The sequence below is a fragment of the Rhodanobacter ginsenosidimutans genome, assembly GCF_042655685.1.
In the GTDB taxonomy this organism is placed as follows: domain Bacteria; phylum Pseudomonadota; class Gammaproteobacteria; order Xanthomonadales; family Rhodanobacteraceae; genus Rhodanobacter; species Rhodanobacter ginsenosidimutans.
The window spans coordinates 56,675-166,762 of record NZ_JBHSMM010000005.1; the positions used below are offsets into that span (position 1 = coordinate 56,675).

Sequence of the window (110,088 nt, forward strand, 5' to 3'; positions counted from 1 at the left end):
ATCGACCACGTTGATACCCGGCTTGAGCAGATGGTCGCGATCGATCAATTCCTCAAGCTTGTAGACCGCGCGCGAACGCAAGCCGGCCGCCTGGGCCTTCTTCACATATTCGTCTTTGAAATGTTCGCGCAGCCAGACGGCGCTGCTCTTGCTGCGGGCCATGTCTTGAAGGGTCGCTTGTGGGCATGAGGAGGGCGCATGATACCCTTTGCGGTTCCCCCACCGCGAATCGGCCACCCCGCATGCCCCTCTCATCCTCGCAGAGCCGCTACCTGCGCAGCCTTGCGCACGACCTCAGCCCCGTGGTCCTGCTCGGCAACAAGGGAGCCACCGAAGCGGTGGTGAAGGAGCTGAACCAGGCGCTGGATATCCACGAGCTGGTCAAGGTCAAGCTGTCAGGCGGTGACAAGGACGAGCGGCAGGCGCAGATCGATGTGCTGACCGGCGGCACGCAAGCCGAAAAGATCCACCAGATCGGCCACGTCGTGGTGCTGTTCCGCCGCAACGCCGACGAGCCCAAAATCGCCCTACCCCGTTAACGCAGGAGGATCCGATGGATCTCTCGCTGGATCGCCCCGACGATTACCTTTATGTGCGCCACGTGGACGCCGGCGCCGTCACCCTGGCCGATCGGGAACTGCAGCACAGCTTCCTGCTGGCACCGAATCAGGTTGTCGAAAACTGGCCGGTGGAGAACGCCAGCGCGCTTGCGGCCGCTCACGTCGAGACCTTGCTCGCGCTGCAGCCTGAGCTGGTGCTGCTGGGCACCGGGGCGCGACAGGTCTTCCCTGCCGCCGCCTTCATGGCCGGCTTTCTGCGCAAGGGCGTGGGTATCGAGGTGATGGACAATGCCGCGGCCGCACGCACGTACAACCTGCTGGCCGGCGAAGGGCGCCGGGTGCTCGCCGCGTTCATCATCGGTGACGCCGCCACGGCTTCCTGACCACCAGCCTGGCGCCGGCGGTTATTGCGCCGGCAGATACTTCAGCGGGTCCACCGGGTTTCCGTCCTTGCGGATCTGGAACTGCAGCTCGTTGCGGCTGGCGCCAGTGGAACCCATCTCGGCAATCTGCTGGCCCGCGCTGACGTGCTGACCTTCCTTGACCAGCCGCTTGCGGTTGTGGCCGTAGGCGGACAGATAGCTGTCGCTGTGCTTGATGATCACCAGCTCGCCGTAGCCCACCAGTCCATTGCCGCTGTAGACCACCACGCCGCCAGCTGCCGCGCGCACGGGCTCGCCCGAATTACCGGCGATCTCGATGCCCGGGATCGCATCGCTGGCCTTGAACCGCTTGATCACCGACCCTGATGCCGGCCAACGCCAGGTGATGCCGCCGGCCGAATGCGATGCACCCACGGCAGCAGGCGGAGCCGCTGGAGGCAGGCTGGGCGGCGCGGCCTCACCGGCGACAGGTACGGCGGCCACCGTCGCCGATTGAACCGTGCCGGCCCCAACCGCCCCCGCACTTGGCGTCGTGGCCGGCACAGGCGTGGCGGTAGCGGGCGGAATCGTCTGGAACACGGGTGCCGATGCCACAGCCGTAGCTGGCGGCGGTGACGATGGCGTGGCCGGCGCGGTGGCCCCTGCGCCTGCCGGGGGCGACAGCTTCAATGTCTGGCCCGGCCAGATGGTGAACGGCGCGGCGACACCGTTCCATTGGGCCAGGTCACGAAAGTCGACGCCGCTGCGGAACGCGATCGAATACAGCGTGTCGCCATGCGCCACGACATATGTCCCACCCGGAATGGGCGTACGGGCCGGAGGCGCAACCGTCGATGCCACGGGAGCCTTGGTCGATACGGTTGGGGCCGTCGTCGTGGGGGCCTGGCCGGCGGCCGGCTCGAACACCACCGAACTGCGCATGGTTCCGCAACCGGCCAAGGCCAGCGTCGCGAGCGAGACGAAGAACAGGTGCGGCATTCGATTCATGGTCATCAGCATAACGAGCCGTCCACTCCTTTTCATGATGCGCCGGTTCAACGCAACAACCACCATCCCAGCAGTGCGGCAAGCACGATCAGCGCCGCCCAGCCGAACCACTCGATGTACTTGTGCAGAATGCGTTCGGCGCGATCACCGAAGAAGCGGATCAGCAACGCCAGCAGCCAGACCCGCTTGCCTCGCCCCAGCGCCATGCACGCCAGGAACGGCAGGATCGGCACGCCCACGATACCCGACGCCCAGGTGATGAACTTCATCGGCACCACCGGCTGCAGCGCGGCCAGGATCAGCACGCCGAACATGCCCCAGTGATGGGTTGCCATCTGGGTGCGCAACACCTCCACGCCGTGCTCGATCGGCGCCAGGAAATGCAGCGCCTCCAGCGCGGGTTTCAGTGCGTGGAAGGCCCAGTGACCCAGCAGATAACCCACCAGCGCACCCAGCAGCGAGAACAGCAGGCTGATGTTCGCGAAATGGAACGCCCGCTGGCGCTTGCCCAACATCATCGGCGCCAGCATCACTTCCGGCGGAATCGGGAAAATGAACGCCTCGACGAAGCTCAGGCCGGAAAGGTAATAGATCGCGCGCGGCTCGCGCGCCCACACCAGCGCACGGGCGTAGAGCTTCTCGAACAGGCGCATCAGCCGATCCCGCCAAGCAGGGGCACGAAACTCACGGCGCCCAGCTCTTCCTGGATAAAGTCGCCCTGCCCGTCGCCACGCAGGCGAATCAGCGTCTGGCTGCTGGGCGAACCCACCGGCGCAACCAGCACTCCCGTGGGGGTCAGTTGGTCGAGGATGCGGGTGGGCACGGTATCTCCTGCGGCGGTGAGGATGATCGCGTCGAACGGCGCCTCGTCGGCCCAGCCCAGTTTGCCGTCGTCATGCTTCGAGCGCACGTTGGGCAGCCCGAGCTGACGAAAGCGTCGCCGCGCCTGGCGCAGCAATTCCTCGATCCGCTCCACCGTGAACAATTGCGGCACCAGCGCCGCCAGCACCACCGCCTGGTAGCCCGAACCGGTGCCGATCTCCAGCACCTTGCGCGGCATGCCCTCTTTGGCGTCGAACGATTCCAGCAGCGCCTCGGTCATCCGCGCCACCACCCACGGCTGCGAAATGGTCTGGCCGTGGCCGATCGGCAACGCCGTGTTCTCGTAGGCGCGCGCATGCAGCGCCTGGTCGATGAAATGATGCCGTGGCGTGTTGCGGATCACTTCGATCACGCGCGGGTCACGGATGCCGGCATCTTTCAGACTGTTGGCCAGCCGGTCACGCGCACGCTGCGAAGTCATGCCTTCGCCCTTGAAGGCCGCGGCTGGCAGAGGATAGGGATTCACCGTTCAAACAACCTCATGTTGGGTGGCGGATCCGTCCGCCAGATCATCGGTCAGCGCCTGCATCCAGCTGCTGACTTTCTCCAGCGCCTGGAACCGGGTCAGGTCCACATGGATGGGCGTGACCGAAACAAAGCCACGGCGCACCGCATCGAAATCCGTCCCCGGCCCGGCATCATCAACCTCGCCCGCCGGCCCGATCCACCAGATCGGGCGGCCGCGCGGATCAGCCCGCAACACGGACGGCGCCGAACGATGGCGGCGGCCAAGCCGGGTGACCTCGAAACCGGCGATCTGCTTCCACGGCAGGTCGGGCACGTTGACGTTGAGAATGGTATCGGCCGGCAGCGGATCGACCAGCAAGCGCTGCATCAGCAACAGCACCGCGCGCGCTGCCGATTCGTAATGGGTGCCCTGGTGATCGCTGCTGACCAGCGAGACGGCGATCGCCGGCAACCCCAGGAAACGCCCCTCCATCGCCGCCGACACCGTGCCCGAATAGATCACGTCGTCGCCGAGGTTGGCCGAGTTGTTGATGCCCGACACCACGATGTCGGGCTCGTCCTGCAGCAGCCCCGACAACGCCAGATGGACGCAATCGGTGGGCGTGCCGGCCACGCGGTAATAGCCGTCGCCCATCGGCAATACGCGCACCGGCGCGTCGAGGGTCAACGAATTGCTGGCGCCGGAGCGGTCGCGGTCCGGCGCCACCACGGTCACGGTGCCGACCGTGCCCAGGCAATCGGCCAGCACGCGGATGCCCGGTGCATCCACGCCATCATCGTTGCTTACCAGAACTCGCATGCTGATCCGTAGGAAACCGTTGAGCTGCAGCCGCCGAACCGGTGGGAGACGCGAGCCGGACAAGCTGCCAGGCCGCAAAATTTCCACCAGAAACGTTTATCCAGCGCCATGCGCTCCAAGCGTTCAAGTCTACCGTAGCGGGGCCTCGCATTCACATGGCGCCGGTCCGCGGTGCGACGCATTACCATGGCCGCATGAAACGCCAGCCCGCGCCGATCAGCGATGACGACAGCCGCCTGTTTCGCGAAGCGATCGGCGGCACGCGGCCGCTCGAAGCGGTGGCCGCGCCCCCGGCGGCGGCAAAGCCGGCGCCCTACCCACGCATGTTCGAGGCCGACGAGGCGGCGGTGGCAGGCGATCTGCTGAAGCTCGACTTCGACCCTGCCGCCCTCGAAGTGGGCGAGGAACTGAGCTATCTGCGCGACGGCTATTCACCCAGGCTGCTGCGGCAACTCAAACGCGGCCAGTTCAGCGTGCAGGACCACATCGACCTGCACCAGATGAATGCCGCCGCAGCCCAGAGCAGCATCGTGGATTTTCTGGCCGAGGCGCGACGGGAAGGCTGGCGCTGCGTGCGCATCGTGCACGGCAAGGGTTTGCGTTCGCGCGCAGCAGGTCCGGTATTGAAAGCGCTCACCGATCGCCTGCTGCGTCGACGGGACGATGTGATCGCCTTCGCATCGGCGCGGCCGGCATTGGGCGGCACGGGCGCGGTAGTCGTTTTGCTCAAGCGCTAGAGGAAAGCTGCGCCATACGGATGGTGGGAGCGACTTCAGTCGCGATGCTCTTGCTCTGGGGCTCCAAGGCAAAAGAGCATCGCGACTGAAATCGCTCCTACATCACGGCGGCGAGTTCGCGCACCACCACCGTGGCGTAGGCGCCAGCGGGCAATTCGAAGACCAGCTCGAGCGCGTCGTCAGCGAGCCAGCGCCACTTCAGATCGTGCGGCAGCAAGCGCAGCGGGCGACGCTCCTGATCCATGCGCGCCGCCGCCAGCCCGTCGGCCAAGTCCTGGTGCGCAGCGCCGATCTCGCGCTCCAGCGCACCGGCTTCATCCTGTGTGGGCGGTTCGCCCTGCCCCCACAGCGGACCCGAGGGATGGATGTCGCCGCGGGCCAGGCGTTCGGCCAGCACCGCGGTGAAAGGCTCCGGCCCGAACCACGAACGTGAGCCGGCCAGCGACCATATCTCGCCCGCCAGCGGCGTGTCCCACGCCTGCCGTTCGACCCGCGCGGCCAGCACCTCGTTGAATATCTGCGAGCGCGCGGCGGACAGCAGGAACGAGCGCTTGCTGCGTTCCACCCTGCGCCCCGCGAACATCGCCCGCGCCTGCGCCACATTGCCGCCTTCGCGGCCGAAGCGCTGCTCGCCGTAATAGTTGGGCACGCCGCGCGCGGCGATCTGCTGCAGCACCTGTTCGGCCGCCTCGCGATCACCCTGCACCTCGCGCAGCACCAGCACGAAGCGATTGCCGCGCAACGCGCCGCGCTTGAGCTTGCGCGAATGACGCGTGGCCGCCAGCACTTTCACTTCCGCATGCGGGAAGGTCGACCAATCCGGATCGGGCTTGCCCGCCAGTTGCAGGGAAAACGTCTGCCGGGTGACCGCGTGGCGATCCTTCAGGCCCGCGTAACCCACCGCGACCGGGGCCACCCCGGCGAACCGGGCCAGCTCGCGGGCCACCCAGTCGGTATTGGCGCCGCGTTTCTCCACCCACAACAGGACATGCTCGCCGGCGCCGTCGGCGTCATAACCGAGGATTTCCTCCACCTGAAAATCCTCCGGGCTGGCACGCAGCCGCGCGGTCAAGGGTGGAGTGCCACAGGCGTAAGGGAGTTCGGACATGAATATCCAGAGTGCGTGGTGCAGGCAGCGGACGCTGCGTTACATCAGGAAAATCGAGGCCAGGCCGAGAAAGATGAAGAAGCCGCCGCTGTCGGTCATCGCGGTGATCAGCACGCTGGAACCCAGCGCCGGGTCGCGCCCGAACCGGGTCATCAGCACGGGAATGCCGACGCCGGCGAACGCGGCCAGCAACAGGTTCAACGTCATCGCCGCGGTCATCACCAGGCCCAGCGACAGGCTGTCGTAAAGCCACCACGCCACGACGCCGATCACGCCGCCCCAGATCAGTCCGTTCAGCAGCGACACGGTCAGTTCCTTGCGCCACAGGCGCTTGGCGCTTTCGGCGGTGATCTGGTTCAGGGCCAGCGCGCGCACGATCATGGTGATGGTCTGGTTGCCGGAGTTGCCTCCGATGCCGGCCACGATCGGCATCAGCGCGGCCAGCGCCACCAGCCGCTCGATCGAATTCTCGAACAGGCCGATCACCCGCGACGCGATGAACGCGGTCACCAGGTTGATCGCCAGCCACGACCAGCGGTTGCGCAAGCTGGCCCACACCGAGGCGAAGATGTCCTCCTCCTCGCGCAGACCGGCGCGGCTCAACGCCTCGCTCTCGCCTTCCTCGCGGATCACGTCGACCATCGCATCGATGGTGATGCGGCCGATCAGGTGGCCGTTGTCATCCACCACGGGGGCGGTCACCAGGTCGTAGCGTTCGAACGCCTGCGCCACTTCGTAGGCGTCGTTCTCGGGGTGGAACGTGTTGACGTCGGGCGCCATCACGTCGCTCACCATCTTGTCCGGCGCGTTGACCAGCAGCCAGTGCAGCGGCAGCACGCCGGTGAGCAGATTGTCCTGATTGATCACGAACAGCTTGTCCGTCTGCGCCGGCAGCTCGTCCCAGCGGCGCAGGTAGCGCAACACCACTTCCAGGCTCACATCCTCGCGGATGGTCACCATCTCGAAGTCCATCAGCGCGCCGAGCTGGTCGTCCTCGTAGGACAGCGCCGACTGCACTTGCTCGCGTTGCTGTGCGTCCAGGCCCGCCATCAGCTCCGGCAGCATCGCCGTAGGCAGGTCCTCGACCAGGTCGGCCAGTTCGTCGGCGTCGAGGGTCTCGGCGGCGGCAAGGATCTCGTGGCGATCCATATCCGCGATCAGCGATTCGCGCACTGCGTCGGAGACTTCCAGCAGGATCTCGCCGTCGCGATCGGCCTTCACCAGTTGCCAGATCGCCAGACGGTCATCCAGCGGCAGCGATTCGAGGATGAAGGCGATGTCCGCCGGATGCAGCTCGTCCATCTGCTGGCGCAAATCCGCCAGCACGTCCGCGGGCAGGCGGCCATCCGCCTCGTGCCGATGCAGCAGCTCGACGATGACGTCGAGCTGGTCGTGCAGCCGGCTGGCGGCGCTGCGGGCTTCTACCTCGGTCACGCGTGCTCCAGCAGGGCGCACGCTTGCGCGGCAATCCCTTCGCCCCGGCCGCAGAAGCCGAGTTTTTCAGTGGTGGTGGCCTTGACGCTGATGCGACCGACGTCGCAGCCGAGATCGGCGGCGAGGCATTCACGGATGGACGCCACGTGCGGGCCGACTTTCGGAGCTTCGCCGATCACGGTGACATCCACGTTACCCAGCGTGTAACCCTGCTGCTTCATCAACTTGGCGGCGTGGCGCAGGAACTGGCGGCTGTCGGCACCGCGCCAACGCTCGTCGCGCGGCGAGAAATGCGTGCCGATGTCGCCCAGTGCCAGTGCGCCGAAAATCGCGTCGCACAGCGCATGGATCACCACGTCGCCATCCGAATGCGCCACCAGCCCGCGCTCATGGGGCACGCGCACGCCGCCCAGCATGACGTGGTCGCCCTCGCCGAACGCATGCACGTCGAAGCCCTGCCCGATCCTCATCGCGGCATGCCGGGTGAAAGCGCGAAAGAGTCCCTCGCGATTGCGTTCATGTCACGATCCTTGAAAGCAGGTACGCCGCCAGCGGAAAGTCCGCCGCGGTGGTGACCTTGATGTTGTCCTCGGCGCCTTCCACCAGCAACGGGGCGTAACCAGCCAATTCCATCGCCATGGCCTCGTCGCTTACGGCGCGGCCGTCCTTCGCCGCCGCGCGCAAGGCCGAAGCCAGTTGACCACGGCGGAACATTTGCGGCGTGAACGCGCGCCAGCGCTGATCGCGCGGCTCCGTCTGCGCGCTGCAGCCGGCCGCGTCGGCGCGCTTCAACGTGTCGCGCAGCGGGGCACCCAGCAGGCCACCATCCTTCGCACATCCCTGCTCGATCAGCGCGCTGATGTCGGCCAGGCGCACGCAGGGACGTGCCGCATCGTGCACCAGCACGAAGTCGTCCTGCCCCACCGTGGCCGGCAACGCGTCGATGCCGGCCAATACCGAGTCGCTGCGTTCGGCACCGCCCAGGGCCGTCATCACGCGCTTGCCGTTGAGTTCGGTGATACCCGGCCAGCGCGCATCATCCGCACCCAGCGTCACCAGCAGGCCGGCGATTTGCGGGTGTGCGGCAAGACGCTCCAGCGTGTGTTCGATCAATGGCCGGCCCGCCAGCGGCAGGTACTGCTTGGGACACATGCCACCCACCCGCGTGCCGCGCCCGGCGGCCGGCACCACGCACCACAGCGCGCCGGTCATTGCGCGCCCGCGGGTGGCGCAGCGGGCGGCGGGGGCGGCAGCGAAACGCTGGCCGCCGTGGCCGGCCGCTCATCCACCTGATAGAACGTCTCGCCGGGTTTGATCAGGCCCAACTCGTTGCGTGCACGCGCCTCGACCGCCTGCTCGCCATGCTTCAGATCCAGCACGTCGGCCGCCAGCGCCTGGTTGCGCTGGACCAGCCGCGCGTTTTCGTCAGTCTGCTTCTTCAACGAAACACGCAAGGTGTCCACCTCGCGCACGCCACCGCTGCCGGACCACAGTTTCAGCTGCAGCCCGACAAGCGTGACGATCAGGATCAGGGCAACCCAGCGCAGCATGGGATGTCGTGACTCCCGTCAACCGGGCAGGCGCGTCAGGTTGGGGAACGCGTCGCGACCGGCATAGCGCGCGGCGCTGCCCAGGGCTTCCTCGATGCGCAGCAGCTGGTTGTACTTGGCCACGCGATCGCTGCGGCACAGCGAGCCGGTCTTGATCTGGGTGGCGGTGGTGGCCACGGCGATGTCGGCGATGGTGGTGTCCTCGGTTTCGCCGGAGCGATGCGAGATCACGGCCGAGTACTTCGCCGCATCGGCCATCGCGATGGCTTCCAGGGTTTCGGACAGGGTGCCGATCTGGTTCACCTTGATCAGGATCGAGTTGGCGATCTTTTTTTCGATGCCTTCGCGGAAGATCACCGGGTTGGTCACGAACAGGTCGTCGCCCACCACCTGCACGGAGTCGCCGATCCGGTCCGTCAGCAGCTTCCAGCCGTCCCAGTCGCCTTCGGCCATGCCGTCCTCGATCGTGATGATCGGGTACTGCTTGGCCCAGCCGGCCAGCAGGTCGACGAACTCGGCCGAGCTGTATTTCTTGCCTTCGCCGGCCAGGTCGTACTTGCCGTCCTTGTAGAACTCCGAGCTGGCTGCGTCCAGGCCCAGCAGGATCTCGCTGCCCACCTTGTAGCCGGTCTTGTTGACCGCTTCGAGGATGGTGTCCAGCGCTTCGATGTTGGAGCGCAGGTTGGGCGCGAAGCCACCCTCGTCGCCGACGGCGGTGTTGAGGCCCTTGCCCTTCAGCACGCTCTTCAGCGCGTGGAAGATCTCGGCACCGGCGCGCAGCGCTTCGGCGAAGCTGGGCAGGCCGACCGGCAGCACCATGAACTCCTGCACGTCGATGTTGTTGTCCGCGTGCTCGCCGCCGTTGATGATGTTCATCATCGGCACCGGCAGGGCGCCGGGCTTGCCGTCCTTCGACAGGTACTTCCACAGCGGCTCGCCGCGCGACGCGGCCACCGCATGCGCCGCGGCCATCGAAACACCGAGCAGCGCGTTCGCACCCAGCTTGCCCTTGTTCGGCGTGCCGTCCAGCGCGATCAGCTTCGCATCCAGGCCTTTCTGATCCGCCGCATCGAAACCCTTCAGCGTGTCGGCAATGGTTCCGTTGACGTTGGCCACCGCATTTTTCACGCCCTTGCCGCCGTAGCGCGACTTGTCGCCATCGCGCAGTTCAACGGCTTCGCGCGAACCGGTCGAGGCGCCGCTGGGCACCGCGGCGCGGCCGAACGCGCCGTCGGCGAGCGTGACTTCTGCTTCCAGCGTGGGGTTGCCACGCGAGTCGAGGATTTCACGGGCGTGGATGCGGGTGATCTGGTTGCTCATGCGGTTTCCGTTGGTCGAGTTGAATGGTCTGTGGGTTGTAGGGGCGAATTCGCGCGCGGCCGGATGACTACACGCCTTGTTCGAGAAAGCCATGCCGCTTGGTGACGGCGTCGAGTTCCAGCAGCGTCTCCAGCAGCGCCTTCATTTTGTCCAGCGGCCACGCGTTGGGGCCATCGCTCAGCGCCTTGCTGGGATCGGGATGGGTCTCGGCGAACAGCCCGGCCACGCCCACCGCCACGGCGGCGCGCGCCAGCACCGGCACGAATTCGCGCTGGCCGCCCGAGGTGGCGCCCTGCCCGCCCGGCAATTGCACCGAATGGGTGGCGTCGAACACCACCGGGCAACCGGTGTCGCGCATCACGCTCAGCGAGCGCATATCGGAAACGAGGTTGTTGTAGCCAAAGCTGGCGCCGCGCTCGCAGACCATGATGCTGTCATTGCCGGCGGCCTTGGCCTTGGCCACCACGTGTTTCATGTCCCACGGCGCCAGGAACTGGCCTTTCTTTATGTTCACCGGCTTGCCGGCGCGCGCCACCTTCTGGATGAAGTCGGTCTGCCGGCACAGGAACGCCGGCGTCTGCAGCACGTCGACCACCGATGCCACTTCGTCCATCGGGGTGTATTCGTGCACGTCGGTGAGCACCGGCACGCCGATCTGGCGCTTCACTTCGCCGAGGATGCGCAGGCCTTCTTCCAGTCCCGGCCCGCGAAAGCTTTCGCCGGATGAGCGGTTCGCCTTGTCGAAGCTGGATTTGAAGATGAAGTGGATGCCGAGCCCGCTGGTGATTTCCTTCAGCGTGCCGGCGGTGTCCAGCTGCAATTGCTCGGACTCCACCACGCAGGGGCCGGCGATCAGGAACAGCGGCTGATCCAGCCCGATATCGAATCCGCAAAGCTTCATAGGACGTATTTCCCGATCAATAGGCAAGACCGCGTCATGCGCTGGCCTGGGCGGCCAACGGTTCGCCCTCACGCACGGCCTTGTATTCGGCGGCCGCGCGGACGAAGTCGCTGAACAGCGGATGGCCGTCGCGCGGGGTGGAGGTGAATTCAGGATGGGCCTGGCAGGCCAGGAACCACGGATGCTTCTGCGGCGGCAATTCCACCACTTCCACCAGCAGGTCATCCATCGACTTGCCGGAGATCACCAGGCCCTGATCCTCGAACGACTGGCGGTAGCGGTTGTTGAATTCGTAGCGATGGCGATGGCGCTCGCGCACCACTTCCTGGCCGTAAAGCTGGCGCGCCAGCGTGCCCGCCTTGAGCCGGCATTCCTGCGCACCCAGGCGCATGGTGCCACCCAGGTCGGAGCGGTCGGTGCGCTGCTCGACTTCGCCGCTGGCGGTGGTCCATTCGGTGATCAGGCCGATCACCGGGTTGGCGGTGTTGCGGTCGTTCTCGCTGGAGTCGGCGTCGGTCAGGCCGGCCACGTTGCGGGCGAAATCCACCACCGCCGCGTGCATGCCATAGCAGATGCCGAAGTACGGCACGCGGTGTTCGCGCGCGTATTTGGCCGTCAACACCTTGCCTTCAAAGCCGCGCTTGCCGAAACCACCGGGCACCAGGATCGCGTCGACCTTGCCCAGCACTTCGGCGGCGCCCTCGGCCTCGATCTGCTCGGAGTCGATCCAGTCCAGGTTCACCCGCGTCTGCTGGCGGATGCCGCCATGGCGCAGCGCTTCGGCCAGTGACTTGTACGCGTCCTTGTGCTCCACGTACTTGCCCACGATGGCGATGGTGACCTCGTTCTTCGGGTGCTCCACGGCGTCGACGGTGCGCTGCCAGCTGGACAGGTCCGCCGGATCGGCATCCAGGCCGAGCCGCTTTACCACGATGTCGTCCAGCCCCTGGCTATGCAGCCACAGCGGCATCTTGTAGATCACGTCGACATCGGGCGCGCTGATCACGGCGGATTCGGGCACGTTGGTGAACAGCGCTATCTTGCGGCGCTCGGCCTCCGGCAGGGCGTCCTCGCAGCGGCACAGCAGGATGTCCGGCTGGATACCGATCGAGCGCAGTTCCTTCACCGAATGCTGGGTCGGCTTGGTCTTGATCTCGCCAGCGGCCTTGATATACGGCACCAGGGTGAGGTGCATGAACACCACTTTCTCCGGACCCTGCTCCACCCGCAGCTGGCGGATGGCCTCCAGGAACGGCAGCGATTCGATGTCGCCCACGGTACCGCCGATCTCCACCAGCGCCACGTCGAAACCGCGCGTGGCCTCGTGGATGCAGTGCTTGATCTCGTCGGTGATGTGCGGGATCACCTGCACGGTGGCGCCGAGGTAATCGCCGCGACGCTCCTTGCGGATCACGCTTTCGTAGATTTTGCCGGTGGTGATGGAATTCTTGCCGGTGAGGCGGGTACGCATGAAGCGCTCGTAATGCCCCAGGTCAAGGTCGGTCTCGGCACCGTCGTCGGTCACATAGACCTCGCCGTGCTGAAACGGGCTCATCGTGCCCGGATCGACATTGATATAGGGGTCGAGCTTCATCATGGTGACCGAGAGCCCGCGAGCCTCGAGAATGGACGCGAGTGACGCCGCCGCGATGCCCTTGCCAAGCGAGGACACTACACCGCCGGTGACGAAGATCAGGGGGGTCATGAAATTCAGCCGTGCTGGAAATCGGCATTTTAGCGACATCGGCGTCCAGCCGCGAGGGATCGGCGCAAATTACTGGCGAAAGATTCAGCTGGCACCAAAAAAATGCCGCGCCATCATGTGTGCGGCATGCGGAAAATCAGCCCAAAGCAGCGTGGGTCGGCCTGCTAACATTGATGGATGAACCCACCTGTCCCGACCCGCCTGGCCGCCTTGCGCGACGCCATGCAGCAACACGGCATTGCCGCCGTGCTCGTCCCCAGCGCCGACCCGCACCTGTCCGAATACCTGCCAGCGCATTGGCAGGCGCGTACCTGGCTGTCGGGCTTCGACGGATCGGCCGGCACCCTCGTGATCAGCGCGACCAAGGCGGGGCTATGGACGGATTCGCGCTATTTCTCGCAAGCCGAGCAGCAACTGGCCGGCAGCGGCATCGCGTTGATGAAGGAACGCGTGGCGGACGTACCCGATCACCTCGCATGGCTGCAGCAGCAACTGCAGCGAGGCGACGTGCTGGCCGTGGCCGGTGACAGCCTTTCCGTCAACGGCCAGCGCCAGATCGAGCGCAAGCTGGCCGTCGGCGGTGCCACCGTGCGCATCGACCTGGATCTGCCCGGTCTGATCTGGCCCGACCGCCCGGCCCTGCCGCAGGCGCCGGTGTTCGCCCATGACCCCATCTACGCCTGCGTGCCGCGCACCGACAAGCTGGCGCGGCTGCGCGAGGCGATGCGCGCGCAGGGCGCCAGCCACCATTTGCTTTCCAGCCTGGACGACATCGCCTGGCTGACCAACCTGCGCGGCAGCGACGTCGAGTGCAATCCTGTGTTCCTGGCGCACCTGCTGGTCGAGGCCGAAGGTCGCGCCGTGCTGTTCGTCGATCGGGCCAAGTTCGATGATGCGCTGGTCGCCGAACTGGCCGCCGATGGCATCGATATCGCGCCTTACGCAACCATCACCCGCGCCCTGGGCGCGCTGACCGCCGACGACAAACTGCTGCTGGACAGCAGCCGCGTGGTCAGTGCCATTGCCGCCGCGATCCCGGCGCATGCGGCACGCATCGAGGCGGCCAATCCCAGTACCGCGTTCAAGGCCATCAAGACCGCGGCCGAGCTCGGCCATATCCGCGAGGTGATGCGCCATGACGGGGTGGCGCTGGTGCGCGCGTTTCGCGAACTGGAAGAGCGGCTGGCCGCCGGCGAATCGCTCACCGAACTGGACGTCGACGCGCTGCTGCACCGGCAGCGTTCGGCGCAGCCGGGCTGGATCGGCGAAAGCTTCGCCACCATCGCCGGCTACCTGGCCAACGGCGCGTTGCCGCATTACCGCGCCACGCCCGAGGCGCACAGCATGCTGCAGGCAGAAGGCCTGCTGCTGGTCGACTCGGGTGGCCAATACCTGGGCGGCACCACCGACATCACCCGCGTGCTGGCGCTGGGCGAGACCACGCCGGAACAACGGCGCGACGCCACCCTGGTGATGAAGGGCATGATCGCGCTGTCGCGTGCCCGCTTCCCCAAGGGCGCCAGCGGCCCGCAACTGGATGCACTGGCGCGCGCACCGCTGTGGGCCAGCGGCATGGATTACGGCCACGGCACCGGCCACGGCGTGGGCTATTTCCTCAACGTGCACGAAGGTCCGCACGGCATCCGTCCGCCCTCGGCCGGTGGCGCGCTGGTACCGCTGGAGCCGGGCATGATCAGCTCGATCGAACCGGGCCTGTACAAGCCCGGCCGTCACGGCATCCGCCACGAAAACCTGGCGGTGGTGATCGCCGCCGACCAGACCGAATTCGGCGAATTCCTGGCGTTCGAAACCTTGACCCTGTGTCCGTTCGACCGCCGCGCACTGGAGCCGGCCCTGCTCAACCCCGATGAACGCGCCTGGCTGGACGACTACCACGCCACCGTACGCGCCGCCCTGAGCCCGCTGCTGGATGGCGACGACCTGGCCTGGCTGCATCGACATTGCGAACCGTTGAGGTGAAACCCTGAAGTGAGTGGCGAGCGGCGGGAGATGGCGACACAACTCCTGCTCCCGCCCTTGACCCGCCCGCCCCTGCCGCCCATCCTGCCCCGTTACCCTTCACAGTCATCGCCCCATGAGCAATCGTTACGACGCCGCCGATATTGAAGTCCTCTCCGGTCTGGATCCGGTCAAGCGCCGGCCCGGCATGTACACCGACACCAGCCGGCCCAATCACCTGGTGCAGGAGGTGGTGGACAACTCGGTGGACGAGGCGCTGGCCGGCCACGCCAGCCATATCGAGGTGACCCTGCACGCCGATGGCTCGGTGGAAGTCAGCGACGACGGCCGCGGCATGCCGGTGGATATCCATCCCGACGAGGGCATCCCCGGTGTCGAGCTGATCCTCACCCGGCTGCATGCGGGCGGCAAATTTTCCGGCGACAACTACAGCTTCTCCGGCGGCCTGCATGGCGTGGGCGTGTCGGTGGTGAACGCGCTGTCCACGCGGGTGGAGGTCACCATCCGCCGCGACGGCAACGAGCAGCGCATGGCGTTCGAGAACGGCGACCGCGCCAGCGAGCTGGAGCTGCTCGGTACGGTGCCGAAGAAGCGCACCGGCACCACGCTGCGCTTCTGGGCCGACCCCAAATACTTCGACTCGCCGAAGATCTCGCTGCCCAAGCTGAAGCACCTGCTGCGCGCCAAGGCGGTGCTGTGCGCCGGGCTCAACGTGAAGCTCACCGACGCGGCCAGCGGCGAAGTCATCGAGTGGTACTACGAAGACGGCCTGCATGATTATCTGAGCGGCGAACTCGATGGCGCCGAGGCACTGCCCGCCGAATTGTTCGTGCACCACGTGGCGCGCAACACCGAAGGCCTGGACGTGGCGCTGGCCTGGCTGCCCGAAGGCGAGCTGGTGCAGGAGAGCTACGTCAACCTGATCCCCACCGCGCAGGGCGGCACCCACGTCAACGGCCTGCGCAGCGGCCTCACCGTGGCCATCCGCGAATTTTGCGACATCCGCAACCTGCTGCCGCGCGGCGTGAAGCTGGCGCCCGAAGATGTATGGGAGCGGCTGTCGTTCGTGCTGTCGGCGCGGCTGCAGGACCCGCAGTTCGCCGGCCAGACCAAGGAGCGGCTCTCGTCGCGCCAGGCCGCGGGCATGGTCGAGAACGTGATCCACGACGCCTTCAGCATCTGGCTGAACCAGCACACCGAGATCGGCGAACGCATCGCCCAGTTGGCGATCGAGCGCGCCAGCGCGCGGCTGAAAGCCTCCAAGCAGGTGGTGCGCAAGAAGATCACCCAGGGTCCCGCCCTGCCCGGCAAGCTGGCCGACTGCACCGCCACCGACCTGAGCCGCACCGAGCTGTTCCTGGTCGAGGGCGATTCGGCCGGCGGCAGCGCCAAGCAGGCGCGCGACAAGGAGTTCCAGGCGATCCTGCCGTTGCGCGGCAAGATCCTCAACACCTGGGAAGTGGAATCCACCCTGGTGCTGGCCTCCGAGGAAGTGCACAACCTGGCCGTGGCGATCGGCTGCGACCCGGGCAAGGACGACCTGAGCGGCCTGCGCTACGGCAAGGTGATCATCCTGGCCGACGCCGATTCCGACGGCCTGCACATCGCCACCTTGCTGTCGGCGCTGTTCCTCAAGCATTTCCCCAAGCTGGTCAGCGAGGGCCACGTGTTCGTGGCGATGCCGCCGCTGTTCCGCGTCGACGTGGGCAAGCAGGTGTTCTATTGCCTCGACGAAAGCGAAAAGGTGGCGATGCTGCAGCGGATCGAGCGCGAGAAAATGAAGGGCGCGGTCAGCACCACCCGCTTCAAGGGCCTGGGTGAAATGAACCCGCCGCAGTTGCGCGAATCCACCATCCATCCCGACACCCGCCGGCTGGTGCAGCTGACCACCGCCGAGGAAGACGGCACCGCGCGCGTGATGGATCTGCTGCTGGCGAAGAAGCGCGCCAGCGACCGCAAGGCGTGGCTGGAAGAGAAAGGCGACCTGGCGACGCTGGAGGTTTGACCTGCGTCAGGTTGCCCTTCGACCGCTGCGCTACGCTCAGGGAGCGCGGCCAGGGAGCGCGGCTCCAGATATGCGCAGTCCCCAAACCGTTCTCCCTGAGCGTAGCGCAGCGAAGTCGAAGGGCCGCGCCGCAAAAACACAACACGAACCGCAGGCCATCGCATCATGCCCAGCTGGACCCGCCGCTCCATCGAGATCCTCGCCGCCGAGGCGGCGCGTTCGGCCGACACGCACCTGATCCGGCTGGACCTGCCCGCGTTTCCCGGCATTCCGCTGTATTTGAAAGACGAATCCGCGCACCCCACCGGCAGCCTGAAGCACCGGCTGGCGCGCTCGCTGTTCCTGTACGCGATCTGCAATGGCTGGCTGCATGAAGACCAGCCGGTGATCGAGGCCTCCAGCGGCAGCACCGCGATCTCCGAAGCCTACTTCGCCCGCCTGCTCGGCCTGCCCTTCATCGCCGCGATGCCGCGGCGCACCTCGTGCGACAAGATCGCGCAGATCGAGCACTTCGGCGGACGCAGCCATCTCATTGACGGCACCGATGTCTACGGTGCCGCCGAGCAACTGGCACGCGAGTCCGACGGCTACTACATGGACCAGTTCACCTTCGCCGAACGAGCCACCGACTGGCGCGGCAACAACAACATCGCCGAGTCGATCTTCCGGCAGATGGAGCGCGAATTCGATCCGGTGCCGCGCTGGATCGTGGTTTCCGCCGGCACCGGCGGCACCTCGGCCACCATCGGCCGCTACATCCGCTACGGCGCCGCCCGCAGCGACGGCACCCAGCTGGCGGTGGTGGACCCGGAAAACTCCGTGTTCATGGACTACTTCAACAGCGGTGACGCCTCGTTGCGGCTGGATTGCGGCTCGCGCATCGAAGGCATCGGCCGGCCACGGGTGGAGCCGTCATTCATCCGTGGGGTGATCGACCGCATGATCCGCGTACCCGACAACGCCAGCATGGCGGCGTTGCGTGTGCTGGAGCGGTTGATGGGTCGCCGCTGCGGCGGCTCCACCGGCACCAACCTGGTCGGCGCCCTGCAACTGATGTGCGAGCTGCGCGCCAGCGGTGAAAAGGGACCGGTGGTGACGCTGATCTGCGACGGCGGCGAGCGTTATCGCAAGACGTATTACAACGACGACTGGCTCGCCGCCGAAGGCTTCGACGTGGCCAACGAGCAGGCGCGGCTGGAGCAGGTCATCCAAAGCGGGCGCTGGGTCGACGCGTGATACCTGGCCGACGCACGTGTCATTGAGCTGCCATCGGATTTACCTGGAAAAATCCGTTCATCCTGAGCGTAGGCCAAAGGCCGGAGTCGAAGGACACGCCGCCTGGGCCGCCCCAGCCGGGCACCACTTCGACTCCGCCCGCTGCGCGGACTACGCTCAGCGCGAACGGCTTTGGGAGCCGGATGGCCATCAGACAAGTGGCATTCGGCGCTGACCTATTCTTCGGGAACTTCGCATGGCCCTGCTACCACCACTCAACCTGCAACGCTGGATCGACGAACACCGCCATCTGCTGAAACCGCCGGTGGGCAACAAGTGCATCGTCGATGGCGACTTCATCATCATGATCGTGGCCGGCCCCAACGCGCGCACCGACTACCACTACGACGAAGGCCCGGAGTTCTTCCACCAACTGGAAGGCGAGATGATCCTGAAGGTGCAGGACGAGGGCCAACCGCGCGATATACCGATCCGCGCCGGCGAAGTTTTCTACCTGCCGCCGCGCGTGCCGCACTCGCCGCAGCGCATGCCCGGATCGATCGGCCTGGTGATCGAACGCCGCCGCCTCGCCAATGAAAAGGATGGACTGCTGTGGTTCTGCGAGCACTGCAACCACACCCTGTTCGAGGAGTACTTCGTGCTCGACAGCATCGAACACGATTTTCCGCCGGTGTTCGACCGCTTCTACGGCTCGATCGAGGCGCGCACCTGCAAGGCGTGCGGGCACGTCAATCCGGCGCCGGCGAAATATTCGTAGAACCTGGTGTGTGGGAGCGACTTCAGTCGCGATGCTTCTGCTTTGGAGCTTCAACGCAAGAGCATCGCGACTGAAGTCGCCCTTACAGGTGTTAGCGCAGCGCCAGCCATTTGCGCGCCATGCGACGCAGTGACGTATCGAGGCTTTCATCGGCGGCCACCTCCGTCACCGGCCGCCACGCCAGCGCGCGTGATTCGCCATTGACCACGAAGCGTTCATCGCCCCCGGCCCGCACCACGTAGCGCACGTCGTAATGCCAATGCTCCGGCTCGGCTCCACGCAGCGGAATGCGGTGGCGGTCGATATCGAAGATGTCGCCTTCGACGCGCAAACCCGGCACGCCGGTTTCCTCCTGCGCTTCGCGCAAGGCCACGCCTGCCAGGTCGGGATCGCCATCGGCATGGCCGCCGGGCTGCAACCAGCGGTCGAGCTTGCGGTGATGCATCAGCAACACGCGCTCGCCGTCGCCGCTGACCAGCCACGCCGAGCCGGTGAAGTGCGCCACGGCATGGGTCCGCTGGAAGACCTCGGGGTGGCTGCGCAGGAAATCCTCGAATTGCGCGACGGTTTTTTTCTCCCCCTGCCATAAGTCACGGTAGCGGCGCAGTGACTCGATCAGAAAGTTTTGTGGTGCCTGCATCGTCGTCCATCCGGTTCATGAAAGTGCGCTGCAGCAAGCCTTCGCGAGGCCTGAATCCAGCTTGTACAACCCCCAACGCTCGGCTATGTTGGCCCACTATTCGCATCTCCGCACCACGCGTCGCGCACTGCTGCAGCGCACTAGCGGACGCATTCATGCCAAGGGGCGCTTGATGATCAAAAATCTTTTTGCCACCCATCCCATCAAGGCCATGCCCCATGTGGATGCGGGCGAGCCGGTGGAGGGTAGCGCCGAAGGCGAGGTCACCCTCAAACGCGTCTTGACGGCGCGGCACCTGGTGATGCTCGGGGTGGGTGCGGTCATCGGCGCGGGCATCTTCGCCATCACCGGCACGGCGGCGGCACAGTTCGCCGGCCCCGCGCTGATCCTCAGCTTCCTGATCGCCGCCGTGGCCTGCGGCCTGGCCGGCATGTGCTACGCGGAGTTCGCCGCGATGCTGCCGGTTTCCGGCAGCGCCTATTCCTATTCCTACGCCACTCTGGGCGAAGTGGTGGCCTGGTTTGTCGGCTGGGCACTGGTGCTGGAATACCTGTTCGCCGCATCCACCGTGGCGGTGGCCTGGTCGGGCTACTTCGGCGAACTGCTGCGCATGCTCAGCTCGATGACCGGCCTGAATTTCACCTTGCCCGCAGCGCTGTCCTCGGCCCCGCTCACGTTTGCCGAAGGCGGCCACACGCTGGTCACCACCGGCGCACTGATCAATCTGCCGGCCATCATCATCGTCGGCGCGATCAGCTGGCTGTGCTACATGGGCATCACCCAGTCGGCGACGGTCAACGCGATCATCGTGGCGATCAAGGTGTCGGTGATCCTGCTGTTCCTGATCGTGATGTTCAACTACATCAACCCCGATCTGTGGCACCCGTTCATCCCCGCCAACGAGGGCGGCTCCAAGTTCGGCTGGAGCGGCATCTACCGCGGCGCCACGCTGGTGTTCTTTGCCTATATCGGTTTCGACGCGGTCTCCACGGCCGCCGGCGAGGCGAAGAACCCGCAGCGCGACATGCCGATCGGCATCCTCGGCTCGCTGCTGCTGTGCACCGTGCTGTACGTGGCGATGGCCGCGGTGATGACCGGCACCACGCCGTTCCGCATGCTCAACACGCCCGAGCCGGTTGCCACCGCGATCAACTATGTACTCGGCACCGTGGCCGCCGGCAGTCCCTCCAGTTACATCCTTGGCGCGTTGAAGATCCTGGTGGTGTTCGCGGCGCTGGCCGGCCTGAGCTCGGTGATCCTGGTGATGCTGATGGGCCAGCCGCGCATTTTCTATTCGATGTCGCGCGACGGTTTGCTGCCGCAGGCACTGGGCCGCCTGCACACGAAGCACCGCACGCCCTACGTGGGCACCATCATGGTCGGCGTGATCGCCAGCATCCTGGCCGGCCTGTTCCCGGTCGACGTGCTGGGCGACCTGGTGTCGATGGGTACCTTGCTGGCCTTCGCCACCGTCTGCATCGGCGTACTGGTGCTGCGCCGCACGCGGCCGGAACTGCCGCGCGCGTTCCGCGTGCCGGTGCCGTGGCTGGTCTGCCCGCTGGGCGCGGCCGCCTGCCTGTTCCTGTTCTGGCAGGCTTTCGAGGTGCGCTGGCCGCTGCTGGTGAGCTGGATCGTGATCGGCTTCCTGATCTACGGCTTCTACGGCTACCGCCACAGCAAGCTGCGCCAGGGCGCGCGCTGAGACGCAGCGGCCGGCACGGCGCCGGCCGCTCACACACAACGTGTCGCGCACGCGGCGCAACAACCATCCGCTCCCGACGACAAGTGGCCATGCTCAAACAGTTGCTCGCCCGCAAGACCGATTTCAGCGATGCCGACGATGCCAACGGCCCCACCCTGCGCCGCACGCTGGGGCCGATCGGATTGACGGCGCTGGGCATCGGCGCGGTGATCGGTGGCGGCATCTTCGTGATCACGGGCCAGGCAGCCGCCGATCACGCGGGGCCGGCGGTGATCCTGTCGTTCCTGCTGGCAGCCATCTGCAGCACGTTCACCGCGCTGTGCTACGCCGAATTCGCCACCCTGATCCCGGTATCCGGCAGCGCCTACTCCTACGCGTACGCCACCCTGGGCGAGTTGGTGGCGTGGTTCATCGGCTGGAACCTGGTGCTGGAATACGGCGTATCCGCCTCGGCGGTAGCCGTGAGCTGGACGGGTTATTTCCTGAGTCTGCTCGACCATATCGGCCACACCTTCAGCATGGACTTGAGCCTGCCGGCGGCGCTGACCAACGCGCCGCTGGCATTCACCGCCGACCATCAACTGATCGCCACGGGTGCGCTGTTCAACCTGCCTGCGGTGGTGCTGGTGCTGTTGCTGACCTGGCTCTGCTACGTCGGCATCCGCGAATCGAGCCTCGCCAACGCGGCCATGGTGGTGTTGAAGGTGGGCCTGATCGCGCTGGTGATCGTGGTGGGCTGGCGCTACGTCGACCCCTCCAACTGGCACCCTTTCATCCCCGAATCGCAAGGTCACTACAAGTACGGCTGGGGCGGCGTCCTGCGTGGCGCGGCGATGGTGTTTTTCGCCTACATCGGCTTCGAGGCCACGTCGGTGGCGGCGCAGGAATCGCGCAACCCGCAACGCGACCTGCCGATCGGCATCCTCGCTTCGCTGGCCATCTGCACGGTGCTGTATATCGCCATGGCCGCGGTGATGACCGGACTCAGTTCCTACACGCTGCTGGGCACCAACGAGCCGGTAGTGACCGCACTGCAGGGGCATCCCGCGCTCGGCTGGCTGCGCTGGCTGGTGGAAGTGGGCGCGATGCTGGGACTGGCCTCGGTGGTGTTGGTGATGATCATCGCCCAACCGCGCATCTTCATGATCATGGGCCGCGACGGCATGCTGCCGAAGGTGTTCACGCGCATCCATCCGCGCTATCGCACACCGCATCTGAATACGCTGATCACCGGCGCCGGCATCGCGTTGCTGGCCGCCATCTTCCCGCTGGACGTGTTGGGTGACCTGGTTTCGATGGGCACCCTGATCGCCTTCATGGCGGTTTGCGCGGGGGTATGGATCCTGCGCCACACGCGGCCGGAATTGCCGCGTACGTTCCGGGTGCCGTGGGCGCCGCTGATCTGCTCCCTGGGCATTCTCAGCTGCGCCGCCCTGCTCGCCACCATGGCTTGGTACAACTGGGGGCTGATGGTGTTGTGGACGGTGATCGGGCTGGTGATCTATTTCGGCTATGGACGCCGGCACAGCCATCTTCATCAGCAGGAAATGGCGCGGAACGGCGTCTAAAAGACGTAAATTTCGTCCAATTGTGGCGCCTGTCGCATGATTGGCGCCGACCATCGTCCAATATCGGGCACTGCATCAGGACTACGATGCAAGTGACTGTTTTAGATGAATTTAACGAAATATTTTTCCGGAAAATCCCGCCCGAGATTGCCCCAACGGGCTCACGCGGGGGTATCATGGCGATCCGCGGGTTGATCACTTGGCAGTGGGCCCCGGATCGCCGCCCGGCACGTCAGGCAGGGTCAGCTCCTCAACCTGGCGTGTCGGGCAGCACTTTCTCTGGCTCCGCCCCCATTCCCTGTTCGTGATTGCGCCGCCCACAAGCGCGCATGCGAAAGAGGCCGGCTCCTTCGAGCCGGCCTCTTTCGTTGTACGAAGCTCTGTGATCAGGCTTTCTTCGGCGTATGCGACACGCACCAGCCCTTCGCATTGACCGACTTGCCGGGGAACAACTGGCAAGGGCCACGGCCGGTGGTGTTGGTGGCCGTATAGAACTGGCAGTTGTGGCACACGTCGCCGGCCTTGTACTTCGGATTGGTCGACTTGGTCGCGTCCTCCACGTAATCCAGCGCCTTGGCGGTCGGATCAGTGGGGCTCACCGCCGGCAGATCGGCGGCGCGTGCAAGGCGCGGCAAGCCGCCCATGACCACGGCAGCCGCGGTGGTGCCCGCCGCGATTTTCAGGAAGTGGCGGCGCGATTCGATATCGTTTTCTTTCGACATGGCAGAGTCTCCGTCGAGGTGACCGGCGCACCCTGCACCGGATCGCGGAAGTGTCACGCCATTTACCTCAACGCTTCCTGACTTGCGCGAATGGCTCGCATTACGCCCTTGGCGCGAAGGGGCCCGTGGTATGATGCTGATTGATTTGGACGGCCAAACCGTATGACCCAGCAGCTGCCCGCCACGATGTCCCAGAGCCTGTTCGACAGCCGCGCCGACGCCATCGCCGATGCCGCGCGGCAACTGGCGGCGCTTGGCTGGACCCCGGCCACCAGCAGCAATTTCTCGATGCGGGTGGACGACGAACACGCGGCCATCACCATCTCCGGCCGCGACAAGGGCCACCTCGGCCGCGACGACATCATGCTGATCGATCTGCACGGCCACGCGGTGGGCACCACGGCCAGGCCCAGCGCCGAGACCGCGCTGCACACGCAGGTCTACCGGCGCTGGCCGGAAATGACCGCCGTGCTGCATACCCATTCGCGCACCCAGAGCGTGGTATCGCGACTCTACGCCGCGCGCGGCGCCATCCAGCTTCAGGGCTGGGAATTGCAGAAGGCCATCAGCGGCTACACCAGCCACGACAGCGTGCTGGAAATTCCGGTGTTTCCCAACACCCAGCACATGCCTGATCTGGTGGCCCAGGTGGATGCCTGGCTGGATGCCGGCAAACCTTTGCACGCGTACCTTATCGACGGCCACGGCATCTACACCTGGGGCCGCGACATGGCCGAGGCCCGCCGCCATCTCGAAGCACTCGAATTCCTGCTCGAATGCGAAATGGATCTGAGGAGATTGTCATCATGAGTCAGCTGCGCATTTTCGACGAGGCACAACCGCAAGCGGCGCTGGCCGAGCACCGCGACCATGCCGCCATCGCCCGCGAGCTGGGCAAGGTCGGCGTGCGTTTCGAGCGCTGGGAGGCAAGCCAGCCGATCGAGCCCGGCGCCAGCCAGGATGAAGTGATCGCCGCCTACCGTGGCGACATCGACCGGTTGATGGCGGAAAAGGGTTACCAGAGCGTGGACGTGATCAGCCTCACGCCCGACCATCCCGACCGCGCCACGCTGCGCCAGAAATTCCTCAGCGAGCACACCCACAGCGAGGACGAGGTGCGCTTTTTCGTGGCTGGTGCGGGGCAATTCACCCTGCACATCAACGACAAGGTCTACGACGTGCTGTGCGAGAAAGGCGACCTCATCGGCGTACCCGACGGCACCCCGCACTGGTTCGACATGAGCGAATCGCCGTACTTCGTGGCGATCCGCCTGTTCACCAACAAGGAAGGCTGGGTGGCCCAATTCACCGGCACCGACCTGGCCAGCCGATTCCCCCGCATGGCGCCCCTCGTCCACACCTCGTAGATACCCGTCGCAGGCGAGGCTCTTGCGAATCCCGAATCCCGAATCCCGAATCCCGAATCCCGAATCCCGCCTCCCATGATCGAAATCCGCGCCGTCGTCACCGATATCGAAGGCACCACCAGCGCCATCACCTTCGTGCGCGACGTGCTGTTTCCATACGCCCGCAAGCGCTTGCCGGCCTTTGTCGAAACCCATGCCGATCAGCCCGAGGTGCAGCATTGGCTGCATGAAGCGGCGAAGGAGGCGGGTTTCATCGAAGCCAGTCGCCAGGAAGTGATCGAACTGCTGCTGCGCTGGATCGACGAGGATCGCAAGTCCACCGCACTGAAGGCGTTGCAGGGCATGATCTGGAAGGCCGGTTACGAAGCCGGCGACTACGTGGCCCACATGTATCCCGAAGTGGCCGCCCGCCTGCGCCAATGGCGCGCCGACGGCCTGCGTCTGTACGTCTATTCGTCCGGCTCGGTACCGGCACAACAGCTGTTTTTCGGGCATAGCGAAGCGGGCGATCTCACGCCGCTTTTCGCCGGCTACTTCGACACCGAAACCGGACCCAAGCGCGAAGCGGAATCCTACCGTCGCATCGCGGCGGCGATCGACGAACAGCCGCAACACACGCTGTTTCTTTCCGACATCGTCGAGGAACTCGACGCCGCCCGGGAGGCGGGTTTCCAGACCGGCTGGCTGCTGCGTCCACCACTGGAGGCGCCCGCCCGGCCCCGCCACCCGGTCTTTGCCGATTTCGACGCGATCGCGCTCTGACTGCCCGCGGAAGGCCGACCATGCGCCCGCTGTTGATCGCCCTGCTCGCTTTCGTCGCCGGTGTCTGGCTGACCACATGGTGGCAGCCCGCCGCGCCCACAGCGGCGGCCGCGCATGTTCCTGGTGCGGCATCGACGGCTTCCGTTGCCGCAGCACCGATGGCGATGGACGCGGTCGCCGATGATCGCTGGCCCGCGGGCAGCCCGTCACCCGAACAGCTCATCTATGCGCAACCCCGATTGGTACGCAACGCGCTGGCGCAATTGACGCCGCGCATCAACGGCAGGCCGAACCTCTATCTGGTGGCCTTTGCCGGCGATGCCAGTGAGGATGTTTTTCGCAACGAGGTCGAATACGCCGCCAGACTGTTTCCCGCCCGCTTCGGCGCCGCCACCCACACGCTGGTGCTGGAGAACAATCCCGCCTCCCTCGACACGCGTCCGCTGGCCAGCTGGAGCAACCTCGAAGCAGTGCTCGACGGGCTCGCCCGCGTGATGCACCCGGAGGACATCCTGATGCTTTACGTCACCAGCCACGGCAGCGAGGACCACTACCTGCTGGTCGACATGGATCCGGTACCGCTCGACCAGATCGGTGCGAATGATCTCGCCGGCATCCTGCGCGAGCATGCCTTCCGCTGGAAAATCGTGGTGGTGAACGCCTGTTACTCGGGCGGCTTCGTGCCGCCGTTGCGTGGCGACGGCACGCTGGTCATCACTGCCGCGCGCAGCGACCGCAGCTCGTTCGGCTGCGGCAGTGATTCGGACATCACCTATTTTGGCAAGGCCTGGCTGGTCGATGCGCTGAACCACACCAACACGTTCACCGACGCCTTCCAGCGCGCCAGCAAAACCATCGCCGGCTGGGAAAGCCGGGACAAGCTCACGCCATCGGAGCCGCAGCTCGATGTCGGCAAGGGCATCACCGCGCAACTGGATCTGTGGCGCAAGGGCGTCGAGCCCGGAGCGAAGGTTCCATTCGCGCCGGCAACCGTATCGATGGATCCGGCAAACATCGCGCACTGATCGACGACGCGCCTCCCGAACCGTCGCGCGCTTCACCTGCCGCCACGACCACGCGTGCTAGTTTCGGCCGCTGATTTCACCGGAGTGCGCCCATGAAAACGCAGCTTGCGGCATCAACGACAGTATTTCGCGCCGTGCCGGTTTTGCTGTCACTGTGCACGATCGCGGCGTGCACCTCGCACGCGCCGGTTGCCAGCCCGGCCCCGGCCGCTACCGGGACCTGCCGTGCATCGCAACTGGGCTTCAGCCTCGACAGTGGCGACGGCCAGTTCAACGGCATGTCCCACTCCGGCGCCATGCTGGTCGTGCGCAACACCGGAACCGCCGCGTGCACCGTCCCCGCGCAACCGCAGCCCGTGCTGACCGGCGCCGACAAGCGGCCCCTGAACATCATCGCCCAAGCGCCCGACGCCCCCGTACCGTCGACGATCCAGCTGGCACCCGGCGCAGCGGTGGAAAGCGAAATGCGCTGGGTCTCCGGCAATGTCTACGAGGATGGGCATTGCGAATCCCCTGCCTTCATCGATCTGGCCATCGGCGGGGAAAAGGTTTCAACCGCCTTCACCGGCCATCTGTGCGGCGCCGGTGGCAAGCCGTCCACCTATACGCTCACGCCATTCCGCGCCGTGGCAGCGCCGGTGCTTTCCTATACCTGCGAAGACGGCCGCGAAGTGCAAGCCAGCTACCCCGACAGCACCACCGCCGTGCTGTCGCTCGACGGAAACACCCACCGCCTGCATATCGCCATCTCGGCCGACGGCGCGCGTTACGTGGGCGATCATTGGCAATGGTGGACGAAGGGCATGCACGACGCGTGGCTGTCGCCGCTGCGCAACGGCGAGACCTATCCGTCGGCCAGTGGTGTAGCTTGTCGCGCGCCCTGATGGCGCGGTTATTCCATCCTGAGGATGCCGTGCTCGTACAACATTTTCAGCGCGAACAACATCTCGTCACGCCCCGGACCACCCGGATCCCGCTGCCATGTCAGCACGTCGGGAATGGTGAAGCTCCCCACCTGGGACGACAGCTGCTGGAATATCGGCCCCATGGCGACGGGAAACTTGAGCACGCCGGTCTCGCACGGCACGACGATGTCGTCCTGCACCTGGACAAAACGCAGTGACGCGGCCACGCCGAATCGCTGCTCCGGCGCTATCTTCGGCACCGGCAACAGCGGTGCCGCTTTCCATCCCGTGAACGGCTCCTGCTTCAGCGATTTCAGCCAGGGCTCGGCGGCCGCCTTGCTGATTTCGTCCAGGCATTCGCTGATATACGCAGATACCGCGTCCGGCATGCTTCCCCGGGCTTTCTCCAGTGTGGCAGGCGGCCCGCCTCGCCATTTCTCGCTCGACACCGAGAGGCGCTGAAGTAGCGGTCCGAGGTCAAAAAGCAAATTACGGGGCGAAAAATAGACATTCAGCGCCAGCGAATAGCCCACGCCACGCGCGGAATGCCAGGCCCCGGCGGGGAGGCAGAGCAAGTCGCCGGCGTTGAGCTCCACCTCGCCAAACTCCATATGCTCGGGCAGCGTGCCGACATCCGCATTGATGCCGGGTTGATACACGGCATTCTCCAGCGGCCACGGCTTGGCCGACTTCATGGAGAATCGCCACCGCTTGCTGCCGGCGATCTGGATGCTGGTGGCAACCCGCTTGTCGTAATGCGTGGGCAGGCCCGAACCGTCTGGCGAGACGTAGCAATTGGCGCCCACGAGACCATTGAAATTGAGCTGCGCGCGGACGGCTTGCGCCCATTGGCAAAGCACGGGATCGGCCAGGTGGATATCGGTGATGCAGATCGTCGCGCCTGCGTTGAGCAAATCGGCGACCTGGTTATGGTCCGCGTCGATCATGCCCCGTGAACTCCCGGCCTCTTCGCCACGCGTGAAGGCCGCTTTTATGTTGTAGCTGGTACCGGCCAGCGCCTTCCCGCGCGCAAGCGCCTGCCTCAATCTCGCCCAACCGAAAATATGGTCGAATTTTCCGGGATGCCCTTTCACGCTCACCGACGTGCGCGAGAAAAAGGAATCCACGAACTCCCCGGCATCGAACGGACTCAGCAACTCCTGGAGTTCACGGCCACTCAGTGCCGCCGGCGCGGGCGCCTCTGCGGATGTGCCGGGATCGAGCAGGGAATGAAAATCTATCGGGTTCATGGATCTTCTTTTCTTGAGTTGATCGCAGGGCCGAAAGCTTTCCGCTGCGCGCTACGTAGTATTGCAAATGGCCTGCAGCGCCGCATCGGAGCCTGGGTGCGACGTAACCATGAGCGTTGCGCGAATGGTCGACGTACCGACCCGCCCCATCATTGACGCGGATCAAGCACGAGACAAGCTTCCCGCGCCGAATCGTCGCACCCGCGGCTAAACATGATCAGGATCAAGACGCTGGCCTCCCGGCGCGATGAAGATCGGCCCAACCAACCAAGGATTTCATGAGCGAGACACAACGATGGAATTCCACATCGCCATTACCGACACACGCCCGCAACTCGAAGCCGTCGAAGACGCCATGTTCGATGTCGACTCGAATGCGCTTGTGGACCTCGACCCCAGCGGTTCGACCCTGCGCATCTCGTCGTTCGTGACCATCGGGGATCTGATCGATGTCATGCAGCGAACGGGCTGGACGATCGCACCGGACCAGGTGGTTCAGCTGCCCACGATATGTTGTGGTGGTTGCGGCGGCTGAGCGGCGTCAACCTCTCGCGGTCAAGGCTTTCGATGCCGCCCCACCAGCACCTTGGCCACATCCGCCAACGACAAGCCCCGGGCGCGCAACGCCACGGTGAGATGGAACACCAGATCCGCGGCCTCGCCCAGCAGCTCCTCGTCGCCCTGCGCCACGGCCGCCAGCGCGGTCTCGACGCCTTCCTCGCCCACTTTCTGCGCGATGCGGCGGATGCCGCCGTCGAACAGTTTCGTGGTGTAGCTGCCTTCGGGGCGGTCGGCGTGGCGTTGCGCGACCAGGGCGTCGAGTTCGGCCAGAAAACCCAGCGGCGGTCGTACATCGGCGCCGGCGCCGAAGCAGCTTGAGGTGCCTTCGTGGCAGGTGGGACCGTGCGGGTCGGCCTGGATCAACAAGGTGTCGGCATCGCAGTCGATGCGGATCGATTTCAGGTCGAGCACGTGGCCGGAGACTTCGCCCTTGGTCCACAGGCGCTGCTTGCTGCGGCTGTAGAAGGTGACGTGGCCGCTGCGTTGCGTTTCGGCCAGCGCGTCGGCATTCATGTAGCCGAGCATCAGCACTTCGCCGCTCAACCAGTGCTGCACGATGGCGGGCAACAGGCCCTCGCCCTTGGACCAATCGAGGCGGCTGGTATCGGTGGTATCGCTCATCGCTGTGATTCCTCGTGCGACAGGCGTACCGGGACGCCCTGCTCGTGCAGATAGTGTTTGAGTGCGGGGATCGCGATCGCACCGGAGTGGAACACGCTGGCGGCCAGCGCGCCATCCACGTCGGCTTCGACGAAAGCGTCGCGGAAATGTTCGGGTTCACCGGCGCCGCCGGAGGCGATCAACGGCACGTTGCAGATCGCACGCGCGGCCTGCAGTTGCTCCAGGTCGTAACCGCGGCGCACGCCGTCGCTACCCATGCAGTTGAGCACGATCTCGCCGGCACCGCGTTGCTGCGCCTCGGCCATCCAGTCCAGCGTGCGGCGCGCCAGCGCCTGGGTCTTGCTGGGGTCGCCGGTGTACTGGCGCACGCGCCATTCGCCGTCGGCGTCGCGTAGCGAATCGATGCCGACCACCACGCATTGCACGCCGAACGCGGCGGCCAGTTCATCGATCAGCGCAGGCCGTTCCAGCGCGGGCGAGTTCACCGAGATCTTGTCGGCGCCCGCGTGCAGCACGGCGCGCGCGTCGTCGACCGAGCGGATGCCACCGGCCACGCAGAACGGGATGTCGATCGCCCGCGCCACCTTCTCGACCCAGCCGCGATCCACGCTGCGCCCTTCGGGGCTGGCGGTGATGTCGTAGAACACCAGTTCGTCGGCACCTTCGTCGCGGTAGCGCAGCGCAAGCTCCACGATTTCGCCCATCACCACGTGGTCGCGAAACCGCACGCCCTTGACCACCTTGCCGTCGCGCACGTCCAGGCAGGGAATCAGCCGACGGCTCAACATGCCAGCGCTTCCGCCAGAGTGAAACGGCCTTCCAGCAGCGCGCGGCCCAGGATCACGCCACGCGCGCCGGCGTCGCGGGCGGCACGGATATCGTCCAGCGAGCGCACGCCACCGGACGCCTGCAAGGCCAGTTGCGGCACGCTCTCGCCGAGGTGCCGGTAGAGGTCGAGGTTGAACCCGGCCAGCATGCCGTCGCGATCGATATCGGTGCACAGCAGATGGCGCGCACCGCGCTCGGCATACCAGGGCGCCAGTTCGTCCAGCGTGCGGGTTTCCACTTCGGTCCAGCCGGCGCTGGGCAAGGCCCAGCGATCGCCGATGCGGCGCGTGTCCAGTGCAATCACCAGCCGTTCGGCGCCGTGATTGTCGAGCCAGCGCGCCACCTGCTCGGGATCGCGAATGGCCACGCTGCCCAGCACCACGCGGTGCACGCCGGCATCGAACAGGCGGTGCAGATCCTCCTCGGCACGTACACCACCACCGGCCTGGATGCGCATGCCGCTGGCGGCGATCGAGCGGATCACCGCCAGGTTGTCGAGATTGCCCGAGCGCGCACCGTCGAGGTCGACCAGGTGCAGCCAGTCCGCGCCAGCCTCGGCATAACTCCAGGCCAGCTCGCGCGGATCGGCGGCGTAGGTGGTCTGCTGCGCATAGTCGCCCTGCTTCAGCCGCACCACCTGGCCGCCACGCAGATCGATCGCGGGAATCACCGCAAAACTCGTCATGAGAACGCCGTCATAGCTTGAGGAAATTGCCGAGCAGCCGCGCCCCCACGGCGGCGGAACGCTCGGGATGAAATTGCATGCCGTGGAAATTGCCGCGCGCGATCACGGCGGAAAACGCGCCACCGTAATCGGCCGTGGCCAGCGTGTAATCGCCTACGGGCACGGCATAGCTGTGCACGAAATACGCCTGATCGTCGCCGCCAAGGCCGTCCACCAGCGGATGTCGCCGCGTTGTTTCCAGGCGGTTCCAGCCCATGTGCGGCACGCGCAGGCCGGGCGCTTCGACAAAGCGCAACACCGGCGCGGGAATCAGGCCCAGGCATTCGGTGTCGCCCTCGGCCGAACGTTCGCACAGCAGTTGCATGCCAAGACACACACCGAGCACGGGTTGGGTCAGCGAGCGCAGCAAATCCACCAGCCCCAGTTCGCGCAGCCGCGCCATGCCGGGCGCCGCAGCGCCCACGCCGGGCAGGATCACCTTGTCCGCCGCCCGAATCGCCGCCGCGTCCGCCGTCAAGGCGGCATCCACGCCCAGCCGCTGCAGCGCGTAGCGTACCGAGCCGATATTGGTACCGCCCGCATCGACCAACACGACACTCATTACAGCGTGCCCTTGGTGCTGGGGAGCTCGTTGCCCTCGCGCCGGATCGCCTGGCGCAGGGTGCGCGCCACCGCCTTGAAGCAGCCTTCGATCATGTGATGCGCGTTCTCGCCCTGCACGGTGAGGCGCAGGTTCGCCCCCATCGTTTCGCACAGCGAGCGGAAGAAATGCGGCACCAATTCGGTGGCCATGTCGCCCACGCGCTCGCGCGGGAAGCTGCCCTCGAACACGAAGTACGGCCGCCCGGAAAGATCCAGCGCGGCGCTGACCAGCGACTCGTCCATCGGCAGCGTGAAGCCGTAGCGGCCGATGCCGCGCTTGTCGCCCAGCGCCTGTTTCATGGCCTGCCCCAGCGCCAGCGCGGAATCCTCGATGGTGTGGTGATCGTCGATGTGGGTATCGCCGTCGCAGCGCAGTTCCAGCGCGAAACCGCCGTGCTTGCCGATCTGCTCCAGCATGTGGTCGAAGAAGCCCAGGCCGGTATGCACCTTCGGCTCGGCCACCTTGTCCAGGTTCACGCTGACGGTAATGCGGGTTTCCTTGGTGTTGCGGGTGACCGTGGCGGTGCGCGGCGCATCCAGCAGCTGATGCGCCAGCTCCTGCCAGCTCACGCCCTGCGGCCCCACGCGGAAACCGCGTACGCCCAGATTGGCGGCGAATTGCAGGTCGGTTTCGCGATCGCCGACCATCGCCGACGCCGCGCGGCTCCAGCTGTCGTCGGCGAGATAATGCCGCATCAGGCCGATACCCGGCTTGCGCGTATCCAGGCCTTCGTGCGGAAAGCTGCGATCGATCAGCACCTCGTGGAAACGCACACCCTGCGACGCGAATATCCGCAACAGCAAGTCATGCGGGCCGCTGAAATGCGCCTCGGGAAAACTCTCGGTGCCCAGGCCATCCTGGTTGGTCACCATCACCAGTTCGTAGCCCGCGCCGACGAAACGCTGCAGCGCGGCGATCACGCCCGGCAGCAAGGCGAGCTTCTCGTAGCTGTCGATCTGCTCGTCGGTGGGCTCCTCGATCAGGCAACCGTCACGATCGACGAAAAGCAACTTGCGGCTCATGCCGCACCTCCCTGGAGTATGGCCAGCACACGGGCGTTTTCCGCCGGCGTGCCGATGGTGATGCGCAGTGCATCGGCAAGGTTGGGATAACGGCGCACGTCGCGCACCACGATGCCGGCGGCCAGCAGGCGCTGGTAGACCGCGCCGGCGTCATCGAAGCGCACGGCCAGGAAATTCGCCTGCGACGGCAGCACTTCGCGCACGCCCGCGACCCGCGCCAGCGCCGCGCGCATCACGCCGCGCTGTTCGTCGATGACCGCTATGTGTTCGGCCGCGACCGAGGGCGCCGACAACGCGGCCAGCGCCGCCGCGACGCAGGGCAGCGGCAACGGGTACGGCGGCATGATCCGGCGCAGCAAGGCGATCACGTCGGCGTGTGCCAGCAAGGTGCCCACGCGCGCGCCGGCCAGCGCCCAGGCCTTGGACAAGGTGCGCAGGATGGCGAGGTTGTCGTACTGGCCGATCAGATCGGCCACGCTGCCCGCCTCCGCGAACTCCACGTAGGCCTCGTCCACCACCAGCACGGCGCGTCCGGCCAGGGCCTGCACCAGCCGTTCCACGGCGGCGCGCGGCACCGTCTGGCCGGTCGGATTGTTCGGCGAGCAGATGAAAACCAGCTTCACCGCGGGCGTCACCGCCGCCAGCACCGCGTCCACGTCCAGCGTGAAATCGGCGGCCAGCGCCACCTCGATCACGGCGGCATTCTGGATATGTGCGCACACCGCATACATGCCGAACGTGGGCGGCTGGATCAGGATCGCGTCCTCGCCCGCACGGCAGAACGCACGCACCAGCAGGTCGATGGCCTCGTCGCTGCCGCGGCCTACCAGCAGCTGTTCGCGCTGCACGCCGTAGAGCGCGGCCAAGGCATCGATCAGCGCCGCGGGCTGCGGATCGGGATAACGATTGCAGCCGAGGTCATCCTCGTTTGACGCCCACGGCGATTCGTTGGCGTTGAGAAAAACCTTTCCGCCGCTGGCTTCCATGCGTGCCGACGAATACGGCTGCATCGCGCGGATCTCCGGGCGCGCCAGGTCGAGCACGCTCATGTCGAGGCTTCCGTCGTTTCGCGCGCGTCCAGCGCGGCCAGCCGCAGGGTCACGGCGCGCCGGTGGGCTTCCAGCTGTTCGGCCGCCGCCAGCGTGGCGGCGCAAGGACCGATCGCGCGCAACCCGGCCGCACTGACATCCTGCACGGTGATCTGCTTCTGGAAGCTCGACACCGATACGCCGCTGTAGCTGCGTGCATGACCGTAGGTGGGCAGCACGTGGTTGCTGCCGCTGCAGTAATCGCCCAGCGATTCGGGTGCCCATTCGCCCAGGAAAACCGCGCCCGCCGATTCGATGCCGTCGAGCAGCGCGTGGGGGTCCTGCACCTGCACGATGAGGTGCTCCGGCGCGTAGCGGTTGCTCACTTCCACCGCCTGCGCCAGCGAGTCCACCAGGATCAGGCGGCTCTGCGCCAGCGACTTCACGGCAATCTCGCTGCGCGGCAACTCCGCGCACTGCCGCTCGACCTCGCTGGCGGCCTTCTCGATCATGGCCTTCGACGGGGTAAGCAGAATCACCTGGGAATCGACGCCGTGCTCGGCCTGTGACAACAGGTCGGCCGCGACGAATACCGGGTTGGCCAGCTCGTCGGCAATCACCAACACTTCGGAAGGGCCGGCCGGCATGTCGATCGACGCGCCGTTGGCATCCACCGACACCTGCAGCTTGGCTTCGGTGACCCAGGCATTGCCCGGCCCGAACAGCTTGTCGCAGCGCGGCACCGAGTCGGTGCCATAGGCCATCGCCGCGATCGCCTGCGCGCCGCCAATCTTGAACACCCGATGCACGCCGGTGACGCGTGCGGCGTACAACACCGCCGCGTCGCAGTGGCCATCGGCGCGCGCCGGCGAGCACAGCACCACGCTGCGGCAACCGGCCACCCGCGCCGGTACGCCCAGCATCAAGGCGGTGGACGGCAGCGGCGCGGTACCGGCAGGCACATACAGGCCCACTCGATTGATCGGTCGCACAATGCGCTCCAGCCGCACGCCCGGTGCGGTTTCGACCGAAACCGGCTGTGACGCGGTGGCGCGGTGGTAGTGCTCGATGCGCGCTGCCGCTTCGTCGATCGCCGCCTTCAGCACGGGATCGAGTGCGGCTTCAGCGGCGGCAAATTCGGCCTCGGTCACTTCCAGCGCGTCAAGCGCGCAGCCATCGTACGCAGCGCTGAATTCGCGCAAGGCGTCGTCACCGCGCTCGCGCACGGCGGCCACGATACGTGCCACGCCGCCGCTCAGGTCGTCAGTGCGTGACTGCGTGGGGCGCGCCAGCGCGTCGCGTCGTGCGGATTCGTCCAGTTGATTCCAGTCCAGCTGTTTCATCGTTCAATATCCGGCTTCAATTTCACGCCAACATTTTTTCCACCGGCAACACGAACATCTCGCGCGCGCCGGCCTTCTTGATTTCCTCCAGCTGGCGCCAGCTGACTTCGCCGGCGCACAGCGCCTGCAGCATCAGCTGATCGGGCTGGCCGGCGACCGGCAGCAGGGTCGGCTGCGGGCCGCCCGGCAGCAGCCGGGTGACCGCTTCCAAGGTCTGGCGCGAGGTCTGCAACAGCAGCAGGCGCGACTCGCGCACCTGGATCACGCCGTCGAGGCGTTTCAGCAACAGCTCCAGCATGTCGCCGCGCTCGTCGGCCGGCGGGGTGCCGGCGGCGGCCAGTACCGCCTCGCTTTCCAGCAGCACGTCCGTCTCGCGCAACTGGTTGGCCACCAGCGTGCCGCCGCTCTGCACCAGGTCGCAGATCGCGTCGGCAGTGCCCAGGCGCGGGGCGATCTCGACCGAGCCGGCCAGCGTCATCACGCCGGCATTCACGCCTTTCTCGCGCAACCACGCAGCCAGCAACCCGGGATACGAGGTGGCGATGCGCGTGCCTTCGAGATGTTGCGGACCCTGGTATTCAAACTCCTGCGGCACCGCGATGGACAAGCGGCAGCGGCCAAAACCCAGCGGGCGCAATTCCGCCAGCGGCGGGCTTTCCTCACCGGCGGTGAGCTGGAATTCGTTCAGCACGTTGCGCCCGACGATGCCCAGGTCGCACACGCCCTGGGCAATCAACGACGGGATGTCGTCGTCGCGCACCAGCAGCAAATCGACCGGCTCGCCTTCGCCGAAACAGAACAGCTTGTCGCGGCTCTGCCGGAAGCTCAGGCCGCAACGCTGCAGCAAGTCCAGCGCGGGCTCGGTAAGCCGGCCTGATTTCTGCATCGCGATCCGCAATCGGTCACGTTCCTTCATGCATCTGTCCTCTTCTGCGCCCGTCGCCGTGCGGCACGGGCGGCGGCGGCCACATAGCCGCCACTGCCCTGGTTGAGATAACGCGCCACCCGCCCGATCGTGGTGATGCTGACGGCGGTGCGCTCATGGATTTCGCGATACGACACGCCCTCAAGCAGGTGTGGCACCACGCGCCAGCGATCGACCAGCACTTCCAGCTCCGACGGCGTGCACAGGTCGCGCAGGAAGGCAGCCATCTCCTCAGCGTTCTTCAGCGACAGCAACGCCTCGCAGAGACTGAGCTCGGCGGACGCGATGGGTGTCTCGGGATCCCGCGATCGACGCTTCATAATGTACTAACGCGTTAATACGTTGGGTCGGCATCATACGCAGTGTGCCGCAGTGCGGCAAGCGTTGAAAATGCGGATGCGCGCGTCGGGAAAACCCACCGGACACGGCCTCGAACGAAAAAGCCCCACCGGAGTGGGGCTTTCGTCAGGTGGAGATCAGGCCGACTTTTTCTTCGGTGCTGCCTTCCTGGCCGCCGCCGGCTTGGTCACCGTCGGTTTGGCGCCGACCACTGCCGGCTGCGCGGCGTGCGCGCGGCTGTTGCCATAGCTGCCGCGGTTGGTCTTGCCGCGACGCGTCTTGCGATCACCCTTGCCCATGGAAACTCCTTGATGCGTATCGTGGGGAGGCCTGAATCATAGCAGTGCGGCCACGCAGGCCATAGCCGTGAGGCCCGGGCCGGGTTCTAGTGCGGTACATGTTCGGCGCAACCACCGTGGCGGTCGAGGCAACCGCCGGTGTCGATCTGCACGGTAACGTGCTGCACGCCGAAACGCTCGCGCAGCACGTCGTTGATCGCCCGCATCGCCTGGGCGCTGTCGGCATCCTCGCGCAGTTCGGCGTGGACGGTGGCCATCCGCGAACCCGAGGCCAGTTGCCACAGATGCAGGTGGTGAACATCACAGATGGCATCGTCGGCTTCGCGCAAGGCGGCTTCCACGGCGGCGGTATCCAGCCCCTCGGGTACGCCCTCAAGCAGAATGTGCGACGAGCGGCGCAGCAACCGCCAGGCACTGCCAAGCAGCAACACCGCCACGACCAGCGACAACGCGGGATCGGCCCACAACCAGCCGAACCAGCGTATGGCCAGCGCCGCACCCACCGCCGCCAGCGAGCCGAGCAGATCGCCCAGCACGTGCAGGCTTGCGCCGGCCATGTTCACGTCATCGTGCGCGTGGCCGTGCAGCGTGCGCAGGACCACCGCGTTGACCAGCAAGCCGGCGACCGCCACGCCCAGCATCAACCCCGACAGGATCGGCGCCGGATGCCGCAGGCGAACGACGGCCTCGTAGACGATCCAGCCCACCAGCGCGAACTGGCTCAACGCGTTGACGAAGCCAACCAGCACTTCGATCCGGCCATAGCCGTAACTGCGTCGCGCATCGGCGGGACGCACTGCCATGCGCGCGCCGATGAAGGCCAGCAGCAGCGCCAGCGAATCCACCGTCATGTGGCCGGCGTCGGCCAGCAAGGCCAGCGAGCCGGACCACCAGCCGCCGACAATTTCCACCACCGTCATCGCCACGGTCAGACACAACGCCCACATCAGCTTTCCGCGACGGTCCGTGGTCACGGTAGGCGGGTGATCGTGATCGTGCGCGTGGCGGTGATCGTGTGAAGGCGGGTGACTCATGCGCCCATGCTAGAAAGCGGGCCTGCCGTTACACAATCACCCTTCGCACGCGCGGGAACTCGAAGAAACACAGGCGCTCAGTGCGCGCACTGGGGACCATGAACATGGCCATCGCCCCGGTGGTCACGGCGGAGGTTGATGAAATGCGCCGCGGCCAGCAGCAAGCCACCGCAGGTCACCAGCGCACTGTGCAGCACGATGGAATAGCTCTCGGCATACGTCACGCCGAGCAGCAGCAGGCCAAGCCCCGGCGCGGCCAGCAGCAACGGCAGCGACCACCGGTGCCGGCGGAAACCACGCACCAGCACCAGCAGCGCAAGCACGCAGGCAAACATCACGAAGCCGCGTTCGAAGCGATGGTCCGCCAGGAATTCCATGCCGAGGAAAGGCAGAGCCGCGATCATGAAGGGCAGCAGCGCGCAGTGGATCGCGCACAGGAACGATGCGACCGCACCGACGCGGTCGGCCATGCGCCACCACCGGGTTTTGCTCGCTTGCTCTGAATTCATCGCGTTGCCGGGCGCCGCCGGAGATGGCCGCTTCTGCCTGTGCTGTAATGTTACTTTATAACATTACTGAGCGCCACTTCATTTTTGGACCGGCGGAAAAGCATCGCGACTGAAGTCGCTCCCATAACGGGGGCGCGGGTCAGGCCTTGTGGCAGCGCTTGCAGACGCCGTGCACTTCCAGCGTTTGCGCCTGCGGGCGAAAGCCGAAGGCGCTGGCCTGGGCCTCGATGAGGCTTGCCACGCGTTCATCGCAGACTTCCTGCGCACTGGAGCAGACATCGCAGATCAGGAACGGCACCTGATGGGCTTCGTCGGGGTGATGGCAGGAGACGAAGGCGTTGATCGATTCCAGCTTGTGGATGAAGCCGTTCTCGAGCAGAAAATCCAGCGCCCGGTAGACCGTGGGTGGCGCCGCATTGCCGTGCTTCTCGCGCAGCAAGGCCAGCAGGTCGTAGGCCTTGATCGGCTTGCGCTCGCTGGCGATCAGCTCAAGCACTTCCTTGCGCAGCGGCGTCAGGCGCAGGCCACGCGCCTGGCTGGCCGCTTCGACCGCATGCACGAAGCCCTTCGCATCGTGATGATGCGGGTGGGCGTGCAGGATGTCGGCGCCTTCGTGTGCCACGTTGATTCACCTCGTTGTCGATCATAATGCCGGCGCGTTCAGCGCGGCAGCGGTGGCGGCATGACCTGCTGTTTCCGGCGATGCCTGAACAGGATCACCAGCCAGCCGATCGGTCCCAGCACCGCCGCCCACGCCACGCCTTCCGCCGTGCGTCCCCGCCAGCGGCCCAGCAGGGCGCCGATGGCGATGAAAAGCAGGTTCCACCAGAACATGGCTGCCCACGGCACCAAATGCAACAGATTGGCGAAGATCTGCCAGAACGCTCCAGGGGCATCGGGGTCGACGCCTTGCAGCGCCTTGGCGAGCAGGTCATTCATGCAGACGTTGGCTCATGGCGCCGGAAAGAGCGCCCCCATCCGCCTTCGGCACCTTCCCCCGCAAGCGGGGGAAGGAAACACCGAGGGGTCCCACGCGTGATCCCTTCTCCCGCTTGCGGGGGAAGGTGGCGACAGCCGGATGGGGGCGCATTCCCTCGAACTCCATCTGGATCGTCGCTTACTCCCGCGCCAGCGCCAGCGCGTCATCGATGCGCTTGAGTGCCTCGGCGCGGCCGGCGAGGTAGATGGTGTGCTCGATCGACGGTGACACCTGGGTGCCCGTCATCGCCACGCGCAAGGGCTGCGCGATCTTGCCCATGCCCAGTTCGAGTTGCGCGGCAACCTCGGCGATCACGTCGTGGATCGGCTCGGGCTGCCAGGTGCATTCGGCCAGCAGCGCTTTTGCCGCGTCCAGCACTGCCGGTGCCGAGTCGTTCTTCAGGTGTTTGGCGACGGCCTTTTCATCCCACTCGGCGATCGGCGCGTACCAGATCTTCGCGCGCTCGGCCATTTCCTTCAGCGTGTGCACGCGGTCGCGCAGCGCCACGATCACGTCGGCCGGTGCCGGGCCTTGGCTGAAGTCGATGCCGGCATGCGCCAGATGCCATTCGAACTCGGCCGCCAGCGTCTGCGGTTCGTCGGTTTTCAGGTAATGCTGGTTGAGCCAGGCCAGCTTCTCGGTATCGAAGCGCGAGGCAGCCTTGTTGACGTCGGCGATGTCGAACAGCGCGATCATTTCCTCGCGCGAGAAGATTTCCTGATCGCCGTGCGACCAGCCCAGCCGCACCAGGTAGTTGAGGATCGCGTGCGGCAGGAAACCGTCGCTGCGGTATTCCATCACGCTGACCGCGCTGGTGCGCTTGGAGAGTTTCTTGCCTTCCTTGTCCAGGATCATCGGCAGGTGCGCGAACTCCGGCACCTTGGCACCCAGCGCCTTGTAGATGTTGATCTGCCGCGGCGTGTTGTTGACGTGGTCGTCGCCGCGGATCACCTCGGTGATGCCCATGTCGATGTCGTCGACCACCACGGCGAAGTTGTAGGTAGGCCAGCCATCGGAGCGGAAGATCACCAGGTCGTCCAACTCGCTGTTGGCCCACTCGATGCGGCCTTTGACCTTGTCGTCGAACACCACCGAACCCTCCGCGGGGTTGCGGAAACGGATCACCCGGTTCGGGTCGTCACGCAGCGGTTCGTTGCGGTCGCGGTAATAGCCGTTGTAGCGCGGCTTCTCGCCCGCCTTCATGGCCGCCTCGCGCATCGCCTCGATCTCGGCCTTGGTCTCGTAGGCGTAATAGGCCTTGCCGGCAGCGACCAGTTCATCGGCCACCTGCTTGTAGCGATCGAGGCGCTGGGTCTGGTAGTACGGGCCGTCGTCCGCATCGAGGCCAAGCCAGTGCATGGCATCGAGGATCGCCTGCACCGCCGCGTCGGTGGAGCGCTCGCGATCGGTATCCTCGATGCGCAACACGAATTCGCCGCCGCGACGACGCGATTCCAGCCAGCAGTACAGCGCGGTACGCGCGCCGCCGATGTGCAGGAAACCGGTGGGGCTGGGAGCGAAGCGGGTACGTACGGTCATCGGTGGCGTCGGCAAGGTGGGAATGAAGCCACCGATTTTAGCCGATCCGCCACCGATAACCGACGCGATGGCTCACTTCACGTGGATGGTGATCTTCTTCGACACCACGGCCGGATCGAACGGCACGTGGTTCTGGTCGCCCAGCTCCAGTTGCAGCGTGTGCGTGCCGGGCGCCAGCTTCAGCGTGGTCTGGGTCTGGCCGCCGCCGAAATGGACATGATGGGCATCAGCGGGGATCGGTTTGCCGGCGGCGGGCAGTTCGGTCACATCGACCAGCAGGTGATGATGACCGGTGTGTTCCTTGGCCACCCCAGCCGGCGCCACGCCCATGCCCTTGAGGCCGAAGCGCACGGTGACATCCTGGCCCACGGTGGCGCCGTCGCTGGGGGAGATGATGTAGACCTCGGCACCGGCGGGCGCCTTGGTGACGGGCAAGCCCGGCGCATCGACGGCCATCGCGGAACCGACCAGTCCAGTGAGGGCAAGCGCAAGCAGGATACGTTTCACATTCATTCTCCAAGCGTGATGACAATGGCCAGTGTAGGCGCAGTGTCGCCGCCAAAGAAACCGCACTCGCGTCTGGCGTCACCGTGATGTCATGCCCCCGCCATGCCGACGCAACGCCGCCCCGCGAAGCTGGGCCAAGCCAGCACGGGGCATGTCATGCGTATCGGTATCGTCAGCGAAACCTATCCGCCGGAAATCAACGGCGTGGCCCTGACCGTCCACAGCCTCGCCGCCGGCCTGGCGACGCGCGGCCACGATGTCGACCTGATCCGCCCGCGCCAGGCGCGACCGCAGCAGGACGAACCCGGCATCGATGTACTTGAGGTGCGCGGCGGCGCCCTGCCGCGCTACCCGGGTTTGCGCTTCGGCATGCCAGCCGGGCGCACGTTGAATCAGCACTGGAAGCTGCGGCGACCCGACGCGGTTTACGTCGCCACCGAAGGCCCGCTGGGCTGGTCGGCGATGCGGGCGGCGCGCCGCCTGGGCATCCCGCTGAGCAGCGGTTTCCACACCCGCTTCGACAACTACGCCGAGCATTACGGCGTGGGCATGCTCACGCCATGGGTTCGCGCGTACCTGTGCCGCTTTCACCAGCGGGCGGCCGCCACCCTGGTGCCCACCCACGCGCTCGTGCGGGAGTTGCACGGCATGGGCATCTCCAATGCGCGCCTGTTGCGACGGGCGGTGGACACGCAGCTGTTCCATCCTTCCCGACGCGACGACAGCCTGCGCGCCGCGTGGGGCGTCGATGCGTCCGCGCCCGTGGTCCTCTACGTGGGACGCATCGCGCCGGAGAAAAACCTCGACCTGGCGATAGATACCTTCCGCGCCATCCAGCAGCAACTGCCACAGGCACGCTACGTGTGGGTGGGCGATGGCCCGGCCCGCGCCGCGCTGATGGCGGCGCATCCGGACTTCATCCATGCCGGCGTGCAGCGCGGCGAAGCGCTGGGACGCCACTACGCCAGCGCCGACCTGTTTCCCTTCCCCAGCCTCAGCGAAACCTTCGGCAACGTGATCCTCGAAGCGCTGGCTGCCGGCCTGCCCGTGGTCGCCTATGCCCAGGGTGCGGCGCGCGAACACCTGGTCGACGGCATCAACGGCTATGGCATCGAGCCGGGCAACGCACCGGCCTTCACCGATGCGGCGGTGAAGCTGGCCAGCAATCCGGCGCTGATCCGATACATGGGCCGCGCCGCCCACGTCGGCATGGCCGGCCTGTCGCCCGAGGCCGTGATCTGCGATTTCGAAACCCTGTTGCGCGAGATGGCCGAGGAGAACCTGCATGAGCACGCCGCCACCATCGCCCACGCCTGAGCTTTTGCTCGGGCCACGTTTTGCACTGGACCGCCGCGTCTGCGTGGCGGCCAACCGCTGGGGCGCCCGGCGCATGGTCGGCTTGTTCTTCGGCGCGATCAGCCGCCTTGGCGACGGTGTGTTCTGGTACACGCTGATGGCGGTACTGGCCTTGTTCGGTGGACGCGACGGCCTCATCGCCGCTGCGCACATGGCCGTGACCGGGCTGGCCGCGCTGCTGTTGTACCGCCTGCTGAAACGCTGGACGCGCCGGCCCCGGCCCTACCGCGCCGGCCCCGGCCCTACCGCTCCGGCCCCGGCGTGATCGCGCATGTGCCGCCGCTGGACGAGTTCAGTTTCCCTTCGGGGCACACCTTGCAGGCGGTGAGTTTCACGGTGGTGGCGCTGGCCTGGTATCCGCCGATGGCGTCCCTGTTGCTGGGCTTCACCGCACTGGTCGCCGCCTCGCGGGTGATTCTCGGCCTGCACTATCCCAGCGATGTACTCGCCGCCATCGCCATCGGCGCGGGACTCGGCACCGCGTCGCTGTGGGTGATGCAATCACTGATCTGAGCCCTTCGCCTGGTCAGCAACTGCGCACGCCGTCGGCAGTTCCTTTGCGCTCAGACACATAGACTGGTTGTCCACAGGCTTTACCAACGGCGGTCCACAGTCGCTGTGGAGAACTTCGCGATGAAGTATCGCGAACTGGGCAAAACATCGACACGCCGTGCCAAGTGATTGTCGGCAAAGGACGCGTCGGTGTTGTCCACAGGCTTGTACAGAAGCGGCGCACAACTGCTGTGGAAAACTGGCACCGCGCTGGCGACGCCGCGTGGAAAGCCGCTGCTCATTTCCTGCGCAATGCGTAGCAAGTGACTGATGCAAAAGCCGTGGCCGCGGCTTGTCCACAGGCTTTACCGACCTGCTTCCACAACCGCTGTGGAAAACCCGTGTGCGGAAACGACGATGCCGCCCGAAGGCGGCATCGCATGGCGACAGCGTGGCGGTCAGGCTGCGCGTTGTTCGCGCCCGAGGATGCCCAGCAGGTCGGCCAGCTTGTCGCGCATCTCGCGGCGGTCGACGATCATGTCGATGGCGCCGTGCTCGACCAGGAACTCCGAACGCTGGAAGCCCTCGGGCAACGTCTCGCGTACCGTCTGCTCGATCACGCGCGGGCCGGCAAAACCGATCAATGCCTTCGGCTCGCCAATGTTGATGTCGCCCAGCAAGGCCAGGCTGGCCGAGACGCCGCCGGTGGTGGGGTTGGTCAGCACGCTGATATAGGGCACGCCGGCATCGCGCAGGCGCGCCAGCGCGGCGGAGGTCTTGGCCATCTGCATCAGCGAGAACAACGCCTCCTGCATGCGCGCGCCGCCGGTGGCGGAGAAGCACACCAGCGCGCTCTTGTCGGCCAGCGCACGTTCGGCGGCGCGGGTGAATTTCTCGCCCACCACCGAACCCATCGAGCCGCCCATGTAGGCAAACTCGAACGCCGCCACCATCAACGGGCGACCTTTCAGCTTGCCGCTCATGGTCAGCAGCGCGTCTTTCTCACCGGTCTTCTTCTGCGAGGCGATGATGCGGTCGCGGTACTTTTTCGAATCGCGGAATTTCAGCGGATCGGTGGGCTCCATGCTGGCCCACAGCTCCTGCCCGGAGCCTTCATCCAGCAGCGCGCGCAACCGCGTGCGCGCCGCGATGTAATGGTGATGGCCGCACTTGGGGCACACCATCAGGTTGCGATCCAGTTCGGGCCGGTACAGCACCGCGCCACAGCCACCGCATTTCTCCCACACGCCCTCGGGCACCGAGCCCTTGCCGGCGGTGGAGCTCTGGGGCCGCGTGCGCGGCGTCATGATTTTCTGCAACCAGTTCATGCAAACACCTCAAACGTTTCTGACCTGAAGCGGCCAGATGACCGCTCAGAGCTGGGAAGAAAACCACGTCCTGTGGTTTTCTTCCATCGCGCGCCCGGTACATGCCCGGACGCGCTCACGCGAATCAGTCACTTGCGTGACCGATCCGCGACCGGCCATCGTGGCCGGGCTGAGAGGTCGAAAAATCACAACCTCTCAGTGTGCGTCCAGCGCTGCCCGGATCGGCTGCAGGAAATCCTTCGCCCGGCCGGCGATGTCGTCCGGCCCGGTGGCTCCCGCCAACCGCGCGACCAGCGCGCTGCCGATCACCACAGCGTCGGCAAACCCCGCGATTTCCTTCGCGCTCTGTGCATCGCGTATGCCGAAACCCACCGCCACCGGTACCTTGGCGCTGGCCCGGACGCCAGCCACGCGCCCCGCGATATCCTGCGTGCTGAGCTGCCCTGCCCCGGTGATCCCGGCAAAGGACACATAATACAGGAAGCCCTCCGCGGCCTCGCACAACCGCTCCATCCGCACCGGTGCGGTGGTCGGCGCCGCCAGCAGGATCTGCTGCAGGCCGGCATCGCGCAGCGGTTGCAAGACAGCCGCCTCCTCCAGCGGGCAATCGACCAGCAACACGCCATCCACGCCAGCCTGCACCGCCTCCTGCGCGAAACGCGCGTAGCCATGGATCTCGACCGGGTTGAGGTAACCCATCAGCACGATCGGCGTCTCTGCATCGCGCTGGCGGAACGCAGCCACCCAGCCCAGCACCTCGCCGATGCCGACACCCTTGGCGATCGCCCGCTCGCTGGCATGCTGGATCACCAGGCCATCGGCCATCGGATCGGAAAACGGTACGCCGAGCTCGATCAGGTCAGCCCCGCCCTCCACCAGCGCATGCATCAGCGTGACCATGTGCTCGGGCGACGGATCACCGGCGGTGACGAACGGAATCAGGCCGGTGCGGCTGGCGGCTTTCAGGGCCGCGAAGCGGCGATCGATGCGGCTCATACTTCCACTCCTTCGCGCGCGGCGATCGTATGCACGTCCTTGTCGCCGCGGCCGGACAGGTTGCACAGGACCAGGCCGTCCTTCGGATATTCGCGTGCCAGCTTGATCGCCTGCGCCACCGCGTGGCTGGATTCCAGCGCGGCCAGGATGCCTTCGGTGCGCGCCAGCAGATGGAATGCCTGCAACGCTTCGTCATCGGTGACACCCACGTATTCGGCGCGGCCGGCGTCTTTCAGGAAGGCATGCTCGGGACCGACGCCGGGGTAATCCAGACCGGCGGAGACGGAATGGGTTTCGGTGATCTGGCCGTTGTCGTCGCACAGCACGTAGGTGCGATTGCCGTGCAGCACGCCGGGGCGGCCCGCCGCCAGCGACGCGGCATGATGGCCGGTTTCGATACCGTCGCCGGCCGCTTCGGCGCCAACGATGCGTACGTCGCGATCGTTGAGGAATTCGTGGAACAGGCCGATCGCGTTGGAACCGCCACCGACACAGGCGGTGAGCGCGTCGGGCAGCCGGCCGTAATCCTGCAGCATCTGCGCGCGTGCCTCGCGGCCCACGATGGCATTGAAGTCGCGCACCATCAGCGGATACGGATGCGGGCCGGCCACGGTGCCGATCATGTAGAAGGTATCGGCCACGTTGGTAACCCAGTCGCGCATCGCCTCGTTCAACGCGTCCTTCAGCGTCTTCGAACCGGAGGTCACCGGCACGACTTCAGCACCCAGCAGCTTCATGCGGTAGACGTTCATTTTCTGCCGCTCGATGTCCACCGCACCCATGTAGACCACGCATTTCAGGCCAAGCCGCGCGGCGACCGTGGCGCTGGCGACGCCATGCTGGCCGGCGCCGGTCTCGGCGATGATGCGCGGCTTGCCCATGCGTTTGGCGACCAGCGCCTGGCCGACCGTGTTGTTGATCTTGTGCGCGCCGGTGTGGTTCAGGTCCTCGCGCTTCAGCAGGATGCGCGCCCCGCCCACGTGCTGCGACAGGCGTTCGGCGTGATAGATCGGGCTGGGCCGGCCGACGTAATACTTCAGGTCGCGGTCCAGCTCGGCGATGAATTCGGGGTCCTTGCGCAGGCGCAGGTAGGCCTCGGTCAATTCCGCCAACGGCGCCATCAGCGTCTCGGCAACGTAGCTGCCGCCGTAGTTGCCGAAGCGGCCGAGCTCGTCGGGCCAGGCGTGGAAGTCGTCGATGGTGGGCATGTTGAAGCTCGATATGACGGAGATGAGGCCGTCACCATAGCGCAGCACCGGCGCCGCAAAAAGCGATAAGATCGCACGCAACCTGTCAGTAAAACTCACACATACGAATGGCCCGGGAACTCCCCTCACTGAACGCCCTGCGCGCGTTCGAAGCCGCAGCACGACTGGAAAGCATCAGCCGCGCCGGCAGCGAACTGCACGTGACGCATGGTGCGATCAGCCGTCAGATCCGTGCACTGGAGGCCGAGCTGGGCGTACCTCTGTTTCAACGCCAGGGACGCGGCGTGAGCCTGACCGCCGCGGGCCTGCGGCTGAGGGATACCGCCGCCCTGTCGTTCGGCCAGCTCCGCGATGTCTGCGTCGAGATTTCGCGCGACCAGACACGCACGCCGTTTGTGCTCGGCTGCTCCGGCAGCCTGCTGGCGCGCTGGGTGATTCCGCGCCTGGAGCGCATGGGCCACGACCTGCCGGAAATCCCCTTGCACCTGTCGGCGCTGGAAGACTTGCCGCATGCGCTGGACGGCCTCGATGCCGCGTTGCTGCTGGCCGCGCCGCCGTGGCCGAAGGATTGGCAGGTGGAGGTGCTGGCGCCGGAAACCGTCGGCCCCGTGGTCAGTCCGGGTTACAGCGGCTGGCCAAAACTGAAGGGCCAACCCGCGTCCTGCCTGCTGGACGAACCCCTGCTGCATACCGCATCGCGACCGCAAGCTTCCCACGAGTGGGCACGTGCGGCGAAGCTGCCGGGCTCGCCGCCTTCAGGGCAGGGATTTCCCCATCTCTATTACCTTCTGGAAGCGGCTATCGCAGGCCTGGGTGTCGCCATCGTGCCGGCCCCGCTGGTCACCGATGAACTGACCGCCGGACGCTTGTTGGCACCATGGGGATTCATGCCGACCGATGCGGCCTGGATCCTGGCCGTACCCGGTCGCCGACACGATCGACGCGCGCCGGCATTGGCGGCGTGGCTGGCGAACGAGCTGGCCAAGGGCTGACACGCCCTAGCGGTCAGCGTCCGCCTCACGTACCGCCTGGATGAAGGCAGCCATCCTGGCGGGGTCCTTGATACCCGGCGACGATTCGACACCACTGGCGACGTCGACCGCCCACGGCCGCGCCTCGCGCACCGCGCTGGCTACATTCGCGGGCGAAAGTCCTCCGGCCAGGATCAACCGCGCCCCCATATCCGGCGGTATCAACGACCAGTCGAAGGTCTTGCCGCTGCCTCCGGCCTCGCCCGCACCGTGACCGTCCAGCAGCAAGCCGCGAGCGTGCGGATAAGCCTGCAACGCCGGCAACGCCGCGGCGCCCTCGCCCATCGCCACGGCTTTCAGGAAAGGCTGACCGAACTGCTGGCACCAGGCATCGGTTTCGTCGCCATGGAATTGCAGCAGGTCCGGACGCGCGTCGCGCAGCACCTGCCGCACCAGCTCCGCGTCGTCGTCCATGAACAACGCCACCGTGGTGACGAACGCGGGCATCGCGGCCACGATCGATGCGGCTTGATCCAGCGCCACGCGACGCTTGCTGCGCGCGGTAAGCACTACGCCAATGGCATCGGCGCCCAGGCGCGCCGCCAGCAGCGCATCCTCGACGCGGGTCATGCCGCAACATTTGATGCGGGTCATTGGCTTACCTCCGGTGGCAGGCCCCAACGGGCCTCGTAGCGCGGCCCGATAAACGTGAGGCCGGACGCCGGGCCGGTGGGGCCGGCCACCTGGCGGTCGCATCCGGCCAGCAGTTCAGCCATCCATTCAACCGGCCGCTCGCCACGGCCAACCAGCAACAGCGACCCCACGATATTGCGCACCATGTGATGCAGGAAACCGTTCGCCTCGATCTCCAGCGTGACGTATTCACCATCGCGCCGCACATCGACCGACAACACGGTGCGATGGGGATGTTTCGCCTGGCAGGACAGCGCGCGGAACGCGCTGAAATCGTGCAGCCCCAACAATGCCTGGGCCGCCTGGTGCATGCGCTCGGCATCGAGCGGCAAGCGCTCCCATGTCACGTAACGCGCTTCCAGCGCCGCCCGCACGGGACGGTTGAGGATGCGGTAGCGGTAGCGCCGGCTGCGGGCGGCGTAGCGCGCATGGAAATCGTCCGCCACCGGCTGCGCCCACAACACCGCCACGCTGTCCGGCAGGTTGGAGCAACTGCCCAGCACCCAGCCGCGCATGTCCCGCTGCGCCGGCGTGTCGAAATGCACCACCTGGCAACGCCCGTGCACGCCCGCATCGGTGCGTCCGGCACAGCTGACTTCCACGGGATGATCGGCCACCCGCGACAGCGCCTGTTCCAGTCGGGCCTGCACGCTGGGACCTTCCTTCAGCCGTTGCCAGCCGAAGAAATCGGTCCCGTCGTATTCGATGCCCAGGGCGATGCGCATGACGTGTGAAGCCGGAAAGAAAACAACAAAGATTAGCAGTACGCCAACGACAACGGGCCGGCAAGCCGGCCCGTTGCATCATGCGCGATTACCGCTCAGCTGAGGCTGTCGGACAACCGCTGTGCCACGTCGCGCTGCATCTGGGTGCCTTCCCGCAGCACTTCGTCGAGCATGGCGCGGGCGCCATCGGCGTCGCCCATGTCCATGTAGGCACGGGCCAGATCGAGCTTGGTGTCGACCGGGTCGTCGCTGAATTCGCCCGGTTCGGCACCCGCATCGTGATCGAACGACTCGGCCGGAGCGGCCATTTCATCACCATCGAACTTCCAGGTGGAAACAGGTTCGTCGGCGGCCGGTTCACCGATGTCCAGTGGTTCGAACTCGGCGGCGGGCGACGGAGGAAGGATGTCGTCCTCCGACTGGAATGACGCAAATTCATCCACCGGCGGCACTTCGGTATAAGGCGCCTTGGGCGACTCCGACGACGCAGGCGTCGGCGAGAGCTGGAAGTTGAAGTTGTACTCGCTCACCTTTTTCGGCGAAGCCGGGGCCACCGGCGCGAACTCGGTTTCTTCGCCGTAATGGTCGATATCGAATGCCGGACGCAATTGGGTCTCATCATCGGCGGGCATGTCGTCGTGAGCGGCGAACAACGGATGACCGGGCGAAAGATCCTCGCCCATGTGCACCACGTCCTGCCATTCCTCCTGCTGCGGATCGACGATATGCGCATGCATCGCCTCCGCCGCCGCCTCGAAATGCTCCACGTCGCGGCGCGAGTAATACAGGCTCACCAGTTCCAGGTGGAGACTCACGTCGTCCGGGTGCTCGGCCAGCTGATCCAGCAATTCGTTCTGGTCGACGTCATCGCCGCCATATTCATCCGTGGGCGCCGCCGCAAAGCGGTCGGCCAGCGATGACGATGCCGCCGCTGCCGGCAGTTTCACGGTTTTCTTGCGGCGACCCAGCAAGGCCAGCAACAACAACAGCACGATCACGCCGCCCGCGGCGAGCCACGCCACCTGTTGCATATACCAGGGCTGCTCGACCTCGGCCGCCTCGGGCGCCGACCTGGGCGCAGGATGCTGCGCCGCCGGCTTGGCCTTGGCGGGGGCTTCGGTCTTTGCCGGCGCCGTCATTGCCGTGGTCGTTGCCGTGGATGCGGCGGCGACGGGTGCCGGTGTCGGTTTGGCAGCGGCGGTGCCAGCCAGTGCGAGGGCGGCGGGTTCGGCCTTGCTCGCGGCGCTGGTCGTGGTCGCGAGGGCAGGCGCCGCAACGACGGCGGCGCTCTTCGGCGCGCCCTCCACCGGTTGGCCGGCGGCGGCAAGTTTTGCCTGCAATTCGGCGATCTGGTTGTCCTTCAGCGCCAGCAAGCGTTTGTTCTTGCTGTTGATGTCGGCCAGCTCCTTGAGCTGATCCTTCAGGTCGCCGCTTTGCTGCTGCAGGTTGGCAATGCTTTCCTGGCTGCGCAGCAGATCCTGCTTGAGCGCCGCCGATGCCTTGTCATCGGCACCCGAGGACGACTTGCCTGCGCTGGCCGGAACCAGCGCCAGACGATCGGCCGACGACGCCTGGCTGGCAGCCGGCGCGCTGCTGGTGGAAGCACGCGTGGCCGCATCGGCCACGGTGGTCGGCGTGCTGGCGGCGGTGGCGCGCCAGTCGCTGTTTTCGCGACGCACTTCGGCGACGGCAGCCGCACGCTCGGTCGACTGGATCTCCTCGCGCGTGGGCACGCGCAACACCTCGCCGCTCTTCAGCGCGTTGATGTTGTCGCGGTAGAAAGCGTCGGGATTGGCCCGCTTGAATGCCAGCATGACCTGGTGCACATCGGCGTCGGGCACCGCGCTGCGCGCGATCGTCGACAAGGTCTGGCCACGCTGGACCGGACCATAGTTGCCATTGGCCGCCACGTTCGCCCGAGGTGCGGGCGCGGCTGCAGGCGTGGCGGCGGCCGGTGCCGCGCGATGTACGGGTGCCGCCCGCGGTGCCGGCGCCGGTGCTTGCGTGTACGCCGGTGCACCGGCGACCGAGCCTGGCGGATCGAGCAGCAGCGTGTACTCGCGCACGCTCTTGCCGGCGGCTCCATCGACTTGCAACAGCAGATCGAGGTAGGGATCGTCCACCGCCGTGCTGCTGGTGATGCGAATCACCTGGCGACCGTTGCCGAGGTCGACAACCTTGAATTCGAGCGGCAAGGTCGTGCGACCGCCCGCGATGCCGGCCCGTGCGAAATCCTCGCCCGAGGCCAGTTGCACCTTGAGGTTGCGCAGGTCGGCCGGATGGCTCGAATGCACCGGGATTTCCGCCAGCAAGGGCTGGCCGAGGGCCGACTTGACCTGGATCTGGCCGAGATCCAGCGCACCGGCCTGCCCACTGCCTTGCGCCATGACCTGGCTGCTACCCAGGGCCAGCGCCATCAGCACCGACCACTTCAACGAACGATTCATCACGTGTTCCCCCGAACAAACCTGGCACTTTCATATGGCCGCCAATACCGGCGGCTTCTCGAAACGCATGCCACTTTAAGTTACAAACTGGCCAATCAACAATAGGCAGGTCGAATACTTGCGACACATTTCTGTTACGCGTTCTCGCCCATGCCGTAGCGCGACGTTACCGGAAATACCGATGACGAAGCCCTTCGCCACCGCCCGCGCCGGTTTCATGGCCCGGTCAGGGCGGTGCCGCGCACGGCGGAAGGCTGCAGTTTCGCCTGGGGCCGCGGTCTATCGGTGCCCTGCAGAAAAGCAGAATGCCCACCGCGAATCCGCTTGTCTGCAGTTCACGGCGGGCACGGCTGCGGTGGTGCGTTTACAAGTAGTCGGCGATCAGCACTTCGGCAATCTGCACTGCGTTGAGCGCGGCACCCTTGCGGATGTTGTCCGACACCACCCACATGTCCAGGCCACGTTCGTGCGAGATGTCCTCGCGGATACGGCCCACGAACACGGGATCGGTGCCGGCTGCATCGCTGACCGGCGTGGGATAGCCGCCCGCTTCGCGTTGGTCACGCACCACCACGCCCGGCGCCTGCTCCAGCAGTTCGCGAGCGCGTTCGGCACTGATCTTGGCCCGCGTCTCGATGTGCACCGCCTCGGCATGGCCGTAGAACACCGGCACGCGCACGGCGGTCGGGTTCACCTGGATGGTGTCGTCTTCCAGGATCTTGCGGGTTTCCCACACCAGCTTCATCTCTTCCTTGGTGTAGCCGTTGGCCTGGAAGTCGTCGATGTGCGGGATCACGTTGAACGCGATCTGCTTGGGAAACTTCTGCGGCTCCGCGCTCTGGAAGTTCAGCAGCGCGGCGGTCTGCTTGCCCAGCTCGTCCATGCCCGAGCGGCCTGCGCCCGAAACGGATTGATAGGTGGCCACGTTGATCCGCTCGATGCCCACGTCATGGTGGATCGGCGCCAGCGCCACCAGCATCTGCATGGTGGAGCAATTGGGATTGGCGATGATGCCGTGGTTGGTGTACTCGGCGATGGCGTGCGGGTTGACCTCACTGATCACCAGCGGGATGTCGTCCTGGTAGCGGAACTCCGAGGTATTGTCGATCACCACCGCACCGGCCGCGGCCGCGCGCGGCGCGTGCACCTTGCTGACCGAGCCGCCGGCCGAGAAGAACGCGATGTCCACGCCTTCGAAATCGTAGTCGGCCAGGTTTTTCACCACGATCTTCTTGCCAGCGAACGTGACCTCGCTGCCGGCGGTGCGTTCGCTGGCCAACGGCACCAGCTCGCTGATCGGGAAATCACGCTCGGCGAGGATCGCCAGCACGGTTTCGCCCACGGCGCCGGTGGCGCCGACCATTGCTACCTTGTAACTGCTCTTCTTGCTCATGGATGCTGTTCTTGGCTCAGGGGTGGGTGGTCGGGCTGGCTGCAGCCAGCACCTCGGGGTTGAGAATCGTGGGCGGATGGCCGGCGTGCGGACCGTGTCCGAACAACGCCAGCACATTGTCTACCGCCATCGTGGTCATGCCGCGGCGCGCATCGGGGCTGGCACTGGCAATGTGCGGGCTGAGCAGCACGTTGTCGAGTTCCAGCAGCCTGGGGTTCACCACCGGCTCGCCTTCGAACACGTCCAGCGCCGCCGCGGCGAGCTGGTGTTTCGCCAGAGCATCAGCCAAGGCCGCGTCGTCGACGATGCCGCCGCGGGCGATGTTCGCCAGCACCGCGGTGGGTTTCATCTGCGCCAGTTCGGCGGCGCCGATCGCATGCCGGCTTTCCGGCGTCAGCGGCAACGCCAGCACCAGGAAATCGGAGCTGCGCAGCAGCTCGCCCTTGTCGACCCAGCGCGCCCGGCATTCGCTTTCCAGCGCCTGCGACAGCCGCGAGCGGTTGTGATAGATCACCTGCATGCCGAAGCCGACGGCGCGCCGCGCCACCGCCTGGCCGATCCGGCCCATGCCCAGGATGCCCAGCGTGCGCCCGCGCACATCCATGCCCAGCCAGTCGGTGAAACGGGTGCCGTGCCACTCGCCGGCGCGCAACCAGCGTTCGGCTTCGCCCATGCGGCGGGCGGCACCCAGCAACATCGCCCAGGTGAAGTCGGCCACGCTCTCGTCCAGCGCGCCGGCGGTGTTGGAAGCGGCGACGCCGGCGGCCGTGAGCGCAGCCAGATCAAGATTGTCGTAGCCCACGCCCAGGTTCGCGACGATGCGCAAACGCGGGGCCTTGGCCACCTCGGCGGCGCCGATGCGCTCCTTGAGGCCGACGATGACGGCATCGCAATCGGCAATCTTCGCGGCCAGCTCGGCCGGTGAAAACATCACCTCCCGCGGCTCCGCCACGACGTCGAAATGCGGGTCGAGGCGGGCGACGATATCGGGAAACGTGGGGCGCGAAACCCACACGCGTGGCCTGGCCGTCATGCGTGTCGCCTCGCCGTCATGAGGTGATGCGCGGCTCGACCACGCCCACATCGCCGCACTGCGCGCGATGGCGCAGCGCCTGGTCCATCAATACCAGCGCTATCATCGCCTCGGCGATCGGCGTGGCGCGGATGCCCACGCAGGGATCATGGCGCCCCTTGGTGACCACCTCGGTCGGCTCGCCGGCCAGGTTCACGCTGCGGCCCGGAACCAGGATGCTGGAGGTGGGCTTCAGCACGATCGACGCCGTCACCGGCTGGCCGTTGCTGATGCCGCCCAGGATGCCGCCGGCGTGATTGGACGCAAAGCCGTCCATGCTCATCTCGTCGCGATGCTCGCTGCCATGCTGGCTGACCGCGGCAAAGCCGTCGCCGATCTCCACGCCCTTGACCGCGTTGATCGACATCAGCGCGGCGGCCAGTTCGCCGTCCAGCTTGCCGTAGATCGGCTCGCCCCAGCCCGGCGGCACGCCGTCGGCGACCACGTTGACGCGCGCGCCGACGGAGTCGCCGGATTTGCGCAACGCATTGATATAGGTTTCCAGCGCCGGCACCTGGTCGGCGGCCGGCCAGAAGAACGGATTCTGCTCGACCACGTCCCAGTCGAAGGCGTCGGGCGTGATGTCGCCGATCTGGCCCATGTAGCCGCGCACGCGCACGCCGTGATGTTCGGCCAGCCATTTCTTGGCGATCACGCCGGCCGCTACCCGCATGGTGGTTTCGCGCGCCGACGAGCGGCCGCCGCCGCGCGGATCGCGGATGCCGTATTTCTGCCAGTAGGTGTAATCGGCATGACCCGGGCGGAAGGTCTGCACGATGTCGCCGTAGTCCTTGCTGCGCTGGTTGGTGTTGCGGATCAGCAGCGCGATCGGCGTGCCGGTGGTGCGCCCCTCGTAGATGCCGGAGAGGATTTCCACTTCGTCCGCCTCGCGCCGCTGCGAGGTGTAGCGGCTGCGGCCGGTGGCACGGCGCTCCAGGTCGTGGCGGAATTCCTCCGCGTCCAGCGCCAGCCCGGGCGGGCAACCATCGACCACGCAACCGATCGCCGGCCCATGGCTTTCACCAAAGGTGGTTACGGTAAAGAGCTTGCCAAACGCATTGCTGGACACGGTCGCGACTGCCTCGAAAGGTCGGCCACCCGTCGGGAACCGGCGGGTGCACCGGGGAAAATCAACTTGCCATCATTTCACACGTGCCGTCCGGGCGGAAATAACCATCACGCATGTCGTGCTGCGGCTACGGCATGAATCGCCTCGGCGTGCTCCACCAGGTCACGCCGCTCCAGCGCGAAGATACCCATCTGGCCCACCTTGAACTCGATCCACACGAACGGCACCTGCGGCAGCAACGCCGCCAGCGCCTGCTCGCTCTCGCCCACCTCGACGATCAGCAGACCCTCGTCGGTGAGGTGATCGGCCGCCTCGTCCAGCATGCGCAGGCACAGGTCCAGCCCGTCCGCACCGGAGGTGAGGCCGAGTTTGGGCTCGTGCGCGTATTCGCCGGGCAGCGCGGCGTATTCGTCCTCGCTGACGTAGGGCGGATTGGAGACGATCAGGTCGTAGCGCTGATCAGCCACGCCGGCAAAAAGATCGGACTGGATCGCGTTGACGCGGCCTTCCAGATGCTGGAAGGCAATGTTCTCGCGCGCCAGCGACAGCGCCTCGTCGCTGATGTCCACGATGTCGACCTGCCAGTCCGGGTTGTACTCGGCCATGGCGATGCCGATGCAGCCCGAACCGGTGCACAGGTCCAGCGCGCGCTCGACCGGGCGCTCGTCCAGCCACGGCGCAAAACCCGACTCGATCAACTCGGCGATCGGTGAACGCGGCACCAGCGCACGACGATCACTCTTGAATTTCAGCCCCGCGAACCAGGTCTCGCCCACCAGGTAGGCCACCGGCAGACGCTCGCTGACGCGCCGCTCGATCAGCGACAGCACATTCGCGCGCTCTTCCGCAGTGAGCCGCCCGGCGCCATAGGCAGGCGGAATATCCGGCGGCAGATGCAGGCTGGCCAGCACCAGATGCGTGGCCTCGTCGATCGGGTTGTCGTGGCTGTGGCCGAAAGTGAGCTCGGCGGCAGCAAACCGGCTGGCCCCATAACGGATGAAGTCGATGATGGAGGCGAGTTCGGTGGTCACGATGGCATGCCAAACGGCGGGAGGACCGGAAAGTATACGGGAGGGGTGAGTCGTGAGGGAGGCAGGCGAGTGAAAATCCATACCTGCCATCCATCTCGCGACGAGTCCTTCGCCCCCTACGGGGGAGTCTTGAACAACGGTTTTTGCCACCCCCGCGAAAACTCGGATACCGTCTGGATCAGTAGCCAGTAGCCGAACGACAAGCGCCCCGCCCCGCCCCCTTCCAGCCGTTGGGACAGGCGCCAGTAGGTCGAAAGTTCGGAAAAATCCTACACAACATTCCACCCCGCGCGCTTTAAGGTACTCATCTCGAGCGGAAAGCGCGTGTCGTAAGTGACCCGACGGCCCTATTGGGAGACTTTGATGAAGACTGAACGAATCGTGCTTGGTGCTGTGCTGGCGATGCTCCTTTTGCCCGGCTTGAGCGAGGCAACATCCCAACCACGGGATGACCAGGCAGTGATCTCACGCCTGTACGGGTTGCGCCCTTCCTTTGATCGATGCCTGGATCAAGCGCAATCGGCAACGGCGCCCATACGCACCTGCTTAGCCGACGAGCTGGACTATCAGGACAAACGCCTGAACAAGGCGTACCACGCCCTCATGGCAAAACTCAATTCAGCGCTTCAAGCAAAACTCAAAGCCGAAGAAAAGACATGGATTCAATATCGCGACAATCGCTGCGCAACCGTGGTTGACGGAATCGAGAGGCCCGAGCTCGATGCGCTGAGTTGCAAAGTCAACGAAACCGGGAGACAGGCATCAGACCTCGAAGCGAGATTGTTCGTGCAGTAACGAACCGCGGTTTTTCCAGAGACGAAGCCATCAAAGGACGCGACCATGGCCAACGATGCCGAATATCGCTTGGGCGAAATCTCGGAGCGTCACGAAGGCGCGGGACCCGCCACCATCTCGACAGGCAGGGGCGATCACGGCGGTGTTTCCTATGGCACGTACCAACTCTCCACCAATACCGGGACGATTGGCGAGTATCTCGATAGCTCCTCCTACGGGGATGACTTCCGCGGCTTGACGCCCAACACACCGGCCTTCGACGAAAAGTGGCGAACCCTCGCTAACAGCGACCCGGAATTCGGCAGGGATCAAACCCGCTTCATCAAGGAAACCCACTACGACATCGAGATACAACGGCTAAAGAATTCCGGCATCGACCTGACCGCCCGGGGTCCGGCTGTCCAGGAGGCTTTATTCAGCACGTCCGTTCAATACAGAGGGCTCACCAAAGGAATTTTCGAGCGCGGACTCAAGTCCGCCTACGGCGATGACTACGTCCTGTCCCAACTTTCGGACAAAGATATCGTCGTCGCCATTCAGGACTACAAGATCGCCCACAACGATGTCTACTTCAGGAGCTCTTCGCCCAAAGTTCGTGAATCCATCCTTGATCGCGCGGCGAACGAAAAAAGACGAACTGGTCGCCTTGTCCGAAGGGCGGGCACTGCCCCACCACAACACTTTGCAAGTCGGCAGCCGGGGCATGTCTGTCACCGAGTTGCAAGGCGATTTGACGCGCCTGGGTTATCCCCTGGAGCCGGATGGCTCCTTTGGCCCAGTCACGGAGGCTGCAGTTGCGTCTTTCCAGCGCGACCACCAGCTCACTCCGGACGGTGTCGTGGGTCCGACGACGCGACGAACACTCGACGATCAACTGCAGGCGCGAATCGCACCACAACACTCCCCGTCGCCAACCCGCCTGGACGACCCCACCCACCCTGATCACTCCCTGTTTCAACAGGCACGCAATCACGTATATCGCCTGGATCAGCAGTTAGGTCGGACACCTGACCAGATGAGCGACAACCTAGCGTCAGCCTTGACGGTGTCGGCCAGGGCCGGCGGCCTGGAGAGGATCGATCGGATCACGCTTGGCGACAACGGAAGTCGACTCTGGGCGACGCAAATGCCGCGTGGCCAGTTCGGCGCGATCCTGGCATCGCACGTCAATGTGCCCACCTCCGAAGTCAATACGTCCATGGAATCGAGCGGAGCGCGGTGGCCTTCGGCAATGCAACAGTTCCTGCTGCATCAGGAGCAGGTTACTCCCGGGCATCAGGCCCAGCATCAGACCACCCATCCGAATCAGCCGGCTGCACCAGCAATGACGCCTTGAAGCATCGCCGAAGCCAGCGACCAAAGAACAGAATCCATGCTGCGGAAGGGCGCCCTCGGCCCTGGTTGCTCGCTTCTCGTCCCTCCCTCATTTCGGCCACGTATACTGCCCGGATGACTTTCAACGTATTCGTGCAGTACATCCTGCCCCACCGCGCGCTGTCGCGGGTGGTCTACTGGGCCACGCGCTGGACCTTTGCGCCGTGGAAGAATTTCCTGATCAGCCAGATCGTGCGCCGCTACAACGTCAACATGGCCGAGGCGGTGCAGCCGGATGCGCTGGCGTACCAGCACTTCAATGCGTTTTTCACCCGCAAGCTGCGCCCTGACGCGCGCCACGCCGACGCCGACCCTTCCGTCCTGCTCTCTCCGGCGGACGGCCGCATCAGCCAGGCCGGCGCCATCGTCGACGGGCGCATCTTCCAGGCGAAGGGACAGGACTACACCGTCGCCGAACTGCTGGGTAGCGCGGAGGATGCCGAGGCTTACCGCTCGGGCAGTTTCGCCACCGTCTACCTGTCGCCGCGCGATTACCACCGCGTGCACATGCCGTTGAAAGGCACGCTGAAGGAAACCGTGCACGTGCCTGGCCGCATCTTCAGCGTGGCGCCGTTTGCGGTGGAAGCCATTCCCCGCGTGTTCGCCCGCAACGAGCGGCTGGTGTGCCATTTCGAGGGCGCGCACGGGCCGTTCGTGGTGATCATGGTCGGTGCGGTGCTGGTGTCGTCGGTGGCGACGGTGTGGGATGGGCTGGTGATCCCGCCGTACGCATCGGCGATCGGGCGCAAGTCGTTCGCGGGCCAGAACATCACGCTGGACCGCTTCGCCGAAATGGCGCGCTTCAACATGGGCTCCACCGTCATCGTGTTGTTGCCGCCGGGGGCGGCGGCGCTCGATCCGCTGGCATCGCAACAGGCGGTGAAGGTGGGCGAGCGGCTGGGTACTCTGGCGGCGGCCTAACCCTATTCACGCCGAAATGCTGACGCAGAACGTCGATTTGTGACGTTTTAGGCGCAATTGGCGAGCTTCGCTGGCTATGCTCGCCCTTCCGGTTCAGCCGAAGGGGAGCCATTCCATGTTCAGCCCACTCATCACGCTGCTGCGTGCGCGCCAGCTTGGCCGCCAATGGCATGACATCGAACGCAGCATCCGCGCGCTCTCGCGTCGCCATCGTCAACGTCTCGGGCTGTTGACCCTTCGCGAGCTGGGCCAGGCCTCGCGCAGCGAGTTCCCGCACCTGCACGGCACCTCGCCCGAGGCGCGTTACCTGCCTTGGGGCCAAGGCACGAGCATCGGTTACGAACGGGCGCGCTCGGGCAATCTGGAAGTCGCCTTGCGCGGCATCGCCCTGTGGCTGGCGGTGGCGTACCACGAAACCAAGCATTCGCCCGGCAATCGCCTGCTACCGCAACATCGCCTGCTGCTGCAGTTGTTGCGCGAGCTGAAGGAAACGCAGGCCGAACCCGTCAGGACGGTCGGCCAGTCGCGGGTGAAAGCCGCCGCCTGAACCGCCAGGCGGTCAGCGAACAGGCCAGGCAATAACCCCGGTTTCCGCTAGCGGCAAACCGGCACCTTGAGCACGTCGCCCGCGCGGATGCGGTGATGCCGCAACCCGTTGAGCTCGGCCAGCTCGCGCACGCTGGAGCAATGCAGCCTGTGCACGATGCCGATCAGCGTGTCGCCGTTGCGCACCTTGTAATTGCGTGTACCGGTGGCACGCGCCGGAGCCCGGGCCGGTGCCGGTGGCGCCTGCACCGCTGGCGCCACGGCCTGGTGCAGGTCGGCGGCGAGAATCGGCCACGGCCCTTCGACACAGCGCGATGCGTAGGGCTCTTCCAGCAGCCGCGGCAGTTGCACGCGCGCGCCGGCGGGCTGGGTTTCCTGCGGATTCAAGCGCGGATTGAGGTTGCGCAGGGTTCGAAACCAGCCCTCCTCCATGCCACCGGCCGAGCCCAGGCAGACGCTGAGTTCAGCCAGCGACGCGGAGCGCTTCAAGGTCACCGCGCCAGCGGCGCCGTCGATTTTCGGGAAACGCAGGTTGTAGCTGTCCGGATGCAGGAACAGCCACGCCGCCGCCAGCACCGAGGGCACGTATTCACGTGTTTCGCGCGAGAGCTTGTTGTAGATCGTCGGGTCGTAAAAACTGGTGTCGGGTCTGTCGCCCGCCAGTCGGCGCATGCGTCCTTCGCCACCGTTGTAGGCGCCCAGCACCAGCTCCAGATTGTTGTTGAAGATCTTCAGTTGCTCGTTGATGTACGCGGCGTTGGCACGCGCCGACTGCGCCGGGTCGAAGCGCAGGTCGAAGCCGTTCTCCGTGCCCAGACCAAATCGCAGACCGGTGGCGTACATGAATTGCAGCGGGCCGGCCGCGCCCGAGCGCGAAACCGCGTTGACCTTGCCACCGGACTCCTTCGCCATGATGCCGAACAGCAATGCCTCGGGCAGATCGGCTTTCTCGTATTGCGGCCACATCTGGTAGCGCAGGTATTGGTAGTTGACGTAGGCGTCGATGAGGTTGGGCCGCCACTGGGTCAGCCACATTTCCAGCGCCGCCTTCACCGCACCGTTCATGGCGATCAACTCGCTGAGCTTCTGGCCGCGCAGCAGCGTGACGCTGCGTTGCGCTTCGGGCAGGCCGGCGACGCCGCCGGCCCCGTCGGCCAGGGTGGGTGACGGTTCGTCACCGAGCGTCTCGTCGCCCAGGAAGCTGCCGTCCTTCAAGCGCAGCAGGCGGTCGAACACCGAGAAAAACCGCTGCGGGTCGCAGCCCGGCGTGCTGCCGCAATGGGCCGCCGATTCCTTCAGCCGGTCCAGCGCCGCGGTAAGCGTTTTCTGCGACGCGGCATCGTCGCCGGCACGCGCCTGTTGCAGTGCGGTTTCGTAACCCTTGCTGGCCAGGTCGAGCTGGCCGTAGAGCGCATTTACCGGCGCGGTGGATTTGCTGCCGCCGGTACTGGAGCAGGCGGCGGCGAGGCCGAGCATGAAGAGGAGGGGTGCGGCGCGCAGCGGGCGAAACAAAGGGTACGACAAGCTCACAGACTTCATCCGCAAAACGGCCACCATAGCGGCCGCAGCGCCGCGACTCAAACCCTTCACCGGTGGCGCAGGGCTCATGGTTACAATCCACCGACCACCCACGGACGACATCCATGACCAACATCCTGATCGGCCGCAACGATAGCGCCAGCGTCAGCCTGGACCCGCACTACGGCAACCGCCACGGCATGATCGCCGGCGCCACCGGCACCGGTAAATCCGTCTCGTTGATGGTGCTGGCCGAAGGTTTCTCGCGGCTCGGCGTGCCCTGCTTCCTGGCCGACGCCAAGGGTGATCTGGCCGGCCTGGCGATGGCCGCGAACGAACCGGGCGACAAGCTCAAGGCGCGGCTGGCCAGGCTCAAGCTCGCCGACTGGAAACCGCTGGCGAACCCGGTGGTGTTCTGGGATATCTACGGCAAGCTCGGTCACCCGGTGCGCGCCACCGTCAGCGAGATGGGTCCCACCCTGCTCGGCCGCGTGCTGGAGTTGAACGATACCCAGGAAGGCGTGCTGGAAGTGGTGTTCAAGGCCGCCGACGACCAGGGCTGGCTGCTGCTGGACCTGGCCGACCTGCGCGCCCTGCTCAGCTACGCCGCCGAGAACGCCAAGGCGCTGTCCACCCAGTACGGCCTGATCAGCACGCAGAGCATCGCGGCGATCCAGCGCGCGCTGCTGAAACTGGAAAGCGACGGTGCCGACCAGTTCTTCGGCGAGCCGGCGCTGGAGCTGGCTGACCTGATGCGCCAGGACATGAGCGGCCGCGGCATCATCAACGTGCTCGCCGCCGACCAGCTGATCATGAAGCCGCGGCTGTACTCCACCTTCCTGCTGTGGCTGCTGTCCGAGCTGTTCGAGCAGCTGCCCGAAGTGGGCGACCTCGACCAGCCGAAGATGGTGTTCTTCTTCGACGAGGCGCATCTGCTGTTCGACGATGCCTCGCCCGGCTTGCTGCAGCGGGTGGAACAGGTGGTGCGGCTGATCCGCTCCAAGGGCGTGGGCGTGTATTTCTGCTCGCAGAATCCGGACGACGTGCCCGGCAACATCCTGGGCCAGCTCGGCAACCGCATCCAGCACGCCTTGCGCGCGTTCACGCCGCGCGACCAGAAGGCGGTCAGGGCGGCGGCGGAAACCTTCGTCGTCAATCCGAAGCTCGACGTCACCGAGGCGATCACCAAGCTCGGCGTGGGCGAGGCGCTGGCCTCGACCCTGGCCAACGGTGGCGTGCCCACGCCGGTGGAACAGGTGCTGGTGACCACGCCGTGCTGCCGCATCGGCGCTATCACCGACGCCGAGCGCGCCACCATCCGCCAGCGCTCGCCCGTCGGCGCGAAATACGACACCACGGTCAATCGCGAGTCGGCCGCGGAAATGCTGGCCAAACGCACCGAAGAGAAGGCCGCCGATGCCGCCGCCGTAGCGGCCAACGCACCGGCCAAGGGCGCGGCAAAGGAAGAAGAAGGCGGCTGGAGCGGCGCCGTGCACGACGCGCTGTTCGGCACCAAACGCCGCCAGGGCATGATCGAAACCATGGGCAAGCAGATGGTGCGCACCGCTGGCAGCCAGCTCGGCCGGCAGATCCTGCGCGGCGTGCTGGGCGGCATTTTCGGCGGCAAGCGGTAGGCAGGGCGAGCGCCATGCCACGCGTCGAAATCGTCGCCACCGACACGCCGTTCGCGCAGCGTTTGCAGGACGGCTTCGGCTATCCGTTGCGCGGCCCCGCGCTGGCCACCTGTGTGGTGCTGGCGCTGGTCCATTACGTCGGCTTGCTCCCCGGCTTCGTGGGCGCGCTGGCCAGCGCGCTGGTCTGGGCAGCCACCTGGCGTTATGCCGCCGACTGCATGCAGCACACCGCCAACGGCTACGCCGATCCGCCGGACGTGGGCAGTGAGGGCAACAGCGCCAGCGGCTGGGGCCTCACCGCGATCCACCTGCTGGTGGTGGCCTTGTGCGTGGTGTCCATCGTGTTCTTCCCGAGCCTGCTGTGGCCGGTGCTTATCCTGGCCGCGCTGGTGTTGCCGGCGATCGACATGTCGCTGGCGTTCGACGGCAACCTCGCGCTGGCCATCAACCCGCTCAACTGGCTGCGCGTCATCGGCGCCTTCGGTGCCGCCTACCTGATTCCCGTGGCGATCAACCTGCTGCTCGGCGTGCTGATCGTGGTCGCCTCGGTCACCACCGCCCAGCTGCCGCGGGTATTCGCGCTACCGCTGTTCGCGTTCGCCTACACCTACCTGATCCTGCTCGCCTTCCACCTCATGGGCGCGATGATCCACCAGCGCCACGAGCGCTTCGGCATGGTTCCCGAAGCACCGGCGTTGGCCAGGGCATCGGGTCAGGACGCCGACGAAAGCCTGATCGAAACAGCGCGCCAGCAAGCCATCGATGACCCAATGGCGGCCTTGCGGCAACTCGCCGGCCGGCTGCGCGAACATGCGGCGCCGCCGGCCGTCCACCAGACCTACCGCGAACTGCTGCACCGGCAAGGCCTGCGCGACGACCTGCTGGTACATGGCCAGATCTGGATTGCCGCGCTGATCGCCCAGGGCGAATCCCGCCGCGCGCTCGGCGTGCTGCAGGAATGCATCGGCATCGATACCGGCTTCATCCCGGACGACCCGCAAACCTGCGGCGGTCTGGCCGATCTGGCCGCGCGCGTGGGCATGAGCCGCCTCGCGATCCACCTCGGCCAGGGTTATCTCGCGCACTGGCCGCGCGACCCGCAGGCACCGCACTACGGCCTGCTGGCGGCGCGCGCCCTGGCCGCCCACACCGACCAGCACGCCAGCGCGGCCGCACTGCTCGACCGGCTGGCCACGACATGGCCCGAGCATCCGCTGCGCGGCGAGATCGACGCCCAGCGACGGCAACTGGTCGGCACCGCATGAGTCGCTGGCGCCCACCCTCACCCAGCTCCACCGCGATCATCACCCGCGAGGGCTTCGAACGGCTCAAGGCCGAGCTCGATCACCTGTGGCATACCGTGCGCCCCGAGGTGGTCAAGGCGCTGGCGGCGGCCGCGGCCGAAGGCGACCGCTCGGAGAACGCCGAGTACACCTACCGCAAGAAACAACTGGGCGAGATAGATCGCCGCGCGCGCTACCTCAGCAAGCGCATCCCCGCCTTGAAGGTCGCCGAAGGCGCTCCCGCCGACCGTGAGGCGGTGTTTTTCGGCGCACATATCACGCTGGAAAACTCGGCCAGCGGCGAGGAAACCCGCTACCGCATCGTGGGCCCGGACGAAACCGACGCCAAACTCGGCTGGATCAGCATCGACTCGCCCATGGCCCGCGCGGTGCTCAAGAAACGGCTGGACGACGAATTCGAAGCCGCGCTGCCAGGCGGCCCCACGCAGTTCATCGTGGTCGACGTCGGCTACGACGCGTAACGCCTGAGCGTGCAGCCCATCGCGTCACCTGGCGGACTTGCGCGCCACCGCAGGCTTCCTCGGCTTGGGCAGCGGCATCAACGCCGCCGTTTGCAGGATCAGGCGCTGGATCTGCTCGGAATCATCCAGCAGCTCATCGGCCACCAGGTAATCCTTGGCACCGGGATACGGCGGCTTGCGGGGAAGCGTCGGCACGAACGCGTCGCCCGCCGCCGACGGCTTCACGAAGAAGCTGTTGTCGCAGGCAAAACCCACCACCTTCCCGTCCACGTAGAACGCGTACTCGCCGAACATCGGCTTGCGGCTCAGGCGATCGCCAAGCGCCACCTGCTCCGCCACGTAGTCGGCAAAATCCTGGTCGGTAGCCATGTCGTCTCCCACGTGTTGCGCGGCATTGGATGGTAGGGTCGAAATGAGCGCAGCGCGTTGTTCGCTATCCAGCGACAAGCCAGCCGGTGGCGCAGCTTTCATCACCGACAGTGAACCTGACGACCCCCGCCAAGTCCACTACAAGCCGCCATCGCCACCGGACGTTATCCGCGGCCCTGGCGCGACAAGCACCAGGCCGGCGGATATTGCCGCCCCTCACGGCGCGACTGGTAGCACGCCGTGGTGCGATGGAAAGCCTCGTCGCCATTGTCCTGGCGCCAGCCTGGCAGGCCGGCCAGCGGCAGCGGGCGCAGCTCCAGCGGGTCGTTCAACCAGCGGCCGCTGGCGATCATGTCGGTACCGGCGGCGACGAGATCCACGTCAGCGCCAACGCGGGACGTATCGAACACCAGCGCCTTGCCCACCAGCAGTTTGTCGGGGTTCAAGGCATGCTCCAGCAAAGCATGGCCGAACAGCGCCAGACGGATCGAGCCATCCAGCCAAGCTTGCCGCCGGCGCCAGAACAGGCCATACCAATCGTGCGCGTCCCACAACGCCAGCAGCGACGGATCGCGCAGGCCGACGATCACGCCGCCTTCGTCGAAATGGGTCATCGCGTACTGCGCGCGCGAACGCCGCTTGGGGCCGATGCGGGCGATCTCGTCCATCTGGCGGTGGTTCAACGCCTGCTTCAACGCGGGATAGCGCAGCCACACCAGCGCATTGAGCAGGTCGTGCCAGTTGCCTTCGCGGGTGGCGATGGCGCCGTGTTCGGCGATGCGTTGTTCGTAGTGCTGGCCGTCGGCCAGCAATTGGGGCGTCTGCGCCACGAAGCGATGGGTTTCGCCGGGAGGCAGCCGGCGGTTCAGTGCATCGATGGACGGCCATTCGGCGCCCTCGATCAGGTCCGCGTAGTCACGCCACAGGGACAGCGGCGGCCGGCCGAACGTCGCCGGATCCACCGTGCCGCGCGGTGGCGCCACGTAACGCACGCGGCGGCCTTACATCACTTTCAGCGCGGGATACGCCAGCCGCGCATGCAGGTCGTGTTCGCCGGCATCCTCGATGACGACGTCGACGAACTGGCCCGGCTTCAATTGCTGGCCGTCGGCAATCAGCACCGTGCCGTCGATCTCGGGCGCATCGGCGGCGGAACGCGCCACCGCGCCGTCGGCGCCGGCCTCGTCCACCAGCACCTTCATCGTGCGGCCGATCTTGCGCTGCAGCTTCGCGGCGGAGATTTCCGCCTGCACCGCCATGAATTGTTCCAGCCGGTCTTCCTTCAATTCCTCGGAAACCGGGTCGGGCAGTTCGTTGGCTTTCGCGCCGTCGACCGGCGAATAGGTGAAGGCGCCCACGCGGTCGAGTTCAGCCTCGCGCAGGAAATCCAGCAGCTCCTGGAACTCCGCGTCGGTCTCGCCGGGAAAGCCCACGATGAACGTGCTGCGGATGGTCAGGTCCGGTACCACCTTGCGCCAGTTCTGGATGCGCTCCAGCGTCTTGTCGATGTTGCCGGGGCGCTTCATCAATTTCAGGATGCGCGGGCTGGCGTGCTGGAACGGGATATCCAGGTACGGCAGGATCTTGCCGGCCGCCATCAGCGGCATCAGCTCGTCCACGTGCGGGTACGGGTAGACGTAGTGCAGCCGCGTCCACACGCCCAGTTCGGACAGGCCCTCGCATAGCTCGGTCATCCGCGTGCGGTAGGTCTTGCCGCGCCAATCGCGCTCGGCGTACTTCACGTCGACACCGTAGGCGCTGGTGTCCTGCGAAATCACCAGCAGCTCCTTCACGCCGCCCTTGACCAGCTTCTCCGCCTCGATCAGCACCTCGTCGACCGGGCGGGAGACCAGGTTGCCGCGCATCGACGGGATGATGCAGAAGCTGCAGCGGTGATTGCAGCCTTCGGAAATCTTCAGATACGCGTAATGCTTGGGCGTCAGCTTCACACCGGTGTCCGGCACGATGTCCAGGAAGCGGTTGCGCTGCGGCGGCAAGGCGGCATGCACCGCGCCCATCACGCTGGCGTAATCCTGCGGGCCGCTCACCGACAGCACCTCGGGGTACGCCTCGCGGATCAGGCTCTCGCGCTTGCCCAGGCAACCGGTGACGATGACCTTGCCGTTCTCGTTGAGCGCGGTGCCGATCGAATCCAGCGACTCCTGCACCGCCGCGTCGATGAAGCCGCAAGTGTTCACCACCACCGCATCGGCCGCGTTGTAGCTGGGCACGATCTCGTAACCCTCGACCTTCAGCTGGGTCAGGATGCGCTCGGAATCGACCAGTGCCTTGGGGCAGCCGAGACTGACGAAACCGATCTTGTGGGCAGGTTGGGACATGGGCGTCGATACCGTGAAACTGCGGGGCAACAGGCAATTATACGGGAATGCGGCATGACGCCGATGGCGGCCTCGGTGGGTCATGCGTCATTCCCCGTCGCGCATGCCACGCCCTCCCCGCCCGAGGCCTAGAATCCCCTTTTCCCCACAGGAGCCAGCCATGGGTCAGCCCATCAACATTCCCACCTCCGGCACGCAGTGCATCGGCGGTTATCTGGCGCGGCCGCAGGGCCAGCCGAAGGGTGGCCTGGTGGTGATCCAGGAGATTTTCGGGGTGACCGCGCATATTCGCGACATGGTCGATCGCTTCGCCGCGCACGGTTACGTGGCGATCGCCCCGGCGTTCTTCGACCGGCTGGAGTCCGGCGTGGAACTGGCCTACGACCGCGGCGGCGCCGCCCGGGGCAAGGCGCTGGTCACCGAACTGGGGTTGGAGCGCGCGCTGGAAGATGTGGCCAGTGCGGCCGAATCCATCGCCTCGGCGGGAAAGATCGGCACCGTCGGCTATTGCTGGGGCGGCACGGTGGCGTTGCTGGCGGCGCTGCGCCTGGGCCTGCCGTCGGTGAGCTACTACGGCGCGCGCAACCTGCCGTTCCTGCATGAAACGCCGAAGGCACCGGTGATGTTCCACTTCGGCGAGAAGGACCCCAACATCCCGCCCGAGGCAGTTGCCAAACACCGCGATGCCCTGCCGCAGATGGAAACCTTCACCTACCCCGGCGCCGATCACGCGTTCAACCGCGACGGCAACTCCAGCTACCACGAGGCCAGCGCGAAGCTGGCGATGCAGCGCACGCTGGATTTCTTCGCAACGCAATTGGCCGCCGCATGAGCTTCACACTCGACCCGCGGCTCGCCGCCGACACGTTTGCCGTCACCACCTTGCCGTTGTGCGAGGTACGCCTGATGAACGACGCGCGCTACGCCTGGCTCATCCTGGTGCCGCGCCGACCGGGGTTGGCCGAAGTCACCGACCTGGCCGATGACGAGCGCGCCAGGCTATGGCGGGAGGTGGACCAAGCCGCCGCCGCGCTGCGTTCGGTGGCGCCCTGCGACAAGCTCAACATCGGCGCACTGGGCAACGTGGTGCGGCAGCTGCATGTACACGTGGTGGCCCGCCGCGAAGGTGACGACGCCTGGCCCGGGCCGGTGTGGGGCCATGGCACGTCCATGCCCTACCAGCCGGACGAGGCGACGGCGCGACTGACGGCGCTGCGCCAGCACTCGGGGCACGAAAAAGCCCGCGACTGAGCGCGGGCTTTCGTTGCTGCGGGGAGCGACTCAGGGGCGCGGATTGGGATCGAAATCCTTGCCGGCCGCATCCTTGCCGCGCTGCTGCTTGTTCATCTGCACCGGCGCGTGGGTCTCCTGCAGCGGACGGGCCTCGGTCTCGATCGGGTTGATCCGCTTCAGCGTGCCGTCGTCATCGAAATACACCGTGAACTTGTAGTCATCCTGCATCCGCGCCATGTACTGCAGGTGCTGCTTGCGGATCTTGGAGTCGTCGCTGCGCTCGAGCAGCACGGTCTTGGGCAGCTTGCCCTGGTCTTTCAGGTAGGCAAAGTGGCTGCCGGTATCCAGCGCGGAAAGCACCGCGCCATCGACCAGGAACTGACCGTTCTTGTAGGCCTGAATGGTGACGTCGAACTGTCCGCGCATGGCATCGGTGGACACGCCCTCCTTGGTACCGCCCAGGCTGCAACCGGCCAACAACACCACGCTGCCCAGCAAGGCCATGGCGGCAATTCGGGTCAGCAGGATGGAAAAACGGATCATCGGACTCTCCTGAAAAATCATCGTTGCACCGGCGAAGTGTAGCGGCCGCCGGCGGTCCTGCGGACCACCGGGCGTGTTTCGTTCACGTACGCGGCAAGGTCACGCCCTGCTGGCCCTGATACTTGCCGCCACGGTCCTTGTAGCTGGTCTCGCATTCCTCGTCGGATTCGAGGAACAGCATCTGCGCCACGCCCTCGTTGGCGTAGATTTTCGCGGGCAGCGGCGTGGTGTTGGAGAACTCCAGCGTCACGTGGCCTTCCCACTCGGGCTCCAGCGGCGTCACGTTGACGATGATGCCGCAGCGCGCGTAGGTGCTTTTGCCCAGGCAGATGGTGAGCACCTTGCGCGGTATCCGGAAGTACTCGATGGTGCGCGCCAGCGCGAAGGAATTGGGCGGGATGATGCAGACATCCGCCTCCACGTCCACGAAGCTGTTCGGATCGAACGACTTCGGATCGACGATGGTGGAGTTGATGTTGGTGAACACCTTGAACTCGCGCGCGCAGCGCACGTCGTAGCCGTAGCTGGAGGTGCCGTAGGAGATCAGCCGCTGCTCGTCGCGAACCTTCACCTGGCCGGGTTCGAACGGCTCGATCATGCCGTGCTGCTCGGCCATGCGGCGGATCCACTTGTCGGGTTTGATGCTCACGCGAACTCCGTTTGTAGCGGTGCGACCCGGGAAGCCGGGCGCAAAGCGGCAAAAATACATGGTAGGAGTGCTGCTGCGCCAGCGCAGCGGGCTTGTGGGAGCGACTTCAGTCGCGATGCTCTTGCTGTGGAGCCCAGAGGCAGAAGTATCGCGGCTGAAGCCGCTCCCACAAGAACCAACGCGACTGCGCGTCTAAATAGCCGTGGCCAGAATGCCCAGCACCGCCCGCAATTCCGCGCAGCGATCAGCGCTGCCCAGTACCTGCGCCGCTGTGCAGCCAGCGCCCGGAAGCGCCACAGTCAACGGTTGCGAGGTCAGCAGTGGCGCCGACATGGTGGAGAGAATTTCCGCCAGCGACGCTTGCGCATGATACGAATCGCGCGCCGAGGTATTCAGCAACAGCACCGGCTTGCCGGGAAACTCCAGGCTGCCGACCAACCAGTCCAGCAGGTTCTTGAACGCGCCAGGTACGCCGTGGGCGTATTCCGGGCAGGCGACCAGCAAGGCATCAGCGGTGCCGACGGCTGCACGCAGCGCCAGCACCGAAGGCGGCAGCGGATCGACTTCATCGTCCGGATTGAACAGCGGCAGCGTGCCGAGCCCCTCGTACAGCACAAGCTGCAGCGTCGGCGGTGCCAGTTGCTGCGCAGCCTGCAGCGCGGCGCGGTTCGACGATGCCCGGCGCAGGCTGCCGCAGAGGCACAACACGCGCCGTGGCGCCGTCATGCAGCAGGCGCGCCCTGCACCACGATCTTGCCCAGGCCCAGCGACTTGTTGCGCGGCTGGCGCGACAGCCGGCCGGCCGCGTTGCGGGCGATCTCGCGGTAGCGCGCGGCAAGGTCGGACTCGGGCATCGCCACCACGGTGGGGTTGCCGCCGTCGGCCTGCTCGCGGATGCGGATATCCAGCGGCAGCGAGCCGAGATAGGCCGCGCCGTATTGCGTGGCCATGCGCTCGCCGCCGCCTTCGCCGAAGATGTTCTCCTCGTGGCCGCAGTTGGAGCACACGTGGGTAGCCATGTTCTCCACCACGCCCAGCACCGGCACTTCCACCTTCTCGAACATCTTCAGCGCCTTGCGTGCGTCCAGCAGGGCGATGTCCTGCGGTGTGGTGACGATCACCGCGCCGGCCACCGGCACCTTCTGCGACAACGTCAGCTGGATGTCGCCGGTACCCGGCGGCAGGTCGATGATGAGGTAGTCGAGCTGTTCCCAGCGGGTGTCGGTGATCAGTTGCATCATCGCCTGGGTCACCATCGGACCACGCCAGATCATCGGCGTGTCCTCCTCCACCAGGAAGCCGATCGACATCACCGGCATGCCGTGCGCCTGCATCGGGATGATGCTCTTGCCGTCCGGCGACGCCGGCTTGCCGTGCACGCCCAGCATGGTCGGCTGGCTGGGGCCGTAGATGTCGGCGTCCATCACGCCGACCTTGGCGCCCTCGGCCTGCAGCGCCAGCGCCAGGTTGGCCGACACGGTGGACTTGCCCACGCCGCCCTTGCCCGAGGCCACCACGATGATGTTCTTCACGTTGGGCAGCGGGCCCAGCGTGCCTTGCACCTTGTGCACGTGGACGCGGCTGGTGATCGACACCGCCGCCGACTCGATCGCCGGGTTCGCTTCCAGGGCCTGCCGCACGCGCGCAGCAAGGCCGTCGATCGCTGTAGCGGCCGGGTAGCCCAGCTGGATATCCACCGAGACCCTCGCCCCGTCGACACCTACCGCCCGCACGTTGTCGGCCAGCGGCGCGCCGGTGTGGGGGTCGATCAGGTCGCCGAGAAGTTGGCGCACCAGCGCGTCGGTAGCTTGGGTCATGGGAACTCGAAGTGATGACGGGGACAACCCATTATGCCAGCGCACCCGCGCGCACCCGTTGATGCAGATCACTGGCGCCATGCCGGCGGCGGGTGCCGGCCGGTGCTTTGCGCAATGCAGCTTGACGCCCCCACGGATCAACGCCAGTCTCGCTTCCATACGCTTTCGTACGGGAGAAAAACGCCATGAAACACGCTTTTCGTCTCACCCTCGCAACCGGCCTGCTGCTGGCCGCCGGCAGCGTCTTCGCCGCCAACACCTCGCCCGTCGGCACCTGGAAAACCATCGACGACAACACCCAGAAGCCGAAGTCGCTGGTGCAGATCACTGAAACCGACGGCGAATTGCAGGCGAAGGTGATCAAGATCCTGCAGTCGGATGACGGCCCGAATCCGGTGTGCGACAAGTGCAGCGGCGAGCGCAAGAACCAGCCGATCGAAGGCATGAACATCATGTGGGGCGTCAGCAAGGATGGCGACGTATGGGACGGCGGCAAGATCCTCGATCCGAAAAACGGCAAGACGTACAAGGTGAAGCTGACCGTCAGCGACGACGGCCAGAAACTCGACGTGCACGGCTATATCGGTTTCTCGCTGCTGGGCCGCACGCAGACATGGGAACGGCAGGACTGAAACCTTGCCCGCACGAATGAAAAGCCCCGGCCGGTCCGGGGCTTTTTTTTTGCGACGCGTCTCAGGCCGCCGCTGGCGCCAGCACGCCGAGGCGGCAAAGCTGTGCGCGCAGCGTTTCCGCATCCTGGAACCGCAAGCTGTGCATACCGGCCTGGAACGCCGCCGCCACATTGCGCGGCGCATCGTCGATGTAGATCGTCTGCCGCGGAACCAGCGAGAAGCGCTCGATCGTGCGCTGGAAGATCACCGGGTCGGGCTTGGCCAGGCCTTCCTCGCCCGACACCACGATGCCGTCGAACCAGCGCAGGAACTCGTAGCGCTCGCGCGCCATCGGAAATGTTTCCCGCGACCAGTTGGTCAGCGCGTACAACCGCAGGCCGCGACCGCGCAGTTCATCCAGTATGGCCACACTCGGCGCGATGGCACCGCCCAGCATTTCCGGCCAGCGGGTGTGGAACGCACCGATCAGCTCCGCGTGCTGCGGATGCTGCGCGCTCAACATGGCCACGGCCTCGTGCCAGGAACGGCCGGCGTCCTGCTGGTGGTTCCACAGCGGCGTGCAGATTTCGGCCAGGAAACGCTCCATCGCCGCCTCGTCATCGAACAGGCGCCGGTACAGATAGCGCGGGTCCCAGTCGATCAGCACCCCGCCCAGGTCGAATACCACCGTGTCGAAACTGTTTTCCCTGTTCATCACCGCACCACCCGCGCCGATATTGAAACCATGATCAAAAGACCGCCCACCGCCGCCAGCGCGATCGGCAGGCTGCTGGCGTGGGCCAGAAAGCCGATCAGCGCCGGGCCACTGAGCAAGCCGGCATAACCCAGCGTGGTCACCGTGGCGATGGAAACCGCCGGCGATACGCCGGGCAACCGGCCCGCCGCGCCAAACATCACCGGCACGATATTCGCCGCACCCAGCCCCACCAGCACGAAGCCGAGCATGGCGGCAGCCGGCCACGGCACCGCCGCCGCGACCAGCAAACCTGCCGCCGCCGTGGCCGCGCCGACACGCACGCTGGCCACCGGGCCGAACCGCGCAATCGTGCGATCTCCAGTCAACCGACCCAACGCCATCGCCACCGAAAAACCGGCATAGCCCAAGCCTGCCGACGCCACCGACACACCGCGGAAATCACGCAGGAACACCGCGCTCCAGTCCAGCATCGCGCCCTCGGCCATAAAGCTGACGAAGCAAACCAGACCCAGCAAAAGCACCAGCCCACGCGGCCAGCGGAACGCCGCACTGTGCCCGGCCGCAGCGGCGATCAGGCCGATCAGGTGGCGCCATTGGGTGATCACGATCAACGCCATCAATCCCGCGATCACCAGCGCGCCAGCCAGTAGCGGCAAACCCAGCGCCAGCAGCGCGCTCATGCCCGCGGCGCCACTCAAGCCGCCCACGCTGAACAAGCCGTGGAAGCCGGACATCAACGGCCGTTGCGCACGCCGCTCCACCTCCACCGCATGCGCATTCATCGCCACATCCACGGCACCCAGCGCCATGCCGAAATACAGCAGCGCCAACGCCAGCGACACGATGCCGGGCGCGAGCGCCAGCAACGGCAACGCCGTGCACAACATCAAGCCGCCGATGCCGATCACCCGTCGACTGCCGAAGCGCTCGGTGAGCATGCCGACCAGCGGCATCGCCACCATCGAACCGCCGCCAAACGCCAGCAGCACCAGGCCCAGCGTCGCATCGTCCAGCGCCAGGCGCGCCTTGGCATACGGCACCATCGGCGCCCAGGCCGCCATGCCGATGCCCGATACCAGAAACGTGAGCCGCGTGGCGCGGGTCGCCGCTGCGAGGGGTGGCCCGTCGGTGACCATGGGCACCCGTGTCTGCATTGCGAGATTTCCATCAACAGCGAAGCGGCACAATGTAGACAGCTGCGCATCGACACGCAATCCGCGCCCATCGTTGACCGCGGCATACGCGTTCGGAACGGCTGAAACGCCATGCCATAATGTGCAGTCATCACCGGAATCCGCACACCATGAGTCGCCGCCTCCTCGTCACCAACGCCCTGCCCTACGCCAATGGCCCGCTGCACATGGGCCATCTGCTGGGCTACATCCAGGCCGATATCTGGGTGCGGGCGCAGCGAATGAGCGGCAACGAAGCGATCTACGTCTGCGCCGACGATGCGCACGGCACGCCGATCATGCTGGCCGCCGAAAAAGCCGGCGTGACGCCGGAGGTTTTCATCGACGGCATCCGCCAGGGTCACGAGGCGGATTTCGCCGCGTTCGGCGTGGCGTTCGACCATTACCACACCACGCATTCGGACGAGAATCGCGAGCTGGCCACGCTGATCTACACGCGCCTGCGCGATGGCGGCTCCATTGCGCGCCGCTCGATCCAGCAGTTGTTCGATCCCGAAAAGCAGATGTTCCTGCCCGACCGCTACATCAAGGGCACCTGCCCGAAATGCGGCACGCCCGACCAGTACGGCGACAACTGCGAAAACTGCGGCGCCACCTACGCCCCCACCGACCTGATCAACCCGTATTCGGTGATGTCCGGCGCCACGCCCGTGCTGCGCGATTCGGAGCATTACTTCTTCGAGCTGGGCAAGTTCGAGACGCTGCTGCGCGACTGGTTCGCGGGCAAGTTCACCGACGGCAAGCCGGTGGCCAACAGCGGCGTCAGCGCCAAGCTGCGCGAATGGCTGGATGGCGGTCTGAAGGATTGGGACATCTCGCGCGACGCGCCCTACTTCGGCTTTCCCATCCCCGATGCGCCGGGCAAGTTCTTCTACGTGTGGCTGGATGCGCCGGTCGGCTACCTGGCCAGCTTCAAGGCGTTGTGTGACCGCACCGGCCTGAAGTTCGACGACTTCCTGGCCGCCGACAGCACCGCCGAGATGCACCACTTCATCGGCAAGGACATCATCAATTTCCACGGCCTGTTCTGGCCGGCGATGCTGCACGGCGCCGGCTTCCGCACGCCGACCGCGCTGCACGTCAACGGCTACCTCACCGTCAACGGCGCCAAGATGTCCAAGTCGCGCGGCACCTTCATCCAGGCTCGCACCTACCTGGACGCGGGCCTGCATCCGGAATGCCTGCGCTACTACTTCGCCACCATGCTCAACGACGCGCCGGTCGACGTGGACCTGGACCTGAAGGCATTCGAGGAGCGGATCAACTCGCACCTGATCGGCAAGTGGGTGAACATCGCCAGCCGCACCGCGGGTTTCACGCAGAAGTTTTTCGACGGCAAGCTGGCCGACCGCTTCGACGCCGAGGAGGCCGCGCTGTGGCAGGAGCTGCTGTCGCACTACAACGGCATCGACGCGCTGTACGAAACCGGCGAGTTCGCCGACGTCACCCGCCGCTTCGTCGCCATCGCGGATCTGGTCAACGGCTACATCGCGGCCAAGGCGCCGTGGGTGATCGCCAAGGACGCCGCGCGACGCGAGGAATTGCAGCAAGTCTGCACGCTGGCGCTGCACGGCTTCCGCCTGCTTTCCGGCTTGCTGAAACCGATCCTGCCGACCACCGTGGCCGCGGCGGAAGCCTTCCTGGCCGCGCCGATCGCCGATTTCGACGATGCCCGCCGCACGCTGTTCGGCCACACCATCAACGCTTTCGAACCGCTGCTGGGCCGGCTCGATCCCAAGCGCATCGAGGCGATGGTGGAAGCGTCGAAGGAATCACTGGGCACCACGCCTGCCGAAGCACCCGTTGCCGATAAAAAGAAGAAGCCCATGAACGACAGCCCCAAGCCTGCCGCAAATCCCGAAGCCCAGGATTCCGCCACCATATCCATCGACGACTTCGCCAAACTCGACCTGCGCATCGGCAAGGTGCGGGCCTGCGAATTCGTGGAAGGCTCGGACAAGCTGCTGCGCTTCGAACTGGACGCCGGCGAACTGGGCACGCGACAGATCTTCTCCGGCATCCGCGCCGCCTATGGCGAACCGGAAAAGCTGATCGGTCGCAACGTGGTGTTCATCGCCAACCTGGCGCCGCGCAAGATGCGCTTCGGCCTGTCCGAGGGCATGATTCTGTCCGCCGGCAACGGCGGCAGCGACCTGTTCCTGCTGGATGCGGATCAGGGCGCCCAGCCCGGCGCCACCGTCCGCTGAATCGAGCGTTGCAGGAGCGCACCGAAGTGCGCGATGCTTTTCTGTACGTGCCGAAGAGCATCGCGCACAGGGTGCGCTCCTACAGGGCTGTCACCTCGCGTACGTCACGAAGAAACCCACCAGATCGCCGTTCTCGCTGTACGGCGACATGGCCACGAAACGATAGTCGCGGGCGGCGTATTCCGCATGCGACTTGGTCAGCTTGTCGGCCATGTGCGTCTTGCGGAAACCGAAGGTCGCATCGACGAATACCGTGATCGTGTCGCCCGTTGGCGTTGCCGCCTGCGCGGGTGTCGAATGGGTGAGCAGGATCGAGCCGCCGGCGCCGAGCACGGCAGCGAGCAGCAGGGACGCGAGATACGACGATTTCATGGCACGCTCCGTTGGATGAAAGTTGCGGGACAATACCGCAGTGACCACCCATTATTCCCGCTCCAACCCTTTCGCATGAGTGCGCCCATCGACACCCTGGCTGACCGCATCGACGCCTTGCTGCCGCAAACCCAGTGCGAGCAATGTGGCTACCACGGTTGCCGGCCGTACGCCGAGGCGATGGCCCGTGGCGAGGCGCCGATCAACCAGTGTCCGCCCGGTGGCGCGGCCGGTATCGCGAAGCTGGCCGCATTGCTCGATCAGCCCGTGCTGCCGTTGAATCCCGACCACGGCATCGAGAAGCCGCGCACGCTGGCCCGCATCGTGGAGGCCGACTGCATCGGCTGCACCAAATGCATCCAGGCCTGCCCGGTCGACGCCATCGTGGGTGTGGCCAAGTTGATGCATACCGTCATCGCCGACGATTGCACCGGCTGCGAACTGTGCGTGGCCGCCTGCCCGGTCGACTGCATCGTGCTGGAACCGATGCCGCTGGCGCAGGCCGGCGACGTGGCCCATGCCGATACCGCACGCGAGCATTTCCAGCGACGCGAGGCACGACTGGCGCGCGAACAGGCGCAGCGCGAGGCCGAGCTGGCGGCGCGCAAGGTCGCGGTCGAGACCAACCCGGTATTGGCGGCGCTGGCCCGAGCCCGCGCAAAACAGGGGCCATCCCGCCAATGAAGCGCGCCGACATCATCGAACTGTTCTCGCGCCTGCGCGAACTCAACCCGCATCCGAAAACCGAGCTGGTCTACACCACGCCGTTCGAGTTGCTGGTGGCAGTGGTGCTGTCGGCGCAGGCCACCGACGTGGGCGTGAACAAGGCCACGAAGAAGCTGTACCCGGTGGCCAATACACCGCAGGCGATCCTGGCGCTGGGCGAGGACGGGCTCAAGAAGTACATCAGCACGATCGGCCTGTTCAACGCCAAGGCAAAAAACGTCATCGCGCTGTGCCGCCTGCTGATCGAGCAGCACCACGGCGAGGTGCCGCGCACCCGTGCCGAACTGGAAGCGCTGCCTGGCGTGGGCCGCAAGACCGCCAACGTGGTGCTGAATACGGCCTTTGGCGAGCCGACCATCGCGGTCGACACGCACATCTTCCGCGTCGCCAACCGCACCGGCCTGGCGCCAGGCAAGGACGTGCGCGCGGTCGAGGACAAGCTGGAGAAAGTGGTGCCGACCGAGTTCAAGCTCGACGCGCATCACTGGCTTATCCTGCACGGCCGCTACGTATGCAAGGCACGCAAACCCGATTGCCCGAATTGCGTGATACGCGATTTGTGCCGGTACAAGGACAAGACGGTTTAGGGCCGGGATTCGGGATTCGGGATTCGGGATTCGGGATTCGGGATTCGCGAGAGCTTTTGCGCGCGGCATTCCCAAAAGCAAACGGCGGGCAATGCCCGCCGTTTTTCCTTCCCTGGGTAAAACTCCTTTCCGATAGCCGTCCGTTGTCAGCCACCACGCCCGGACAACAGCTTGCCCGGGACGTGTTGCATCAGAATGACAGTTCGCCGAACACGCCGATCTCGTTGGTCTTCACGCTCTGCACGTGCAGCGGCACCGGCGCGGTGACCGTCTTCTTGGCATTTTCGTGCTTCCACACGCCTGCCAGCTTGAAGCCCTTGGTGACCTGGAACTCGACGCCGGCGTTGTAGTAGACGTCCTTGTTGCCCTTGTCCAGATCCTTGCTGAGCTTTGCGTTGTCGTAGCGTGCGAACAGGTTCACCCCGTCCGCCACCGCCACGCTGGCCCACAGCGAGTACCCATCGGCCTTGTCGGAGATCGGGTTCAGCACGTTGTTCCAGTTCTTCGCGGTGAAGTACTCGGCGCCCACGCGGAACGCGTCGCTGGCATACGCCACCATCAGGTCGCCGCGGCTGGCGGTGTTGGTCGCGTTGATGTTTTCGGTTTCCTGACCGCGATGGCCGCTGTAGCCACCGACGGCCACAACCATGTTGTCGAACGGCACGAAACCCACGCGTGCCTCGACGTCCACACCCTTGCTGCGGCCGGGATTCTTGTAGCCACGGCCGTTGACCACCGACACCGCGTAGCTGACCGTCTTGCCGGCCAGGTCGCCACCCATGTGCAGGCCCCAGTCAGCCGAGTTGCCGTACTTCAGGCGATCGGTGAGCGTGTTCTCGACATAGCGGAAGCCGTAGAACTTCTCGGCGAACGGAATCCACGGCATGTCGGTCGAACCGATGCGCAGCACCGCTGCATCGCTGAACTTGCCCTGCGCATACGCCTTCTTGACGAAGACGCTGGTCTGGCCGTCGCTGCTGGCGTAATTGAAGTCGGTGGTGAGGCTGGCCGACCAGATGTCACTGAATTTGTGATCGACGCCGAGGTAGAAGCGCTTCACATCCAGGCCGATGCCGGAGGCGTCGGTCTTGCCGGTGTCGCTGTTTTTCTGGTCGATGTTGGTGAAGTCGAAGTACATCTTGCCGGACAGTTTGGTGTTGTTGACCACCTTTTCCAGCGCCGCGAGCTTCTTGTCGCTGGCGCTGGTCAGGTTGGTCGCCTTCTCCACCGCCTGGCCGGTGCTGACGTTGATGTCGGACTGCGCATCGGTACGCTGTTCCAGCGCATCGACCTTCGCCTGCAAGTCGGCCAGTTGTGCCCTGAGCAACGCCACATCGCCGCTGTTGGTCGCCTGCGGTGCCGCGATGGAACTGAAACTGGCGAGGCCCAAGCCGGCCGCAATGGCTACCGCGATCAATCTGCAACGCATGGTGTACTCCGTCATAGGTGGGAAAGTTTTCGCCGTGCGCCCGCGTCATTGCGGGGTGCGCGACAAGCAGCCATGACAGATTGACGTGCGCGTTTTACAGCGCGATGCCGTTTTGATGACAGTACGGCGACAGGCGACGCAACCCGCGTTGAAGCACTCGGCTGATATGCTTCGCCGATGCAAATCCCGAACAGCAAAACACCGCGCATGGCCGAGCGGTTCCGCGGTTTCCTGCCCGTGGTGGTGGACGTCGAAACCGGCGGCTTCGATGCGCAGCACGATGCCTTGCTGGAAATAGCGGCGGTTCCGTTATCAATGGACGCCGAGGGTTACCTGCGTCTGCAGCCGACTGTATCGACACATGTGGAGCCGTTTCCCGGCGCCAATCTCGACCCGCGTTCGCTGGAAATCACCGGCATCGACCCGTACAACCCGCTGCGCGGCGCACTGGCCGAGCGGCTGGCGCTGGACTTCATCTTTCAAGCCGTGCGCGATGCCGTGCGCGGCGCCGAATGCCAGCGGGCGATCCTGGTGGGCCACAACGCCGCGTTCGACCTGGGCTTTCTCAACCAGGCGGTGCGGCGCTGCGGACACAAGCGCAACCCGTTCCATCCCTTCAGTTGTTTCGACACGGTGAGCTTTGGCGGACTCGCCTACGGCCAGACCGTATTGAGCAAGGCGGTGCTGGCCGCTGGCCATCCATTCGACAGCCGCGAAGCCCATTCGGCCGTTTATGACGCCGAGCGCACGGCCGAACTGTTCTGCAGCGTGGTCAACCGCTGGCGGCAGATGGAGTTGTTCGAGCAGGCGCACAGCGGGCTCGACGTGGTTTGAGCGGAACCAGGAAACGCAAGCTCTTGAGCAGCGCGTTGCGCCTGATCTTCTGGACGGTCTTCCTCAGCCGTTCGTGCTGAGCGTAGCCGCGTAGCGGCGAAGTCGAAGCCTCATCATACTCCGCCCTTCGACTTCGCCGCTGCGCGGCTACGCTCAGGGTGAACGGCTGAGGGAATGCGACACTTCGGCTTCGGCTTCGGCTTCGGCTTCGGCTTCGGCTTCGGCTTTTCCCGATTCCCGATTCCCGATTCCCGATTCCCCATTCCCCATTCCCCATTCCCCATTCCCCATTCCCCATTCCCCATTCCCCATTCCCCATTCCCCATTCCCCATTCCCCATTCCCCATTCCCTGCCCCACTGTCATCCTCCTGCAACATTCGCATCATCCAATGGCAACACGAAAGACCTGAAATGACGCCGTCACCTTTGACGTCCTTCCAAGGAGCTAACCCGTGTTGACCCTTCGCAAAACTCCCATCCGCTTCGCCGCCGTGGCGACGCTGGCCGTCGCCTCGACATTCGGCATGGCCGCCCAGGCCACCGACATCACCGGTGCCGGCTCCAGCTTCGTCTACCCGGTGATGTCCAAGTGGTCGGCCGCGTACGCGGAGCAGACCGGCAACCGCCTCAACTACCAGTCGGTCGGTTCCGGCGCCGGCATCGCGCAGATCAAGGAAGGCACCATCGATTTCGGCGCGTCCGATGCGCCGATGAAGGCGGAAGACCTGAAGAAATTCGGCTTGGGCCAGTTCCCGATCGTGGTCGGCGGCATCGTGCCGGTGGTCAACATCGCCGGTGTGCAGGCAGGCCAGATCAAGCTGGACGGCACCACCCTGGCCGACATCTTCCTGGGCAAGATCAACAACTGGAACGACCCGAAGATCGCCGCGCTGAATGCCGGCCTGAAGCTGCCCGCCGGCAAGATCACGGTGGTGCACCGCTCGGATGGTTCGGGCACCTCGTTCAACTTCACCAATTTCCTGTCCAAGGTCAGCCCGACCTGGGCCAGCCAGGTGAAATTCGGCACGGCGGTGGAATGGCCGACCGGCGTGGGCGGCAAGGGCAACGAGGGCGTGTCGCAGTACGTGAAGCAGATCAAGGGTTCGATCGGCTACGTCGAATATGCCTACGCGGTGAAGAACAAGCTCAGCTGGACCGACCTGAAGAACGCCGCCGGCAACGTGGTGGCACCTGACGCGGACAGCTTCGCCGCCGCCGCGGCCACGGCCGACTGGGCCAGCACCCAGGATTTCAACCTGATCATGACCAACGCGCCCGGCGCCAAGGCGTGGCCGATCACCGCCACCACCTGGATGATCATGTACAAGACGCCGAAGAACGCTGGCAACAGCAAGACAGCCTTCGCGTTCTTCAAGTACGCGCTGGAAAACGGCCAGAAGGCCGCCAGTGATCTCGACTACGTGCCGCTTCCCGCGGCCCTGGTGAAGCAGATCGAGGCGTATTGGGCGGCCGAGTTCAAGCACTGAGGTTCCGCGGCGCGGTGGGGCGTATCGCTGCAAACGATGCGCCCCACCGTGCTGTCAGCTTCACGCCGCATCGTTCGCCCTGAGCGTAGCGTTGCGAAGTCGTCCTCCCCTCGGCTTCGCTCCCTCCGCGCCTGCGTTCAGGGCGAACGGTGTGGCAGTACTGCCCAACCACGCATCAACCGAGTCCGTCCATGTCCATCGCGTCATCCACCGACATCCTCGAACAGCGCACCCGCCGCGATGCCCGCCACGAGCGGCTGTTCCGCTGGCTGTTGAAGGGCTGTGCGCTGATCGTGCTGGCCGCGCTGCTGGGCGCCGCCGGTGCCACGTTGTGGGGCGGGCGCGAGGCGTTCGCCACGTTCGGCTGGCACTTCCTGATCAGCTCGGAGTGGGACCCGGGCAACGACGTCTACGGCGCACTGGTGCCGGTGTACGGCACCCTGGCCACCTCGTTCATCGCGCTGCTGATCGCCGTGCCGATCAGCTTCGGCATCGCGCTCTATCTTTCCGAAGTGGCGCCGGCATGGTTGCGCACGCCGGTGGCATCGGCGATCGAGCTGCTGGCCGGCATCCCCTCGATCATCTACGGCATGTGGGGGCTTTTCATCTTCGCCCCGTTCTTCGCCGAACACCTCAAGCCTTGGCTGACCAACAACCTCGGCAACAAACCCGATGACGGCCAGCTGTCATGGGTGGCCGAACACGTGCCCTTCGTCGGCAAGCTGTTCGGCAGCGATTACCCCTTTGGCGCCAGCATCCTGGTGGCCGGCATCGTGCTGGCGATCATGGTCATCCCGTTCATTTCCTCGGTGATGCGCGAGGTCTTCCAGACCGTGCCCACGCCGCTGAAGGAGTCGGCCTATGCGCTGGGCTCCAGCACGTGGGAAGTGGCATGGAACATCGTGCTGCCGTACACGCGTTCGGCGGTGATCGGCGGCATCTTCCTGGGCCTGGGCCGCGCGCTGGGCGAGACCATGGCGGTGACCTTCGTGCTGGGCAACTCGATGCGCCTGTCGTCGTCGCTGCTGGATCCGGGCACGTCCATCGCCTCCGCCATCGCCAACCAGTTCAGTGAAGCGGTGGGCCTGCAGAAGTCGGCGCTGATGGCGCTGGCGTTCCTGCTGTTCGTGGTCACCTTCATCGTGCTGCTGATCGCGCGGTTGATGTTGCGACGGCTGGCCAGCAAGGAGGGGCGATGATGGATAGCCGGGATTCGGGATTCGGGAAGGGGGATTCGCAGAAGCATCGCCTGCGAGCTGACTCCTGCAAGGATTGGGGGGACGCCGCATGAACGCCTTGTACCTGCGCCGCCGCATCACCAATGCGCTGGCGATGTTGCTGAGTACGCTGGCCACCCTGGTCGGGCTGGCTTTCCTGGCATGGATCCTGTGGGAAACCCTGCGCCAGGGCATCAGCGCGCTGGATCTGAAACTGTTCACGAAAATCACCGCCTACGGCGAGGATGGTGGCCTCGCCAACGCGATGGTCGGCAGCCTGATCATCAACTTCGTGGGCATCGCCATCGCCACGCCGATCGGCGTGCTGGCCGGTACCTGGCTGGCCGAATACGCCAACCGCACCAAGCTCGGCGAATCCATCCGCTTCCTCAACGACATCCTGCTGTCGGCGCCGTCGATCGTGATGGGCCTGTTCGTCTACACCATCATCGTGCTGCCCAGCACCGCGCTGACCAACGGCTCGACCACGTTCTCCGGTTTCGCCGGCGGCGTGGCCCTGGCGCTGATCGCCCTGCCGGTGATCGTGCGCACCACCGACGAAATGCTGCGGCTGGTGCCGGCCACGCTGCGCGAGGCCGCGCTGTCGCTGGGCGTGCCGCAATGGAAACTGACCGTGCAGGTGCTGATCCGCGCCGCGCGCTCGGGGATCGTCACCGGCGTGCTGCTGGCGCTGGCGCGAATCAGCGGCGAGACCGCACCGCTGCTGTTCACCGCGTTCGGCAACAACTTCATGGCCATCAACCCGATGGAGAAGATGTCCAGCCTGCCGCAGATCATCTACCAGTACGCCAACGACCCGGGCGAATCCATGCACGCGCTGGCGTGGGCTGGCGCGTTCGTGATCACCATGTTCGTACTGCTGCTGAGCCTCGTTTCCCGCCTGATCCTTTCCCGTACCAAGGTATCCCATGACTGATTCCGCGCCCGCCGCGTCAGCCGCCGCGACCAAGATCACGGTGCGCGACCTGCACTTTCACTACGGCGATTTCCATGCGCTGAAAGGCATCGACATGGACGTGCCGGAGAAGCAGGTCACCTCGATCATCGGGCCGTCCGGTTGCGGCAAGTCCACCCTGCTGCGCATCTTCAACCGCATCTACGCGATCTATCCGAAGCTGCGCGCGGAAGGTTCGATCGAGCTCGACGGCGAAAACATCCTCGCGCCCGGCTACTCGCTGAACCGGTTGCGCAGCAAGGTCGGCATGGTGTTCCAGAAGCCGGTGCCGTTCCCGATGACGATCTTCGAGAACGTGGCCTACGGCATCCGCCACCACGAGAAGCTGTCCAGGCCGGACATGGAAAACCGCGTTGAGCAGGCGCTGCGCAGCGCCGCGCTATGGGACGAGGTGAAGGACAAGCTGAAACAGAATGCGCTGGGGCTTTCCGGCGGCCAGCAACAACGCCTGTGCATCGCCCGTGCGATCGCACTGAAGCCTGAAGTGCTGTTGCTGGACGAACCGACCTCCGCGCTCGATCCGATCGCCACCGGCCGTATCGAGCAGCTGGTGGAGGAGCTGAAAGGCGAATTCACCATCGTCATCGTCACCCACAACATGCAGCAGGCGGCGCGTTGCTCCGACCTCACCGCGTTCATGTACCTGGGCGAGCTGGTGGAATTCGGCCCGACGGAAAAGATTTTCACCAAGCCGGGCAAGAAGCAGACCGAGGATTACATCACCGGCAGGTTCGGCTGATAAAGCCCCTCTCCCGCTTTGCGGGAGAGGGGTTGGGGAGAGGGCCAGCGCAACCTGCAGCCCCGCGCTCCGCCCGCTCCCTCTCCCGCCCTTCGGGCACCCTCTCCCGCAAGCGGGAGAGGGAAAAAAACATACGAGGCAACCCATGAACACCGGCAAAGACCACATCATCAAGAGCTACGACGCGGAACTGGGTCGCCTCACCGGCGAGATCGTGCGCATGGGCGAACTGTCGGTGACGCAGCTGGAAGCGGCGATCGACGTACTGGAACGGCGCGACGAACGCGCCGCGCAACACGTGGTTGCCAATGACGAGGCGATCGACCAGCTCGAACAGGCCATCAGCCACGACGTGGTGCGCCTGCTGGCACTGCGCGCACCGATGGCCGGCGACCTGCGCAATGTGTTCGCGGCGCTGCGCATCGCCTCCGACATCGAGCGCATCGGCGACTACGCGGCGAACGTGGCGAAGCGATCCATCCCGCTGTCGATGGCGCCGCCCGTCGCTCCTACCCGCGGTCTGCGCCACCTGGCCGAGATGGCGGCCACCGCCACCCGTGACGTGCTGGCAGCCTATCGCGATGGCAACGTGGAGAGCGCCCATCGGGTGTGGAAAAACGACGTGGTGCTGGATGACGCCTACACCGGCTACTTCCGCGAATTGCTCACCTACATGATGGAAGACCCGCGCAACATCACGCCGTGCACGCACCTGTTGTTCATGGCCAAGAACATCGAGCGCATCGGCGACCATGCCACCAATATTGCCGAGAACACCTGGTTCCAGGTCACCGGCGAGACGCTGGACAGCCAGCGCAGCAAGCGCGATTTCACCGCCAGCCCGCAGCTGGACCGACTGGGCCCGCCGGCGGACAACAACAACTAATCGGCGTGCCCGCCGCGGTAGTTTTTCTCGCCGGCGGTAACGCGCAGATCGAGCCGGTTTTCCGGCGGCGCCAGCGGACAGGTGGCGAACGCGGTGAAGGCGCAGGGCGGGTTGTAGGCCTTGTTGAAATCGAGCGTGACCTTGCCGTCCTTCGGCGGGTCGATGTAGAGGAATCTCGCCGCCCCGTAGGTTTCGCGGCCACTGGTGCGGTCGGCGAACACCACGAAATACTGCGCGTCGCCCGGCACTTCGATCACCGGCAGGATCTCGAACGTCTTGCCGTCGCGGCTGAAGCGCGCCGTGCCGGGCACCGGGTATTTCTCGGTGGTGCCGATCACGGTACCCATCTCCAGCGTCTGGCCTGCGCTCGCCGGTACCCAGTCGGCTTCGATGCGCCACGCGGAGTCGATCGGAAAATAATCGATGCCGACAAAGTCGCGCCGCGTCGGCGCCTCGGTGTCCTTGATCCGCAGACCCTTGCGGCCCTCGCGATCGATCACCAGGAAGCTGACGGTGCCCATGCTCACCAGGGTGGGCGCGCCCTCGCCTGCCTGCACGTCGTCGACCAGGGTGGCCTCGCGCAGCGGCTTGCCATCGATCAACGCGCCGCTGTCGGCGGCAAGCGCCAGATGCACGCTGCCATCCGCGCGCAGGTTGACGACACCTAGATACGCGGGCATCGCGCTGACCACGATGTCGTTGTCGGCGGCGCTTCCGATACGGTTGTCGCCCGGCTGCAGCCACTCCAGCCCGATCAGGCTCAGCCAACCGGCCGGCGCGGTCAGCCGCGCCACGCGGTCGGCGCGCCATTGCTCCACGTCGCGGCGATGATCGGTGCTGTTGGCGTGCACGGCGGTGACTCCCAGGATGGCGGTGGCGGCGAAAAGCATGAAACGTTTCATCATTGATCCAGATGTCGGGCTCAACGCCCGCGCATGAATAGTTTGTCCAGCTCGGCCAGGCTCAGCTGGGTCCAGGTCGGGCGGCCGTGGTTGCATTGGCCGGAGCGCTCGGTGGCTTCCATCTCGCGCAGCAGCGCATTCATTTCGGGAAGCGTCAGCCGACGCCCGGCCCGTACGGAGCCGTGGCAGGCCATGGTCGAAAGCAGCTCGTTCTCCAGCTCCTGCAGGCGACGCGAACTGCCGTGCTGGGCCAGCTCCGACAGCACATCGCGGCTGAGCTGGCCCACGTCGGCGCCTTCCAGCAAGGCGGGGATGCGCCGCACCACGACGGTGGACGGACCGCTGCGCGACAGCTCAAGCCCCCACTCGGCCAGCGCGTCGGCATGTTCCTCGGCTGCCGCCGCTTCCTTCGCGCTGACCGCGATGGACAGCGGCACCAGCAGCATCTGCGAGCGCAGGTTGCTGCTGGCGCGGCCGGATTTCAGTTTCTCGTAGGTGATGCGCTCGTGCGCCGCGTGCATGTCGACCAGCACCAGGCCGTGCGCATTCTCGGCCAGCACGAAGATGCTTTTCAGCTGGGCGATGGCGAAACCCAGCGGCGGCGTCTCGCTGTCGTCGGCAGCGGGCATCGACGGGGCTGCTGGCATTGAGGGGCTTTCACCCAGCAAGGCGGCGTAGCCGGCCAGCGGTGCATCGCGCACGCCCAGGCTCAAACGGCTCTGGCTGAACTGGCCCGGCCACGCTGGCGTGCTGCCGGTGGATGGCGTGACCGGGCTGGCGTACCCCGTTGCGGTGGCCAGCTCGGGTTCGGCCGCGGGCAACGTCCCCAGCCCGGCACGGGTTTGCGCCAGCGCCTCGTGCAGCGTGCGGAACAGGAAATCGTGCACCAGCCGCTGCTCGCGAAAACGCACTTCGTGCTTGGCCGGGTGCACGTTCACATCCACGCCGGCGGGGTCGAGCTGCAGGTACAGCACGAACGCGGCATGCCGGCCGTGGAACAGCACGTCGGCATACGCCTGACGCACCGCGTGGGCCACGATGCGATCGCGCACCAGCCGCCCGTTGACGTAGAAATATTGCGAATCGGCCTGGGCGCGCGATGCCGTGGGCAGGCCGACCCAGCCGGACAGATGCAGCCCCGCCGCCGCATGGTCGATGCGCAGGCTTTGCGCGGGAAACTCCTCGCCCAGCACTTCGGCCACGCGTTGCAGCGCCGCGCGCTCGTCGCTGGCGGCTTTCCAGATGCGCACGGGCTTGCCGTTGTGACTGAGGCGAAATTCCACGCCATCGCGGGCCAGCGCCAGCGATTTCAGCAAGTCGTCGATATGGGCGAATTCGGTACGCTCGGCACGCATGAACTTGCGCCGCGCTGGCACGTTGTAGAACAGGTCGCGGATTTCGACGCTGGTGCCCTGCGGGTGTTGCGCCGGGCGCGCCGCCTGCAACTTCCCGCCATCGACCTCGATACGGAACGCCGCATCTTCACCGCTGGCGCGCGAGGTCAGCGCAAAGCGCGATACCGACGACACCGACGCCAGCGCCTCACCGCGGAAGCCCATGCTGGCCACGTGTTCCAGATCGTCGAAGCTGCCGATCTTGCTGGTGGCGTGCGACGCCACCGCCAGCGGCAATTCATCCACGGGGATGCCGCCACCATCGTCGCGTACGCGAATCAATCGCGCACCGCCGGCTTCGATATCCACCTCGATGCGGCGAGCGCCGGCATCAAGGCTGTTTTCCACCAGTTCCTTGACCACCGACGACGGCCGCTCGATGACCTCGCCAGCGGCGATCTGATTGATGAGTGCGGGGGGTAACAGGCGAATGGCAGTCATCCGCCAACTTTAGCAGCGAACAACGTCGCTGCCCGACCGTTCGGCCTTGCTGTCGTGCTTCAGCTGGTGGGAATGGCCAGCATCACGCCGGCGCGCACGGTGTCGCTGCTCATCTGGTTGGCGTTCTTGAGCGCGCTGACACTCACGCCGTACTGGCGCGCGATGCTGCCCAGGCTTTCGCCACGATTGACCTTGTGCAGATCGCGCACGCCCGCGTCGGCGCGCGTGGACGATGGCGTGGTCGACTTGCCGGTCGACGCCAACTGCACGCCACTGCGCTGCGCAGCCTGCGCCGCAAACCAGGTGCCCGGCGGCGGCGTGGATTCGAAATAGTTCTTTACCCCGCCCATCACGGCGGCCGCCAGCCGCTTCTGGTGTGCCGGGTCGCGCAGCTTGCGCTCTTCCTTCGGATTGCTGATGAACGCCGTCTCGACCAGGATCGACGGCACGTCGGGCGAGCGCAGCACCACGAAATTCGCTTTCTCCACATAACCGCGATGGGTCGGACCGAGCTGGGCCAGCGCCTTCAACACATTGCCGGCCACCACATCGCTGGCCTGCATCGCCCAGCCCTGTTGCAGGTCGAGCAGCACCTTGGCCAGGCCGTCGTCCTTGTCATCCAGCGTGGTGCCGCCGATGAGGTCGGCGCGGTTCTCGCGATCGGCCAGCCAGCGCGCAGCCTCGCTGGTCTTGCCTCGCGGCGACAACACCCACACCGACGAGCCCTTGGCGTCGTCACTGGTAAACGAATCGGCGTGGATGGAGACGAACAGGTCGGCGTTGTTCTCGCGCGCAATCTTGTAACGCTGTTTCAGCGGGATGTAGAAATCGCTGTTGCGGGTCAGCACGGCCTTCATGCCGGGCTGGCGGTTGATCATCGCAGCCAGGTCACGGGCCACCGCGAGGGTGACGTTCTTCTCCTGGGTGCCACCGGGGCCGTGGGCGCCGGAATCCTTGCCACCATGGCCGGCGTCGATCGCCACCACCACCGCGCGCTGGCCGTTCAGCAACGCGGCGGCCTGCTGGGTCGATGCGCGGCTGCTGTGCTCCGATGCGGCCTTGGGCGCAGCCGCCGTAGTGACGACGCGATCAGCCGTGGCGCTGTCGGGATAAAGGTCGAGCACCAGGCGGTAATTGTCGCCCTTGCGCGGTTCCAGCACGAAGCTCTTCAGGTGGCTGTCCGGATGAACCTTGGCGGTGAGCTGCAGGTTCTTGCCGATGCGGGCATGGCTCATGCCGCGCAGCAGACCTTGCGCGCCCGGATCGGAAAAGCTGCGGCTGAAGCCGCTGTCGGGCAAATCGACCAGGACCTCGCCACCCTTCTGGCGGATCTTGTAGTGCAGCGGCCCGGTCGCATCGATCACCACGCGGGTATATTCCGGGCCGGCCCAGACGCGAACACCTTCGAGATTAGCCGCGTGAACGGTACCTGTCGGCGCCACGGCGAGCGCCGCGACAACCATCGCGCCACGAAAAACGATGTTGTTCAGGTAACCGGCCATGGCCCGCATTGAAACGCACGCGCCTGCGGATTGCAAGAGGTTTTCCCTTGAATATCCATAACCTGCGGTTGCTTTGTCAGGGAATGTCCAGCTATCGGACGCAAGTGGCGCATTTCGCACGGATCGACCACCGCGGGCGCCCTGCATAATTTCGAACGAAAACGCGGGCTTAACGTAAACGGCGCCGCAGACGCTCGCCGCGAGCGGTGAAAACCTGCAACGCGGCGCGGCGCCCATCGCCGACGTAATCCATGTGCAGGGCCACATCCGCTGCCGGCAACGCGCCGGCACCGCGCTCGGGCCATTCCACCAGCACCAGCGCGGAAGGGTCGGCCAGCGCGTCCAGGCCCAGCCATTCCAGCTCGCCCGGATCGGCAATGCGGTAAAGATCCAGATGCCACGCCGGCATCGCCTGCGCGTGGTAACCCTCGATCAGGCTGTAGGTGGGACTCTTGATCCGCTCATCCACACCCAGGGCCGTCAACAGCGCCCGCGCGAAACTGGTCTTGCCGGCACCCAGCGGACCGTGCAGGTAGACCACCGCGCCTTCGTGGATCGCTTTTGCCACACGCGTGGCAAAGGCGATGGTGGCGGCTTCGTCGGGCAGGTTCCAGGCGTTCTCCGGCGAATCAACCATGGGAGGAAACCCCATCAGGCAGTGCGTTGCCCAGGATGCGCAACGGATCGAGCAGGTCGCTCGCCAACAGGCCACGCTCACCCTGACGTGCCGCGAGATCGCCGGCGCGCGCGTGCAAGCCCACGGCCAGGCAGGCCGCTTCCCACGGCTCACACCCTTGCGCCAGCATGGCGGCGACGACACCGGTGAGCAGGTCGCCCATGCCACCCGACGCCATGCCGGGGTTGCCCCACGGACAGACGTCCAGACGTCCATTTGCATCGGCGATCAAGCTGCCCGCACCCTTCAAAACCACCACCGCGCCATAGCGGCTGGCAAGCTTGCGCACGGCGGAAAAACGGTCGCGCTCAATGGCGCCGACGGTTACGCCAAGCAACCGCGCCGCCTCGCCGGGATGCGGCGTCATCACCGTGGGCGTAGTGAACACGCGTGGTTCGCGGGCCAACAGGTTCAGGCCGTCGGCATCGAGCACGGTCGGTTTGCCGACATCCAGCGCGGTCAGCCACAACGCGTGGCCCCACGCGCTCTTGCCCAGCCCCGGCCCCAGTGCCAGCACGCTGGCGCGTTCCAGCAGCGGTTCCAGCGTTTGCGGACCGTCGACGGCATGCACCATCAGTTCCGGCCGCGCCGCGTTCAGCGCAAACACGTGCTCGGCGCGCGTGGCGACGCTGACCAGGCCAGCGCCAGCGCGCAAGGCGGCCTCGCCTGCCAGCCGCGCGGCACCGGCCATGCCGTGATCGCCACCGATAATCAGCACATGGCCGTTGTCGCCCTTGTTCGCATGGCGCGCGCGCGGCGGCAACGCTTCGGCGGCAAGCAGTGAGGCATCCGGCTGAAGCGGTGAATAGACGTGGGCCGGCACGCCCAGCGTGGCCAGCTCCAGCGTGCCAACCTGATCGACGGCACGCCCGGTATGCAGCCCGCGCTTGTGCGCGATGAAGGTGACGGTGACATCCGCGCGGATCACCGCGCCGGGGCAATCGGCGCTGTCGGCGGACAGACCGGACGGCAGGTCGAGTGCCAGCACGGGCGTGGCACTGCCGTTGATCGCTTTAATGAGCGCCGCCTCCGCCGCAGCCGGTGCACGGTTGAAACCGATGCCGTACATCGCATCCACATGCACATCGACCTCAGGCAACGCCTCGCTGTCATCCCAAAGCCGCACGCTTCCGCCGGCGGCCTCCCACGCAGCGCGTGCCTGCGCCGCCTCGCCACGCGAGCTTTCGGTGAGCACCACCACCTCGACCTGCAACCCCGCCTCGCGCGCCAGCACGCCCAGCAGGAAACCGTCGCCGCCGTTGTTGCCGGGGCCGCAATGGATGGCGATCCGCGCCGCCTGCGGCCAGTGCCGGCGCAGGCTGTCGAGCGCGGCATGGGCCGCCCGCAACATCAGCTCGTGGTTGCTGACGGCCATGGCGTCCAGTGCGCCACGCTCCAGCGCGCGCACCTGGTCGACGGTGTAGAGGGCACGGTGCGGTGAGGTAGACATCGGCGAATTATAAGCCTGCGCACGATTTACAATGACCGGATGTCCGCCGCCGATGTCCCTTCCACCACCGACTTTGCCGCGCTGGCCCGCGACATCAAGCGCTGGGCGCGGGAGCTCGGGTTCGCCAACACCGGCATCAGCGGCGTCGACCTCGACGAGGACGAACAACACCTGCAGCGCTGGCTCGACGAGGGCCATCACGGCGAGATGGAGTACATGGCCCGCCACGGCAGCAAGCGCACGCGGCCGGCGGAGCTGGAGCCGGGCACGCAGCGGGTGATCTCGGTACGCATGGATTACATCCCGCCCGGCACCGCCAATGCGTGGGATGTGCTGGGCGATGCGCAGGCGGGCTACGTCTCGCGTTACGCACTGGGCCGCGATTACCACAAGCTGATGCGCGGGCGGCTGCAGAAGCTGGCCGAGCGCATCCAGGGCGTGGTCGGCGATTTCGGCTACCGGGCGTACGTGGATTCCGCGCCGGTGATGGAGAAGGCACTGGCACGCAACGCGGGGCTGGGCTGGATCGGCAAGCACACGGTGCTGATCAATCGCCGCGCCGGCTCGTATTTCTTCCTGGGTGAGCTGTTCACCGACCTGCCGTTGCCGGTCGACCCGCCGGCCAGCGCCCATTGCGGCAGCTGCACCCGCTGCATCGACGTTTGTCCGACCCAGGCGATCCTGGGGCCGTACCAGCTCGATGCGAAGCGCTGCATTTCCTACCTCACGATCGAGCTCAAGGGCAGCATCCCCGAGGATCTGCGCGCGCCGATGGGCAACCGCATCTTCGGCTGCGATGACTGCCAGCTCGTCTGCCCGTGGAACAAGTTTGCGCAGGAAACCAGCGAACCGGATTTCGCGCCGCGGCACAGCCTGGACGGTGCGAAGCTGGTGGAGCTGTTCGGCTGGACCGAACAGGAATTCCTCAAGCGCACCGAGGGCATGGCGATCCGCCGCACCGGTTACGAGGGCTGGCTGCGCAATATCGCGGTGGCGCTGGGCAACGCGCCCCGCTCAACCGAGGTTGTGGAGGCGCTGAATGCGCGGGCCGATCATCCTTCGCCGGTCGTGCGCGAGCATGTGGCCTGGGCGCTGGCGCGGCAGCGCGGGTAAAGTCACGCGCTGGTTCAGGAAACCTCGGCCATCTGCTTGGGAATGGCGCGATTGGTGTGGCTGATGCGGTTGTGCGCACCCACGTAGACCAGGGTCGGCTGGTACGTTTCCAGCTCCGCCTCGCTCAATTGCACGAAGGCCGCGATGATCACCAGATCACCCGCCTGCGCGCTGCGCGCTGCGCTGCCGTTGACCGAGATGATGCCCGAGCCCTCTTCTGCCCGCAGCGCATAGGTGACAAAGCGCTGGCCGCTGTTGACGTTCCAGGCGTGGATCTGCTCGTACTCGCGGATGCCCGAGGCATCCAGCAGCACGCCGTCGATCGCGATCGAACCCTCGTAGTGCAACTCGGCGTGGGTCACGGTGGCGCGATGGATCTTGGCCTTGAGCATGTTCAGTTGCATGACGTTCTGTTCCAGCAGGAGCTGCGTAAAGCGGCATTATACGGCCCGCGCGTCGCTGCGTCGCAACACGACGTCTGGCACGGGGCGTGTTTCGGGTATCAGTCGAGCAGCAGGTTGTCGATCAGGCGCGTGCTGCCCAGCCGTGCGGCCACCAGCGCCACCAGCCGCTCGCCGGCCTGGCCACTGGGTTCGGCCAGATTTTCCACGTCACGGATCACCACATAATCCGGCGCAAAACCGGCACGTACCAGGCGTGCATGCGCTGCCTGCTCCACCGCTTGCCATGCGTGGCCCGCGTCCAGCAACTCGCGCATCTGCAGCAGGGTGGAGTGGATGTACGGCGCGCGGCTCCGCTCCTCCGGCGACAGGTACTGGTTGCGTGAACTCAGCGCCAGGCCGTCGTCGGCGCGCAGGATCGGCGCGGACACCACTTTTATCGGCAGCGAAAGATCGCGCACCATGCGCTCGATCACCCTCAGCTGCTGGAAATCCTTCTGGCCGAACACCGCCAGATCCGGCTGCACCAGGTTGAACAGTTTGCACACCACCGTGGCCATGCCATCGAAATGGCCGGGGCGATGCGCGCCTTCCAGCATCGTGGTGATCTCGGGCACGCGCAGCAGCACGGTGCTGGCGGGGCCGAACGGATACAGCGTGGCCACTTCCGGCGCAAACAGCAGGTCGCATTCCTGCTCGGTCAGCGCGGCGCTGTCCTGCGCCAGGGTGCGCGGATAGCGCTCGAAATCCTCATTCGGCCCGAACTGGGTCGGGTTGACGAACACACTGGCCACCACCTTGTCGGCGCGGGCACGCGCCAGCCGGATCAGCGACTGATGCCCGGCGTGCAGGTTGCCCATGGTGGGCACGAAGCCCACCGTCTGGCCTTGTGAACGCCAACCACGGATGGTGGCACGGAGTGCAGCGGCGTCCTGGACGGTTTGCATGGGTCGGTTCCGTCAGTCAGCTGAAGCAATGCTCGGGGCCGGGAAAGGCACCACTGCGCACGTCGGCGGCATAGGCACTGATAGCCGCGCCCACGGAACCGCTGCCGGCCAGGAAATCCTTGCTGAATTTCGGTCGCTTGCCCGGCGTGATGCCCAGCATGTCGTGGATCACCAGCACCTGCCCGTCGCAATGCGGGCCGGCGCCGATGCCGACGACCGGAATCTGCAGCGCGCCGGTCACCCGCTCGCCCAGCGCGGTAGGCACGCCTTCGAGCACCAGCGAGGCGGCACCGGCGGCCTGCACGGCCAGGGCCTCGGCGAGGATGCGGTCGGCGGCGGCCTCGTCGCGGCCCTGGATGCGGAAGCCGCCGAATTTGTGCACCGACTGCGGGGTGAGGCCCAGGTGCGCACATACGGGAATCGCGCGCGCGGTCAGGGTTTCGATGATCTCCAGCACATGCGGCGCGGCGCCCTCGATCTTCACCATCGCGGCACCCGCCTCGCCCACCAGGCGCGCGGCGGCTTCCATGGCGTGCACAGTGTCGCGGTCGGCCATGAACGGCAGGTCGGCCACCAGCATGGTGGCGGACAGCCCGCGCGCCACGGCGCTCGTGTGGTAGACCATCTGGTCCAGCGTTACCGGCAAGGTGCTGCTGTGGCCTTGCACCACCATGCCCAGCGAATCGCCCACCAGCGCGATATCGACGCCGGCGTTTTCCAGGTGCCAGGCGAAACTGGTGTCGTAGGCGGTAAGCATCACGATGCGCTGGCCAGCCGCCTTCATGGCATGCAGACCCGGCACGGTGACCGGCTTGCGCGGCGGGGCTTCGGCATTCTGTACGTACACGGCACTTCCTGCGGCGGTCAAACGGCAATTATCCGGCGGATCGCGATCTTGCCTCAAGCCAGCGCTACGCAACCGTGAATATCGATCCGCGCCAACAGCTCCGCCACCGTCCCGGCTGGCAGTTGCAGCTCGGGCGCCACGTCGGCCAATGGCAGCAGCACGAAGGCGCGTTCGGCGATGCGTGGATGGGGCACGGTCAGCTGTGCGTCGTTGATGCGGACGCCATCCATGTACAGCAGATCGAGGTCCAGCGTGCGCGGGCCGTTGCGCTCAAGTCGAACGCGGCCGGCCTGCTGTTCGATCGCATGCAGGGCATCGAGCAAGGCATGGGGCGACAAGCCGGTATCGATGGCAACTACGGCGTTGATGAAGTCCGGCTGGTCGAGAACGCCCCACGGCGGCGTGCGATACAGCCGCGAGCGCTGCAGCACCCGGCTGTCCGGCAGCCGCTGCAGCGCATCCATCGCATCGAGCACCTGCTGGCGCGGATCGCCCAGGTTGCTGCCCAGGGCAATGAAAGCGCGGGTCACGCCGATCCTGCGTTACCCGATTTGCGCCGACGCCGCCGCGGACGCGGTGGTTTGCCGGCGGGAGCGGCGACCGGGTCGCTGGCCGCATTGCCACCGCCGACCGGCAAGGCCGCGGAGAGCACATCGGGAGGCAACTGCTGGGCGTGCGCCCACCACTGGCCCAGTTGCAGCGTCGCCGGCGATTCGTCCGCGCGCAGCAGCAGGAAATCGAACGCGGCACGGAAGCGCGGGTGCGCCATCAGGCGGAACACGCGCTTGCGCTGCACCTGTTCGAACCGCGGCTGCAACGACCAGATCTCCTCCATCGTGAAGGTGAACCGGCGCGGGATGGCCACGCGCTGGCACTGCTCGCCCACCACCTGTGCCGCCGCGCGCGCCCAGGCATCGGTGCGCTCCACACCGCGACCGATCAGCTGCTGCGCCACGTCGCGCACCTCGCCCCACAACAGCACCGCAAACAGGAACGCGGGCGTTACCGACTTGCCTTCGCGCACCCGCGCATCGGTGTTGGCCAGGCCGTGCTCGACCAGCGCGCGCAATGCGGCATCGCCACGCTTGAGCGCCCGGGCGGTGGCGGGAAACAGGAACTTCAGCAGGCCGCACTGTTCCAGCATGTGGAAACTCTTCAGCCCGTTTCCGCTCAGGAACATCTTCAGCGATTCGTCGAACAGGCGCGCTGGCGCGGCATCGCCCAGCAGCGGCCCCAGTGCTTCGAACGGCGCCATCGCCGGCGCGTCGATGTGCATGTCCAGCTTGGCCGCCAGTCGTGCCGCGCGCAGCATGCGTACCGGGTCTTCGCGATAGCGTGTTTCCGGATCGCCGATCAGGCGCAGCACGCGGTCGTGCAGATCCTGCATGCCGCCCACGTAATCGCGGACGGAGAAATCGCTGATGTCGTAATACATCGCGTTGACGCGGAAGTCGCGGCGGATCGCGTCCTCCTCGATCGTGCCCCAGATGTTGTCGCGCACGATGCGTCCGTCGACGATGCTGCGGTCGCCCTCGCAACCCTCCTCGCCCAGGCCCCGAAAAGTCGCAACCTCGATGATTTCCGGGCCGAACACCACATGCGCCAGGCGGAAGCGACGGCCGATCAGGCGGCAGTTGCGGAACAGGTGCTTCACCTCGTCCGGGGTGGCGCTGGTGGCCACGTCGAAGTCCTTCGGCGCCAGGCCCAGCAGCAGATCGCGCACGGCACCGCCGACCAGGTAGGCGGTGTAGCCGGCTTCATTCAGGCGATACAGCACGCGCAGCGCCGCCTTGCTGATGTTCTTGCGCGAGATGATGTGCTGATCGCGCGGGATGATCTTCAGCGCGGATGGGGCGTTGGTTCTTGAGTCGAGGTTCAAGCGGTCAGAATCCTTCCAGGTGCATGGCACCCATGACTATAACAATCAGGGCGCTCGATACCGCCGATGCGCCGCCGATGCATTGGACGCCTGATTGCCCACGGCAACCAGCGTGTTTGCGGCGGCGTGGACGAATGACCGGTTGCGAGGCATTGCCGCCCGAAACAATTTCGCTATACTAGCGCGCCTCGCAAGAGAACGCTCCCTTCGTCTAGTGGCCCAGGACACTGCCCTCTCAAGGCGGGAACACGAGTTCGAACCTCGTAGGGAGCACCACTTCGCTTTTGCAATCCTCCGTGATTGCTGTTGTCTGGAGAGGATGCCGACAACTGGACCAACGTGACGTTGGCTGGACCAGAAGCGGTCATCCATGACCGCACTCTTCACAAGAGCGCTCGATCGACACACTCGTTCGAGCGCCGTTCCATTCAAAGCAGACCCGCGTTCATGACTTTCGTCGTCGTCGACAACTGCATCAAGTGCAAGTACACCGATTGCGTTGAAGTCTGCCCGGTCGATGCCTTCCGCGAAGGCCCCAATTTTCTCGCCATCGATCCCGACGACTGCATCGACTGCACGTTGTGCGAACCCGAGTGCCCGGCCAACGCGATCTATCCCGAAGACGACGTGCCAGCCGGCCAGGAAGCGTTCGTGGCGCTCAACGCCGAACTGGCCCGCGACTGGCCAGTGATCACCGAGCGCAAGGATGCCCCCGCCGACGCCAGCGAGTGGGACGGCAAGCCGGGCAAGCTGCCGCTGCTGCAGCGTTGAGCAAACCCCATCCATGAAAAAAGCCGCCCGAGGGCGGCTTTTTTTGTGGCGCCTGGCCGGGTTTAGTCCGTCAGCTTCGCTTTCAGCGAATCGATGATCTTGCCCACGGCGTTGACGCCACCCTTGGCGCGAACCTCGCTGCCATAGGTACCGCTGTCACCCACGGTGACCACGACCTGCTGCGCCGCCCCGCCCGATGCGGTGGCATCGCTGCGCTTTTCGCGGTGGAACATGCGGCCGAAGAAGCCCCGCTTCTTCGCGGCACCGGCAACGGCAACCGTGTAGCTGTGCGCGGCATCATCGTGGCTGAGCACCTTGCCCACCTTGCCGTCCTGCAGTGCCTGCCCGACCCGTTGATAGACCGTATCGATCGGGCCGGACGTGATGAAACCGTCGGAAATCTCGCCGGCGGTGGGGCCGACGGAGGCCCTGGCGCCATTGGCGGTCGGCTGGTTGGCACCGGGCGGCGGAATGTTCAGCGCCGCGGTAGCCGATGGCGTGTCCAGGTTCGGCGGAATCTCCAGCGGCGATTCCTGCACGGCGGTCTCCCATGCCTTGTGCGAGCGGAACATGCCGCAACCGGCAAGCAGCAAACCGCAGAGGGCAAGCGCGGGCACGGTGACGAGGAGCGAGGTTTTCTTCATGTAATGGGATTCCGTGGAAGGATCGGGCCGCCGCAACGCCGCAGCGCTTCAGGCAGCAGTGGCCAAGGATGCCAGACTGGACAGTGCTTGGCGCAGTCGGACACGTTCCGGGCCTTCATTCAATTCAACAAGCGGCAACCGCGGCAACGCCAGACCAAGCCCCAGCTCGGGCAACCCCGCCTTCACCGCGATCGGATTCGGCGCGCAATTGAGCGCCTTCAACAACGGCTCCAACGCGGCGAAGCAACGCGCCGTCGCCTCCCTGTCGCCACCGACCGCCGCGTCGCAAAGTGCACGGAACGCCTTGGGCACCAGGTTGGCCACCACCGAGACGGTACCGTTTGCGCCGGCGAGCATGGCGTCGGTGGCGGTAGCGTCGTCACCGGACAGGTAGACGAAATTCTCGCCCGCAAGTTCCGCAAGCGCGCGAATGCGCTCCGCATCGCCGCGGGCTTCCTTGATGCCGATGATGGACGGATGGTCGCGCAGACGGGCGACGGTTTCCGGCAGCATGTCGCACGCCGTGCGGATGGACACGTTGTATAGCAGCAGCGGCAGGCCGCCGTGGTCGGCCACTTCCAGGAAATGGCGGCGCATGCCTTCCTGGGTCGGACGCACGTAGTAAGGCACCACCACCAGCGCCGCATCGGCGCCAAGCGCTTGCGCGCGTCGGGTTGCTTCCACCGTCTTGGCCGTGCCCGCCTCACCGGTGCCGGCGATCACCGGCACCCGGCCGTTCACATGACGAACGGCGAACGTCAGCAGGCGGTCGAACTCTTCGGGCTCCAGCATGTGCGCTTCGCCGGTGGAACCGGCCACCACCACGCCTTGCGTGCCACCCTCGAGTTGATAGTCGAGCAGGCGGCCGAACGCCGGCAGATCGAGCCCGCCATCAGCAGTAAACGGGGTGACCAACGCACAGATGCTTCCACGAATGTTCAAGACACGTCCCGCCCGGCAATCAGCCGTCTATGTTACTTGCGGGCTCGCCAGACGGGCAAGTAAGCTCGAACGGAGTCATTCCGCACCATGCGGACTTCCCACGGGCAAACCTCTTGAAATCTTCTTCCGCTTCCTCCGTCCGCGCGGGCGCCGACGAGCAACTGCTGATCCAGGTACTGACGCCGGCACTGCAATCGCCCCTGCTGACGCTGGCACGACGCATCGCCGATGCCGGCTGCAACCTGGCCGAGGCGCGGGTCGCCACGATCGGCACGGAAATCTCGCTGATGCTGCTTGCCACCGGCGCCTGGGATGCGCTGGCCAAGCTGGAATCGGCGCTGACCAAGCTGGCCCGCGACGAGAGCCTGCGGCTGGTGCACTACCGCACCCGACCGCGCGAAAACAGCTCGCATCTGCTGCCGTATCTGGTCGAAGTGGTGGCGGCCGACCGCCCCGGCATCGTGGCGCGCATCGTGGAATTTTTCAGCCAGCATGAGATCAGCGTGGAGCAGCTGAACTCCACCCACTACCAGGCCATGCAAACCGGCGCGGAAATGTTCCAGGCCCAGTTCACCATCGGCATCCCTTCGGAAATCCACATCGCCGCGCTGCGCGACGACTTTCTCGAACTGTGCGACGGGCTGAACCTGGACGCGATCATGGACCCGGTGAAATTCTGAGAGGTTGTGATTTTTCAACCTCTCAGCCCGGCCATGGTGAGGGCATGGATGCCCGAGTTGAGGCAATGCATGGAGCAGTTGCCCTATGCCCGAGTTGAGGCAACGCAGGAGCGGTTGCCCGGTGGCCGGACAAGCGCCGAGCATCGCGCGAACCATCCACGCTGGCAAGGTCTGTCATCCGCCGTACGGCAAGCGCTAGTCTTGGGCCATGCGGCCTCCGCCGCGATGGAGTGTCCATGCCCGAAATCGGCAAGAAAGTCCCACCGCTCACCGGGCCTACCGGCACCGGCGAGCCACTGAAACTGGCCAGCCTCAAGGGCCAGTGGGTCGTCCTCTACTTCTACCCCAAGGACAGCACTCCCGGCTGCACCACCGAGGCGCAGGATTTCCGCGACCTCCACCCGCAATTCCGCCAGCGCGGCGCGCAGATCGTCGGCGTGTCGCGTGATGCCGTCGCCTCGCACGCCCGGTTTGCGGAAAAGCAGGCGCTGCCGTTCCCGCTGGTATCCGACCCCGACGAAACCTGGTGCAAGGCGTTCGACGTGATCCACGAGAAGGTGCTGTACGGCAAGCGCCACATGGGCGTGGTACGCAGCACGTTCCTGATCGACCCCGACGGCAAACTGTCACGGGAATGGCGCAAGGTGAAAGTCGCCGGCCACGCGCAGGAAGTGCTCGACGCCATCCCGGCCGCGTGAGCGCGCACCTCGCATCGCTTTTTCGGGCGTGGCACGCCACGCCTCTCCGCCCGCGACCGCAGCATCGCGATCCCTCCCCCACCACCCGCGAGGATTCTTCCGCATGACCGGAAGCAAGCGCATCTACGCTCTGGACACCAACGTTCTGCTGCATGACCCGACCTCGCTGTTCCATTTCGAGGAACACGACGTCTTCATCCCGATGACCGTGCTGGAGGAACTGGACGAGAAGAAGAAGGGCGCGTCCGAAGTGTCGCGCAATGGCCGTCAGGTCAGCCGCTTCCTCAATGAGCTGATCGAGCGCGGCAAGCAACATGACCTGGCCGATGGGCTGGAACTGACCAACCCCGCCGGCATCAAGCTGAAGCGCGGATCGGCCGTGGGCCGGCTGTATTTCCAGCAGCGCGTCAGCAACGGCCACGGCAAGGCCGACAACCAGATCCTGGCCGCGGTGATCGAGCTGCGCGAGCAGCATCCCGACCGCACCGTGATCCTGGTGACCAAGGACATCAACCTGCGGATCAAGGCCAGCATCCAGGGCATCACCGCGGAGGATTACGAGAACGATCGCGCGCTGGACGATTTCTCGCTGCTCTACAACGGTGTGGAGGCGTTGCCGGAAGACTTCTGGGAGCAGCATCCGGAAGTGGAATCGTGGACCGAGCGCGGACGCACCTACTACCGACTCGACCGCCACGAAAGCGAGGAGTGGTACCCCAACGAATGCCTGTACATGCCGGGCGAAGGCGGCATCGAGCTACGCGTACTGGAAGTCGGCGAGGACACCGCCACGCTGGTGTTGCTGGATGACCACTCGCATGCCAACCACCACGTATGGGGCATTGGCGCGCGCAACCGCGAGCAGAACTTCGCGCTCAACGCGCTGATGGACCCGGACATCGATTTCGTCACCCTGCTGGGCAACGCCGGTACCGGCAAGACCCTGCTGGCGCTGGCCGCCGGCCTGGCCCAGGTGATGGACCAGCAGCGCTACCGCGAGATCATCATGACCCGCGCCACCGTCTCGGTGGGCGAGGACATCGGCTTCCTGCCCGGCACCGAGGAGGAAAAGATGACGCCCTGGATGGGCGCGCTCACCGACAACCTGGAAGTGCTGGCCAACCCGGAAGATGGCGGCAGCTGGGGCCGCCAGGCCACCAACGACCTGCTCGCCTCGCGCATCAAGATCCGCTCGCTCAACTTCATGCGCGGGCGCACCTTCCTGTCGCGCTACCTGATCATCGACGAGGCACAAAACCTCACCCCGAAGCAGATGAAAACCCTGATCACCCGCGCCGGCCCCGGCACCAAGATCGTCTGCCTGGGCAACGTCGAGCAGATCGACACGCCCTACCTCACTGAAACCACCTCCGGCCTCACGTACGCGGTGGACCGCTTCAAGCAATGGGAGCATTCGGCGCACATCACCTTGCGGCGCGGCGAGCGTTCGCGGTTGGCGGATTTCGCGGCGGAGACGCTGTAGGCCGGGATTGGGGATCGGGGATCCGGAAAAGGAAGTCCGGGTCGGCGATCGCGTCGCCCATGGAGTCGGCAGTCAGCGCCTCTTCGCCATTAGCCTTGACGCACTCTTTCAGGGTGGCCGTGTAGGCAGGCGCCCCTGCTGGCGCACTTCACCCGCCAGGTCCCGGTAAAGATCGGGGCGGACCTTGCGCACCTGGTGCAAGGTCCCATGGGCAGCAATCGCCATCAGCAGTGCATCGGATTCCGCGCTGAGCATGAGCGTCCCGTCGCGGAGCGTTACGCCTTGGAAGTCGAAGACCTCGGAGGTTCGATTCTCGAAGACGACGGGACGCCCGCCGAAGACTCGCCCGAGTTGATCCAGCGCTCGAGAAAGGGCGTCAGGCAGAGAAGCTGCGGGTGTGAGCTCGACCGGCTTTCCGAGGTGGGTGCCAGGTCGGCCGGAGAGCTTTTGGATTCTTTCGGTGTCGCCATCGGCCTGCTCCGCATTCGGGTGGTCGGAGTTTAGCCGGGCGATCTGCTCGCTGCGCGGCGCATGAAAGCCACGCTTCGTCCCTGAATCCTGCGGTTGACTCGCGCGACTGAACACCGCGCGGGGAATCGGGTGGCGTCGAGCCGGGGCCCGGCAAACGCGTAGAATGGCAGGCTCCGAAATCCCTGCCACGGCTGCTCGCGTTGCCATGATCCTTACGCCCCGTCTCATTCTGCTCGCCATCTTCGTTTTCTTTGCGCTGTGCGTGCTGCTGGTGCACCTGCGCGGGCGCGTGCGGCTGCGCTTCGATCGTCAGCTGGTGGACCATTCGGCGGTGTTCGCGCCGTACAACCTGCTGATGTACGCGTTCTCCGCGGTGCCGGCAAAACCCATCCTGGATCGCCGCGGCTTTCCGGAGCTGGATCTGCTGCAGGCCAACTGGCAGACCATCCGTGACGAGGCGCTGCATCTGACCGACGCCGGCCATATCCGCGGCACCACGGCCAACAACGACGCCAGCTTCAACAGCTTCATCAAGCAGGGCTGGAAGCGTTTCTACCTGAAGTGGTACGGCGAGCCGCTGGCCTCGGCCCAGGCGCTGTGCCCCAAGACGGTGGAACTGCTCAACGCCATCCCCGGCATCAAGGCGGCGATGTTCGCCACGCTGGCACCCAACAGCAAACTCAACCCGCACCGTGATCCGTTCGCCGGCTCGCTGCGCTATCACCTCGGCCTGATCACGCCCAACTCGCGTGACTGCCGCATCTTCGTCGACGGCGAGGAACACGCCTGGGGCGACGGCAAGGACGTGGTGTTCGACGAGACCTTCGTGCACTGGGTGGAAAACAAGACCGACCAGACCCGGGTCATCCTGTTTGCCGATGTCGAACGCCCGCTGCGCACGCGCTGGATGAGCGCGATCAACCATCGCGTCGGAGCATTCATGGGCAAGATCACCGCCTCACCCAACAGCGACACGGGCGCCGAGAAAACCGGCTTCGTGAACCGCCTGTATGCGCTCAGCCAGCGCAAAGGCGCCACCCACCGCTGGAAGACGGAGTTCAAACGCCGCCACCGGAAACTGTACAAGGCTGCCAAGTACGTCGGCATCCTGTTCCTGATGTGGCTGATCTTCCTGGCGCCGTGGCCGCTGTTTCACTGATTCCGTCACACGACGCGGCCGTCGCGCGTCCTTGATGTTTTGACGGAGAAACCCTTTGGACACGCAAACCGCGCTGTTCCAGCAACATCGATCCCGCCTGTTCGGGCTGGCCTACCGCATGCTCGGCACGCCGGCCGACGCCGAAGACGTGCTGCACGATGCCTGGCTGCGCTGGGATGCGCAGGACGTCGATGCGCTGGATGACGCCGAAGCCTGGCTGGTGACCGTGACGACCCGGTTGGCGCTGGATCGCCTGCGTCGGGCCAAGACCGAGCGTGCGCACTACCCCGGCCCATGGCTGCCCGAACCGCTGCTGGCCGACGCCGACCAGCCCGAGGCGCGGCTGGAGCGCGCCGAAAGCCTCACCCTGAGCTTCCTGGTGCTGCTGGAGCGGCTCAGCGCCGACGAGCGCGCCGCATTCCTGTTGCGCGAGATCTTCGATTACAGCCACGCCGAAACCGCGGCCATGCTGGACATCAGCGAGGATGCCTGCCGCCAGCGCGTGCATCGGGCCAAGCAACGCCTGCGCGATGAACGTCCGCGCCAGGGCGCACCCGACCACCATCGCCAGCATCGTTTGCTGGAGCGTTTCGCCGAGGCCCTGCGCACACCGGACATGGACACCTTGCGCGCGCTGTTCGCCGAGGACGCCGTGCACATCTCCGATGGCGGCGGCCTGGTCACCGCCACGCTGCGTCCGCTGCACGGGGCCGAACGGCTGGCTCGCCTGTATCTGCAGATCGCACTGCATCAGCAGGCCGATGGCGTGTGTCATGAAATCCATACGCTCAACGGTGCGCCCGCCTTGCTCAGCTGGCACGACGGCAATCTGATCAGCGCCAGCTGGATCGACGACGACGGCACCGGCATCAGCGCCATCCACGCCTTGCGCCACCCCGGAAAACTGGCCCGGCTGGCAGCTGTCACAAAATCGAAAGGTTCTGCGTCCTTGCATTGAACGGCCACCTCGGCCGCATCCACCACCAAGGAGTTCCCCATGTCATCGCGTCAATCCTCCGCCCCCACCGGCGACGCCATCAAGCCGCTGCTCGCCCTGGTCAAATACCTGCAAACCGGCAGCATCGAACGCCCCCTGATCGAACTGGTACTGATGCGCGCCTCGCAGCTCAACGGCTGCGCCTACTGCCTGGACATGCACAGCAAGGATGCCCGCGCCGCCGGCGAAACCGAGCAGCGTCTGTACGTGTTGCAGGCGTGGCGCGAAGCGCCGTTCTACAGCGACCGCGAGCGCGCCGCACTGGCCTGGTGCGAGGCGGTCACCCGGCTCGACCCCATCCACGGCGTACCCGACGAGGTCTACGAGCAGGCCCGCGCGCAGTTCAGCGAGAAGGAACTGGGCGACCTGAACATGGCGGTGATCCTGATCAACGCCTGGAACCGCATCGCGATCCCGTTCCAGAGCATGCCGGGTTCGTACCAGCCGCCCAAGCACTGAGGCCCTGCCACGAAAAAAGCCCAGGCAGTTCCTTCCCCCGTTGACGGGGACAAGATGGCAGGACTGCCATCTTGAGCAGCGAAGCTGCCCGAAGGGCGGATGCCATGCCATGGAAGGCATTCGTTCAAGGTGCCCGGAGGGCGGAAGGGGGAGCGCGGCAAAGCCGCGCTGGCTTTCCAGGCCGCCAAAAAAAGCGCCCCCATCAGCCCTTCGGGCAGCTTCCCCCGCTGCGCGGGGGAAGCAAGAACGGGATTTCCAGAAAATCCTCAGCCCTTGATGCGCTTCACCAGGGCATCGGCGAAGCTGTCGGTGCTGCCCTTGCCGCCGATATCGGGCGTCACGCTGTCGCGGTCGTTCGTCATGGTGTCGCGGATCGCCTGGCGCAGCTGGTCGCCCTTGGCCACCATGTCCAGGTAATCGAGCATGTCGGCGGCGGCCAGCAGCAGCGCGCAGGGGTTGGCGATGCCCTTGCCGGCGATGTCCGGCGCCGAGCCGTGCACGGCTTCGAAGATCGCCGCGTGCTCGCCGATGTTGTCGCCCGGCGCCAAACCCAGGCCGCCGACCAGGCCGGCACACAGGTCGGACAGGATGTCGCCGAACAGGTTGGTGGTGACAATGACGTCGAACTGCTCGGGACGCATCACCAGCTGCATGCAGGTGTTGTCCACGATCATCTCGTTGAACTCGATCTGCGGGTATTCCTTGGCGATCTCGCGCGCCACGTTGAGGAACAGGCCCGAGCTGGTCTTCAGGATGTTCGCCTTGTGCACCGCGGTGACTTTCTTGCGACCCTTCTTCACCGCCAGTTCGAACGCGTAGCGCACGATGCGGCTGCTGCCCTTGCGGGTGTTGCGCGCCACCGACTCGGCGATTTCGCCATCTTCGGACAGCGTCTGCCCTTCGGAGCGGTACGCGCCCTCGGTGTTCTCGCGCACGGTGATGATGTCGATGTTCTCGTAGCGCGACTTGGTGCCGGGGAAGCTCACCGCCGGGCGCACGTTCGCGTACAGGTCGAAATGGCGGCGCAGGGTCACGTTGACCGAGGTGAAGCCGCCGCCGATCGGCGTGGTCAGCGGGCCTTTCAACGCGACCTTGTGCTCGGCGATCTTGTCCAGCGTGGCCTTGGGCAGCAGGTCGCCGTGCTTGTCCAGCGCCACCATGCCGGCGTCGACGAAGTCGTACTTCAGGCCGCAGTCCAGCGCGTCGAGCACGCGCAAGGTGGCGGTCATGATCTCGGGGCCGATGCCGTCGCCCGGGATCACCGCGATTGTGTTGCTCATGGGGGAAACTCCTTCGAATGGGGATACGCGACATCCGGACCGAACCTCGCGCGAAACCCATCAATTATCGCTGATAGGAGTGGCCGCCACCAGCGCGAAGCGGGCGCAGCGCCTTGAAAATACTCGCACGCAGCGTTGCATGATCCCGCAGGGTCAGGCGTGGTCGGGGCAACCCGCGGCGCCCGTGTCGGCGCTGCCCTGCTCCAGCTGGTCGAGCAGATCCACGGCCCGGCGCAGGTGCGGGATCACGATCGACCCGCCCACCACGAGGCCCACGCTGAACACCTCGAAAAACGCATCGCGCTCCACGCCGGCTTCCTTGCACTGGGCCACGTGGTAGCTGATGCAGTCATCGCAACGCAGTACCAGCGAGGCGACCAGGCCCAGCATCTCCTTGGTCTTCACGTCCAGCGCGCCGGCCTTGTAGGTTTGCGTGTCCAGCGCGAAGAAGCGCCGCACGACCTGGTTGTCCTCAGCCAGGATGCGCTCGTTCATGCGCTGGCGGAAGGCGGTGAACTCGGCCAGTCGATCGTCGCTCACGCGGCGTCACCGAGCAGTTGCGCCAGCTTGCCGCTGCGGTCGGCGGCGACAAGGTCGTCGAAGCCGCCCACGTGCTGGTCGTTGATGAAAATCTGCGGCACGGTACGGCGCCCGCCGCTGCGCTGGAGCATCGCGTCGCGCTGCACCGGGTCGGTGTCGATGCGCACTTCCTGCCACTCCAGCCCTTTCGACTTGAGCAGGTTCTTGGCGCCCACGCAGTAAGGGCAGACGGCAGTGGAGTAGATCTCGATCTTCGGCATTACGGCGCTCCAGGGGACGGTCAAAATGGTTCAGCCCACACATGCGTCCACGCCGAAGCCAAATCAAGCATGTACAGGGTGGCCGCGCGGCGCGAACCGCGCCCTCACCAAGTGGTCTGAATGATATTGTCGACCCCTCATGACCATGCCAGCACACCGCCGCGCTCCACGCCTCCTGTCCGCCTTGACTCGCGCCTTGCTGTGCGCGGGTTTGCTTGCGCCGGTGGCGATGGCGCAGGACAACGTTCGCCTGCCAGATCTGGGCAGTTCGGCGAATGCACTGATTTCGAAGCAGGAAGCGCAGGCCTACGGCGCCTCCATGCTGCGCCAGATGCGCGCGCTGGACATGGTGGTCGACGACCCGCTGGTGGACGATTACATCAACGACCTGGGCTTCCGGCTGGTTGCCGCCAGTGCCAAGCCGGACGAGCATTTTTCGTTCTTCGTGGTGAAGGACCCGGAGATCAACGCCTTCGCGGCGCCGGGCGGCTACGTGGCGGTGAACGCAGGCCTGGTGGCGATCACCCGCAACGAAAGCGAGCTGGCCGGCGTCATCGCGCACGAGATCGGCCACATCACGCAGAACCATCTGGAACGGGCCTTCGAGGCATCGCGCAAGGATGCCCCGCTGATGGCGCTGGTGTTGCTGGGCGCGCTTGCCGCGGGCGCCGCCAACAATGCCGGCGACGCGCCGATGGCGGTGCTGGCCGGCGGCCAGGGGCTGATCGCGCAACGGTCGATCAACTTCACCCGCAAGGATGAGGTCGAGGCCGACCGCACCGGCATCCAGACCCTGGCCAATGCGGGTTTCGACCCGCGCGGCATGGCCGGCTTCTTCTCGCACATGCAGGACGTGCTCAGCGCCAACACAGGCGGCATGGGCAATACACCCAGCATGCTGCAGGATCACCCGGTGACCTCGGCCCGCATCAGCGACGCCAAGTCGCGCGCCGGCGGCCTGATCGCCGCACAGAAGCTGCGGCCGAGCGGCAGCACCCTGGTCAAGAGCCAGTGGGAAAGCACCACCGCGCCGATCCCGTTCGTGCACGATGTCACCACCTTGTTCAGCCCCTCGGCGCAGCAGCGTGGCGAGACGTATGCGCTGATGCGCGAGCGCCTGCGCGTGCTGACTGGCGACGCCTCCAAGGAAGCGCTGCGCTACCGCTCGAATTTCGACAAGCGCGGCTTCGACACGCTCGCCACGCGCTATGGCTACGCGCTGGCGCTCACCCGCAGTGGTGATGGCACGCAGGCCATCGCGCAGTTGCAGCCGTTGATCGAAAAGCAGCCGGAGAACCTCATCCTGCAACTGGCGATGGCGGACGCCCGTTTCCAGGCCGGCCAGCGCGCCGCCGCGCTGGCCCTCTACGAAAAGCTCAACCTGCACTCGCCACGCAATCGCGCGGTGGCACTGGCGTACGCCCAGGCACTCACCACCGGTGGCGCGCCCGCACAGGCGGCGACCGCCGCGGAACTGTTGCGACCCCTGCTGAGCAATGCGGTGGAGCCACAGCTCTACACCGCCTACGCCCGCGCCTGTGAGAAAGCCGGCGACACCGAGCGCGCAGGCGAAGCATTCGCGGATGCCAGCTACTACTCGGGCCGCCCTTTCGACGCGATGGAACAACTCAAGCGCCTGCTCAAGCGCGACGACCTGGACTACTACGCCCGCGTCCGCATCCAGGCCCGCATCGCCGAACTCACGCCGCTGGTGCTGGAACTGCACAAGCGCAAGATCCAGACGGCGGATCGGCCTGATGGCGGCCAATAAGCGGGCGGAAAACTTTTCGAACCAGCCTGCACAACGCGAACTGAGCCCGAAGGCACCGTAACCCCCTCTCCCCTGCGGGGGAGAGGGTTGGGGAGAGGGGGCTGGTGCTCGCGGGAAAGACCTGTACTGCAGCTTTTCGGCGTCTTGGGGGCAACTTCGCTGCGGCTTCCCCGCAGCGTGTCCCCCTCTCCCTGCCCTCTCCCCGCAGGGGAGAGGGGATTACGGCATCTTTCGGTGCTGAGGCGTAGCGTTTGCGGTCTTTGTTTGGCTTGCATCGCCACACCGGGGAGCCCGAAGGTACAACGCTGAAGTGCGGTGATTGCGGCAGCCCGCAACATTCACGCGCCTGTTGTCATCCCCACGTAACATTCATCCCCTGAAATATCCCCGTCACAAGCCAACGGCAGAACCGTGCACAAACGTATTCTCATCGTCGAGGATGAAGCATCCATTCGTGACATGGTGGCCTTTGCCCTGCGCAAGGCCGGCATGGACCCGG

115 protein-coding genes, 1 tRNA gene and 3 pseudogenes (2 of these 119 only partly in view) are annotated in these 110,088 nt (G+C 65.8%); 50 read left to right on the forward strand and 69 right to left on the reverse strand.

From position 1 onward, the window contains the following. A pseudogene (rlmE, locus tag ACFPK0_RS14755) lies at nucleotides 1-162 on the reverse strand (23S rRNA (uridine(2552)-2'-O)-methyltransferase RlmE) (it extends 488 nt beyond the left edge of the window). Nucleotides 163-242: 80 nt separating this feature from the next. Between rlmE and yhbY the strand changes: the two are divergent. Together yhbY and ACFPK0_RS14765 are read left to right on the forward strand one after the other, a co-directional pair. Then, complete coding sequence (gene yhbY, locus ACFPK0_RS14760) at nucleotides 243-539, forward strand: ribosome assembly RNA-binding protein YhbY (RefSeq protein WP_007082756.1); 297 nt, start codon at nucleotides 243-245, stop codon at nucleotides 537-539. A gap of 14 nt (nucleotides 540-553) precedes the next feature. After that, on the forward strand, nucleotides 554-943 hold the full coding sequence (locus ACFPK0_RS14765) for an Mth938-like domain-containing protein (RefSeq protein ID WP_056078518.1): 390 nt from the start codon (nucleotides 554-556) through the stop codon (nucleotides 941-943). A 21-nt stretch (nucleotides 944-964) separates the two neighbouring features. Here the strand turns inward: ACFPK0_RS14765 and ACFPK0_RS14770 are convergent, their stop codons facing one another. From ACFPK0_RS14770 to surE, 4 genes are read right to left on the reverse strand one after another with little or no spacing between them, the layout of a single operon-like run. Then, nucleotides 965-1,942, reverse strand: a complete 978-nt coding sequence (locus ACFPK0_RS14770; RefSeq protein WP_377341822.1) for a peptidoglycan DD-metalloendopeptidase family protein — start codon at nucleotides 1,940-1,942, stop codon at nucleotides 965-967. 35 nt (nucleotides 1,943-1,977) lie between these two features. After that, a complete protein-coding gene (locus ACFPK0_RS14775) occupies nucleotides 1,978-2,583 on the reverse strand; it encodes a YqaA family protein (RefSeq protein WP_056078512.1) in 606 nt (201 codons plus the stop codon). Continuing rightward, nucleotides 2,583-3,233, reverse strand: a complete 651-nt coding sequence (locus ACFPK0_RS14780) for a protein-L-isoaspartate(D-aspartate) O-methyltransferase (RefSeq protein WP_056078509.1) — start codon at nucleotides 3,231-3,233, stop codon at nucleotides 2,583-2,585. Before ACFPK0_RS14780 ends, ACFPK0_RS14775 begins: the two co-directional genes overlap by 1 nt. 48 nt (nucleotides 3,234-3,281) lie before the next feature. Next, nucleotides 3,282-4,079 carry a 5'/3'-nucleotidase SurE gene (surE, locus tag ACFPK0_RS14785; protein WP_377341829.1) on the reverse strand — a complete coding sequence of 266 codons (798 nt, stop codon included), beginning with the start codon at nucleotides 4,077-4,079 and terminating at the stop codon, nucleotides 3,282-3,284. Between the two features lie 194 nt (nucleotides 4,080-4,273). On the opposite strand from surE, the gene ACFPK0_RS14790 reads away from it, so the two are divergent. Further along, a complete protein-coding gene (locus tag ACFPK0_RS14790) occupies nucleotides 4,274-4,816 on the forward strand; it encodes a Smr/MutS family protein (RefSeq protein WP_040671227.1) in 543 nt (180 codons plus the stop codon). A gap of 97 nt (nucleotides 4,817-4,913) precedes the next feature. Here the strand turns inward: ACFPK0_RS14790 and truD are convergent, their stop codons facing one another. From truD to ACFPK0_RS14830, 8 genes are all read right to left on the reverse strand, one after another. Beyond that, the gene (truD, locus tag ACFPK0_RS14795) at nucleotides 4,914-5,924 is read right to left on the reverse strand and encodes a tRNA pseudouridine(13) synthase TruD (RefSeq protein WP_040671210.1); all 1,011 of its coding nucleotides are present in this window, start codon (nucleotides 5,922-5,924) and stop codon (nucleotides 4,914-4,916) included. Nucleotides 5,925-5,963: 39 nt separating this feature from the next. Further along, entirely contained in the window at nucleotides 5,964-7,358 is a 1,395-nt protein-coding gene (gene mgtE / locus ACFPK0_RS14800; RefSeq protein WP_377341831.1) for a magnesium transporter, read from the reverse strand. Continuing rightward, nucleotides 7,355-7,828 carry a 2-C-methyl-D-erythritol 2,4-cyclodiphosphate synthase gene (ispF, locus tag ACFPK0_RS14805; protein WP_377341833.1) on the reverse strand — a complete coding sequence of 158 codons (474 nt, stop codon included), beginning with the start codon at nucleotides 7,826-7,828 and terminating at the stop codon, nucleotides 7,355-7,357. The genes mgtE and ispF overlap by 4 nt, the downstream gene beginning before the upstream one ends. Nucleotides 7,829-7,874: 46 nt before the next feature. After that, a complete protein-coding gene (gene ispD, locus ACFPK0_RS14810; RefSeq protein WP_377341835.1) occupies nucleotides 7,875-8,570 on the reverse strand; it encodes a 2-C-methyl-D-erythritol 4-phosphate cytidylyltransferase in 696 nt (231 codons plus the stop codon). Continuing rightward, entirely contained in the window at nucleotides 8,567-8,908 is a 342-nt protein-coding gene (ftsB, locus tag ACFPK0_RS14815; RefSeq protein WP_007082767.1) for a cell division protein FtsB, read from the reverse strand. Before ftsB ends, ispD begins: the two co-directional genes overlap by 4 nt. An 18-nt stretch (nucleotides 8,909-8,926) precedes the next feature. Further along, nucleotides 8,927-10,228, reverse strand: coding sequence for a phosphopyruvate hydratase (gene eno, locus ACFPK0_RS14820; RefSeq protein WP_056603121.1), 1,302 nt, complete (start codon nucleotides 10,226-10,228; stop codon nucleotides 8,927-8,929). A 67-nt stretch (nucleotides 10,229-10,295) separates the two neighbouring features. Next, the gene (kdsA, locus tag ACFPK0_RS14825) at nucleotides 10,296-11,129 is read right to left on the reverse strand and encodes a 3-deoxy-8-phosphooctulonate synthase (protein ID WP_056603118.1); all 834 of its coding nucleotides are present in this window, start codon (nucleotides 11,127-11,129) and stop codon (nucleotides 10,296-10,298) included. Nucleotides 11,130-11,163: 34 nt separating this feature from the next. After that, nucleotides 11,164-12,834, reverse strand: a complete 1,671-nt coding sequence (locus tag ACFPK0_RS14830; protein ID WP_007082770.1) for a CTP synthase — start codon at nucleotides 12,832-12,834, stop codon at nucleotides 11,164-11,166. A gap of 177 nt (nucleotides 12,835-13,011) precedes the next feature. On the opposite strand from ACFPK0_RS14830, the gene ACFPK0_RS14835 reads away from it, so the two are divergent. The 4 genes from ACFPK0_RS14835 to ACFPK0_RS14850 all read left to right on the forward strand — a co-directional run bounded on the left by ACFPK0_RS14835 (nucleotide 13,012) and on the right by ACFPK0_RS14850 (nucleotide 18,812). Beyond that, entirely contained in the window at nucleotides 13,012-14,814 is a 1,803-nt protein-coding gene (locus tag ACFPK0_RS14835) for an aminopeptidase P family protein (protein ID WP_377341839.1), read from the forward strand. Between the two features lie 115 nt (nucleotides 14,815-14,929). Then, a complete protein-coding gene (parE, locus tag ACFPK0_RS14840) occupies nucleotides 14,930-16,819 on the forward strand; it encodes a DNA topoisomerase IV subunit B (protein WP_377341841.1) in 1,890 nt (629 codons plus the stop codon). Between the two features lie 165 nt (nucleotides 16,820-16,984). Next, nucleotides 16,985-18,055 (forward strand): PLP-dependent cysteine synthase family protein, encoded by a 1,071-nt coding sequence (locus tag ACFPK0_RS14845; protein ID WP_056603107.1) that lies wholly within the window; start codon nucleotides 16,985-16,987, stop codon nucleotides 18,053-18,055. 235 nt (nucleotides 18,056-18,290) lie between these two features. Next, a complete protein-coding gene (locus ACFPK0_RS14850; RefSeq protein WP_007082774.1) occupies nucleotides 18,291-18,812 on the forward strand; it encodes a 3-hydroxyanthranilate 3,4-dioxygenase in 522 nt (173 codons plus the stop codon). 91 nt (nucleotides 18,813-18,903) lie between these two features. Here ACFPK0_RS14850 and ACFPK0_RS14855 read toward each other — a convergent pair whose 3' ends face one another. After that, complete coding sequence (locus ACFPK0_RS14855) at nucleotides 18,904-19,452, reverse strand: NUDIX hydrolase (protein ID WP_377341844.1); 549 nt, start codon at nucleotides 19,450-19,452, stop codon at nucleotides 18,904-18,906. 172 nt (nucleotides 19,453-19,624) lie between these two features. Here ACFPK0_RS14855 and ACFPK0_RS14860 point away from each other — a divergent pair, with 172 nt between their 5' ends. Together ACFPK0_RS14860 and ACFPK0_RS14865 are read left to right on the forward strand one after the other, a co-directional pair. Beyond that, nucleotides 19,625-21,154, forward strand: coding sequence for an amino acid permease (locus ACFPK0_RS14860; protein ID WP_007082776.1), 1,530 nt, complete (start codon nucleotides 19,625-19,627; stop codon nucleotides 21,152-21,154). Nucleotides 21,155-21,243: 89 nt separating this feature from the next. Next, nucleotides 21,244-22,722 carry an amino acid permease gene (locus ACFPK0_RS14865; RefSeq protein WP_377341846.1) on the forward strand — a complete coding sequence of 493 codons (1,479 nt, stop codon included), beginning with the start codon at nucleotides 21,244-21,246 and terminating at the stop codon, nucleotides 22,720-22,722. A gap of 386 nt (nucleotides 22,723-23,108) precedes the next feature. Here the strand turns inward: ACFPK0_RS14865 and ACFPK0_RS14870 are convergent, their stop codons facing one another. After that, nucleotides 23,109-23,444, reverse strand: a complete 336-nt coding sequence (locus tag ACFPK0_RS14870) for a high-potential iron-sulfur protein (protein WP_007082778.1) — start codon at nucleotides 23,442-23,444, stop codon at nucleotides 23,109-23,111. Nucleotides 23,445-23,606: 162 nt separating this feature from the next. Here ACFPK0_RS14870 and ACFPK0_RS14875 point away from each other — a divergent pair, with 162 nt between their 5' ends. From ACFPK0_RS14875 to ACFPK0_RS14895, 5 genes are all read left to right on the forward strand, one after another. Continuing rightward, on the forward strand, nucleotides 23,607-24,254 hold the full coding sequence (locus ACFPK0_RS14875) for a methylthioribulose 1-phosphate dehydratase (protein WP_377341849.1): 648 nt from the start codon (nucleotides 23,607-23,609) through the stop codon (nucleotides 24,252-24,254). Continuing rightward, entirely contained in the window at nucleotides 24,251-24,811 is a 561-nt protein-coding gene (locus tag ACFPK0_RS14880; protein ID WP_377341851.1) for a 1,2-dihydroxy-3-keto-5-methylthiopentene dioxygenase, read from the forward strand. Before ACFPK0_RS14875 ends, ACFPK0_RS14880 begins: the two co-directional genes overlap by 4 nt. 75 nt (nucleotides 24,812-24,886) lie before the next feature. After that, a complete protein-coding gene (mtnC, locus tag ACFPK0_RS14885) occupies nucleotides 24,887-25,573 on the forward strand; it encodes an acireductone synthase (protein ID WP_377341853.1) in 687 nt (228 codons plus the stop codon). Between the two features lie 20 nt (nucleotides 25,574-25,593). Beyond that, nucleotides 25,594-26,598, forward strand: a complete 1,005-nt coding sequence (locus ACFPK0_RS14890) for a C13 family peptidase (protein ID WP_377341855.1) — start codon at nucleotides 25,594-25,596, stop codon at nucleotides 26,596-26,598. Between the two features lie 92 nt (nucleotides 26,599-26,690). Then, nucleotides 26,691-27,482, forward strand: a complete 792-nt coding sequence (locus ACFPK0_RS14895) for an MliC family protein (RefSeq protein WP_377341857.1) — start codon at nucleotides 26,691-26,693, stop codon at nucleotides 27,480-27,482. An 8-nt stretch (nucleotides 27,483-27,490) separates the two neighbouring features. Here ACFPK0_RS14895 and ACFPK0_RS14900 read toward each other — a convergent pair whose 3' ends face one another. Beyond that, nucleotides 27,491-28,753 (reverse strand): JmjC domain-containing protein, encoded by a 1,263-nt coding sequence (locus tag ACFPK0_RS14900; RefSeq protein WP_377341859.1) that lies wholly within the window; start codon nucleotides 28,751-28,753, stop codon nucleotides 27,491-27,493. A gap of 295 nt (nucleotides 28,754-29,048) precedes the next feature. Between ACFPK0_RS14900 and ACFPK0_RS14905 the strand changes: the two genes are divergently transcribed. Then, nucleotides 29,049-29,288, forward strand: a complete 240-nt coding sequence (locus ACFPK0_RS14905) for a hypothetical protein (RefSeq protein ID WP_007082785.1) — start codon at nucleotides 29,049-29,051, stop codon at nucleotides 29,286-29,288. Between the two features lie 20 nt (nucleotides 29,289-29,308). On the opposite strand, the gene hisIE is transcribed toward ACFPK0_RS14905, so the two are convergent. The 16 genes from hisIE to ACFPK0_RS14985 all read right to left on the reverse strand — a co-directional run bounded on the left by hisIE (nucleotide 29,309) and on the right by ACFPK0_RS14985 (nucleotide 41,615). Beyond that, nucleotides 29,309-29,935 carry a bifunctional phosphoribosyl-AMP cyclohydrolase/phosphoribosyl-ATP diphosphatase HisIE gene (gene hisIE / locus ACFPK0_RS14910; protein ID WP_377341861.1) on the reverse strand — a complete coding sequence of 209 codons (627 nt, stop codon included), beginning with the start codon at nucleotides 29,933-29,935 and terminating at the stop codon, nucleotides 29,309-29,311. Further along, complete coding sequence (hisF, locus tag ACFPK0_RS14915; RefSeq protein ID WP_377341863.1) at nucleotides 29,932-30,723, reverse strand: imidazole glycerol phosphate synthase subunit HisF; 792 nt, start codon at nucleotides 30,721-30,723, stop codon at nucleotides 29,932-29,934. Before hisF ends, hisIE begins: the two co-directional genes overlap by 4 nt. Next, a complete protein-coding gene (gene hisA, locus ACFPK0_RS14920; RefSeq protein WP_007082788.1) occupies nucleotides 30,717-31,448 on the reverse strand; it encodes a 1-(5-phosphoribosyl)-5-[(5-phosphoribosylamino)methylideneamino]imidazole-4-carboxamide isomerase in 732 nt (243 codons plus the stop codon). Before hisA ends, hisF begins: the two co-directional genes overlap by 7 nt. A gap of 10 nt (nucleotides 31,449-31,458) precedes the next feature. Further along, nucleotides 31,459-32,049 (reverse strand): imidazole glycerol phosphate synthase subunit HisH, encoded by a 591-nt coding sequence (gene hisH, locus ACFPK0_RS14925; protein ID WP_377341866.1) that lies wholly within the window; start codon nucleotides 32,047-32,049, stop codon nucleotides 31,459-31,461. Next, nucleotides 32,049-33,113: a bifunctional histidinol-phosphatase/imidazoleglycerol-phosphate dehydratase HisB gene (gene hisB, locus ACFPK0_RS14930; RefSeq protein WP_377341868.1), complete on the reverse strand. Its 1,065-nt coding sequence runs from the start codon at nucleotides 33,111-33,113 to the stop codon at nucleotides 32,049-32,051. The genes hisH and hisB overlap by 1 nt, the downstream gene beginning before the upstream one ends. Next, nucleotides 33,110-34,162 (reverse strand): histidinol-phosphate transaminase, encoded by a 1,053-nt coding sequence (gene hisC / locus ACFPK0_RS14935; protein ID WP_377341870.1) that lies wholly within the window; start codon nucleotides 34,160-34,162, stop codon nucleotides 33,110-33,112. The genes hisB and hisC overlap by 4 nt, the downstream gene beginning before the upstream one ends. Further along, nucleotides 34,159-35,484, reverse strand: coding sequence for a histidinol dehydrogenase (gene hisD / locus ACFPK0_RS14940; protein WP_377341872.1), 1,326 nt, complete (start codon nucleotides 35,482-35,484; stop codon nucleotides 34,159-34,161). Before hisD ends, hisC begins: the two co-directional genes overlap by 4 nt. Nucleotides 35,485-35,506: 22 nt before the next feature. Continuing rightward, nucleotides 35,507-36,400: an ATP phosphoribosyltransferase gene (hisG, locus tag ACFPK0_RS14945; protein ID WP_377341874.1), complete on the reverse strand. Its 894-nt coding sequence runs from the start codon at nucleotides 36,398-36,400 to the stop codon at nucleotides 35,507-35,509. Further along, nucleotides 36,397-36,729 (reverse strand): YerC/YecD family TrpR-related protein, encoded by a 333-nt coding sequence (locus ACFPK0_RS14950; RefSeq protein WP_007082794.1) that lies wholly within the window; start codon nucleotides 36,727-36,729, stop codon nucleotides 36,397-36,399. The genes hisG and ACFPK0_RS14950 overlap by 4 nt, the downstream gene beginning before the upstream one ends. 156 nt (nucleotides 36,730-36,885) lie before the next feature. Beyond that, nucleotides 36,886-37,047 carry a 30S ribosomal protein THX gene (locus tag ACFPK0_RS14955; RefSeq protein ID WP_343883529.1) on the reverse strand — a complete coding sequence of 54 codons (162 nt, stop codon included), beginning with the start codon at nucleotides 37,045-37,047 and terminating at the stop codon, nucleotides 36,886-36,888. A gap of 86 nt (nucleotides 37,048-37,133) precedes the next feature. Then, complete coding sequence (locus tag ACFPK0_RS14960; protein WP_007082796.1) at nucleotides 37,134-37,994, reverse strand: cation diffusion facilitator family transporter; 861 nt, start codon at nucleotides 37,992-37,994, stop codon at nucleotides 37,134-37,136. 164 nt (nucleotides 37,995-38,158) lie between these two features. Further along, the gene (locus ACFPK0_RS14965; RefSeq protein ID WP_040671214.1) at nucleotides 38,159-38,590 is read right to left on the reverse strand and encodes a MerC domain-containing protein; all 432 of its coding nucleotides are present in this window, start codon (nucleotides 38,588-38,590) and stop codon (nucleotides 38,159-38,161) included. 139 nt (nucleotides 38,591-38,729) lie between these two features. Continuing rightward, on the reverse strand, nucleotides 38,730-39,212 hold the full coding sequence (locus ACFPK0_RS14970; RefSeq protein ID WP_007082798.1) for a transcriptional repressor: 483 nt from the start codon (nucleotides 39,210-39,212) through the stop codon (nucleotides 38,730-38,732). Between the two features lie 38 nt (nucleotides 39,213-39,250). Beyond that, nucleotides 39,251-39,529 (reverse strand): hypothetical protein, encoded by a 279-nt coding sequence (locus ACFPK0_RS14975; protein WP_007082799.1) that lies wholly within the window; start codon nucleotides 39,527-39,529, stop codon nucleotides 39,251-39,253. 178 nt (nucleotides 39,530-39,707) lie between these two features. Next, the gene (gltX, locus tag ACFPK0_RS14980; protein WP_377341878.1) at nucleotides 39,708-41,108 is read right to left on the reverse strand and encodes a glutamate--tRNA ligase; all 1,401 of its coding nucleotides are present in this window, start codon (nucleotides 41,106-41,108) and stop codon (nucleotides 39,708-39,710) included. A 72-nt stretch (nucleotides 41,109-41,180) separates the two neighbouring features. Continuing rightward, complete coding sequence (locus tag ACFPK0_RS14985; protein ID WP_056080813.1) at nucleotides 41,181-41,615, reverse strand: DUF4399 domain-containing protein; 435 nt, start codon at nucleotides 41,613-41,615, stop codon at nucleotides 41,181-41,183. Between the two features lie 156 nt (nucleotides 41,616-41,771). Here ACFPK0_RS14985 and ACFPK0_RS14990 point away from each other — a divergent pair, with 156 nt between their 5' ends. Further along, a complete protein-coding gene (locus ACFPK0_RS14990) occupies nucleotides 41,772-42,932 on the forward strand; it encodes a glycosyltransferase family 4 protein (protein ID WP_377341880.1) in 1,161 nt (386 codons plus the stop codon). Next, nucleotides 42,901-43,484, forward strand: a pseudogene (locus ACFPK0_RS14995) (phosphatase PAP2 family protein). The gene ACFPK0_RS14990 and the pseudogene ACFPK0_RS14995 overlap by 32 nt, the downstream one beginning before the upstream one ends. Before the next feature lie 437 nt (nucleotides 43,485-43,921). Here the strand turns inward: ACFPK0_RS14995 and accD are convergent. The 3 genes from accD to trpB form a co-directional block, all read right to left on the reverse strand. Next, nucleotides 43,922-44,791, reverse strand: coding sequence for an acetyl-CoA carboxylase, carboxyltransferase subunit beta (accD, locus tag ACFPK0_RS15000; protein ID WP_056078394.1), 870 nt, complete (start codon nucleotides 44,789-44,791; stop codon nucleotides 43,922-43,924). Between the two features lie 195 nt (nucleotides 44,792-44,986). Next, entirely contained in the window at nucleotides 44,987-45,787 is an 801-nt protein-coding gene (trpA, locus tag ACFPK0_RS15005) for a tryptophan synthase subunit alpha (RefSeq protein WP_377341883.1), read from the reverse strand. Further along, the gene (trpB, locus tag ACFPK0_RS15010) at nucleotides 45,784-46,995 is read right to left on the reverse strand and encodes a tryptophan synthase subunit beta (RefSeq protein WP_056080806.1); all 1,212 of its coding nucleotides are present in this window, start codon (nucleotides 46,993-46,995) and stop codon (nucleotides 45,784-45,786) included. Before trpB ends, trpA begins: the two co-directional genes overlap by 4 nt. 107 nt (nucleotides 46,996-47,102) lie before the next feature. On the opposite strand from trpB, the gene ACFPK0_RS15015 reads away from it, so the two are divergent. Next, a complete protein-coding gene (locus tag ACFPK0_RS15015; RefSeq protein WP_056078389.1) occupies nucleotides 47,103-47,987 on the forward strand; it encodes a LysR family transcriptional regulator in 885 nt (294 codons plus the stop codon). Nucleotides 47,988-47,993: 6 nt separating this feature from the next. Here ACFPK0_RS15015 and ACFPK0_RS15020 read toward each other — a convergent pair whose 3' ends face one another. The 7 genes from ACFPK0_RS15020 to prmB all read right to left on the reverse strand — a co-directional run bounded on the left by ACFPK0_RS15020 (nucleotide 47,994) and on the right by prmB (nucleotide 56,396). After that, entirely contained in the window at nucleotides 47,994-48,620 is a 627-nt protein-coding gene (locus ACFPK0_RS15020; RefSeq protein ID WP_056078386.1) for a phosphoribosylanthranilate isomerase, read from the reverse strand. Next, nucleotides 48,617-49,384, reverse strand: a complete 768-nt coding sequence (gene truA / locus ACFPK0_RS15025; protein ID WP_056078383.1) for a tRNA pseudouridine(38-40) synthase TruA — start codon at nucleotides 49,382-49,384, stop codon at nucleotides 48,617-48,619. The genes ACFPK0_RS15020 and truA overlap by 4 nt, the downstream gene beginning before the upstream one ends. Nucleotides 49,385-49,479: 95 nt before the next feature. Continuing rightward, complete coding sequence (locus tag ACFPK0_RS15030) at nucleotides 49,480-51,831, reverse strand: motility hub landmark protein FimV (protein ID WP_377341884.1); 2,352 nt, start codon at nucleotides 51,829-51,831, stop codon at nucleotides 49,480-49,482. A gap of 364 nt (nucleotides 51,832-52,195) precedes the next feature. Continuing rightward, nucleotides 52,196-53,224 (reverse strand): aspartate-semialdehyde dehydrogenase, encoded by a 1,029-nt coding sequence (locus tag ACFPK0_RS15035; RefSeq protein ID WP_056603034.1) that lies wholly within the window; start codon nucleotides 53,222-53,224, stop codon nucleotides 52,196-52,198. Nucleotides 53,225-53,240: 16 nt separating this feature from the next. Continuing rightward, nucleotides 53,241-54,257, reverse strand: a complete 1,017-nt coding sequence (locus ACFPK0_RS15040) for a 2-hydroxyacid dehydrogenase (RefSeq protein ID WP_377341886.1) — start codon at nucleotides 54,255-54,257, stop codon at nucleotides 53,241-53,243. A 16-nt stretch (nucleotides 54,258-54,273) separates the two neighbouring features. Continuing rightward, on the reverse strand, nucleotides 54,274-55,365 hold the full coding sequence (gene aroC, locus ACFPK0_RS15045) for a chorismate synthase (protein ID WP_377341888.1): 1,092 nt from the start codon (nucleotides 55,363-55,365) through the stop codon (nucleotides 54,274-54,276). A gap of 107 nt (nucleotides 55,366-55,472) precedes the next feature. After that, nucleotides 55,473-56,396 (reverse strand): 50S ribosomal protein L3 N(5)-glutamine methyltransferase, encoded by a 924-nt coding sequence (prmB, locus tag ACFPK0_RS15050; protein ID WP_377341890.1) that lies wholly within the window; start codon nucleotides 56,394-56,396, stop codon nucleotides 55,473-55,475. Nucleotides 56,397-56,759: 363 nt separating this feature from the next. Here prmB and ACFPK0_RS15055 point away from each other — a divergent pair, with 363 nt between their 5' ends. The 5 genes and pseudogenes from ACFPK0_RS15055 to ACFPK0_RS15075 all read left to right on the forward strand — a co-directional run bounded on the left by ACFPK0_RS15055 (nucleotide 56,760) and on the right by ACFPK0_RS15075 (nucleotide 60,033). Beyond that, complete coding sequence (locus ACFPK0_RS15055; RefSeq protein ID WP_056078368.1) at nucleotides 56,760-57,191, forward strand: lysozyme inhibitor LprI family protein; 432 nt, start codon at nucleotides 56,760-56,762, stop codon at nucleotides 57,189-57,191. A 45-nt stretch (nucleotides 57,192-57,236) separates the two neighbouring features. After that, nucleotides 57,237-57,809, forward strand: a pseudogene (locus ACFPK0_RS15060) (VgrG-related protein); the annotation flags it as partial. Nucleotides 57,810-57,894: 85 nt separating this feature from the next. Continuing rightward, entirely contained in the window at nucleotides 57,895-58,527 is a 633-nt protein-coding gene (locus tag ACFPK0_RS15065; RefSeq protein WP_377341893.1) for an XVIPCD domain-containing protein, read from the forward strand. Between the two features lie 113 nt (nucleotides 58,528-58,640). Beyond that, the gene (gene asd, locus ACFPK0_RS15070) at nucleotides 58,641-59,486 is read left to right on the forward strand and encodes an archaetidylserine decarboxylase (protein ID WP_056078362.1); all 846 of its coding nucleotides are present in this window, start codon (nucleotides 58,641-58,643) and stop codon (nucleotides 59,484-59,486) included. Nucleotides 59,487-59,601: 115 nt separating this feature from the next. Beyond that, nucleotides 59,602-60,033, forward strand: coding sequence for a hypothetical protein (locus ACFPK0_RS15075; protein ID WP_056078359.1), 432 nt, complete (start codon nucleotides 59,602-59,604; stop codon nucleotides 60,031-60,033). Between the two features lie 47 nt (nucleotides 60,034-60,080). Here the strand turns inward: ACFPK0_RS15075 and ACFPK0_RS15080 are convergent, their stop codons facing one another. Beyond that, nucleotides 60,081-61,571 (reverse strand): transglycosylase SLT domain-containing protein, encoded by a 1,491-nt coding sequence (locus ACFPK0_RS15080; protein WP_377341896.1) that lies wholly within the window; start codon nucleotides 61,569-61,571, stop codon nucleotides 60,081-60,083. Nucleotides 61,572-61,675: 104 nt separating this feature from the next. Here ACFPK0_RS15080 and ACFPK0_RS15085 point away from each other — a divergent pair, with 104 nt between their 5' ends. From ACFPK0_RS15085 to greB, 3 genes are read left to right on the forward strand one after another with little or no spacing between them, the layout of a single operon-like run. Beyond that, a complete protein-coding gene (locus tag ACFPK0_RS15085; RefSeq protein ID WP_377341898.1) occupies nucleotides 61,676-63,184 on the forward strand; it encodes a helicase HerA-like domain-containing protein in 1,509 nt (502 codons plus the stop codon). A gap of 14 nt (nucleotides 63,185-63,198) precedes the next feature. Continuing rightward, nucleotides 63,199-64,449, forward strand: coding sequence for a hypothetical protein (locus ACFPK0_RS15090; protein ID WP_377341900.1), 1,251 nt, complete (start codon nucleotides 63,199-63,201; stop codon nucleotides 64,447-64,449). Then, nucleotides 64,446-64,949, forward strand: a complete 504-nt coding sequence (greB, locus tag ACFPK0_RS15095; protein ID WP_056603023.1) for a transcription elongation factor GreB — start codon at nucleotides 64,446-64,448, stop codon at nucleotides 64,947-64,949. Before ACFPK0_RS15090 ends, greB begins: the two co-directional genes overlap by 4 nt. 24 nt (nucleotides 64,950-64,973) lie before the next feature. On the opposite strand, the gene ACFPK0_RS15100 is transcribed toward greB, so the two are convergent. From ACFPK0_RS15100 to rimO, 3 genes are all read right to left on the reverse strand, one after another. Continuing rightward, entirely contained in the window at nucleotides 64,974-65,318 is a 345-nt protein-coding gene (locus ACFPK0_RS15100) for a TfoX/Sxy family protein (RefSeq protein ID WP_056078346.1), read from the reverse strand. A gap of 164 nt (nucleotides 65,319-65,482) precedes the next feature. Then, nucleotides 65,483-66,310 (reverse strand): DUF3025 domain-containing protein, encoded by an 828-nt coding sequence (locus tag ACFPK0_RS15105; protein ID WP_056603022.1) that lies wholly within the window; start codon nucleotides 66,308-66,310, stop codon nucleotides 65,483-65,485. A gap of 9 nt (nucleotides 66,311-66,319) precedes the next feature. Beyond that, nucleotides 66,320-67,657, reverse strand: coding sequence for a 30S ribosomal protein S12 methylthiotransferase RimO (gene rimO, locus ACFPK0_RS15110; RefSeq protein WP_377341903.1), 1,338 nt, complete (start codon nucleotides 67,655-67,657; stop codon nucleotides 66,320-66,322). Nucleotides 67,658-67,817: 160 nt separating this feature from the next. Here rimO and ACFPK0_RS15115 point away from each other — a divergent pair, with 160 nt between their 5' ends. Both ACFPK0_RS15115 and ACFPK0_RS15120 read left to right on the forward strand, forming a co-directional pair. Continuing rightward, nucleotides 67,818-68,489, forward strand: coding sequence for a dienelactone hydrolase family protein (locus tag ACFPK0_RS15115; protein WP_377341905.1), 672 nt, complete (start codon nucleotides 67,818-67,820; stop codon nucleotides 68,487-68,489). Next, the gene (locus ACFPK0_RS15120; protein ID WP_377341907.1) at nucleotides 68,486-68,908 is read left to right on the forward strand and encodes an HIT domain-containing protein; all 423 of its coding nucleotides are present in this window, start codon (nucleotides 68,486-68,488) and stop codon (nucleotides 68,906-68,908) included. Before ACFPK0_RS15115 ends, ACFPK0_RS15120 begins: the two co-directional genes overlap by 4 nt. A 30-nt stretch (nucleotides 68,909-68,938) precedes the next feature. On the opposite strand, the gene ACFPK0_RS15125 is transcribed toward ACFPK0_RS15120, so the two are convergent. The 4 genes from ACFPK0_RS15125 to apbC all read right to left on the reverse strand — a co-directional run bounded on the left by ACFPK0_RS15125 (nucleotide 68,939) and on the right by apbC (nucleotide 71,899). Continuing rightward, entirely contained in the window at nucleotides 68,939-69,433 is a 495-nt protein-coding gene (locus ACFPK0_RS15125; RefSeq protein ID WP_377341909.1) for a hypothetical protein, read from the reverse strand. A gap of 82 nt (nucleotides 69,434-69,515) precedes the next feature. Continuing rightward, nucleotides 69,516-70,082, reverse strand: coding sequence for a dCTP deaminase (gene dcd, locus ACFPK0_RS15130; protein ID WP_056078325.1), 567 nt, complete (start codon nucleotides 70,080-70,082; stop codon nucleotides 69,516-69,518). A gap of 192 nt (nucleotides 70,083-70,274) precedes the next feature. Further along, entirely contained in the window at nucleotides 70,275-70,808 is a 534-nt protein-coding gene (locus tag ACFPK0_RS15135; RefSeq protein WP_377341911.1) for an NADPH-dependent FMN reductase, read from the reverse strand. Beyond that, nucleotides 70,805-71,899, reverse strand: a complete 1,095-nt coding sequence (gene apbC / locus ACFPK0_RS15140; protein WP_056078319.1) for an iron-sulfur cluster carrier protein ApbC — start codon at nucleotides 71,897-71,899, stop codon at nucleotides 70,805-70,807. The genes ACFPK0_RS15135 and apbC overlap by 4 nt, the downstream gene beginning before the upstream one ends. Nucleotides 71,900-72,084: 185 nt before the next feature. Here apbC and ACFPK0_RS15145 point away from each other — a divergent pair, with 185 nt between their 5' ends. Next, nucleotides 72,085-72,531: a DUF2147 domain-containing protein gene (locus ACFPK0_RS15145; protein WP_007082697.1), complete on the forward strand. Its 447-nt coding sequence runs from the start codon at nucleotides 72,085-72,087 to the stop codon at nucleotides 72,529-72,531. Nucleotides 72,532-72,592: 61 nt separating this feature from the next. On the opposite strand, the gene ACFPK0_RS15150 is transcribed toward ACFPK0_RS15145, so the two are convergent. After that, a complete protein-coding gene (locus tag ACFPK0_RS15150) occupies nucleotides 72,593-73,225 on the reverse strand; it encodes an HAD family hydrolase (protein WP_056078317.1) in 633 nt (210 codons plus the stop codon). Beyond that, complete coding sequence (locus ACFPK0_RS15155; protein WP_056602999.1) at nucleotides 73,225-74,382, reverse strand: MFS transporter; 1,158 nt, start codon at nucleotides 74,380-74,382, stop codon at nucleotides 73,225-73,227. The genes ACFPK0_RS15150 and ACFPK0_RS15155 overlap by 1 nt, the downstream gene beginning before the upstream one ends. A 149-nt stretch (nucleotides 74,383-74,531) precedes the next feature. Here ACFPK0_RS15155 and metG point away from each other — a divergent pair, with 149 nt between their 5' ends. Next, nucleotides 74,532-76,628 carry a methionine--tRNA ligase gene (gene metG / locus ACFPK0_RS15160; protein ID WP_377341915.1) on the forward strand — a complete coding sequence of 699 codons (2,097 nt, stop codon included), beginning with the start codon at nucleotides 74,532-74,534 and terminating at the stop codon, nucleotides 76,626-76,628. 90 nt (nucleotides 76,629-76,718) lie between these two features. On the opposite strand, the gene ACFPK0_RS15165 is transcribed toward metG, so the two are convergent. Beyond that, entirely contained in the window at nucleotides 76,719-77,000 is a 282-nt protein-coding gene (locus ACFPK0_RS15165) for a hypothetical protein (RefSeq protein WP_377341917.1), read from the reverse strand. Nucleotides 77,001-77,075: 75 nt separating this feature from the next. Between ACFPK0_RS15165 and ACFPK0_RS15170 the strand changes: the two genes are divergently transcribed. Beyond that, on the forward strand, nucleotides 77,076-77,684 hold the full coding sequence (locus ACFPK0_RS15170) for an RnfABCDGE type electron transport complex subunit B (RefSeq protein ID WP_377341919.1): 609 nt from the start codon (nucleotides 77,076-77,078) through the stop codon (nucleotides 77,682-77,684). Next, complete coding sequence (gene nth, locus ACFPK0_RS15175; protein WP_056078303.1) at nucleotides 77,681-78,313, forward strand: endonuclease III; 633 nt, start codon at nucleotides 77,681-77,683, stop codon at nucleotides 78,311-78,313. Before ACFPK0_RS15170 ends, nth begins: the two co-directional genes overlap by 4 nt. Before the next feature lie 190 nt (nucleotides 78,314-78,503). Here the strand turns inward: nth and ACFPK0_RS15180 are convergent, their stop codons facing one another. Then, nucleotides 78,504-79,742, reverse strand: coding sequence for a porin (locus tag ACFPK0_RS15180; protein WP_377341924.1), 1,239 nt, complete (start codon nucleotides 79,740-79,742; stop codon nucleotides 78,504-78,506). A gap of 177 nt (nucleotides 79,743-79,919) precedes the next feature. On the opposite strand from ACFPK0_RS15180, the gene rnt reads away from it, so the two are divergent. The 6 genes from rnt to phoU all read left to right on the forward strand — a co-directional run bounded on the left by rnt (nucleotide 79,920) and on the right by phoU (nucleotide 85,882). Beyond that, nucleotides 79,920-80,576: a ribonuclease T gene (rnt, locus tag ACFPK0_RS15185; RefSeq protein ID WP_377341926.1), complete on the forward strand. Its 657-nt coding sequence runs from the start codon at nucleotides 79,920-79,922 to the stop codon at nucleotides 80,574-80,576. 456 nt (nucleotides 80,577-81,032) lie between these two features. Next, nucleotides 81,033-82,064 (forward strand): phosphate ABC transporter substrate-binding protein PstS, encoded by a 1,032-nt coding sequence (pstS, locus tag ACFPK0_RS15190; protein ID WP_377341982.1) that lies wholly within the window; start codon nucleotides 81,033-81,035, stop codon nucleotides 82,062-82,064. 191 nt (nucleotides 82,065-82,255) lie between these two features. Then, nucleotides 82,256-83,263, forward strand: coding sequence for a phosphate ABC transporter permease subunit PstC (gene pstC / locus ACFPK0_RS15195; RefSeq protein WP_377341929.1), 1,008 nt, complete (start codon nucleotides 82,256-82,258; stop codon nucleotides 83,261-83,263). 88 nt (nucleotides 83,264-83,351) lie between these two features. Continuing rightward, on the forward strand, nucleotides 83,352-84,218 hold the full coding sequence (pstA, locus tag ACFPK0_RS15200; RefSeq protein ID WP_056078291.1) for a phosphate ABC transporter permease PstA: 867 nt from the start codon (nucleotides 83,352-83,354) through the stop codon (nucleotides 84,216-84,218). Continuing rightward, nucleotides 84,211-84,996 carry a phosphate ABC transporter ATP-binding protein PstB gene (pstB, locus tag ACFPK0_RS15205; protein WP_377341931.1) on the forward strand — a complete coding sequence of 262 codons (786 nt, stop codon included), beginning with the start codon at nucleotides 84,211-84,213 and terminating at the stop codon, nucleotides 84,994-84,996. Before pstA ends, pstB begins: the two co-directional genes overlap by 8 nt. 145 nt (nucleotides 84,997-85,141) lie before the next feature. After that, complete coding sequence (gene phoU, locus ACFPK0_RS15210) at nucleotides 85,142-85,882, forward strand: phosphate signaling complex protein PhoU (protein ID WP_056602972.1); 741 nt, start codon at nucleotides 85,142-85,144, stop codon at nucleotides 85,880-85,882. Here phoU and ACFPK0_RS15215 read toward each other — a convergent pair. The 5 genes from ACFPK0_RS15215 to ACFPK0_RS15235 all read right to left on the reverse strand — a co-directional run bounded on the left by ACFPK0_RS15215 (nucleotide 85,879) and on the right by ACFPK0_RS15235 (nucleotide 92,247). Beyond that, on the reverse strand, nucleotides 85,879-86,784 hold the full coding sequence (locus tag ACFPK0_RS15215; RefSeq protein ID WP_377341934.1) for a DUF1684 domain-containing protein: 906 nt from the start codon (nucleotides 86,782-86,784) through the stop codon (nucleotides 85,879-85,881). The two genes, phoU and ACFPK0_RS15215, sit on opposite strands and share 4 nt — an antisense overlap. A gap of 20 nt (nucleotides 86,785-86,804) precedes the next feature. Beyond that, nucleotides 86,805-88,619 carry a DNA mismatch repair endonuclease MutL gene (gene mutL / locus ACFPK0_RS15220; protein WP_377341935.1) on the reverse strand — a complete coding sequence of 605 codons (1,815 nt, stop codon included), beginning with the start codon at nucleotides 88,617-88,619 and terminating at the stop codon, nucleotides 86,805-86,807. Nucleotides 88,620-88,678: 59 nt separating this feature from the next. Further along, nucleotides 88,679-90,121: an N-acetylmuramoyl-L-alanine amidase family protein gene (locus ACFPK0_RS15225; RefSeq protein WP_377341936.1), complete on the reverse strand. Its 1,443-nt coding sequence runs from the start codon at nucleotides 90,119-90,121 to the stop codon at nucleotides 88,679-88,681. Nucleotides 90,122-90,290: 169 nt separating this feature from the next. Then, nucleotides 90,291-90,758, reverse strand: coding sequence for a tRNA (adenosine(37)-N6)-threonylcarbamoyltransferase complex ATPase subunit type 1 TsaE (gene tsaE / locus ACFPK0_RS15230; RefSeq protein WP_377341937.1), 468 nt, complete (start codon nucleotides 90,756-90,758; stop codon nucleotides 90,291-90,293). Next, on the reverse strand, nucleotides 90,751-92,247 hold the full coding sequence (locus ACFPK0_RS15235; RefSeq protein WP_377341938.1) for an NAD(P)H-hydrate dehydratase: 1,497 nt from the start codon (nucleotides 92,245-92,247) through the stop codon (nucleotides 90,751-90,753). The genes tsaE and ACFPK0_RS15235 overlap by 8 nt, the downstream gene beginning before the upstream one ends. A 39-nt stretch (nucleotides 92,248-92,286) precedes the next feature. On the opposite strand from ACFPK0_RS15235, the gene queG reads away from it, so the two are divergent. Further along, a complete protein-coding gene (gene queG / locus ACFPK0_RS15240) occupies nucleotides 92,287-93,360 on the forward strand; it encodes a tRNA epoxyqueuosine(34) reductase QueG (protein WP_056078269.1) in 1,074 nt (357 codons plus the stop codon). Nucleotides 93,361-93,374: 14 nt separating this feature from the next. Here queG and panD read toward each other — a convergent pair whose 3' ends face one another. The 5 genes from panD to pcnB form a co-directional block, all read right to left on the reverse strand. Then, entirely contained in the window at nucleotides 93,375-93,764 is a 390-nt protein-coding gene (gene panD / locus ACFPK0_RS15245) for an aspartate 1-decarboxylase (RefSeq protein WP_056078266.1), read from the reverse strand. A gap of 98 nt (nucleotides 93,765-93,862) precedes the next feature. Continuing rightward, nucleotides 93,863-94,708, reverse strand: a complete 846-nt coding sequence (panC, locus tag ACFPK0_RS15250) for a pantoate--beta-alanine ligase (protein WP_056078263.1) — start codon at nucleotides 94,706-94,708, stop codon at nucleotides 93,863-93,865. Nucleotides 94,709-94,724: 16 nt separating this feature from the next. Then, nucleotides 94,725-95,555, reverse strand: a complete 831-nt coding sequence (gene panB, locus ACFPK0_RS15255) for a 3-methyl-2-oxobutanoate hydroxymethyltransferase (protein WP_377341941.1) — start codon at nucleotides 95,553-95,555, stop codon at nucleotides 94,725-94,727. Between the two features lie 53 nt (nucleotides 95,556-95,608). Further along, a complete protein-coding gene (gene folK, locus ACFPK0_RS15260; protein ID WP_377341943.1) occupies nucleotides 95,609-96,085 on the reverse strand; it encodes a 2-amino-4-hydroxy-6-hydroxymethyldihydropteridine diphosphokinase in 477 nt (158 codons plus the stop codon). Further along, nucleotides 96,082-97,434 carry a polynucleotide adenylyltransferase PcnB gene (gene pcnB / locus ACFPK0_RS15265; protein WP_377341945.1) on the reverse strand — a complete coding sequence of 451 codons (1,353 nt, stop codon included), beginning with the start codon at nucleotides 97,432-97,434 and terminating at the stop codon, nucleotides 96,082-96,084. The genes folK and pcnB overlap by 4 nt, the downstream gene beginning before the upstream one ends. A gap of 200 nt (nucleotides 97,435-97,634) precedes the next feature. Here pcnB and ACFPK0_RS15270 point away from each other — a divergent pair. Both ACFPK0_RS15270 and fdxA read left to right on the forward strand, forming a co-directional pair. Continuing rightward, nucleotides 97,635-97,710 (forward strand) — tRNA-Glu (locus ACFPK0_RS15270). 171 nt (nucleotides 97,711-97,881) lie between these two features. Beyond that, a complete protein-coding gene (gene fdxA / locus ACFPK0_RS15275) occupies nucleotides 97,882-98,205 on the forward strand; it encodes a ferredoxin FdxA (protein WP_007082672.1) in 324 nt (107 codons plus the stop codon). A 62-nt stretch (nucleotides 98,206-98,267) separates the two neighbouring features. Here the strand turns inward: fdxA and ACFPK0_RS15280 are convergent, their stop codons facing one another. Together ACFPK0_RS15280 and dapA are read right to left on the reverse strand one after the other, a co-directional pair. Then, nucleotides 98,268-98,849 (reverse strand): hypothetical protein, encoded by a 582-nt coding sequence (locus ACFPK0_RS15280; RefSeq protein ID WP_056078252.1) that lies wholly within the window; start codon nucleotides 98,847-98,849, stop codon nucleotides 98,268-98,270. A 48-nt stretch (nucleotides 98,850-98,897) separates the two neighbouring features. After that, nucleotides 98,898-99,791, reverse strand: a complete 894-nt coding sequence (gene dapA / locus ACFPK0_RS15285; RefSeq protein WP_377341948.1) for a 4-hydroxy-tetrahydrodipicolinate synthase — start codon at nucleotides 99,789-99,791, stop codon at nucleotides 98,898-98,900. A gap of 113 nt (nucleotides 99,792-99,904) precedes the next feature. Here dapA and ACFPK0_RS15290 point away from each other — a divergent pair, with 113 nt between their 5' ends. From ACFPK0_RS15290 to ACFPK0_RS15320, 7 genes are all read left to right on the forward strand, one after another. Next, entirely contained in the window at nucleotides 99,905-100,471 is a 567-nt protein-coding gene (locus ACFPK0_RS15290) for a glycine cleavage system transcriptional repressor (RefSeq protein WP_007082669.1), read from the forward strand. Between the two features lie 236 nt (nucleotides 100,472-100,707). Next, complete coding sequence (locus tag ACFPK0_RS15295) at nucleotides 100,708-101,169, forward strand: peroxiredoxin (protein WP_056602938.1); 462 nt, start codon at nucleotides 100,708-100,710, stop codon at nucleotides 101,167-101,169. A 103-nt stretch (nucleotides 101,170-101,272) separates the two neighbouring features. Beyond that, entirely contained in the window at nucleotides 101,273-102,652 is a 1,380-nt protein-coding gene (locus ACFPK0_RS15300) for a PhoH family protein (RefSeq protein ID WP_377341950.1), read from the forward strand. A gap of 207 nt (nucleotides 102,653-102,859) precedes the next feature. Next, on the forward strand, nucleotides 102,860-103,156 hold the full coding sequence (locus ACFPK0_RS15305; RefSeq protein WP_377341952.1) for a hypothetical protein: 297 nt from the start codon (nucleotides 102,860-102,862) through the stop codon (nucleotides 103,154-103,156). A gap of 172 nt (nucleotides 103,157-103,328) precedes the next feature. Then, entirely contained in the window at nucleotides 103,329-104,282 is a 954-nt protein-coding gene (locus ACFPK0_RS15310; protein WP_056602928.1) for an aspartyl/asparaginyl beta-hydroxylase domain-containing protein, read from the forward strand. Between the two features lie 55 nt (nucleotides 104,283-104,337). Continuing rightward, complete coding sequence (gene sigJ, locus ACFPK0_RS15315; protein ID WP_377341954.1) at nucleotides 104,338-105,240, forward strand: RNA polymerase sigma factor SigJ; 903 nt, start codon at nucleotides 104,338-104,340, stop codon at nucleotides 105,238-105,240. 39 nt (nucleotides 105,241-105,279) lie between these two features. Beyond that, nucleotides 105,280-105,738: a carboxymuconolactone decarboxylase family protein gene (locus tag ACFPK0_RS15320; protein ID WP_056078234.1), complete on the forward strand. Its 459-nt coding sequence runs from the start codon at nucleotides 105,280-105,282 to the stop codon at nucleotides 105,736-105,738. 266 nt (nucleotides 105,739-106,004) lie between these two features. Here ACFPK0_RS15320 and ACFPK0_RS15325 read toward each other — a convergent pair whose 3' ends face one another. The 3 genes from ACFPK0_RS15325 to grxC all read right to left on the reverse strand — a co-directional run bounded on the left by ACFPK0_RS15325 (nucleotide 106,005) and on the right by grxC (nucleotide 107,818). Beyond that, entirely contained in the window at nucleotides 106,005-107,018 is a 1,014-nt protein-coding gene (locus tag ACFPK0_RS15325) for an isocitrate dehydrogenase (protein WP_056078231.1), read from the reverse strand. A 153-nt stretch (nucleotides 107,019-107,171) separates the two neighbouring features. Next, nucleotides 107,172-107,513 (reverse strand): carboxymuconolactone decarboxylase family protein, encoded by a 342-nt coding sequence (locus ACFPK0_RS15330; protein WP_235577570.1) that lies wholly within the window; start codon nucleotides 107,511-107,513, stop codon nucleotides 107,172-107,174. A 41-nt stretch (nucleotides 107,514-107,554) separates the two neighbouring features. After that, nucleotides 107,555-107,818, reverse strand: a complete 264-nt coding sequence (gene grxC, locus ACFPK0_RS15335; RefSeq protein WP_007082660.1) for a glutaredoxin 3 — start codon at nucleotides 107,816-107,818, stop codon at nucleotides 107,555-107,557. Between the two features lie 139 nt (nucleotides 107,819-107,957). Here grxC and ACFPK0_RS15340 point away from each other — a divergent pair, with 139 nt between their 5' ends. Together ACFPK0_RS15340 and phoB are read left to right on the forward strand one after the other, a co-directional pair. Continuing rightward, nucleotides 107,958-109,589, forward strand: a complete 1,632-nt coding sequence (locus ACFPK0_RS15340) for a M48 family metalloprotease (RefSeq protein WP_377341957.1) — start codon at nucleotides 107,958-107,960, stop codon at nucleotides 109,587-109,589. 411 nt (nucleotides 109,590-110,000) lie between these two features. Beyond that, on the forward strand, nucleotides 110,001-110,088 hold the start of the coding sequence (gene phoB / locus ACFPK0_RS15345) for a phosphate regulon transcriptional regulator PhoB (protein WP_377341959.1). 602 nt of this gene lie beyond the right edge of the window; 88 of the gene's 690 nt are visible here — the first part of the coding sequence; it begins with the start codon at nucleotides 110,001-110,003; its stop codon lies off the right edge, out of view.

Coding starts and splice junctions, on each gene's coding strand:
- yhbY (WP_007082756.1), top strand. CDS start 243: ATGCCCCTCTCATCCTCGCAGAGCCGCTACCTGCGCAGCCTTGCGCAC.
- ACFPK0_RS14765 (WP_056078518.1), top strand. CDS start 554: ATGGATCTCTCGCTGGATCGCCCCGACGATTACCTTTATGTGCGCCAC.
- ACFPK0_RS14770 (WP_377341822.1), bottom strand. CDS start 1,942: ATGCTGATGACCATGAATCGAATGCCGCACCTGTTCTTCGTCTCGCTC.
- ACFPK0_RS14775 (WP_056078512.1), bottom strand. CDS start 2,583: ATGCGCCTGTTCGAGAAGCTCTACGCCCGTGCGCTGGTGTGGGCGCGC.
- ACFPK0_RS14780 (WP_056078509.1), bottom strand. CDS start 3,233: ATGACTTCGCAGCGTGCGCGTGACCGGCTGGCCAACAGTCTGAAAGAT.
- surE (WP_377341829.1), bottom strand. CDS start 4,079: ATGCGAGTTCTGGTAAGCAACGATGATGGCGTGGATGCACCGGGCATC.
- ACFPK0_RS14790 (WP_040671227.1), top strand. CDS start 4,274: ATGAAACGCCAGCCCGCGCCGATCAGCGATGACGACAGCCGCCTGTTT.
- truD (WP_040671210.1), bottom strand. CDS start 5,924: ATGTCCGAACTCCCTTACGCCTGTGGCACTCCACCCTTGACCGCGCGG.
- ispF (WP_377341833.1), bottom strand. CDS start 7,828: ATGAGGATCGGGCAGGGCTTCGACGTGCATGCGTTCGGCGAGGGCGAC.
- ispD (WP_377341835.1), bottom strand. CDS start 8,570: ATGACCGGCGCGCTGTGGTGCGTGGTGCCGGCCGCCGGGCGCGGCACG.
- ftsB (WP_007082767.1), bottom strand. CDS start 8,908: ATGCTGCGCTGGGTTGCCCTGATCCTGATCGTCACGCTTGTCGGGCTG.
- eno (WP_056603121.1), bottom strand. CDS start 10,228: ATGAGCAACCAGATCACCCGCATCCACGCCCGTGAAATCCTCGACTCG.
- kdsA (WP_056603118.1), bottom strand. CDS start 11,129: ATGAAGCTTTGCGGATTCGATATCGGGCTGGATCAGCCGCTGTTCCTG.
- ACFPK0_RS14830 (WP_007082770.1), bottom strand. CDS start 12,834: ATGACCCCCCTGATCTTCGTCACCGGCGGTGTAGTGTCCTCGCTTGGC.
- ACFPK0_RS14835 (WP_377341839.1), top strand. CDS start 13,012: ATGAACCCACCTGTCCCGACCCGCCTGGCCGCCTTGCGCGACGCCATG.
- parE (WP_377341841.1), top strand. CDS start 14,930: ATGAGCAATCGTTACGACGCCGCCGATATTGAAGTCCTCTCCGGTCTG.
- ACFPK0_RS14845 (WP_056603107.1), top strand. CDS start 16,985: ATGCCCAGCTGGACCCGCCGCTCCATCGAGATCCTCGCCGCCGAGGCG.
- ACFPK0_RS14850 (WP_007082774.1), top strand. CDS start 18,291: ATGGCCCTGCTACCACCACTCAACCTGCAACGCTGGATCGACGAACAC.
- ACFPK0_RS14855 (WP_377341844.1), bottom strand. CDS start 19,452: ATGCAGGCACCACAAAACTTTCTGATCGAGTCACTGCGCCGCTACCGT.
- ACFPK0_RS14860 (WP_007082776.1), top strand. CDS start 19,625: ATGATCAAAAATCTTTTTGCCACCCATCCCATCAAGGCCATGCCCCAT.
- ACFPK0_RS14865 (WP_377341846.1), top strand. CDS start 21,244: ATGCTCAAACAGTTGCTCGCCCGCAAGACCGATTTCAGCGATGCCGAC.
- ACFPK0_RS14870 (WP_007082778.1), bottom strand. CDS start 23,444: ATGTCGAAAGAAAACGATATCGAATCGCGCCGCCACTTCCTGAAAATC.
- ACFPK0_RS14875 (WP_377341849.1), top strand. CDS start 23,607: ATGACCCAGCAGCTGCCCGCCACGATGTCCCAGAGCCTGTTCGACAGC.
- ACFPK0_RS14880 (WP_377341851.1), top strand. CDS start 24,251: ATGAGTCAGCTGCGCATTTTCGACGAGGCACAACCGCAAGCGGCGCTG.
- mtnC (WP_377341853.1), top strand. CDS start 24,887: ATGATCGAAATCCGCGCCGTCGTCACCGATATCGAAGGCACCACCAGC.
- ACFPK0_RS14890 (WP_377341855.1), top strand. CDS start 25,594: ATGCGCCCGCTGTTGATCGCCCTGCTCGCTTTCGTCGCCGGTGTCTGG.
- ACFPK0_RS14895 (WP_377341857.1), top strand. CDS start 26,691: ATGAAAACGCAGCTTGCGGCATCAACGACAGTATTTCGCGCCGTGCCG.
- ACFPK0_RS14900 (WP_377341859.1), bottom strand. CDS start 28,753: ATGAACCCGATAGATTTTCATTCCCTGCTCGATCCCGGCACATCCGCA.
- ACFPK0_RS14905 (WP_007082785.1), top strand. CDS start 29,049: ATGGAATTCCACATCGCCATTACCGACACACGCCCGCAACTCGAAGCC.
- hisIE (WP_377341861.1), bottom strand. CDS start 29,935: ATGAGCGATACCACCGATACCAGCCGCCTCGATTGGTCCAAGGGCGAG.
- hisF (WP_377341863.1), bottom strand. CDS start 30,723: ATGTTGAGCCGTCGGCTGATTCCCTGCCTGGACGTGCGCGACGGCAAG.
- hisA (WP_007082788.1), bottom strand. CDS start 31,448: ATGACGAGTTTTGCGGTGATTCCCGCGATCGATCTGCGTGGCGGCCAG.
- hisH (WP_377341866.1), bottom strand. CDS start 32,049: ATGAGTGTCGTGTTGGTCGATGCGGGCGGTACCAATATCGGCTCGGTA.
- hisB (WP_377341868.1), bottom strand. CDS start 33,113: ATGAGCCGCAAGTTGCTTTTCGTCGATCGTGACGGTTGCCTGATCGAG.
- hisC (WP_377341870.1), bottom strand. CDS start 34,162: ATGAGCGTGCTCGACCTGGCGCGCCCGGAGATCCGCGCGATGCAGCCG.
- hisD (WP_377341872.1), bottom strand. CDS start 35,484: ATGAAACAGCTGGACTGGAATCAACTGGACGAATCCGCACGACGCGAC.
- hisG (WP_377341874.1), bottom strand. CDS start 36,400: ATGAAGGAACGTGACCGATTGCGGATCGCGATGCAGAAATCAGGCCGG.
- ACFPK0_RS14950 (WP_007082794.1), bottom strand. CDS start 36,729: ATGAAGCGTCGATCGCGGGATCCCGAGACACCCATCGCGTCCGCCGAG.
- ACFPK0_RS14955 (WP_343883529.1), bottom strand. CDS start 37,047: ATGGGCAAGGGTGATCGCAAGACGCGTCGCGGCAAGACCAACCGCGGC.
- ACFPK0_RS14960 (WP_007082796.1), bottom strand. CDS start 37,994: ATGTGGGCGTTGTGTCTGACCGTGGCGATGACGGTGGTGGAAATTGTC.
- ACFPK0_RS14965 (WP_040671214.1), bottom strand. CDS start 38,590: ATGAATTCAGAGCAAGCGAGCAAAACCCGGTGGTGGCGCATGGCCGAC.
- ACFPK0_RS14975 (WP_007082799.1), bottom strand. CDS start 39,529: ATGAATGACCTGCTCGCCAAGGCGCTGCAAGGCGTCGACCCCGATGCC.
- gltX (WP_377341878.1), bottom strand. CDS start 41,108: ATGACCGTACGTACCCGCTTCGCTCCCAGCCCCACCGGTTTCCTGCAC.
- ACFPK0_RS14990 (WP_377341880.1), top strand. CDS start 41,772: ATGCGTATCGGTATCGTCAGCGAAACCTATCCGCCGGAAATCAACGGC.
- accD (WP_056078394.1), bottom strand. CDS start 44,791: ATGAACTGGTTGCAGAAAATCATGACGCCGCGCACGCGGCCCCAGAGC.
- trpA (WP_377341883.1), bottom strand. CDS start 45,787: ATGAGCCGCATCGATCGCCGCTTCGCGGCCCTGAAAGCCGCCAGCCGC.
- trpB (WP_056080806.1), bottom strand. CDS start 46,995: ATGCCCACCATCGACGACTTCCACGCCTGGCCCGACGAGCTCGGCCGC.
- ACFPK0_RS15015 (WP_056078389.1), top strand. CDS start 47,103: ATGGCCCGGGAACTCCCCTCACTGAACGCCCTGCGCGCGTTCGAAGCC.
- ACFPK0_RS15020 (WP_056078386.1), bottom strand. CDS start 48,620: ATGACCCGCATCAAATGTTGCGGCATGACCCGCGTCGAGGATGCGCTG.
- truA (WP_056078383.1), bottom strand. CDS start 49,384: ATGCGCATCGCCCTGGGCATCGAATACGACGGGACCGATTTCTTCGGC.
- ACFPK0_RS15030 (WP_377341884.1), bottom strand. CDS start 51,831: ATGAATCGTTCGTTGAAGTGGTCGGTGCTGATGGCGCTGGCCCTGGGT.
- ACFPK0_RS15035 (WP_056603034.1), bottom strand. CDS start 53,224: ATGAGCAAGAAGAGCAGTTACAAGGTAGCAATGGTCGGCGCCACCGGC.
- ACFPK0_RS15040 (WP_377341886.1), bottom strand. CDS start 54,257: ATGACGGCCAGGCCACGCGTGTGGGTTTCGCGCCCCACGTTTCCCGAT.
- ACFPK0_RS15055 (WP_056078368.1), top strand. CDS start 56,760: ATGAAGACTGAACGAATCGTGCTTGGTGCTGTGCTGGCGATGCTCCTT.
- ACFPK0_RS15065 (WP_377341893.1), top strand. CDS start 57,895: ATGTCTGTCACCGAGTTGCAAGGCGATTTGACGCGCCTGGGTTATCCC.
- asd (WP_056078362.1), top strand. CDS start 58,641: ATGACTTTCAACGTATTCGTGCAGTACATCCTGCCCCACCGCGCGCTG.
- ACFPK0_RS15075 (WP_056078359.1), top strand. CDS start 59,602: ATGTTCAGCCCACTCATCACGCTGCTGCGTGCGCGCCAGCTTGGCCGC.
- ACFPK0_RS15080 (WP_377341896.1), bottom strand. CDS start 61,571: ATGAAGTCTGTGAGCTTGTCGTACCCTTTGTTTCGCCCGCTGCGCGCC.
- ACFPK0_RS15085 (WP_377341898.1), top strand. CDS start 61,676: ATGACCAACATCCTGATCGGCCGCAACGATAGCGCCAGCGTCAGCCTG.
- ACFPK0_RS15090 (WP_377341900.1), top strand. CDS start 63,199: ATGCCACGCGTCGAAATCGTCGCCACCGACACGCCGTTCGCGCAGCGT.
- greB (WP_056603023.1), top strand. CDS start 64,446: ATGAGTCGCTGGCGCCCACCCTCACCCAGCTCCACCGCGATCATCACC.
- ACFPK0_RS15100 (WP_056078346.1), bottom strand. CDS start 65,318: ATGGCTACCGACCAGGATTTTGCCGACTACGTGGCGGAGCAGGTGGCG.
- rimO (WP_377341903.1), bottom strand. CDS start 67,657: ATGTCCCAACCTGCCCACAAGATCGGTTTCGTCAGTCTCGGCTGCCCC.
- ACFPK0_RS15115 (WP_377341905.1), top strand. CDS start 67,818: ATGGGTCAGCCCATCAACATTCCCACCTCCGGCACGCAGTGCATCGGC.
- ACFPK0_RS15120 (WP_377341907.1), top strand. CDS start 68,486: ATGAGCTTCACACTCGACCCGCGGCTCGCCGCCGACACGTTTGCCGTC.
- ACFPK0_RS15125 (WP_377341909.1), bottom strand. CDS start 69,433: ATGATCCGTTTTTCCATCCTGCTGACCCGAATTGCCGCCATGGCCTTG.
- ACFPK0_RS15135 (WP_377341911.1), bottom strand. CDS start 70,808: ATGACGGCGCCACGGCGCGTGTTGTGCCTCTGCGGCAGCCTGCGCCGG.
- apbC (WP_056078319.1), bottom strand. CDS start 71,899: ATGACCCAAGCTACCGACGCGCTGGTGCGCCAACTTCTCGGCGACCTG.
- ACFPK0_RS15145 (WP_007082697.1), top strand. CDS start 72,085: ATGAAACACGCTTTTCGTCTCACCCTCGCAACCGGCCTGCTGCTGGCC.
- ACFPK0_RS15150 (WP_056078317.1), bottom strand. CDS start 73,225: ATGAACAGGGAAAACAGTTTCGACACGGTGGTATTCGACCTGGGCGGG.
- ACFPK0_RS15155 (WP_056602999.1), bottom strand. CDS start 74,382: ATGCAGACACGGGTGCCCATGGTCACCGACGGGCCACCCCTCGCAGCG.
- metG (WP_377341915.1), top strand. CDS start 74,532: ATGAGTCGCCGCCTCCTCGTCACCAACGCCCTGCCCTACGCCAATGGC.
- ACFPK0_RS15165 (WP_377341917.1), bottom strand. CDS start 77,000: ATGAAATCGTCGTATCTCGCGTCCCTGCTGCTCGCTGCCGTGCTCGGC.
- ACFPK0_RS15170 (WP_377341919.1), top strand. CDS start 77,076: ATGAGTGCGCCCATCGACACCCTGGCTGACCGCATCGACGCCTTGCTG.
- nth (WP_056078303.1), top strand. CDS start 77,681: ATGAAGCGCGCCGACATCATCGAACTGTTCTCGCGCCTGCGCGAACTC.
- ACFPK0_RS15180 (WP_377341924.1), bottom strand. CDS start 79,742: ATGCGTTGCAGATTGATCGCGGTAGCCATTGCGGCCGGCTTGGGCCTC.
- rnt (WP_377341926.1), top strand. CDS start 79,920: ATGCAAATCCCGAACAGCAAAACACCGCGCATGGCCGAGCGGTTCCGC.
- pstC (WP_377341929.1), top strand. CDS start 82,256: ATGTCCATCGCGTCATCCACCGACATCCTCGAACAGCGCACCCGCCGC.
- pstA (WP_056078291.1), top strand. CDS start 83,352: ATGAACGCCTTGTACCTGCGCCGCCGCATCACCAATGCGCTGGCGATG.
- pstB (WP_377341931.1), top strand. CDS start 84,211: ATGACTGATTCCGCGCCCGCCGCGTCAGCCGCCGCGACCAAGATCACG.
- phoU (WP_056602972.1), top strand. CDS start 85,142: ATGAACACCGGCAAAGACCACATCATCAAGAGCTACGACGCGGAACTG.
- ACFPK0_RS15215 (WP_377341934.1), bottom strand. CDS start 86,784: ATGAAACGTTTCATGCTTTTCGCCGCCACCGCCATCCTGGGAGTCACC.
- mutL (WP_377341935.1), bottom strand. CDS start 88,619: ATGACTGCCATTCGCCTGTTACCCCCCGCACTCATCAATCAGATCGCC.
- ACFPK0_RS15225 (WP_377341936.1), bottom strand. CDS start 90,121: ATGGCCGGTTACCTGAACAACATCGTTTTTCGTGGCGCGATGGTTGTC.
- tsaE (WP_377341937.1), bottom strand. CDS start 90,758: ATGGTTGATTCGCCGGAGAACGCCTGGAACCTGCCCGACGAAGCCGCC.
- ACFPK0_RS15235 (WP_377341938.1), bottom strand. CDS start 92,247: ATGTCTACCTCACCGCACCGTGCCCTCTACACCGTCGACCAGGTGCGC.
- queG (WP_056078269.1), top strand. CDS start 92,287: ATGTCCGCCGCCGATGTCCCTTCCACCACCGACTTTGCCGCGCTGGCC.
- panD (WP_056078266.1), bottom strand. CDS start 93,764: ATGCAACTGAACATGCTCAAGGCCAAGATCCATCGCGCCACCGTGACC.
- panC (WP_056078263.1), bottom strand. CDS start 94,708: ATGCAAACCGTCCAGGACGCCGCTGCACTCCGTGCCACCATCCGTGGT.
- fdxA (WP_007082672.1), top strand. CDS start 97,882: ATGACTTTCGTCGTCGTCGACAACTGCATCAAGTGCAAGTACACCGAT.
- ACFPK0_RS15280 (WP_056078252.1), bottom strand. CDS start 98,849: ATGAAGAAAACCTCGCTCCTCGTCACCGTGCCCGCGCTTGCCCTCTGC.
- ACFPK0_RS15295 (WP_056602938.1), top strand. CDS start 100,708: ATGCCCGAAATCGGCAAGAAAGTCCCACCGCTCACCGGGCCTACCGGC.
- ACFPK0_RS15300 (WP_377341950.1), top strand. CDS start 101,273: ATGACCGGAAGCAAGCGCATCTACGCTCTGGACACCAACGTTCTGCTG.
- ACFPK0_RS15305 (WP_377341952.1), top strand. CDS start 102,860: ATGGGCAGCAATCGCCATCAGCAGTGCATCGGATTCCGCGCTGAGCAT.
- ACFPK0_RS15310 (WP_056602928.1), top strand. CDS start 103,329: ATGATCCTTACGCCCCGTCTCATTCTGCTCGCCATCTTCGTTTTCTTT.
- ACFPK0_RS15320 (WP_056078234.1), top strand. CDS start 105,280: ATGTCATCGCGTCAATCCTCCGCCCCCACCGGCGACGCCATCAAGCCG.
- ACFPK0_RS15325 (WP_056078231.1), bottom strand. CDS start 107,018: ATGAGCAACACAATCGCGGTGATCCCGGGCGACGGCATCGGCCCCGAG.
- ACFPK0_RS15330 (WP_235577570.1), bottom strand. CDS start 107,513: ATGAACGAGCGCATCCTGGCTGAGGACAACCAGGTCGTGCGGCGCTTC.
- grxC (WP_007082660.1), bottom strand. CDS start 107,818: ATGCCGAAGATCGAGATCTACTCCACTGCCGTCTGCCCTTACTGCGTG.
- ACFPK0_RS15340 (WP_377341957.1), top strand. CDS start 107,958: ATGACCATGCCAGCACACCGCCGCGCTCCACGCCTCCTGTCCGCCTTG.